We start from the raw sequence: 108,945 nt of genomic DNA on the forward strand, positions 1-108,945 counted from the left end.
GGTCGATGTCGTCGAGGTTGTAGGACAGCGGCGCGTCGGCCCCGGTCGAGGTAACACCGTCCGAGAGGTCGATCGTCGCGGTATGCGCGTCCACCGAGGCATCCTCGTTGTTGCCGGTGCTGAGCGCATTGGCCAGATCGTCTTCCTCCAGCGTCTCGGTGCCGATGTCCTCGCCCGTCGGCCCGTCGTCCTGGATGTTGACCTTGTCGCCGATGTATTCGGTGTCGACATGGGTGTCGCCGTCGGCGTCGGTCACGGTCAGCACCGCCTGGATGGCGGTGTCGAGCATGGTCGCGGTCTGGTCGGCGGTGGTGTTGGGCAGATGCTCGACCGCGCCGTACTGCACCACCTGCAGGAGGCCGGTCTGGGTGATCGAGACTGCCAGCACCACCGCGCCGGCCGCACCGCCCTCGCGCCCGACGATGATCATTTCGCCGTTGTGCTCCTCGACGAAGAGGATGATGTCGGCGCCCGAGATCGCGTTCAGGCCGCTGTCGGTGCCGGCAAGGTTGGGAATGGTCAGCGACCAGACCGCGCTGTCGGTCGCGGCGGCGCCGTCGGTGCCGAAGGCGGTGCCGGCGGTGCTGACCACCGCGCCGGCGCTTTGCGCCCAGCCGATGGCCGTCGCGGGCAAGCCGTCGCCGGTGGCAAAGACCGTCGGGACTGCGCCTGCCTGATCGGTGTCGGCCTGCACGCCCGCCGTTTCGTCATGCGTCACCGTCACGCCGGTGTCGGTGATGGCCGCCGTCGGCCCGTCGTCGTCCACGAGCAGGCTGCCGCCCACCGGCGTCGTCTCGACGATCCCCTGCGAGGTGTCGACGCGGCCGACATCGAACTTGCCGGCGATGTCGGTCACGGTGAAGCGGTTGCCCGCCTTCTACGGTGCCTGTCCGCAGGTCGAGGTCGAGTTCGATCTTGGTGACAGGTTCGTGGACCTGGTTCGCGGCGAAGCGGATATAGCAGTTCGCGTCGGACAACCTGGCGGATCCGAACTGAAACGCGAGCACCTGTTTCTTGGAGGCATGTTACCGCTGTGCACTCCGGAATTCGCCAAGACGCACGGGCTTGACGAAACAACTCGCGATCTGACTGGCATCCCGCTCTTCCGGTATTCGCCGACTTCGGGTGATCCCGCGATTGTTGGATGGGCCGAACTGCTCGAGCGGCACGGCATTCGGCGAGAGGATCCGGCTCCGCCCAATCGCGTCGCAGGAACCCGCGCCGCGCTTTCGGGGCACGGACTCGTCTTGTGCGGGCTGGTGTCGAGCTTCGCCGAATTGCGATCGGGAAGGCTGGTCGCACCGCTTGGGCCGCGGCTCTATACGAAGTACTCCTTCCCCTATGCCCTCGTCTGGTCGGCTGGCCGCTCGCTGACACCCGCCATGCGCAGTTTTCGTGGCTGGATACTCCGCGAACGCGAGGTATTTCTACGCGAGGCTTCTGAACTGGTCGGGGTGGAACTCAATTAGCGAAGGCCGAATCCTACCTGTGCTGTGCGCCGTGGGGCCGAAGGAACAAACAGTTCAGTGTCCACGTCTCCACCTTCCTTGCTCTGCTGAATGCCAACGGCACCACGAAAGAGCCGCGCAACTTCGATAGTGTCGCCCATGGCATGACCGCCGAGGCATTCCGCCAAAGTGTCATGGTTGCCTTCCCGATGTTGCCGGGCATCTTCGGCACCGGGATCGGGCTTTACCTGCAACGCGAAGACAGTGACATGGCTGAACAGATCATGCTGCACTTCGCTGAAAAGGACGTGCCGGTCCTGCCCGTGCATGACAGCTTCATCATTGCAGCCCAGCACAAGGATGAACTGGTCCGGGTCAAGTACTTGCGATGCAGCTGTAAACGGAACAGTGCGAAGCAAAGGCCATCAGCTTCATCGGGGCATCCTGCTGGTCGAAGTCGTAGCCGCTCGTCGGCAAAGCGGGTTGAAGCCGGACAATTAAACACTTGCCTGCGTGGGCTTTATCGCGGAGCATTCTTCCGGGGGCTGGCATTGACGGAGTGTCAGCGATGCGTTTGCTAGTCGGCTTGAGGTTCCCGTGCTCAAGCTCATAGTGCGTCTGATTTTCGGGGGCGGTTCCGCTCCGAGAGGAAGCGCCCCCTCGTCGAGCGAGGACGATTACAGGAGCGTGTGGCAACCTGAGAAAGCGCCACAGCGGCGAGTTGCAGTTAGCGTCCGCGTTACAGAACCAGCACCAGCACGACAGACGACTTTATCCGGCAAGTGCTACGTGATTGACGGGGATACGATCCAGATCGGCGAGGTCCGGTTACGGCTGGCCGGCATAGATGCACCAGAACTTAAGCACCCATGGGGGCAGAAGGCCAAATGGGAGTTGGTCCAGCTCTGCAAGGGGCAGATCATTACCGCAGAGATTGCAGTCGACATTTCATACGACCGGCTGGTTGCTACCTGCTACCTTCCCGATGGTCGGGACTTGAGCGCAGAGATGGTTCGGCGAGGGTTGGCCCTGGATTGGCACAACTTCTCAGGCGGCAAATACGCCCACCTGGAACCCGAAGGCGCACGCAAGAGGCACTGGAAAGCCGCCGCAAGGCAGCGCGGGCACATGCATGCTTTTCATAAGTGAAGTTGGCATTCGGCCCAAAGCCGCCATTCCCCAGAGAACTTCGTCTCTGGTGCGACGCCCCATATAGCGGCCGTCCACAAGGGATGAAAGTGAAGCGCCCGAGCAATAACAGGAACAGCGAGCGTCGCTACTGCTTCCATTGGTGCTCATAGCAAGAACGGAACTCAAGCACATCGATCACATCATCCGCTCTCGGCTCTCGTTCAATTTGCTGCTTGATCTTCCAAGCCAGGTGCGGATCGTCCCGAAGCATGTCGCTTCCAGACAACTTGTACCGTTGGGTGATCTGGATAAATCGGTCATCCTTCTGGCCGAACCTCACGACCGCTACATCACCTGGTTTTAAGTGTGCGAACCGACTATCAACGTCATAAAGGGTGTCGAAGTTTCCACGGAAATTGGCGATTTGTTCACTGATGCTGTCAGGCAAAGCTAGCCCTTCCTCATCGTGGATCTTTCCGAATTGCGGCTTTGGAAAGGACGCCGGGAAAACACTTTCCAAGGAAAAATCATCAAGCAAGATTTGCCGTTCACCCTTCATTAGAAACTCTAGCGTTCCCGACACGGGCTGCCCATCCACAAAGTCCACAAAAATATGAGGCACCTCTTTCCAGCTGTCACCTTTGTCATCGATCACAAGCATGTCTTCATATCGAATGATACCGTTGAGATGGAACATCGCCTGGTTCTTCTTGGGCAATCGTTCCCAAAAATCTCTGATGAAATCAATTGTTTCCCGATTTGCTCGATCCTTCTTCGGATCGTGGGTTCGGTCGTATGGGTTGCTGAAAAAGATCGGCGGCTCAGCAAGGTCAAAGGTCCTCTTTTCCTCGTCAAACCAAGCATAGCACTGCTTCACCGAGACAATCACGCCCCGCGGGTGCAGCTCGACAACTTCGTAGTCTTTCCAACGCGGCCTTTCCTCAAAATCTGCATACTTCGATTCATAAGGGTAGTGGCGATCCTTCGAGTCCCTAGCCAAGATCCAGGAGCGTGATGGGTTTTCTCCAAGAATTCGCATGATTCGGTTCTTGTTGGTCACCTCGGACCTGATTTCAGTGGCACGCGAGCGCTTGCGTCTAACGTTCGATATGCCGAAGAAGGTGAACAATATTCTGTCGTTCTTTGGCTGGTGTAGCTCGGTTTCGAGCGTGGCATTGCCCCAAAGGTAGAACTCAAGGACGCCCAACTTTGTCAGTTCGTCGCGAAACGTGTCGTAGGATTTCTTGGAGAAGTTAGTTGCTGCCGCCAAGATGTATCCGTATGGCGGATTCCCAGGGTCGATGTCCTTTAGGATTTTCGCGATCTTGCTGGGCGGAATAGTCTTCTCGCGCTTGCACTGGATCATCCAGAGGTTACCGTCCATCGGACGGACGACCTCTTCGCCATCATCATCAGTGACAGTTGTCGTGGTACGTTCGAAAGCTCTGATGTCGAAGCCGTCGTCGTCACCGCCCTTGCCGGTAGCTTCGATAGTCTGCCAGTCGCGAAAGTCGTAAATCAACTCTCGCACCAAGTCTTCGAAGCGCTTGGGATCGAGGTCTTCGAAGTGGATAGGGTTCGTTGTTTTCGTGGGGTTGCCGCTAGCCATAGACAGAAGATTACCAAAGTCTGTCGAGAGTAGAAGCAAATATCGCCAGCATTGGGTCAGTCTCTACGCATCATGTTCGCAATTTGGGCCGTTTGGTAGCTTCGTCGCCGCACGGGAACATTGCCGATCTTACCCTTGTGTGAATGCCTGCTATCCGTGCAACGGACAGCTTGCTTCGCATCTGCACCGGCCGTCTGCTTTCCGCCCTTCGTGCAGGCCAGGGCACTTACGGCCCTTACGGGCGGTTCGGCTCCAAACACGCCGCATGGCAGCATTCCCTGAAGCGGCTGTTCGCGCAGGGCCGCTGTGTGGTCTTCGGTTTCTCGGTAGCAATTCGGACCTAGTATAGGCTCAGCCCCCGCATGATCGGTGGCCAGTCTCTTATGCGTTTCCGGGCCTTCTCCGGCGCGCGACCAGCGACCTCGTGGATTATGATGTTCATCAGTGTGGTCATCGGGCCAGTACTTTCCAGGAAGGCGTCGACCTTTGTGGCAACATGGAAGACGAAGGGGGTCTCCGGGCTGGCCCAGGTATTCAGTTCGTCCGTCACCACGACCACCTGCATACCCAGGCCGCGCGCGGTCTGCACAATGGGCAGGGCTTCGCGGGCGTAAGGCGCCATGTCGATCATCAGCAGGCAGCGCGTCTCTTCGGCGCGGCGGAAGGAGGGGATCCATTCCACCAGGCCGCCGTCGTGTGGCGACAGGAACCGGACCGAGCCGCGCACGATTGACAGGCGGCGGGCAAAATCCTCGGCGATGCCGCGGATGGTCTGGAAGCCGGTGACGAAGACCTCATCTGCACCGGCGATCGCGTCGATGGCCTTGGGCCAAGCGGGCTTCTCTACCTCTTGAGCCAACGCCAGAACCGCGTCGGCATCGCGTTTCAGGATCGCGCCGATTTCGCCGTCGAGCAGGCGGAAGTAGCGGTCGGATGGCGAAACATGCGCATGCACCAATGCCGCCTGCAGGTCTTCCTTCAGCCCCTGCAGGCCCTTGTAGCCCGCGCGCTTGAGGAAGCGACTGACCGTGATCTCGCTGACGCCGGTCTTGGCGGCGATCGAGGCGCCGGTCTCCAAGCCCAGGGTAGGTTCGTTCAGGATCAGCCATTGGGCGATGACCGCCTCTGATTTCGTCAGGCGGCTGGACATGCCACGCAACCGCGCGGCAAGCGGCGAATCCTCGGGTGGTGCAGGTAGGTCATTCATGACAGAGTTTACACCAAGCAATCTAGATGGTAGCAATCTGTCATTACCATAGCATGCCCGAGTCGCTGCCGCCAAGACCCTTGAAACCGGCAGACTGAACCGAAGGCACCAACCGGGAGGGGAACATGAAGGCAATTGGATTGGCATCGGCCATCGCGGTGATGGCAGGTGTGGCGCAGGCTGAAGGCACGCTCGCGCTGTACAACTGGGGCGACTACATCAACCCCGAAGTGCTGACGAAGTTCACCGAGGAAACCGGCATCGCGGTGACGCTGGACACCTATTCCTCGAACGAGGAAATGCTGGCGAAGATCCAGGCGGGCGCCACGGGGTATGACATCGTCTTCCCCTCGGTCCACATGAACGACATCATGATCAAGCTGGGGCTTCTGGAAAAGACCGGCATCAACACAGCGCCGGACTTCAAAAACATCGACCCGGCCTTCATCCGCGCCAAGGAAGACCCGAACAGTGAATACTGCCTGCCCTACGCCTGGGGCACCGTGGGCATCTTCTACAACGAGGACATCACCGGCCCGATCACCGGCTGGGCGGATTTTTTCGCGATCCCGGAAAAGAGCGGCGCAAAGATCACGCTTCTCGACGACATGCGCGAGGTTCTGGCCATCGGTCACATCATGAACGGGACGTCGGTCAACAGCATTGATCCGGCCGAAGTGCAGGCGGCGGCGGATTATGTGCTGTATCACAAGGCCGCCGTGAACGCCTTCACTTACGAGGTGCCACCGATGCTCGCCTCGGGCGACATCGCGGCGGGTCATTTCTTCGTCGGTGGCAACGTCTTCTTCACCGACACGCCGAACATCAAGTACATCATCCCGTCCGAAGGCGGCACGATGTACCAGGAAAACATCTGCGTCCTGGCATCGGCGCCGAACAAGGAGAATGCCAAGAAATTCCTTGAGTTCTACCTGAAACCCGAAATCGCCGCGCTGAACGTCGCGCAGCAGTTCAACGGCACGCCCAACATCCCGGCGAACGACCTGACGCCCGACTTCATCAAGTCGAACCCGAACATCAACGTCGGTGCTGACACGATGGCACGCCTCCAGATCTTCGAGGACATTGGCGCCGCGCTCAAACTCTACGACCGCGCCTGGAACACGATCCGAACGGCGCAGTGAATGTCGGCGCTTCTGGAAATCCGTGACGCGCGCCGGACCTTCGTCACCCCAGAAGGCGGCCGCCTGGCCGCCCTCGACGGGGTCAGCCTTGATGTCAGCGCGAATGAATTCGTGACGCTGCTCGGGCCCTCGGGCTGCGGCAAGACCACGCTTCTGCGCGCGATCTCGGGGTTCGAGACGCTTGACAGCGGCACGATGCGGCTTGGGGGCGCGGACCTGACCGGCCTGCCGCCCTTCCGACGCCCGGTGAACACCGTCTTCCAAAGCTACGCCCTCTTTGGCCACATGACCGTAGCGCGGAACGTCGGTTATGCGCTGGAGGTAGCCGGCGTCGCGAAGGCAGCACGCGAGGCTGAGGTCGCCGAGGCGCTGGAGAAGGTGGGCCTAGCGGGCCTCGGCGCGCGCAAGCCTGGCCAGCTTTCCGGCGGCCAGCGGCAGCGGGTGGCGCTTGCCCGCGCGATCATCGCCAAGCCGCAGCTCCTCCTTCTTGACGAGCCCCTCTCGGCGCTGGACCGCAATCTCCGCCAACAGATGCAGCTGGAATTGAAGACGCTGCAGCACTCTCTCGGCATCGCCTTCATCTTCGTGACCCACGACCAGGAAGAGGCACTGACGATGTCCGACCGGATCGTGGTCATGCGCGCAGGGCAGATCGAACAGATTGGCACCCCACGCGACATCTACCGCCACCCGAAGAACCGCTTCGTGGCGGAGTTCATCGGCGAGACCAACCTGATGCCCGTGACAATCGACCGGGTTGACGGGAGCGAAGCTCTGGCCCGGACCGCCGAGGGCGTCGAACTCCGCCTGCCTGCCTCGGGTCGCAAACCCGGCGAACAGGTAACAGCAGTCCTCCGCCCGGCAGATTTCACTTTGGGCGCCTCCGGTATCCCCGCCACCGTCTCCCGAGCGGTCTACCTTGGGTCTGACCTCTACGTCTTCGTCCAACCAAAGGCAGGCGGTCCCGAACTCCGCGTCATCGCGCGCGACACTGCCGGGGTCGAGGCCGGGGCGACCGTGCATCTGTCCCACGATCCGGCGCGCGTCCACGTGCTGGAGGCCGCGTGATGGCGGTGAAGCGGCAGTCGGTGGTGCTGGGCGTCCTCCTCGCCCCAGTGACGCTGTTCCTCGGCGTGTTCTTCCTCCTCCCGCTCTGCATCATCGCGCTCTTCTCCCTCCTCACCCCTGGCCTCTACGGCGGCGTGGAATGGTCCTTCTACCACTGGAACTACGGCCGCATCTTCGGCTGGGCAGACGGGATCAATGAAATCTTCGAGCCGATCTATTTGCAGATCCTCTGGCGCTCCCTCTCCTTCGCCGCGCTGACGGTCGTCCTGACCCTCATCCTCTGTTACCCCGTCGCCTTCTGGGTCAGCCGCCTCAATGATCGCTGGCGGCTGGTGTTCCTGTTCCTCATCACGCTCCCGTTCTTCTGCAGCCTGATCGTCCGGCTCTACGCTTGGCTTCTGATCCTGAAGCCGACCGGACTGCTGAACACGATCCTCCTCTGGACCGGCCTTATCTCCGAGCCGCTGGAGATCCTCTACACCCCCGCCGCCGTAGTCCTTGGCATGGTCTACGTCATGATCCCCTTCATGTTCCTGCCGCTATATGCCGCCGTCGACAACCTTGACCGCGCGCAGGTCGAGGCGTCCATGGACCTTGGCGCGAACCGCATTCAGACCTTCCTCAAGGTGATCCTGCCCCAGACCCTACCCGGCATCCTCGGCGGAGCGGTCATCGTCTTCATCCCCTCGGTCGGCAACTTCGTGGTCCCGGACGTGCTGGGCGGCGCCAAGGGCCTGATGATCGGCAACCTGGTCGAACAGCAGTTCCTGTCATCGCGCAACTGGCCCTTCGGATCGGCGCTGTCGATGATCATCATGGGCGTAGTGCTGACCGTCCTCATGGTCTCGGTCACCCGCGCGCGGAAGGTGAGTGGCCATGCGTAACCCTGTCGGCTGGGCCGCACTCACGGCCTTCTCGCTCGCCTTCTTCGCCTTCATCTACGCGCCCCTCTTCGTCATCATCGGCTATTCGTTCAACTCGAACCCGGTCAACATGATGATCTGGGAACATTTTACCTTCGACTGGTACACGGGCCTTCTCGGCCTGTCGGACCGGACGACAGATGTCTCGAACCGCGCAGCCTATGTCGAAAGCACCGACCAGATGCTCGCCGCGCTGCGCACCTCACTGACCGTGGCGCTGTTCACCACCACGATCTCGACCGTGATCGGCACTGCCACCGCCATCGCGCTGGCCCGGTACCGGTTCCGGATGCGCGGCTTCTACAACGGCTTCCTGATGCTGCCGATGATGATGCCCGACATCGTCCTTGGCATCGGCCTTCTGATCTTCTTCGTCACCATCGGCATGAAACTGTCGATGCTGACAATCATCATCGGCCACTGCACCTTCCTGACCTCCTACGTCTTCATCATCGTTCAGGCCCGCATCGCCGGCATCGACCCCGCGCTGGAAGAAGCCTCGGCCGACCTCGGCGCCTCGGAATGGGTCACCCTCCGCAAAGTCCTCTTGCCGCAACTCACCCCCGGCATCCTGGGCGGGGCACTTCTGGCCTTCGTCATTTCGATGGATGACCTCGTCATCACCTATTTCATCTCGGGCACCGGCGATACGACGCTGCCGGTCTTCATCTTCGGCATGATCCGAAGGGGCGTGAAGCCCGAGATCAACGCCATCGCAACGCTAATCATCCTCGCGTCCGTGGTGATCGCCGCCCTTGGCCTGTGGCTACGCAGCAGAAAGACCGACTGACATGACCCGACCCCGCGCCCGTGATCTGGGCCTGCCCTTCCCCGGCACCCCCGGCCCGCTGAACGCGATCACCGATGTGCCCGGCGTCGCCGTCGGCTTCTGCACCCTCACCGACCCCGCGCGGAAGATGCGCACCGGCGTCACCGCGATCCTGCCGCGGCCGGGAACCGAGCCCCAGCCGGTCTGGGCCGGGCACTACGCGCTGAACGGCAATGGCGAGATGACGGGTACCCACTGGATCAATGACTCAGGCTATTTCCTCGGGCCGATCCTGATCACCAACACCCACGGCGTGGGCGCGGCCCATACCGGTGCGACCCGCTGGATGATCGACCACTACGCTGACTATTTCGCCAAGGAACACGCCTGGGCGATGCCCATCGTCGCCGAGACCTACGACGGCGTCCTGAACGACATCAACGCGCTTCACGTCCAGCCCGAACATGCCATCGCCGCCCTCAACGCCCGAAGCACCGGCCCGGTGGCAGAAGGCTCCACCGGCGGCGGCAACGGCATGATCACTTACGAGTTCAAGGGCGGCACTGGCACATCCTCGCGCCGGATCGCCCTAGGCGGGCATGACTTCACCGTCGCGGCCCTCGTGCAGGCGAACCATGGCATTCGGCCGTGGCTGACGATTCTCGGGCGGCCGGTGGGCGAACTGATCCCCGAAGACTCGCTTTACGCCGGAGAGATGGGCTCGATCATCGTGATCCTTGCCACCGACGCGCCGCTCTCCGGCCTCGCCCTGCGCCAGGTTGCGAAGCGCGCCGCCATCGGCATCGGGCGCGGCGGCACGCCGGGGGGCAACAACTCGGGTGACATCTTCCTCGCCTTCTCCACTGCCAACCCGGGTCCGATGCCGCAATTCGCCCCGGCCATCTCCAGCCGGCAGGAACTGAACATCGAGCTCTTGGACAATCTCTACCTTGGCGCCGTGCAGTCCATCGATGAGGCGATCGTCAATGCGATGGTCGCCGGCGAAGATGTGGCGACGGTCAAGCCGGATGGATTGATATGCCGGGCATTGGACCTAGATCGGCTGAAGGCACTCTTTGCCCGTTAGGCGCAGCTTCAACGCTGTTGCCTGTAGGTACGGGCAGACCAGAATAATAGGCGACATTCAATTCGCGACCGCGAAATTTCGGGTGGCCCGCATGCAAAGGCAGCTTTCGCCATTTGTTTCGAAGGAAATGCCGAACGGCCGTAACCGTTCGGCCTGGAGGAAAATCCTATAGCAGGTCAGCGGTACCCGTATTCTGTGGTTCGGATCACGGAGTTCGGCTCCGCCCTCGGACAACAATCGGGCGGAGCCAACTCCAGAAACTCATCGTCGCACTTACACTTGCAGCACTGGTTACACACAACGACGATGATATCTGCGCCTGAGATAATATCGCATAGCGCGGCACTTTGGGGAACTTGTCTAAATGGACATGCTCTTTCGGCCAAAGTGAACAATCCCGTGCCGGCTGGGCGGATTGGCTGCGCAAATCCTTAGAATTCGCCGAAATTCCGCCAAACTTCTGCCGCCCCAATTCCTTCGCGCCCACGGGACTTATCAGGGGTCACACGCCGGCGACTCACTCGACGGCACGGGTCGGCCCGTCAATTCCGGCGTTGCAGCCGCGACCAGGCCTTGCGCAGCTCCGCCCGCTCCGGCGCGTAGGAGGTATCGAAGATCGACTCGCGCGGTTCCCGTTGCGCCGGTTCCGGCCTGGTTTCCGGCTTCGGCGATGTGCCGCTGCGGTCCTTGCCGGGTTCGTCTTCCGGGGGGTAAAACCCTGTGCAGCTTCCTCTTCAGCCTGACGTCCAGCCCAAGCCCCGCGCATCTCACCCAGATGGTCGTTCCGATTGAGCGCAGAGAGCCGCTCAGGGGCCATGGAGCGTTCGTAGGCTGTCAGGTTACCCAGATCATCGTAGACCGGCATGAGCGCCTCTCCTGCGAAGCGGGAGCGTTGCTTCAGCCGTGCCTGGATCACGGGGAGGTATTTCCCGGTGATCACCCCAGCCGTCGTGCCTGTGACAGTCCGGCCAGTGCGGGGATCCACCCCGTTCACCGCGGTCTGGACCGTCTGCATGGCACCCTGGCTGAAGTTCTGCCGACCGGAGACAGTCGAGAAGTAGTAGCCGCGGCGGCCTTTCTCAACACCTAAAGACCCCCTAAAACCTCAAACGGTCGGGAATCCGGATGCTGCCAGGAACTCCCCGGCCAGCTCAAGCTATCAACCCAAAATTGAGCCCCTGATTCGGGCAGCTTATCAGTTACACCCACCGGCCCCTCGACGCCGTATCATTTGCGGAGCGTATTGGAGGACTGCATCAACTGGAACAAGCAACGAGGAAGCGACGACACAGGGGGCCTCCAATTAGCGGTGTGGGTCAAGAAAGCTCAGTTAAACCGATCTCTGCGGGGTGGGAGTCACCGTCAGCAGGCATCGCGAAGGGTCAGCACACCTGCTCAAGAAAGTTGATTTCGAGGAACACGGGAAGCCCGCAAATTCCAACGCAGCTCAGCTTGAATACACAATCCAGGGTAGTATTTACTTCAGCGTTACCGCCGGAAGATCATCGGCAAGACAGGGGGCCAAATCGAAAGAGCAGGCCTTTCGCACCAATTTGGCCAAGTTCAGTCCCTAAAGTCTAACTAGGCCCGAAGGTGAAGATCGCGACTAAAGACACCCTAAAGGCTGCTCGGATCGGCACGCTAGGTGAAAAGGGGGCCAGCGCATGGTCGAAAACCATGCAGTTAAGCCCTCACAAAACACCTCTAAAATAGGTGTTGACGGAATCGAAAACAGGTGTAAAAAGGGCAATGCCCCCACCGGAGGCAATACAGTCGCATTTGAAGCTGGCCCTGAAAACGTCGCTGAGAGTGCTGGCTTCAGTCTCAGATCTGGCGACTGAATACTCCAGCCAAAACAGGTCGGCGTGGGCAGGGCCCGGCTTTCACAAGTATCGGACATAAGAGAACGCAGCCGGACCAAACACTTTTTGTCGAGTGCGCTTGTTTGAACGCTCCATACAGTCCGTAAATGTACGCCTGCTGACTCTGCCGCTAAAATCTGGTGACGGGCAAACCGATCCTTCTTCCGGTCAGACACCGATCACGGCATCGGAAGCGGGAATGCCGTGCACAGCGAAGGCATTTCAGATGGCACACAAAACCGGACCTCGGCGACCTGGAAAGCTACCCAGCCCCCTCCTAAAATCTTGGCGTCTCTCGATGGATTCCACGTCGTAACGTTTCGTGATACGACCAATTGACAGAGCGTGACACAGGGGAAGCCCATATGCCGGAAGGTCGGTTCGTTTCCTACCTGCGCGTATCGACGCAGAAGCAGGGCGCCCAGGGACTCGGAATCGAGGCGCAGCGCCGGGCGGTTGCCGAGTTCATGAATGGCGGCAGCTGGCAACTCCTTGGCGAACTGTTCGAGGTGGAGAGTGGCAAGCGAAAGGACCGGCCCAGGCTGGCTGAAGCAATAGCTCTCTGCCGAGCCTTCACCGCCAAGCTCGTCATTGCCAAGCTGGATCGCCTGAGCCGCGATGCTGCATTCCTGCTCTCGCTACGAGATGCCGGGGTGGAATTTGTTGCTGCAGACAACCCTCACGCAAACCGGCTGACGGTAGGAATCCTGGCTCTTGTCGCCGAGCAGGAGAGGGAAGCCATTTCGCAACGAACGAAGGCAGCGTTAGCTGCGGCCAAGGCGCGTGGTGTTCAACTGGGTGCTTTTCGGGACGGGAAGTTTGTTGGTCGAACGGCGACCCCTGAGGATGCGGTGGTGGCCCGATCGGCTCGGTCAATGCAAGCGAGGGAGAAGGCAGCCCGAATCCGCTTTCTGATCGAACGATTTGACCCCAATGGTCATCTATCGATGAGGCAACTGGCGGATCGCTTGAATCGGGAGGGTGTGCCACCTCCCTCCGGCCGTGGTGCCTGGCACCCACAGACGGTGAAACGTCTCCGACTGCAGCTTGAAGCCGAAAGCTGCTAGCCCCCCGATGCGCTAACCGATGAGTATGGGACTGAAGTCAAACTCCCGTGAAGGTTGCGCGCAGCCATTTATCAAACAGGCCCACCAACGTGTACGCTCAGAGGGGATAAAAGGCAGGCAAGCCAAACGCGTAAGAAAAGAAAGGCAGGCAAGCCGACCGTCGCCCGCGCCTGTTTGACAATCGGCGTCACGCGGAGGCTTGTCGCTGCATCCAGTGAAGCAGGGCTTCTAGGGCCCGGCGCCTCGGGTGCTCGCTCCGATAGACAAAGTAGAAGCCGTAGCCGGGCAGAACGATATCGCTCACTTGCAGAAGACGGCCATCGCGAAGCTCCCGTGCCACAAGCACGTCGCTACACAGCCCAAGCCCCTGTCCGGCAACGATCGCTTCGATCCCGTGATGCTCTTCGTGGAATTTCAGGTGTGGTGGCCGGACGGTGCCGCTGATCCGGTGGCCTGCCGCTCGGGCAGCAGTCTCCCAGTGACGCCAGGTAGGCGCTCCGGCGTCGGTCAGGGGCCAGCCGACCTCGACGCGTGGCAGATCGAGGATCGCCTGAGGCTCGAGCATCCCGACGCCTCCGTCAAGCATCGACGGCGCCGCCACGACGTGGAAGGTATCGCGAAGCAGCTCCACCGCGACTCCGTCCGTCGGTGATTGACGTGCATAACGGATCGCGACGTCCACTTCGCCCGTGCGAAGGTTCAGCACCGTATCCGTTCCCACAAGGTCGAGCGTCGACCCCGGCGCTTCCGCGCGCCAGCTGTCCAGGCGCGGCAGCAGCCAGCGCGCGGCGAAGGCGCTGGTCGTGGTGACCCGAAGATGGCCGATCCGGCTGCCGGGGGTTAGGCGACCAAGCTCGTCCGAGATCGACAGGAAGGCGTCCCGGACAACCGGCAGAAGCTGTGCGCCCGCGGTGGTGAGTTGCAAGGGCCTCGGCTGGCGCTGGAAAAGCGGTTGGCCGCAATAGCGTTCCAGGAGCCGTATCTGGTGGCTGACGGCTGTGGGCGTGACGGACAGTTCCTCGGCCGCCTTCCTGAAGCTCAGCAGGCGGGCAGCCGCTTCGAATGCCTGAAGCTCTCGGAGAGGTGGAAGCCGATGCATGGGGCCAATCTAGATGAATTGCTTTCATCTTGCCCGAAATTCTTTGCTGTTGCCCCACTTCTCATCGAGGCCGACCATTCCGGCATCCCGGAAGGAGGTCATCATGCTGGACGGACAATCGCCTGTGACCGCCGCGACCATGATCGATAGGTTCGAACGGATCCGCCCCCTGCTGGCGGAACAATCCGGGCGCCTTGATGCGGATCGAAGGCTGTCGGACGAGGCGTTTCGTGCCCTGAGCGAAGCGGGGTTCTTCCGCCTGCTGCTGCCGGCTCAACTCGGCGGATGCGCGCTTTCGCCCCTCGACTTCATGACCGTGGTCGAGCACGCCGCAGCTTTCGATGGGACGATCGGCTGGCTCGTCGGAAACGGTGGCGGCATGTCGCGCGCCGGCGGCTATCTGTCGTTGGAAGCCGCTCAAGCAGTGTTCGTGAGCCCGTCGGCCTTCGTCGCCTCAAGCACGGGCGCAATCGGCAAGGCGGTTCCCGAGGCGGGCGGATACCGCATCACCGGCCGTTGGCCCTTTGCCAGCGGCGCGCCACACGCCACGACCTTCGCCCCGCTTTGCGAGATATGCGATGGTAGTGGGCGGATCGTTCTTGCGTTCCTGCCACGCGGGGCTGTCAACTTGATCGACAACTGGCACGTGTCGGGCATGAGAGGCAGCGGAAGCTGGGACTTCGAGGCGGACAACGTGTTCCTGCCAGCCGAATTCGTTTGCGACCTCCAGCCGGTTCCGACCCAAACCGGTATCGTCTATCGCCTTCCAGGCGTATCCGCCTTTGTTTGGACGGTCGCCACGGTGCCGCTCGGGATCGCGAAGGGCGCCATCGACGCGCTCGTCTCGGTCAGCGCCGGCCACCGTCGTCTGGGTGTCAGCGTTCCCGTCGCGGAACGCGAACTGGTGCAGGCCCAGATCGGGCGCTGCCTTGCGTCGTGCAGGGCGGCGGGCGCCTATCTGCGGTCAGCCATGTCGGACCTGTGCGCCTCCGTCGACAGCGAAGGTGCTGATCAGGTTGCGGCCCGGATCAACTACCGGCTGGCCTGTTCTCACGCCGCTGACGTCGCAGTGGGCGCCGTGCTGCGGGTGAACGATCTGATTGGAGCCCGGTCCCTTGCCGAGTCCCAGCCCTTCGAGCGGCGCGAGCGCGACGTTCGCGCAGCGGCCAAGCACATCGCCATGAGTGCCGAGCAGTTCGTGATCGGTGGCCGTCATGCTCTCGGCGGCGATATCAGCGGCGCAAGCTTCTGACCATCGGCGCGCGCCGGTCCCGCCGTAACCCCGCCGCGTCGGTCCGCTGTAGAGTTGCCGGGCAGATCGATCAGCGGTCTCGGGTCCGCGATAGTCGATTTCCGCCGGCCGGCCCAGCCCGCCGCCCGTCTGAACGCGAGGATCGACGAGCGGAAGCCGTTCGCCCTTGTCGGTCTCTCTGTCCTGGAGTTCTGGCCCCTTGCGGCACAAATGCAGCGCGCCGTAGGAAAATCGCTCAGATCTACCGCAAGACGGGTATCGCGGCACTGCGTTTCTCTCCCAACGGTGCGCCTGCAGGATCGCTTCCTCTGATGGCGACAATCCGCCTGTCGCTGTCCCTCACGTGTGCTGTGTCCGTTGCCGCGAGGCTCAGATGATCGATTGTCGCCATGGTTTTCCTTCACGGCTGCCAGCCGAATGGTGGAGTTTCGAGGCGGTACTTCAGGAATGTCGCTCCGGTGTGGACCTGGCGGCCGGCGGCCCGCGCGCCCAGCCGGCGCAGGGCGCCAAGGTTGCGACGCGAGGGCGGCAGCAGGAACGTGACAAAGGGGATGCGCGGGTCCGATCGCGCGAAGTCCAGCGCCGCTCGTGTGATGCGCGCACCAAGGCCGAAATCCTGCGGCCGCAGGACCAGGCCGAAGTCCCACTCCTCGCCTTCCAACTGGAACCCGCCCCAGCCGACATAGCGCCCGTCGGCGAGAAAGGCCCAGTGACCGAGTCCGTCGCGCGCCCAGCAGGCCTCCTTGGCGACGACGAAGCCTTGCGCCTCGGCGTCGCCCCAGGTTCCGGTCAGCAAAGGCATGTGCGCGCGCAGGCGCGGGTCCGACATATGCGCGACCAGCTCCGCAAGCGGCACCTCGGTCAGGCGCGCAAATCGGATGGTTGGGGCCGTGCCGGTCATGCCGAATGCCGGATCGCGATACCGGCGGGCACCATCCTGCGCGAAAGCGCGCCCCCCCGACGCCTCAGGAAGGCTGCCAGCAGATCGTCGTAATTGTCGGCAACGGCGGCGCGCACGGACGGCCGGATCGCAAGCGACCGGCGCCAGGCCATCACCCGCCCGAGGCCGTCAAGACAGCCGAAGTCACCGATCCGGTCAAAGGTTTCGAAGTAGCGGAAGACCGGGGCGAAGCAGGCGTCGACCAGGCTGAAGCGGTCGCCGGCGAACCAGCGTCCGGAACCAAGCTGACCCTCCAGCACCCGGAACCGGGCGTGGAGCGCTGCGGCCTTCGCCTCCAGCGTCCCGGCATCGGGGGCAGAGTAGAAGTCTGCGATGTCGTTCAGGCACTCAGAGGCAAACCCGATCCAGGCGCGCTGCCGTGCCCGCTCCACCGGGTCTGCGGGGTGCAGGGGGCCGGGTTGCGTTTCCTCGAGGTATTCGAGGATCGCCGCGGACTCGAAGAGCGCCGCCTCTCCGACCTGCAGGACGGGCGTCCGCCCGAGCGGCGAAAGCGCCAGGAACCAGTCGGGCTTCCTGGCGAGATCCACGGTGATGCAGTCATGCGCCACGTCCTTCTCGGCCAGTGCGATGGCGATGCGCTGGACATAGGGGCAAAGCACGTGGCTGATGAGCGTGATAGGTTGAGTCATGGACCTCTCCTGCAACAGATGGCGGAAACCGGCCCGCGTGGAGCGTTGCGCGGGCCGGTTCCGTGGGGCTCTTGTCAGAGAGCTGTCGCGGCGGTGTGCTCGATCTTCGTCCAGTTGCCCTCGGCCTTCTCGATGGTGCCGGCCTGGTCCTTGAGATAGGCCTCGTAGACGTCCTTGTTGAGGAAGACATAGAGCTTGTCGTTCAGAACGGCCGCAAAGCTCGGGTCGCCATCGAACTTCTTGCCGACCGAAACGCCGAAGGCGCAGAAGCCGCCATACTGGGGCGCGTAACGTGCCGGATTCGCCTCGAACGCCTTCAGGTTCTCTTCGGAGGCGAAGTAGTAGGCGACGCCCTCATGCGCGGCTGCAAAGCTGGCGTTGCCTTCGGCGTTGGTGCCCTGGTCGAGCAGCGCGACCGGGTCGGCGCCATGCAATCCCAGCGGCGCGCCGCCGTAGGTGAGGCCGGGCGCGACATTGGCCTCGTCCGCGGCCATGGCGGGGCCGAAGGCGAGAAGGGCCGTCAGGGCGGCGGCGGTGATGGTGATCGTGCGAGACATCAGTTCTTCCTTTCAACAGGGTTGGGGCGGCCTTTTCGGGCCGGTACTGCGTTCGGCTGCGGCGCCGGGTCAGGATTGGACCTGCCGCCACATCGACTGCCTGTGCCATAGACCTCATGTATTCCGGCGTGTTAATGCCGGATGGTTCACTTTGCATGCCCGATCGTCCAGCCTTCTGGACGTACAAAGAAATCTGTGTGCAGGATGACGACATGTTGGACCTGCTCAGTGACATCCTCACCCGCCTCTCGCTTCGTGGCTCGCTCTACTTCCGGACGAGCTTCACCGAGCCCTGGGGCGTGCGCGTCCCCGCCTTCCGCGACGTCGCGCGATTCCACTTCGCCCATCGGGGCGAGGCGCTGGTGCGGGTGGCAGGGGTCGCCGTGCCCGTGCATCTGGGGCAAGGCGACCTGATCGTGATCCCCCATGGGACCGCCCATATCCTGACCTGCCGCTACACCGGCCCCGACGATGCCTTGCCTCTGGACGATGTCCTCTCCCGGTCGGGGTTTCCGGGCCACGGAACGCTGGTCTGGGGCGGGGAGGAAAGCCCGCGCGACACGCAGCTTATCTGCGGTCATTTCGCTTTGGCGGAGGGGTCGCGGCATATCCTGTTCGATCGGCTTCCGCCCTTCATCCACCTGCGCGGCTATGGTGAAGAAGCGGGCCCATGGCTCGAGGCGACGCTCAAAGTCATCGGGGCCGAAGCCGGAGGGACACGGCTTGGCGGCGACCTGATCGCACTGAAGATGTCCGAGGCGATTTTTGCCCAGGCGATCCGCGCCCACATCGAACAGGCGAACCAAGCCGATTGCGGCGTGACCGGGTTCGGCGATCCCTATCTCGCGCGGGCGCTGACCGCGTTCCACCGCGCGCCGACAGCAGACTGGACGGTGGCGCGCCTCGCGCGCGAGGCGGGGATGTCACGCACGGGATTCGCGGAACGCTTCTCGGAACGCCTGGGCGTGACGCCGATGGCCTACGTCACATCCTGGCGGATGCAGATTGCGCGCGAGGCGCTGGCGGCGCGGGGGCTGTCGGTGGCCGAGGCCGCAGAGGTATCCGGATACGCCTCCGAGTCCGCGTTCAGCCGCGTCTTCAAGAAGGAGATCGGGATTTCGCCGGCGGCCTTCCGGCAGTCGGGCCTTGCGCAGGATCTGCGTGCAACATAGCAGCCTGACGATACGTCCGGAAATCTGGACGATCTGCAACGTATTGCGAACTTCCTGAAATTCATCGTTCGAACCATGGCCCTTAACTCGGGAAGCGCGGCGGAAACGACCGCCCATCGCCTCCTCCACCGAAAGGACCATGAAACATGCGCTTCGTCACCAAGACCATTCATGCCTGGCTCGACTATCCGGTCGCGCTTGCGCTCTTTTCGCTGCCGTTTGCCCTTGGACTCGGCACCTCGCACCCGCTGGCGCTATCGATCTCGCCCACCATCGGCGTGGCCGCCTTCTTCCTGACCCTGTTCACCGATCATCACCTCGGGGCGATCCGGGTGCTGCCCTACAAGCTGCACCTCGCCGTCGATCTGGCGGTCGGCATCCTGTTCCTGATCCTTCCCTTCGCGCTCGGCTTCAGCGGTCTGGATGCGATCTACTACCTGCTGAATGGCGCCGCCGTCGTGGTGGTCATCGGCCTTTCCAAGCCCGAAACGCAAATGGCCTCGGCCTGATCCTTCGTCAGCCTGAAAGGACATATCCCATGGCTCGCATCACCCAGGTTTCCGACACCTCCGCCGCCCCCGAGGCCGCAGCACTCTTCACCGCCATCAAGGGCAAGATCGGCATGGTGCCGAACCTGTACCGCGTTGCCGCGAACCAGCCCAAGGTTCTGGCGGCCATGCTCGGCCTGAACGAGACGTTGGCGGGCGGGGCCTTCGACGCCCGCACTCGCGAGGCGATCGCGCTGGCCGTTGCCGGCGCCAACGCCTGCGACTACTGTGCCTCGGCCCATGCCGCGATCTCGGCGGGCTTGAAAGTCTCTCCATCCACGGTTGACGCGCATCTCGCGGGTCAGTCTGACGACCCGCGCACCGCAGCCATCCTGCGGCTCGCCACGGCCATCGTTACGGCGCGCGGAATGCTGGAAGATGCAGACCTCGCCTCGGCCCGTGGCGCGGGACTGAGCGAAGCCGACATTGTCGAGACCGTCGCGCAGGTGGTGGCCAACATCTTCACCAACTACCTCAACCATGTGGCGGGTACCGACATCGACTTCCCAGCCCGCAAGGTTCGCGCGGCGTAGGACATCCGGCCCGGCGGAATTGACGCCGGGCCGATCTCCTCCCGACGGTCTCAAGCACGTGAACAGGAGTTCTGCGAGGTTCAGGTCATTGGCCTCCGGCATGTCGCAGGCGAGGATAACGACGCCCCAGCCCCAAAGCCTGAGCAGGAACCGGAGAAGCTGCCAGGGGTAGGTCGGCGATGCTCAGACATGCAGAATTCTTGTCCAAGGTAGCGCAGAATCCTGCCGTACGGTAATATTCAGACCGAACCACGTGGATTTGGCTGCTGACGGCGATCGGGTCAACGTAGGAGGTTGGAGGAGTGGGGAAGGTATCAACTGGCGTCGCTCTTTTGTGCGTCTTCGGTGCCGGCGCAGCGGCGGCGGACGACAAGTTCACCATCGTCTACGAAAAAGCTCCCTGGACGGTGTTCAAGTTTGTCGGCACGGACCAAGGCGATCCACCTGACTACTGCAGTGCCAGGTCGGCTCGATCGACCGGGTTCCTTGAACTCATAGGGCAAGAGGCGACCAGTTGCGTGAGTGCGGAGGACCAGCAATGGACGTTCAGCAAGCGCACAGACGAGGTCGGGTTTTTCATCGGCAGCTCTGGCTTCTACGTCAGCAACGGGAACTACTTTTCGAACGGCCTGCAGATTTGCGCCGAGACCGCGGCAATCGATAGCCTCATCGACGCAATCTGGTCGGCGAAAGGCGACAGGATCGATGCCTATGACTTCAAGCACAGGAAGATCGGCAGCTTCCCGGGCTCAGGGCGAAGTCCGGCGCTGAAGGCATGGAGGGCTTGCCGAGATGCGCTTTAGGCACCGACAGGCCGGCGGACCGCCGCGGAGTGCAGCATTTGTTCCGCGCGAACCGCGGGCCTATGGTGCATTCAGTCCTGAGATGCGGCAGAATGTCGGAGGCAGCCATGTATCGCACGATCCTCTTGGCGTATGACGGATCCATCGAGGGACGCCTCGCCTTGCGCGAAGGCGCGCGGCTGGCCCAGGTCTGTGGAGCGCGCGTCGTGCTGATGGCCGTCGTGGAACCCACGCCCGAATTTGTCGCCGGCGATGGCAGTGCGGTCTACATTCCGCCGGACCGGACCGAGGAATTCCAGAAGATCCTTGATGAGGGCAAGGCACGTCTGATCCGAATGGGCCTTGTCCCCGAGGCGCGACTGGAAAGGGGCGACCCTACAGAGCAGATCTGCAAGGCAGCGCAGGAAATCGCCGCTGACCTGGTCGTCGTCGGGCATCACAAGCAGGGGGCGATGGCCAGGTGGTTGAAAGGGTCAGTCACGGCATCTCTCAGCGACACCCTGAACTGCAGCCTGCTGGTTGCACGGCTCGAGATTTCCGATGAAGCGCTGTTTGGCGGGCCTGTGCCCTGATCGTCAGATTTCAGGACCCTGTTCCCGGTGAGAACCGGCGGCCTTTTCCCTGAACCCTGCGCCCGGCAACACATGGTGTGAATGCCGTGCCATTCAGCGAGAGCAACGGATCGGGACAGCCTGACGGCGGACTTCGGAACCCGACGGGTTCCATGCGCTTGCCCTTGCCGGCAGCCCTTTGACATCCCCCACATTCCACCGGCCTCCGCGCCTTGTCCTGATCCCGTTCTGAGGCTCGTTACCAAGCGTCTCAAAAAGTGCGTCAAGCCGCACAAACTCGCCACTGTCGCCGTCGCGCGCGGGCTCATCACCACCGCAAACGTGATCCTCAAATCCGGAACCCTTGGCGACATCAGATCACTGCATAGACACAGTCGCTAGCGCGTTGATCTTACAGGCGGCTTGCCTTCCTTGGGGCAGATTTGGCTTGGCGATCCAAACGGTGTTTACTATACTAGATTTTGTTCTGGCCATATCTGGCCGCGGCGAGAGCCTTTGATCAAAGGCTTGCACGTACTCAAGTTTCCATGCGTGCGATCGCCAGCATCTTCCAGATCTAGCGTAGGGGCTCTCCGACCTGACCGTCGGGATTTGCCGCGCCGAGGCCATGAGGTGGTCTATTGCATATCCGACTTATATCCATCGAACAACTGGCCCAAGAGCTAGGCTACTCCGGGGCGAATTCATCCTGCAGAAATTGGCTTGCCAACTTGAGGATCACGCCCGTTCCCGGTCGCCGTGGATGGTACGATCCTCTTCTGGTTCGGCGGCGCCTCGATGAGGCGCAGGGGCTGTCACGTCATGCTTCAGAAGCCTCCAGTGCCAATACACCCATCAGCCTGACCGAGCAGCGGAGGGTACGCCGTGGCCACGCCTAAGCTTCCGCCCCGGGTACACCGCGTTCGCCGAGCAGTTAAGCAGGGCGTACGGTTCCACTTCTATGCCTGGCGCGGAGGTCCGAAGTTCTGGGTCGACGACAGGGCCTTCCCGCTGGATCCGGCATTTTACACCGAGTACGCACGCGTTATCGCTCGACCAAAGCGCTCGACCTACATGACTTCAACAATGGTCGATGACTTCCTCTCGAGCGCGCATATGCCCCGGGGAGCCAGAACCAGGGAGGATTACCGACTTTGGGCCCTTCGCTTCGCCGAAGCGTTCAAGGACGATCCAGCGGCCCTGTTCGAGGAACCAGAATCGCGCAAGGAGGTGGACGACTGGCGAAGGGCCTGGGCGCATTCGCCCAAGCAGCATGACTACGCCGGTACGGTTGTCACCCGTATCCTCAACTGGGCGCGCGATGACGCGCGCGCGATCCGCGCCCACCATTGCGACAAGTTGAAGCGCCTTTACGAAGTGAACCGCTCGGACATCGTCTGGTCTGCGTCACACAGGGACGCGGTCTGTGCGATCGCTCCGGCCTGGGTCAGACGCATCTTGATCGCCGCCTGCGAGACGGGTCTTAGACCAGGAGATCTCATTCGGCTCACCCGGGCTCACATTCAGACGACACCGAAAGGCCAGCGCATCCAGCTTCGAACCAACAAGCGGAAGCAGATGGCGACTCTCCCCGTCACTCCGGAAATGGCGGCCATCATAGCGGACACACCGGATGACAGGATGCTCATACTGACCAACGCATCCGGTGAGCCTCTCACCGAGCACCGCATATCGGAAGGCTTGCGTCAGTGGCGCGACAAGGCTGGTCTTACCGAGGACGCCCTCGGGTATTCGTTGCGCCTCTATGACACCCGCGGGACGGCGGCGACGCGTCTTTTGAATCACGGGCTGACCCTGAAGGAAATTGCCCAGCACATGGGATGGTCGCTACGTACAGCGGCGAACATGATCGAAAAATATGCCCGGGTTTCGCCGGATGAAACCGACACGATTCTTCACAAGCTGACTACCGCACAGCGGACCGGAACGCGAACAAAAGTGTAAACGCACCTGTAAACGCTGGTGGCCCGCGCAGTTGCATGATGTACTAAGTTGTTGATTTTGTTTGGAGGCGGGTACCGGAATCGAACCGGTCTTCACGGATTTGCAATCCGCTGCGTAACCTCTCCGCCAACCCGCCGAAGATGTGGCGGAGATATACCATGGCAAAACGCCGCGCAACCCGTTGCGCGATGCATTCCGCGGTCTGCACCCGTTGCCGATCGTTCCGTTCTGTGGCAAGACGAAACCCGACCGGAAATCATACCGAAGAGTTCAGTCGATGACCGATTTCGCCGCCCGCCGTACCATGATGGTGGACAACCAGGTTCGCCCCAATGATGTGACGAAGTTTCCCATCATCGAGGCGATGCTCGCCATTCCGCGTGAGGTCTTCGTGCCGGGCGCCAAGCGCGAGGCGGCCTATGTCGGCGAAAACCTCGACCTGGGCGGCGGGCGGGTGATGCTCGAGCCGCGTACCCTGGCCAAGATGCTCGACGCGCTCGACATCGGGCCCGGTGACCTGGTGCTCGATATCGGTTGCGGGCTGGGGTATTCCTCGGCCGTGATGTCCCGCATGGCCGAGGCGGTCGTGGCGGTGGAAGAGGACGCCGGACTGGCCGGACAGGCCGAGGCGCTTCTGGCGGCGGAAGGCTGCGACAACGCCGCCGTGATCGAGGCGCCGCTGTCGGCCGGGTCGGCAAAGCACGGCCCCTATGACGTCATCGCGATACAGGGCGCCGCCGAAACGGTGCCGCAGGCGCTGCTCGACCAGTTGAAGGAAGGCGGCCGCATCGGCGCCATCTTCATGGAAGGGGCACTCGGAGTCTGCCGCATCGGACACAAGATCGATGGGCGCGTGAACTGGCGCTTCGCCTTCAACGCCGCAGCACCGGTCCTGCCGGGGTTCGAGGCGGCACACGGCTTCACGCTCTGATCCGCGGACGGCCTTCGCCTCGGAACGCGGCGGGAAGAAAGGGAACGGGAATGAGGGCAGGTATCCGCAGGACGCTTCTGGCATCGGCCGTCGCGATGATGTCGATACTTGGCGCGCAGGCCGGTGCGGAGACGCTCGCCGACGCCCTCGCCGCGGCCTACCGCAATTCAAACCTGCTTGAACAGAATCGTGCCGTTCTGCGCGCCGCTGACGAGGATTTCGCCGGCGCCATCGCGACCCTGCGGCCGGTCGTGTCCTGGATCGCATCGGTCGACTACACCGACAGCCCCGCGGGCGACAGCCTGGACGCCGCGCTGACGCTGGCCGCGCAGTGGACCGTCTACGATTTCGGCCGGCGCGAGTTGCAGATCGAAGCCGCGAAGCAGGCGGTCCTGGCCACGCGCGACGCTCTGGTGCAGGTGGAACAGCAGGTTCTGCTGACCGCCGTCGTCGCCTACATGGATGTCCGCAACGCAATCGAGAACCTGGCCATCACCGAAAACTCGGTCAAGGTGATCGGTGAGGAACTGAAGGCCGCGGAGGACCGCTTCTCGGTCGGTGAGGTCACGCGGACCGATGTCGCGCTGGCTGAGGCACGGCTGGCATCGGCGCGGGCCTCGCTTGCCGCGGCGGAGGGGGCGCTGGCGTCGGCGCGCGAATCCTATCGTGCCGCGACGGGTGGCTACCCCGGAACGCTCGCGGGTCCGCCGCGGACGCCGGAATTGCCCCGCAGCGTCGACGAGGCGCAGTCCATCGCGCAGCGTATCCATCCGACGATCCGGCAGGCGCAGGAACAGGCGAAGGGCGCCGACATTCTGGTCGAGATCGCGGCGGCAGAGCGGCGCCCGCAGATCGACCTGTCCACCTCCGTTTCGCGGATTGAAGGTGGTGAGAACAATGCCACCATCGGCCTCGACCTGCGCCAGACGATCTATTCCGGCGGCGCGCTTCCAGCCGCCCACCGCAGGGCTATCGCCAATCGCGATGCTGCGCGTGCGGCGCTGCTGCAATCGGGCGTCATCATCGCGCAGAATGTCGGCAACAGCTGGGCCGCGATCGATGTCGCGCGCGCACAGATCACCGCCACGCAGCGGCAGGTCGAGGCGGCGACCATCGCCTATGAGGGCGTCCGCGAGGAGGCCCGCCTGGGCGCGCGCACCACGCTTGACGTGTTGGATACCGAGCAGGACCTGCTTGACGCCAAGGCCGCACGAATCAACGCCGAGACACAGCTTCAGGTTGCCACCTACTCGCTCCTGTCCTCGATGGGGCTTCTGACCGCCGAGCATCTGAAGCTGGGCGTGCCGACCTATGACCCGGAAGCCTATTTCAACGCCGTCAAGTCGGCGCCGCATACCTCTGTGCAGGGCGAAAGCCTGGACCGCGTCCTGAAGGCAATCGGAAAGAAGTAATATTTTGCAACCTGTTGTCGGAAGCGGTCCGGAGGTCTAGACTGCCCCGCAAACAGGAGCGGAGCCGCCATGTCTGATCACCGGACCAACCTGGACGTCGAGGATGTCCTGTCGTCCATCCGTCGGCTGGTGTCACAGGACGCGCGCGCGGCGTGTCCGGTCGCACCCGCATCGATGGAAAAACTGGTCCTGACGCCCGCCCTGCGCGTGAACGACGCGGGCCTTGTCGGCCCCGGCGAGGCCGCGTCGGAGGAACGCGACAGGCTGGAGGAGACGATCGTCGAGCTTGAGGCGGCGGTTGCCAATCTTCAGGCGGAATTCGAGGCGGACGACGGTGACGCGCCCGCCGCGGTGGCGCAGGCCGTCGACTTCGGGCCGGAGTTCGATCTGGAACCCGTCGATGAGGACGGGACGCCGGCTGAGGAAGCGCTGGAAGCGTCCGCGACGGACGGGCAGGCGGAGGATCTGGCCGCCGCCGAGGACCGGGACTGGCCCGAAGCCCCCGACACCGATGCGGCGGAGGATGAGGCTTCCGCCGTCGAGGCCCGCTCGGACGTGATCGATGCGGACGACGGCACCACGGACGAGGCCGACGCGCACGAGGCGGTGGATGCGAGCGAAGCGCCCGCCTTCGCCGGAAGCGACGAGATCGAGGACGCGATCATCCTCGATGATATCGAGGACGCCGAAGAGGTGGCCGAAGTGGAACCGGCTGCCGTGGAAGGCGCGCCTGACGGGGACCGGGACGACGCGCCCGAATTGGCGGAACACCGGGATCGGCTACACCTCGGCGCAGGACCGGAGGTCGAGAGTGCAGCGGATGAGGCGCAGTTCGACGAAGGGGAATTCGACGATTACGAAGAAGCCGAGCCGGTCGATGGTGACGCCCGATCGCCCGGCTTTGCGCAGCGCGCATCGGTGATGGAGCCGGGCGAGATCGACAACGATCTTCTGCGGACGATGGTCGCGACGCTGGTCCGCGAGGAACTGCAGGGCGCGCTGGGAGAGCGGATGACGGACCGGCTGCGCAAGCTGGTCCGGCGTGAGGTCCAGATCGCGCTTGGCCAGCGGGAGCGGGACTGACCGCACGCTCCTCCACACGCCTCCACACGGCGCGCCGAAACGCAAACGCGCCCCGGATGGGGCGCGGGCGTTGCGGTCCGGTAGTGGGGCGGGTTCAGGCCGCTTCGGCCTCTTCCGCGGCGGCGCGGCGTTCGCTTTCCTCGCGCGAAAGCGCGACCGAGGTCCGCACGCCCTTCGAGACGAACTCCATCAGGCCCTTCACCACACGCTCGTTCGGGTCGATCCCGGCGCAGGACAGGACTTCGCGCCCGTCGCGGGACCGCGCCCAGCGGGCGATCTGCTCGGGGCCATTGCCATATTTCTTGTCATCGGCGATTGCATCGTCGAGTGCGGCCAGCACCACGGCGGCGAAGAGTTTCCGCGACCGTTGACCCTGCTCGTGGTTGAATGCGGTGCCATCAACGAAATCCCGCATCGTGCGCTTCCCTTTTTTATTGCTCTTGCGTTTCCCGGAGTGGGCTGAATATGACTATTCGCCCCTGATTCGGTATTACCTGTTTGCGATAGCAGCCTTGCGCCTATTGCATAGCTGGCGCGAAGCCGGCCCTGCATCTTGTTGGCTTGCCAGACAGAGGCCCGGCATATATAGGAGCCGGCGATCCCCATTCAACCTTTTATCAAGGTTCTTACGATGCCCAAGATCAACGGCAATGAAATCCGCCCCGGCAACGTGCTGGAGCATGAGGGCGGCCTTTGGGCTGCGGTGAAGGTCAACCACGTCAAGCCCGGCAAGGGCGGCGCGTTCGCGCAGGTGGAACTGAAGAACCTGCGCGACGGACGCAAGCTGAACGAGCGGTTCCGGTCGGAAGACAAGGTGGAACAGGTCCGGCTTGAGCAGAAGGACCAGCAGTTCCTCTATGAAAACGACGGCATGCTCGTCTTCATGGACAACGAGACCTTCGAGCAGATCGAGCTTCCGGCCGACCTGCTGGGCGACCGCCGCCCGTTCCTTCAGGACGGCATGGTGGCGACGATCGAATACTACGGGGAGGAGGCCCTGTCGGTCTCGATCCCGCAGAAGGTCACCTGCAAGGTGGTCGAGACCGAGCCGGTGGTGAAGGGTCAGACGGCCGCCAACAGCTACAAGCCCGCGATCCTCGACAACGGCGTGCGCATCATGGTGCCGCCGTTCATCGGCCAGGATGAAGACATCATCGTCCACACCGAGACGATGGAATATTCCGAACGCGCCTGAGATTTCCGGTCGCGCCGCGCGACCGCAACAGACGGGCCGCCCCTTTCGGGCGGCCCTTTGCGTTCACGGAAGCTGAATCCTGGCCCCTCCCGCGATCAGCGGTCCTTCGGCCCGGTCGAAGCGGAGATACGCGATCGCACGCTCGCCCGCGCGGGTGAAAAGCCGCCCCGCCGGTTTGCCATCTGCCGTGATCTCCGTGCCGGGCGCCGCGTCGCCCGTGACCTGCACCGTGAGAAGGCCTTTTCTCAGGTCGGTCTTGTGCTTCATGCGGGCGGTCACCTCTTGCCCGACATAACACCCCTTGCGGAAGTCGACGCCGTGCAGACGTTCGAACCCGCATTCGAGGATGTAGCTTTCGTCCGGCAGCAGCTCGATCCCCGTCTCGGGGATGCAATGCGCGACCCTGATGGCGTCCCAGTCGGTGACGGGGCCGGTGCCCTCAGCATGCCCGTACTGCCGCCAGCCGAGCGTGGGATGGCGCGGGTCGTCGAAGGCGCCCGCAGGCCGGGGGCCGAGACCGCGCGAGACGTGCAGCTCCGTCGTCTCGATCGCGACATCGGCGCGAAGCCGGTACATGGCCAGCCGCCGCGCGAGGCCCGGCGCAAGGTCGGAGGCGACGTCGAGCAGGATGCCGTCCCCGTCCGGGGCCAGAAAGAAATCGGCAAGGAACTTGCCCTGCGGGGTCAGAAGCGCTGCATAGACAAGGCCCCTGTCGGTACCGCGCACGTCGTTGGTCACAAGGTTCTGGAGGAAGGAGACCCGATCCTGCCCCGAAATCCGCAGGACCGTGCGCCCGTCGATCCGCTCATCGATCCGCTCGGCCATTCGCCCCGCCTTTCCTGCGATCACTCGGTAAACTGAAGCCGGCAGAGCCCGGCATAAAGCCCGCCCTTTGCCAGAAGCGCGTCGTGCGTACCCTCTTCCACGACGCGGCCATGATCAAGGACCACGATCTTGTCGGCATTGCGCACCGTCGCAAGTCGGTGGGCGATGACCAGGGTCGTGCGCCCCTCGCTCAGCCGGTCGAGCGCGTCCTGCACCAACCGCTCGCTCGTCGCGTCGAGCGCCGAGGTCGCTTCGTCCAGAAGCAGGATCGGAGCATCGCGCAGGATCGCGCGGGCGATCGCCACGCGCTGGCGCTGGCCACCCGAAAGGGCGGAGCCACGCGGCCCGGCAGGCGTCTCGAGCCCCAGCGGCAGGGTATCGACGAACTCCGTCACATGCGCGGCGGCGAGTGCGCGCGCAAGCGCCTCGGGGCTGATGTCGTCCCGCCCCAGAAGGATGTTCTCACGGATGGTCTCGTCGAACAGCGAGGATTCCTGCGACACCACCGAGAACTGGTCGCGCAGGTGATCGAGGTCAACGTCGCGAATGTCTTGCCCGCCCAGCTCGATGCGCCCGGACTGCGGGTCCACGAGCCGCGTCAGAAGGTTGAAGATGGTGGATTTTCCGGCGCCAGAGGGTCCGACAAGGGCGGTCGTCCGGCCCGGTTCGGCGGTGAAGCTGACGCCGCGCAGCACGGCGTGTTCGCCGTAGCTGAGGCTGACGCTCTCGAACCGCAGGCCGGTGTCGGCCAGCGCGAGGTGCGTCGGGGCCGCCGGATGCGACTGCACCACCGGCGCGCGGTCCAGAAGCCCGTAGATGCGCCGGAGGCTGACGGCCGCGGTCTGCCACTGCCCGGCCATGTCGCCCAGCCGCCGCAGCGGCTGGAAAGCCAGCGTCATGGCGCTGAAGAAAGCCATGAACTCTCCCACGGTACGCTCGCCCCGGGCGATCTCGCCGCCCCCGAAGATGATCACGGTGAAAAAGCCGATGCCGGTCACGATGTCGATCATCGCGGGAACCGTCACCCGGCTTGCGGTCGACTTGGTTTCCGCGCTGACGATCGAGGCGACGATGCGGGTGAAGCGACCCAGCTGGTAGTTTTCGATCCGGTTCAGCTTGATCGCGGTGATGCCGTGGAATATCTCGTCAAGCCGGGTCGCCCGGCGCCCCGCCTGTTCGCGCAGTTGCGCAACCTTGCGCCGGATGTAGCGCTGAACCGCAAGCGCGGGCAGGATCAGCAGGGGCGTTCCCACAACGGCGAAGGCGGCCCAGACCGGATCGACCGAAACGGCGACGACCGTCAGCGCCACAAGGGAAACGGAATCGCGCCCGACACCGGTGATCAGCAGGCTCCAGACGCCCTGAACCGCCGCGGTATCCCCCTGGACACGCTCGATCAGCTGGCCGGGCGGGTTGACCTGGAAGAACCCGCCGTCAAGCGTCAGGATGTGTCGCAGCAGGTCCACCTGCATCGCCGCGGAGGTCCGCTGCGCAATCGCTGTCAGCATCGTACGGCTGGCGACCAGCGTCACCGCGCGGACCAGGAACAGCGACAGGATGAAGCCGCCGATGACCCAGATCGCGCCCAGTTCCCCGCCGACGAAGACGCGGTCGAACAGGGGTTCGAGAGCATAGGACAGCAAGGCGAGCGTGGAACCCTCGATCACCATGAGAGCGAGCGCCACCGCCATGCCCAGCCGGTGCGCGCGCAGGTAGTCGCGCCAGAGCCTGGCGAGCAGGCGGCGGGAAGTCATCTGGGCCTGCGCGTCGATCGCGGCGTCCAAGGTCGTGTCCGGCGTTGCTACGGTTCGCGGCGATCTAGCCCGAAGCCGGGGCCGGTGGCAAGGCGAGGGGATCGCGATGCGCCCCGGTCCGCCCGATTGACCTTGCAGCGGCGGCGTCCTACGCATGGCGCGACTGCGGAGACATTCATCATGACCTTGGCCCAGGGCCGCCCCTATCTTGCCATTCCCGGCCCGTCCGTCATGCCGGACCGGGTGCTTGCCGCGATGCATCGCGCGGCCCCCGACATCTATGCAGGCGCGCTGCACGAGATGACCGCCTCGCTCTACCCCGACCTCAGGGCGGTGGCGCGAACCGCGCATCACGTCGCCATCTACATCGGCAACGGCCATGCCGCCTGGGAGGCGGCGAACTCCAACCTGTTCTCGCGCGGCGACCGTGCGCTGGTGCTGGTGACGGGGCAGTTCGGGACAAGCTGGGCAAGCTCGGTCGAGCGGCTGGGCGTCAGGGTCGACCGTCTCGACTTCGGCCGCCACGCCCCGGCCGACCCGGCACGTCTGGCAGAGGCGCTGCGGGCCGACAGAGGCCATGAGATCAGGGCGGTGCTGGTCACCCATGTCGACACCGCGAGCACCGCCAGGAACGATGTCGCCGCGATCCGTGCGGCCATCGACGCCGCGGGGCACCCCGCACTTCTGGCGGTCGACTGCATCGCCTCGCTGGCCTGCGATCCCTTCGAGATGGACGCCTGGGGGGTCGATGTGATGGTGGGCGCCTCGCAGAAGGGGCTGATGACGCCGCCGGGTCTGGGGTTCGTCTGGTTCAACGAGCGGGCGCGGGATCGCTGCAAGGGGTCCGATCTGCGCACGCCCTACTGGGACTGGACCCCCCGCGCCTTTGCCGAGGAATACTGGCAGCAGTTCTGCGGCACCGCGCCGACGCATCACCTGTACGGTCTGCGCGAGGCGTTGAACATGCTTCTGCACGAGGAAGGGCTGGAAGCCGTCTGGGCACGTCATGCCGTTCTGGCGCGGGCAGTCTGGGCGGCGGTCACGGCCTGGGGGCAGGGGGGTGACATCGCGCTGAACATCGCGGATCCCGTGGCGCGGGGGCACTCGGTCACCTCGGTGCGCGTCGGCGGGGCAGCGGAGCGCCTGCGCCAGTGGTGCGCGCGGGAGGCGGGGGTCACCCTGGGCATCGGTCTGGGGATGGAAAGCGCCGACGACTGGCTCCGCATCGCCCACATGGGGCATGTCAACGCGCACATGACGCTAGGCGCGCTTTCGGTGATCGAGGCGGGGATGCGGGCGCTGGGCATAGCGCGCGGGCCGGGCGCGCTCGATGCGGCGGCGGCGGTCATCGCGGCAGGCTGAAGGCCGGGGCGCTGCCCCGGACCCCGGAGTATTTCGGCCAGAATGAAGGGGCGGTCAGCCCCAGTCGTGGAAGATGAACCAGGCCCCGGCGGCGATCAGCGCGAAGCCCGCGCCGTGCTGCCAGGTGATCCGTTCGCCGAGGTAAGCCCAGGAAAAGACCGCAAAGACGGAGAGCGAGATCACCTCCTGGATGGTCTTGAGCTGGGCGGCGGTGAAGGTGCCGTGGCCCCAGCGATTGGCCGGCACCTGGAGCGTGTATTCGAAGAAGGCGATGCCCCAGCTGATGAGGATCACGGTCAGGAGGGGCGCGGCCTTGAACTTCAGATGCCCGTACCAGGCGAAGGTCATGAAGACGTTCGAGGCGACCAGGAGGCCGATGGTCAGAAGCGGAACGGGGAGGATGGAGACGGGGCTTGGCATGGCGGACTCGCTGAGGGACGGCCGCTTTTGGCTAGCGTGCCGCCAAAGCGCGGACAAGGGTTGCCGTAAGCTTCGCGAGTGGCATCGGTAGCCCGAAATATTCAATAATTCAGTTTGCAGATATGTGTCTGCCAAGTGTTTGCAAATTTACTTGATTGTCCTTTGTGGTTGCGAAGTTCCCCTCTATGGTGCGCGCCACCGCTGGCCACTGCAACCGCTTGGGGGGATCATGAAGGACATTCTGACAGAACTCGAGGCACGCCGTGCCACGGCGCGCATGGGTGGCGGGCAGCGCCGGATCGACGCCCAGCATGCGCGCGGCAAGCTGACTGCGCGCGAACGCATCGAACTCCTGCTGGATGAGGGGAGCTTCGAGGAGTTCGACATGTTTGTCGCCCACCGCTGCACCGATTTCGGCATGGAGGCCGACCGCCCCTCTGGTGACGGAGTGGTGACCGGATGGGGGACGATCAACGGCCGCATGGTCTACGTCTTCTCGCAGGACTTCACCGTCTTCGGTGGATCTCTGTCCGAGACGCACGCCCAGAAGATCTGCAAGATCATGGACATGGCGGTGCAGAACGGGGCGCCGGTAATCGGCCTGAACGATTCTGGCGGCGCGCGCATCCAGGAGGGTGTGGCGAGCCTCGCCGGTTATGCCGATGTCTTCCAGCGCAACATCATGGCCTCGGGCGTGGTGCCGCAGATCTCCGTCATCATGGGGCCCTGCGCCGGGGGGGCGGTCTATTCGCCGGCGATGACCGACTTCATCTTCATGGTGAAGGACACGTCCTACATGTTCGTCACCGGACCCGATGTCGTGAAAACGGTCACGAACGAGATCGTGACGGCGGAGGAACTGGGCGGCGCCTCGACCCATACCCGCAAATCCTCGGTGGCTGACGGGGCCTTCGAGAACGATGTCGAGGCGCTGGTCGAAGTGCGCCGGCTGTTCGATTTCCTGCCGCTCAACAACCGGGAGAAGGCGCCGGTGCGGCCCTTCTTCGACGATCCCGCGCGGGTCGAGAAGAGCCTCGACACGTTGATCCCCGACAACCCGAACCAGCCCTACGACATGAAGGAACTGATCCTGAAGGTCGCGGACGAGGGGGATTTCTACGAGATCCAGAAGGACTATGCCGCAAACATCATCACCGGCTTCATCCGCATCGAGGGGCAGACCGTCGGCGTGGTCGCGAACCAGCCGATGGTGCTGGCCGGGTGCCTCGACATCGACTCGTCCCGCAAGGCGGCGCGCTTCGTCCGCTTCTGCGATGCGTTCGAGATCCCGATCCTGACCTTCGTCGACGTGCCGGGTTTCCTGCCGGGGACGGGGCAGGAATATGGTGGCGTCATCAAGCACGGCGCGAAACTGCTCTTCGCCTATGGCGAGGCGACGGTGCCGAAGGTCACCGTCATCACCCGCAAGGCCTACGGCGGCGCCTATGACGTGATGGCCTCCAAGCACCTGCGCGGCGATTTCAACTATGCCTGGCCCACCGCCGAGATTGCGGTGATGGGTGCGAAAGGCGCGGTCGAGATCCTCTATCGCTCCGAACTGGCCGACCGGGACAGGATTGCGGAGCGGACGAAGAACTACGAGGACCGCTTTGCCAATCCCTTTGTCGCCGCCGAGAAGGGCTTCATCGACGAGGTGATCATGCCGCATTCGACCCGCCGTCGGGTGGCGCGCGCATTTGCCTCGCTTCGCACCAAGAAGCTGTCGAACCCCTGGAAGAAGCACGACAACATTCCGCTGTGATCCGGAAACGGGGGGAGGGTGCGATGACGGGGGAGACGTGCCGGCGGGTCGGCCGAGGATGGCGGCAGGCGCGGATGGTCCTGATGTGGGCGGCAATGGCCGCGACGGTGATGACGCGGTCCGGCAGCGATGCGCGCGCCGAAGAAACGCTCACCCTGCCCTCGGGCATGGTCGTGTCCTATCTCGACACCATCCACAGCGCCCCCGGTCCCGAGGGGCTGACCATCCGGTTCCGCTTTGTCGCCGCCGATCTGGCCTTGCGGCCCGCGGACGAAGCGACGCTGGCCGACATGACCTGGCTTTGCGAGACCTATGCCCTGCCGCGGCTTGCCTCCACCGGGCCTGTGCCGGAGCAGGTGATCATCACGCTTGCGGATCGTCCCGTGGAGTTCGGAACCGCCGACCCCGAGGCTACGCAATATTTCGAGGCATTCCGCCCCGAGGGCGAGACCTGCGAATGGGAGGTATTCTGATGCGCCCCGAAAACAAGCGGAAATCCGCCAGTTGCGGTGATGCAGTGACGTCACATTCGCGTTTCTTGGGCGTGAAGCCATGGGCAGGCCCAGAGCTTTCGGCTAGTTTGGCGGTGGATCGCAGCAATGTGACCGAAGCAACCAAACCAGAACATGTGGCGGTGGACGCATTCACTCCAACCGCCGAGAGCAGGAGCAAGTTATGTCGAAGAAAGCGCTTCTCGCCGTTGCCCTCGTCGCCTTCGTGGCGGCCTGCGCAGCCAAGGAAGAAACCGTCGTCGTCGAGGATCCGGTTTCGACCGAGCCGACCTTCACCGGCAAGTACGGCAACTAAGTCGATCGGGCAGGCCGGGTTTGCAAGCTCCCGGCCTGCCTGTCCCGCTGGCGCTTCGCCGGCGTCAAAGGTTGCCAGCCAAGGCTGGCATCTGTACCCTGTCCCCCTCGAAATCACAAAAACGTGCGTAGAGGGGAGTGACACATGCTACAGAAGCCGCTTGCAGTCGGTCTTTGCCTTGTCGCCATGCTTGCCGCATGCCAGAAGGCGCCCGAGCCGATTACACCGCAACCGATCTACGACAAGTACGGCGGAGTCATCGGCTGCGAGGGTGGCACCTTTGTGCCCGGCTCTGCCGAGATGCCGTGCCTGCCGCCCCCTGACGAATGCGACCCGCAGTCGACCGCCATGCCCTGCCCGCCGCCCGACGATGGGCGTGATCCGAACGACTCCTCGGTTCCCGGCGGTCAGCCCGGCACTTCCCCGACCGCGCCCTGACGGAAGCGGCGGGCTCGGGCTTCACGGTCGCGCCTTCGGTCAAGGGGGCGCGCCATGCTGAAGCACCGCGGCTTTCCTGGTCGCCTGCCGGGCACTGACCATCAGTTCGTAATCCGTCGCGCCAATCCGAAGGGTGCCACGAAACTGGTCGCGCGCGAACGCTTCCGCGACCGCAGCCCTGCCGACCGCCGCGCCGATGCCGGTTTCCTGGCCGCGCTCTGGGACCACTTCGGCACCGAACCTTTCGAACGCGGAAACCTGGATGCCGGACGGCTGTCCTGGCTTTTCGGCCGCGAGGTTGTGGCGGCTGAGGAGAATTTCGACCCCGAAAGCTACGAGGCGCTGCTGCGCATCGATGAGGGCAAGGCGCGCGCGGCTTTCCCCGAGGTGTTCGAGGGGGAGGGTTAGGCATGTTCCCGCTGACCCGTCACGGCTTCCGGCAACCTGCCGCCGACCGGTCACGCCCGTGCGAATTCGTGTTTGCCCAAGGGCGGGATTGCTGGGAAGCTGTCTGCGGGGCGTCCCCCTCCAGCACATCAAGCGCCCCGATTTGCAAGAACCGTTACCCTTCCCCTACCCTCAGACCTGGCCCCTTGCGGGTCAGGTCAACTTTCCTTGGCCGCAGGCTTCGGCGCCTTGTTGCCACGAGGCGGCATCGGGGCGCGGATTCTGCGTGTCAGTGCCGTCTCGTTCCGGTAATATCGCCGCGCATAACAAACCCTTACGGAGGCGGAGCAACATGCAACTTTCAAGGATCATTCTTGGCCTGGCGCTGGTTTCCAGCCTTGCCGGATGTCTTCAGACCGACGGTGAGCGCGCGCTTGCCGGTGCGGCGGCCGGTGCGGTCGTGGCCGACGCGCTTGACACCAACGTGGTCGCCGGCGCGGCCCTTGGCGGTCTGGCGGGCGCAACCTGCGACGACATGGGCGTCTGCTACTGACAGAGCGAACCACGCCGTAAGCCGGCGGAAGGATGCGGGCCGGTCCGGCCGGCCCGCATCGCGTCTTTCCTCAGAAGTTGAACTGGACGGAGGCCTGAAGGCGGCTCGCGTCCGCCGAAGTGCCGTCGAACAGCTCACGCTCGCCGTAGATGTATTCGAGCCCGGTGCGCACCTTGGCCGTCGGTTTCCAGAACAGGCTGGCGTGAACCGTGGTCAAGTTCTCGGTGTCGGTCGCGGCGGCGCCCACGTCGATGTCGCGGTAGCCATAGGCCAGGCCGACGTCGAACTTTTCGCCCAGTGCTTGCTTGATACCGACGGTGTAGCCCGTCGACTCGACGGCTTCGTCGCCGATGACATCGGTGCCGCCGAAGACGAAGTAGCTGCCGATGCCTTCACCAGTGGTGACCTGGGCGACGATCTGACCGCCATCCCACGGGGTTACGGCGCCCGACAGGTTCACACCCCAGCCATCCACCGTTCCCGTGGCACCCGTCAGTTCGCGCGAGATCGCGGCCAGGCGGACATGGCCGCCTTCGAAGCCGTAGCGTGCCGCGGCGGTCACTGCGGGCCGTTCATCGCCGCCGAAGCCCTTTGCTTCGTCGGCGGCATCCTCTTCGATCGAGCCGGCGAGGCTGAAGCCGTTGCCGAAGTCGTAGGTGTAGCGCGCCTGGACCTTGCGTGCGAACGGAATGCCCGCAGGACCCTGGAAGTCGAAGGTGTCCGGATAGGCCTCGATCGGCATGAAGTTCGTCCAGGTCTGACCGACCAGGAACCCGTTCAATTGTCCGTAGGCGTGACGCAGGCGGAAGCCGCTGTCGCCGAAGAAGTCGCCTTCGACCTTGGTATTCAGAACGCCGAGGTCGGTTTCGGTAAAGGTCTCGAATCCAAGGCGGGTTTGCCGGGCGTGCGCCGTGAACTCGGAGCCGGTCTCGACGCCGGGCACGATCGAGGCGAGGCCGAAGATGGTGTCGCCAAGGTTGGTGTCGAAGTCCTGGATGAAGTCAGCCTTCGCATAGCCGTAGAAGCGCAGCCGGGTGTTCGGCGCGATCTTGAAGCCCTTGGTGCCGTCACCGTGGATGTCGGCCAGTTGCGCCTCCAGATCGGCGACGCGCTGTTCGAGCGTCTGGGCTGCAGCCGGGGCCGCGAGCCCGAGCGCCATGGCAACCGCCGTGGTCGCCGCTGCGCTCAATCTCATTCCGTTGGTCATGGTATACTCCCCTTTTCACATCGTTGCAGATGCCCCCGCAGGAGAACCCTTAAGACGCGCGCGCGCGAGGGGGGGAGGGGTCACTATTCCATCGCGACGATTGACGATTTGTCGTGGCAAACACCTGTTTTCATGACGAAAATGTGCACGAAATGTGAAGCCGCGGCGGGCCGCGGCAGACTTAAACGCGCCGCCTCACCGGCGGATCACGGAGGAAATCGTTGATGTTCAAGAAGATCCTGATTGCCAACCGGGGCGAGATCGCCTGCCGCGTCATCAAGACCGCGCGCAAGATGGGCATCAAGACGGTCGCCGTCTACTCGGACGCCGACCGCAATGCGCTGCATGTCAGGATGGCGGACGAGGCGGTTCACATCGGCCCGCCGCCCGCGAACCAGTCCTACATCGTCATCGACAAGATCATGGACGCGATCCGCCAGACCGGCGCCGAGGCGGTTCACCCCGGATACGGCTTCCTGTCGGAGAACATGAAGTTCGCCGAGGCGCTCGAGAAAGAGGGCGTGGTCTTCGTCGGACCGCCGTCCCCGGCGATCGAGGCGATGGGCGACAAGATCACCTCCAAGAAGATCGCGATGGAGGCTGGCGTCTCCACCGTTCCGGGTTACATGGGCCTGATCGCCGACGCGGACGAGGCGGTGAAGATCAGCCGCCAGATCGGCTATCCGGTGATGATCAAGGCGAGCGCGGGCGGCGGCGGCAAGGGCATGCGCATCGCCTGGAGCGACGAGGAGGCGCGCGATGGCTTCCAGTCGTCGAAGAACGAAGCCGCGAGCAGCTTTGGCGATGACCGCATCTTCATCGAGAAATTCGTCACCCAGCCGCGCCACATCGAGATTCAGGTGCTGGCCGACAAGCATGGCAACTGCGTCTACCTGCACGAACGCGAATGCTCGATCCAGCGGCGGAACCAGAAGGTGATCGAGGAGGCGCCCTCGCCGTTCCTGGACGAGGCCACGCGGAAAGCGATGGGCGAACAGGCCTGCGCGCTGGCGAAGGCGGTGGGCTACACCAGCGCCGGCACGGTGGAATTCATCGTCGACGGCAACCGCAACTTCTACTTCCTAGAGATGAACACCCGCCTTCAGGTCGAACACCCGGTGACCGAACTCATCACCGGCGTGGACCTGGTGGAGCAGATGATCCGCGTGGCGGGCGGCGAGCCCTTGCCGTTTGCGCAGAGCGACCTCAAGATCAACGGCTGGGCCATCGAAAGCCGCCTTTACGCCGAAGACCCCTACCGCAACTTCCTGCCTTCGATCGGGCGGCTGACCCGCTATCGCCCGCCGGTCGAGGCGGCGACCGCGACCGGGGTCGTGCGAAACGATACCGGCGTCTACGAAGGTGGCGAGATCTCCATGTACTACGATCCGATGATCGCCAAGCTCTGCACCTGGGCGCCGACGCGGGGCGAGGCCATCGAGGGGATGCGCAACGCGCTCGACACCTTCGAGGTCGAGGGGATCGGCCACAACCTGCCCTTCTGCTCCGCCGTGATGGACCATCCGCGCTTCGTCGAGGGGGCGATGACCACCGCTTTCATCGCCGAGGAATTCCCCGAGGGGTTCAACGGCGTGCGGCTTTCCGAGGGGCGACTGCGCAAGGTCGCGGCCTGCGCCGCAGCGATGAACCGGGTGGCCGAGATCCGCCGCACCCGGATCAGCGGGCGGCTTGGCAACCACGAACGCCATGTCGGCGACGACTGGGTGGTGGCGATCCAGGGCGAGGAGATCACGGTCAGGGTGGCCGCGGACCGGGACGGCGCGACGGTGCATTTCGCCGATGGCGCGGCGCATCGCGTCACCTCGGACTGGACGCCGGGCCAGTCGCTCGCGCGGCTGGAGGTCGATGGCGAGCCGGTCGTGCTCAAGGTCGACAAGATCCCCGCGGGCCAGCGCATCCGCACCCGCGGCGCGGACCTGAAGGTCTATGTCCGCACCCCGCGGCAGGCCGAACTCGCCCGCCTGATGCCCGAAAAGCTGCCGCCCGACACGTCGAGGTTCCTGCTTTGCCCGATGCCCGGCCTTGTCGTGAAGATCAGCGTCGAGGAAGGCCAGGAGGTGCAGGAAGGCCAGGCGCTGGCCACGGTCGAGGCGATGAAGATGGAGAACATCCTGCGCGCCGAACGCAAGGGCGTGGTGAAGAAGATCAACGCGAGCGCGGGCGCGAGCCTCAAGGTCGACGACGTGATCATGGAGTTCGAATGATGGATGCCGCCGCCCGCAAGCTGCCCGCGATCTGCGCGCTGTCAGCGGCGGGTGGCTTCCTGCTGTGGCAGGTACTGGCCTTCGTTCGGGCGGGCGTCTTCGAATACCCGCTCGACGATGTCTATATCCACCTCGCCATGGCTGAAGGCATCATGGGCGGGACCTACGGGATCAACCCCGGTGAGCCTGCCTCGGCCGCATCATCGGTGCTTTACCCCCTGCTGCTGCTGCCGTTTCCCGGGACCGCGGTGCAGCGGATGCTGCCGCTTGTATGGAACTTCGCCGCATTGCTCGCGCTCGCGGGTCTTTTCGGCGGGCTGATCGCGCGCAGCGGTGTTTCGCGCGGTTGGGCGCTCTACCTGGCCCTGATCGCGCCTTTCGCGCTCAACATGCCCGGGGTCGCCGCACTGGGGATGGAGCACAGCCTGCACGCGCTGGCGACACTCGTGCTGCTCATCGGCCTCTGGCGCTTCCTGCAGACCGGAGAGATCGGCGCCGCGCTGGTTCTCGGGGCCGTTCTGGGCCCGATGTTCCGGTTCGAGGGCATGGCATTTTCGCTTCTGGCGGCGGCGGTGGTCTTTCTCGGCGGGCGGCGGCGTGCCGGGATCCTCATCGCGCTGGGGGTCGTGATCCCGCAGGTTCTGTTTGCCGCCTTCCTGGTGGTGCAGGGGCTGGACCCGGTGCCAAGTTCCGTGCTGGCCAAATTCGGTGGCCGGCGGGGCGGGTTCAATCCAGCCACACGGTTCATGGCGAATGCGCTTGAGACGGGGGGGGCGGCGATCTTTTCTGCCTTCTTGCTGACGGGTCTGGTCCAGGTGATGCCATGGGTTCGGGCGCACGATCGGCTGCCGGCGATCATGGCAACGGTCTGGATCGCGGTGGCAACGCATCTGTTCCTTGGCACGGTCGGATGGCTGGGGCGGTATGAGCATTACCTGATGGTGATGCTTGGGGCGGTTCTGGTTCTGGCGATGCCGCATGTCGGCCGTGCCGGCCGCGTCGTGGTGATGGCGGCGGCGCTCTGCGCGGCGGTCTATTACACCTACATCGCCGTGGCGAGCTACACCTGGAACCCGCGCGCGATCCACCTCCAGCAGGCCCAGATGGCGCGCCTGGTCGATGAACTTCCGCGGGAGCCGGTGGCCGTCCATGACATTGGCTGGGTCGCCTGGGCGCGCGATGCCCAGGTGCTTGACCTGTGGGGGCTGGCCTCGGCCGAGGCGCGCCGTGCCCGGATGGGCGCAAAGGACGGACAGCCGGAGCCGGAATGGGCCGCAAGGCTGATCCGGGCGCACGGCATTCGCTATGCGATGATCTACGACGACTGGATCGATGACGGGATCGGCCACGACTGGATCCGGGTGGCCGAAGTGGAAATGACCAATCCCAGGGGGAAGATCGGCGGCTATCGGGTTTCGGTCTACGCGACCGACCCCGGCTTTGCGCCGGACCTGCGCGCGGCGATCGAACGCTTTCGCGCCGGCATGCCCGAAGGCGTCCTGGTGCGGAACGTGGGCGGATGACGCCTTCCCCCGGGGCTGAAACGAAGATGGGCCGGACGGCCCGGACGATGCGAAGGAATGACCAGATGACCGACAGACTGAACGAATGGCGCGCGCTGGCGGGGCGGGAGCTGAGGGGCAAGGCGCCCGAGGACCTGACCTGGAACACGCTCGAGGGGCTCGCGGTCAAGCCGCTTTATACCGAGGCCGACACCGCCGGGTTGGGCCACATGGGATCGCTTCCGGGGCTTGCCCCCTTCACCCGCGGGCCGCGCGCGACGATGTATGCCGGCCGCCCCTGGACGATCCGGCAGTATGCGGGCTTTTCCACCGCCGAGGAATCGAACGCCTTCTACCGCAAGAACCTGGCCGCCGGGCAGCAGGGCGTCTCGGTCGCCTTCGACCTGGCGACGCACCGCGGCTATGACAGCGACCACCCCCGCGTGGTGGGCGATGTCGGCAAGGCCGGTGTCGCCATCGACAGCGTCGAGGACATGAAGATCCTCTTCGACGGCATCCCGCTCGACAAGGTTTCGGTCTCGATGACCATGAACGGCGCGGTGATCCCGGTGCTGGCAAGCTTCATCGTCGCGGGCGAGGAACAGGGGGTCAGCCGGTCGCTGCTGTCGGGCACGATCCAGAACGATATCCTGAAGGAATTCATGGTGCGCAACACCTATGTCTATCCGCCCGAACCCTCGATGCGGATCGTCGCAGACATCATCGAATACACCTCGCGCGAGATGCCGAAGTTCAACTCAATCTCGATCTCCGGCTATCACATGCAGGAGGCCGGCGCGAACCTGGTGCAGGAGCTGGCCTATACGCTCGCTGACGGGCGCGAATATGTCCGCGCGGCGATCGCGCGCGGCATGAACGTCGATGACTTCGCCGGGCGGCTGTCGTTCTTCTTCGCCATCGGCATGAACTTCTTCATGGAGGCGGCAAAGCTGCGCGCGGCGCGGCTCCTGTGGCACCGGATCATGGCCGAGTTCGATCCGAAGAAGCCGGAGTCGCTGATGCTGCGCACGCATTGCCAGACCTCGGGCGTCAGTCTGCAGGAACAGGACCCCTACAACAACGTCATCCGCACCGCGTATGAGGCGCTGGCCGCGGTCCTGGGGGGCACACAGTCGCTGCACACCAACGCGCTCGACGAGGCGATGGCGCTGCCGACCGAGTTTTCGGCACGGATCGCGCGCAACACCCAGCTTATCCTGCAGGAGGAAACCGGGATCACCAAGGTCGTCGATCCGCTGGCCGGGTCCTACTACGTCGAAAGTCTGACCGCCGAACTGGCCGAAAAGGCCTGGGCGCTGATCGAGGAAGTCGAGGTGATGGGCGGGATGACCAAAGCCGTCGCCTCGGGCATGCCGAAACTGAGGATCGAGGAGTCTGCCGCGCGCCGGCAGGCGATGATCGACCGGGGCGAGGAGGTCGTCGTCGGCGTGAACAAGTACCGCCCCACGCGCGAGGATCATGTCGAGATCCTCGACGTCGACAACATGAAGGTGCGCGAGGCGCAGGTCGCGCGTCTGGCGGCCATTCGCGCCAGCCGCGACGGCGCTGCCTGCAAGGCCGCCCTTGCCGAGCTTGGCCGCCGTGCGGCGGAGGGCGGCAATCTTCTGGAGGCGGCCGTGGAGGCCGCCCGGGCACGGGCAACAGTAGGAGAGATCAGCATGGCGATGGAAAAGGTCTTCGGCCGTCACCGGGCCGAAGTGAAGACGCTCGCCGGGGTCTATGGCTCCGCCTATGAGGGCGACGAGGGTTTTGCCCAGATACAGAAGGACGTGGAAGCCTTCGCCGGGGAAGAGGGCCGGCGGCCCCGCATGCTGGTCGTCAAGATGGGCCAGGACGGCCACGACCGCGGCGCCAAGGTGATCGCCACGGCCTTCGCCGACATCGGTTTCGACGTCGACGTGGGGCCCTTGTTCCAGACACCCGAGGAGGCGGCGCAGGACGCCGTCGACAACGATGTGCATGTCGTGGGCATCTCCAGCCAGGCCGCGGGCCACAAGACGCTGGCGCCGCAACTGGTGCAGGCGCTGAAGGACAAGGGGGCCGGCGACATCATCGTCATCTGCGGCGGTGTCATCCCGCAGCAGGACTACGATTTCCTGAAGGCCGCCGGGGTGAAGGCGATCTTCGGACCGGGCACCAACATCCCGGCCGCCGCCAAGGACATCCTGACGCTGATCCGCGCGGGCAGGGTCCGGGAAGGCGGCGCATGAGGCCTGAGCCCATGTTGACCTGTGTCATGGTGCCGCGCCGGGGTGCGGGGGGATAAGTCAGGGGGCCTGCATTCGTTCGGGAGAGGTCGCGATGCAAAGGACAGTGTTGGGTTTTGCCCTGACAGTCGCCTTGACGGGCGCCGCTGCGCGTGCCGACGATCTGCGCGACGCGGCCATGTTCCTGTTCGCGCCCCTGCCGTCGACGACCCCCGCGGTCGCGGACAACCCGATCACCCGCGCCAAGATCGACCTTGGCAAGGCGCTGTTCTTCGATCCCCGGCTGTCCGCCTCAGGCGTCTTCTCGTGCAGTTCGTGCCACAATCTTGCGACGGGCGGTGACGACAACATCGAGACCTCGATCGGGCACGGCTGGCAGAAGGGGCCGCGCAACACGCCGACGGTCCTGAACTCGGTCCTGAACGAGGCGCAGTTCTGGGACGGCCGGGCCGAGGATCTGAAGGCACAGGCCAAGACGCCCGTGCAGGCGGGCGGGCAGATGGCCAACACGCCCGAAAATGTCGTCACGACCCTGCGCTCCATGCCGGCCTACGTGGAATGGTTCAGGGGGGCGTTTCCCGACGACGCCGACCCGGTCAGCTTCGACAACATGGCAAGGGCGCTTGAAGCCTTCGAGGCGACGCTGATCACGCCCGCCCCCTTCGACGCGTGGCTGAACGGTGACGAAGGGGCGCTTTCGGCCGATGCCAGGGCGGGATTGACCCTGTTCATCGAGAAGGGATGCGCGTCCTGCCACAAGGGCGTCAATGTCGGGGGGCACGGCTACTATCCCTTCGGACTGGTGGAAAACCCCGGTGCGGATCTTCTGCCGGCCGGCGACAAGGGCCGCTTTGCCGTCACCTCGACGGCGATCGACGAATACTTCTTCCGCGCCGCCCCCCTGCGCAACATCGCGGTGACGGCGCCCTACTTCCACTCCGGCAAGGTCTGGGATCTGAAGGTCGCGGTGGAGATCATGGCCGAGTCGCAACTGGGCGAGGAGCTGAAGGGGCGGGAAGCGCAGCAGATCGTCGCCTTCCTGGAAAGCCTGACCGGCACCCTGCCGCCGGTCGCGGTGCCGGTTCTCCCGGCCGAGACATCAGCGACGCCAAGGCCGACCGCCGAGGTCATGGGCAAATAGGATGGTGCGGCGGCCGGCTTGGCACGGCCGCCGCCCGCTTCATGCCGGCTCGGCGGCGTCAGCCCGTGCCGATGACGCCATCCGCAGCACCGTATAGCCAAGAACCGCGGAAATGGCAGAAGCGGTCAACACGCCGATGCGGACGGCGTTCATCTGGGTGATGTCGTCGAAGCTCAAGCCTCCGATGAATAGCGACATGGTAAATCCGATGCCGGCGAGGCAGGACAGGCCGTAGACATGCGCCCAGCCTACCCCATGGGGAAGGCGCGCCCAGTTCGCCCGCACCAGAAGCCAGGTCATGCCGAAGACGCCCAGTTGCTTGCCGATGATGAGGCCGGCCGCGATGCCGAGCGGCAGGGGCTGGAACAGGTCGGTCAGGCTGAGCCCCTGAAGCAGGACGCCGGCGTTGGCGAAGGCGAAGATCGGCACGATCAGGAAGTTGACGTAGGGCGTCAGCGCATGTTCGAGCGCGTGCAGGGGCGACTTGCCATAGCGGTCCTTGAGCGGAATGAAGAACGCGGCCACCACACCTGCCAGCGTCGCATGCACCCCGGACTTGAGCACCAGCACCCAGAGCAGCGTCGCCAGCAGGACGAAGGGGGCGATCCGGTGCACGCCCGCGCGGTTCAGCGCGAAAAGCAGCGCCAGAGGCACGAGCGCCCAGGCCAGATAGTCCACATGAAGTTCGCGCGTGTAGAAGAGCGCGATGATGATGATCGCGCCAAGGTCGTCGAGGATGGCGAGCGTCAGCAGGAAGATCTTGAGACTGACCGGCGCGCGCTTGCCGACAAGCGCCAGCACGCCCACCGCGAAGGCGATGTCCGTCGCGGCGGGAATGGCCCATCCGCCCGCCGTCAGGGGATCGGTGGCGTTGAAGGCCAGGTAGATGAGTGCGGGCACGACCATCCCGCCGACCGCAGCGGCCCCGGGCAACATCACGTCGCGGGGGTTCTTCAGCTTGCCCTCGACCATCTCGCGCTTCAGTTCCAGACCGATGAGGAAGAAGAAGATCGCCATCAGGCCGTCGTTGATCCACAGGATCAGCGGCTTGGACAGGCCCTGGCCGTCGAGAAGGATCGAGAATGTCCTTTCCAGTCCCGCGTAATAGCCGGCGCTGAAGGCCGAGTTGGCCGCGTAAAGCGCCAGAATCGCCGACGCCATCAGAAGCACGCCGGGTGCTGCGTCGTGGCGATAGAATCGGTGCAGGGCATTGACCAGAGGCATGAATCTTCCTGTCCTTTTTCGTGTTCGGTCTGAAATGGGGCAAAGTGGCGGTGTTTCAACACGCCGGATCGCCGGCCGGGTCGTTTTCTGAGCGCATTTCCGGCAAACGGAGCGTCCTTTCCGAACCGACGGCTTGGCGGGTCTTGCGAAGATCCTTGCGGGTGTGGATGCTCCGTCGCCAGACGGAGGAAGGTATGCTGGAGCTTGACCATATCGCGGTCGCAGGTGCGACGCTGGAGGAGGCTGCCCGGCATGTCGAGTCTGCGCTGGGCTGCGCGCTTGGCCCGGGCGGTCGGCATGATCACATGGGCACGCACAATCGCCTTCTGGGACTGGGGCCGGACATCTACCTGGAGGCGATCGCGGTCGATCCTTCGGCCCCCCGGCCTGCCTGGCCGCGCTGGTTCCGGCTTGACGAATTCGAAGGCAGGCCGCGGCTGACGAACTGGATTGTCAGGACCGGCGACCTCGACGCGGCCCTGGCCGCGGCTCCGGAAGGCGCGGGCGTGGCCACCGCGCTGGCGCGCGGTGATTTCCGCTGGCGCATGGGCATACCCGCCGATGGCCGCCTGCCCTTCGATGACGCCCATCCCGCGCTGATCGAATGGCAGGGCGGGCTAAAGCCGCAGGACCGGCTGGCGGACGTGGGTATCCGGCTGGAACGGCTCGAGGTGGCGCACCCGAACGCCGACGCGCTTCGCGACGCCCTGCCGCTTTACGATCCTCGCGTTGTCATCGTCGCCGGGTCCCCCGCGATGCGCGCGACCTTTGCGACGCCGCACGGGAAGAGGTGCCTGGAATGACCGTACGGCCGGCCGGCGATGCCGATCTCGACCCGATCCTTGCGCTCTGGAACGGGTTTATCCGCGACACGACCGTCACCTTCACGAGCGAGGAGAAGACGGCCGCCGGTCTTGCCGCGATGATCGCGGAGCGTCGCGCGGCAGGGCGGGAGTTTCTGGTGGCGGAGGCGGACGGAGATTTCGCCGGATTCGCCACCTACGCGCAGTTCCGGGGCGGCAACGGCTATGCCCATGCGATGGAGCATTCGATCATGCTCGCGCCCCGCGCGCGCGGGCGGGGGATCGGGCGTAGCCTGATGCGGGCGATCGAGGATCACGCCCGCGCGGGGGGCGCGCACACGCTGTTTGCCGGGGTCTCCGGCGAAAACCCGGCGGGCGTGGATTTTCACGATCGTCTGGGTTTCGCGACCATCGTCCGCATCCCCGAGGTCGGGCGCAAGTTCGATCGCTGGCTTGACCTTGTCCTGATGATGAAGCGGCTTTGACGCACTGACATTTCGCCGCGCTGCGGCTAAGGTGATGCCATGTCGATCTGGACCCGCATTTCCGAAGCGCTCGCCGCCCTGAACAAGGGCGAGGGGCTGGCGACCGTCTTCGAGCGGCTGAAGACCCCGCCGGAGCGTTCGGTGGCCTTCACCATCGCGGTCATCGCCCTTGGCGCCAAGATGGCGAAAGCGGACGGGCAGGTGACGCGCAACGAGGTCATGGCCTTCCGCGAGGTCTTCACCATCGCGCCGGGGGACGAGGCGAACGCCGCGCGCGTCTTCAACCTTGCGCGCACCGACGTCGCCGGTTTCGAGCTTTACGCCCGCAAGATCGCTGCCATGTTCGGCCCTGGCGACGAGGTCCTGGTGGACCTGATGGAGGGGCTCTTCCACATCGCGGTGGCGGACGGCGAGTACCACCCGCACGAGGATGCCTTCCTGCGCGAGGTTGCCGCGATCTTCGGCGTTGGCGAGAGATGCTTCCGCGCGCTGATGGGGCGCTTCGTTCCCGACGCCGAGGCCGACCCCTACGACGTTCTGGGTGTGCCCCACGGCGCCCCGGCGGAGGAGGTGCGGGCGGCCTGGCGGCGGGCGGTGCGCGAGAACCACCCGGACCGCCTTGTCGCGCGCGGCCTGCCGGAAGAGGCGATCCAGATCGCACAGGCACGCCTTGTCGCCGTCAACCGCGCCTGGGAAGAGATCAGCGGCAAGAAGGCTGCCTGAGCCATGCGGATCGCGACCTACAACGTCGAATGGTTCACCAATCTCTTCGACAAGCACGGGGCGCTTCTGGCGGATGGCGAATGGTCGTCGCGCTACAACGTGACGCGCGCCGACCAGCTCGATTCGCTGGGCATCGTCTTTACCGCGATGGATGCGGACGCCGTGATGATCATCGAGGCGCCCGACAACAATCGCCACCGCAAGACGGTGCAGATGCTTGAAGCCTTCGCCGCGCGCTACGAACTCAGGACGCGCAAGGCGCTCCTTGGTTACGAGAACGAGACGCAGCAGGAAATCGCGCTTCTCTACGATCCGGACAAGCTGACGGTCGAGCATGACCCGATCGGCATGCCGGAGCAGCCGATCGAGGGGATGGCTAGCCCGCGTTTCGATTCGAGCTACAGGATCGACCTGAACATCGACGCCACGCTGGACCTCGTGCGCTTCTCCAAGCCACCGCTCGAGATCGCCGCGACCAGCGTCGCCGGCAAGTCCTTTCGCATGATCGGCGTGCATGTGAAATCCAAGGCGCCGCATGGCGCCTCGACCGAGGCGCAGGTCCGGCGCCTTGCGATCGAGAACCGCCGCAAGCAGCTTGCCCAGTGCATCTGGCTGCGTGAGCGTGTGCTGGAACATCTGCAGGCGGGCGAAAGCCTGATCGTCCTGGGCGATTTCAACGACGGCCCGGGCCTTGACGAATACGAGAACCTGTTCGGTCGGTCGGGGGTGGAGATTGTGCTGGGCTGGGACGAGCCGCGTGAGAAGCGGCTTTACGATCCCCATGCGCGGGTTGCCTTCGGCAAGAAGCTGGCCGCGATGCCGTCGACCGCGCGCTTCTACCTGGATGACCAGGGCGCCTATTTCTCGGCGCTACTCGACTACGTGATGGTCTCGCCCGACCTGCGCACCCTGTCTCCGACCTGGCGCATCTGGCATCCTTTCGATGACACCCGGTGTTATTGCGTTCCGGAACTGCGCGAGGCGCTCCTGGCCGCCTCGGACCACTTCCCGGTCACCGTCGATCTGCCGCTGTGAACGCGCCCCGCATTGCGCTCCACTACGCGCCCCAATACACGCCCCTGTGATTTTGCCGGGCTTTGCCCTATATTGGGGCAATGAGACAGGCTGCCGTCCTTTTGGCGATCTTCCTGGCGTTTCCGGCCGTGGCGGAGACGGAGGATGGCGATGTCGGCGAGGGGTTCAGCCTGCTTGAGGAAGGCGCGCGCATCATCATGCGCTCCATGCTCGATGACCTTGGCCCGAAGCTGGACGAGATGCGCGACGGGCTGGAAGGCGCGATGAGCGAGATCGAGCCGCACCTGACCGAGCTGTTCGACATGATCGGCGACCTGCGCAACTACGAGGCGCCAGAACGGCTGCCGAACGGCGACATCATCCTGCGCCGCAAGCCGCCCGAGGCGCCGATCGAATTCGGCCCGAACGGCGAGGTGGAGATCTGACGCCTTCCGATATGCCCCGGCGGCCGCGTTTCTGCCCGAACGCGGGGCTCAGCCCGCGGCGATCGAAACCACGGCCTGGGCACCAAGCGCTTCGGCCAAGGATCTGAACCGGGCCTCCGCCACCTCTCCGAACAGCGCCTCGGCATCGGGGTTCAGGGCGAGTTCGAGGATCTTCTTCTTCGGCCTCCAGAGCAGCGTGCCGGCTTCCTCGGGCGAGCGGATCGCGAACATCGCGCCGAACCGCATCGCCTTGCCCAGCACCTCGGCCTCCTTGATCTGGCGATCCGTCAGAAGGCCGAACAACGGCTCCAGCCGCGAACCGGCGCGCGAGTTCTTGTAGCGGTGCAACAGGGCGAGGCCAAGAAAGACCCGCTCGGCGTGGCTGAGGCCGCCGAGGTTTGCGCGCGTCGCGTTGTCGAAGCAGACCTCGGCGCGATAGTCGGGATGCGCCCGCCAGGTCGTGTCGTGCAGAAGGCAGGCGGCGCGAACGATCCTGCGCTTGTCAGCCGAGGCAGTGCCATAAAGCGGCAGAAGGAAGTTGTAGAGCTTCTTGCCGAAGCCGGGCATCCGGGCCGAGGTGCGTTCCGCGTGCCGGCACGCCTCGATCAGCGGGTCGCGCACCCGCAGGCGCTCGGGCATCTGCTCGTAAAGAAGCCCCTCGCGGATGCCGTAGGACGACACGTCGATTTCCTTCGGATGGAAGGTCAGCACAAGCTGGCGCAGCACCTGGCTTGCCAGCGGCACAAGTTCCATCCGCGCGGCAGATGTCCCGGTTTTCGACCTTAGCGCGTCAAGATCGTTCTCGGCGATCCAGTGCACGGTCTGAAGCACCGACTGCGGACCCATGCGGTATTCGTGAAGGACCGTCATCGGATAGTTCCGACGCTCCATGTCGAGCCGGGCGAACGCCCGCCAGGATCCGCCCACCAGATAGATGCGGTCGTGGCCGGTTCCCAGCGCTTCGGCCAGTTTCTCGACCTCGGCGCGGATGAACTCGGCCACGCCCTTCTTCCCACCCTTCACCTGCTGGAGCCGGAACGGCCCGAGCGGAGAGGTGACGCGACGGCCGACCTTGCCCTTGCTCACCTCCGCCAGTTCCATCGAGTTTCCGCCGATGTCGCAGACCAGCCCCTCCGCCTCGGGCCAGCCCAGAAGCACGCCCTGCGCGGAAAGTCGCGCCTCCTCCTGCCCGTCGATGACCCAGAGCTTCAGGCCGGTCGCGCGCTCCACCTCGGCCTGGAACTCCGCCCCGTCTTCCGCCTCGCGGACGGCGGCCGTGGCGACGCAGGTCATCGAGGGCAGGCGCATCCCCTTGGCAAGCGCCGCGAAACGCTTCAGCGCGGCCAGTGCGCGCGCGCGACCCTCGGGGTTCAGGCGGCCGGTCTTCGCCAGGCCCTGGCCAAGTCCCGCCAGCACCTTTTCGTTATAGAAGTAGGCGGGACTGCGGGCGGCACCGTCAAACACGACAAGGCGGACTGAGTTCGAGCCGACGTCTACCACCCCCACGCGCTCCAGCGCGCGCGAAGACGGGTCATCGAACAAGGGCCGGCCAAACAGCGCCAGATCGTCTTCGCCCTCGGCAGCCTTCTTCTTGCCCTTGCCGCGCTTTTCGTCGCTGTTCTTCGGCATCCTCGTCCCTCAGTCCATTGCGTGTGCGAGCTTCGGCACATCCTTTGCCCCGGCCGACCCTCTACCGGACAGAGACGGGTTCTCCATGAAGAAACGGTGGCAGTTGAACAGGTCGTCCCGCCCCTCGGGCAGATCGCGTTCATACCGGCCATCCGGGCGCAGAACCCAGCTTTGCGCCTCGTCCGCCAGGTTCGCGGCCATGATCTGGCTCACGATCTGCGCCTTTACCGTGTCGTTCCTGATCTCCACCAGCGTCTCGACCCGGCGCGTCAGGTTACGTCCCATCCAGTCGGCCGAGGAGATGAAGACCCGCGCCTTCTTCGAGGGCAGCCCGTGGCCCGCGCCGAAGCAGACGATGCGGCTGTGTTCCAGGAATCGCCCGACGATCGACTTGACGCGGATGTTCTCGCTCAGCCCCTTGATGCCGGGTCTGAGCCCGCAGATGCCGCGCACGACAAGGTCGATCTTCACCCCGGCCTGGCTTGCGGCGTAAAGCGCGTCGATCACGTTCGGCTCGATCAGCGAATTGAGCTTCACCCAGATCTGCGCAGGCCGCCCGGCGCGGGCGTGTTCGGCCTCGGCCTCGATCAGTTCCAGAAGCCGGCTTTTCAGGCTGATGGGGGAGATCGCGAGGTTTTCGAGCCCTTCCGGTTGCACGTAGCCCGACAGGTAGTTGAAGACCTTGGTCGCATCGCGGCCCAGGGCCGGGTCGCAGGTGAACAGGCTCAGGTCGGTGTAGATGCGCGCCGTGATCGGGTGATAGTTGCCGGTGCCGTAATGGGTATAGGTCACCAGGTGATCGCCCTCGCGCCGCACCACGGTCGAAATCTTCGCGTGCGTCTTGTAGTTGACGAAGCCGTAGACGACATGCGCCCCCGCGCGCTCCAGCCGGCGCGACTGGCGGATGTTCGCGGCCTCGTCGAAGCGCGCCTTCAGTTCGACAAGGGCGGTGACCGACTTGCCCGCTTCGGCCGCCTCACACAGCGCGCCGACGATGGGGCTGTCGTGCGAGGTGCGGTAGAGCGTCTGCTTGATCGCCAGGACGTTCGGATCGCGCGCCGCCTGCTCGATAAAGCGGATCACCATGTCGAAGGTCTCGTAGGGGTGATGCAGCAGCATGTCCTTCTTGCGGATTGCCGCGAACATGTCGCCGTCGTGGTCCTGCACCCTCTCGGGGATGCGTGGCGTGAACGCGGGCCACAGGAGGTCGCGGCGGTTGTCCAGAACCAGTTCCTTCAGATCGGCCATGCCGACCATGCCCTTGACCTCCACCACCTCGTCCGGCGCCACGCCAAGCTCGTCCATGATGAGGGCGCGCAGCGCCTCGGGCGCGCCGGCGGTGATCTTCATGCGGATCACCTGGCCCCGGCGTCGGCGCTTCAGCGCAGTCTCGAACTCCCGCACCAGATCCTCAGCCTCGTCCTCGACCTCGATGTCGCTGTCGCGCAGCACGCGGAAGGTGCAATGGCCGGTGTCGCGGTATCCGGGGAAGAGCGAGCCGAGATGGAGGAGAAGCAGTTCCTCCATCGGCAGGAAGCGCGTGCGCCCCGGCAGGGCGACGAACCGCGCGATCTGCTGGGGGATCGGCAGCAGGGCCTGCAAGGTGCGCTTGTCGGCGGCGCGCTCCAGTTGCAGCGCAAGGCAGAAGCCGGTGTTCGGGATGAAGGGGAACGGATGCGCGGGGTCGATGGCCAGCGGCGAGAGAACCGGGAAGACCTGATTGAGGAAATAGTCCTCAAGGAACTTCTCGTCCTTCCGGCCCAGCTTGGAACGCGTCATCAAAGCGATGCCCGCCGCCTCCATCTCGCGCTTCAGCTTGTTCCAGACCGATTGCTGCGCGGTCATCAGCCGCCGCGCGTCCTCGTTGATGAGGACAAGCTGTTCGGCCGGGGTCAGCCCGTCGGCGGCTGGCGTCGCATTGCCCGCCCGGCGCAATTCGCGCAAGCCTGCAACGCGAACGGTGTAGAATTCATCGAGGTTTGTGGCCGAGATCGACAGGAACCTGAGCCGCTCGAGCAGCGGCACGCGCGGGTTGCGCGCCTCGTCGAGGACGCGCCAGTTGAACGCTAGCCAGCTGAGTTCCCGGTTGAAGAAGCGGCCGGGGCCGGCGGTTGCGGCCTCGGGCAGCGTGATCGGGCGGGGGTGGGGCGCTTTAAGGAAATCGGCTTGCGTCATGGCGGGCTTATGCGCGGCCTTTGTAACGGAACGGTGACGGTATCATTGACCGCTCGGGCGCAGCCTGTCCAGAACCTCGGCCGCCAGCTTCTGGCCGATCGGGCGCCCCTGTGCGAGCGCCTGCGCATCGAGCGCGGCGACAAGATCGCGCGCCGCTGCCAGCGAACGTTCCATGCGCGCGACCAGCCAGGGCACGAGCGTTGCGGGGACAAGCAGCTGGCGGTCGGCGAACTGCTTGACCAGGACCGCGGCCAGCAGCGCGTCGTCGGGCGGATCAAGCAGGGCGATCTGGGTCGCCTGCATCCGGCTTGCAAGGTCGGGCAGGGACAGGGGCCAGCGCTGCGGCGCCGTACGCGCGGTCAGAAGCAGCCGCCCGCCCTCGGACAGGACAAGGTTGTGCAGGTGGAAGAGCGCCGTTTCCGCGGCTGCATCGCCGGCGATGCGGTCCGCGTCCTCGACCGCGACGGTTCCCGCCTCGGCCAGTTCCGCGACACGCGCCGGGTCCAGTGCAGCGGCGGGCACGACCGCCGCCCCGTGATCGTGCGCGAAGACCTGCGTCAGATGCGTCTTGCCCGCCCCCTCCGGCCCCACCAGCAGAAGCTTGCCCTGCGGCCAGTCCCGCGGGGCGTCGATGACCGAGAGCGCGAGCGCATTGGCCGGCGAGACAAAGAAATCGTCGCGCCCCAGCGCGGGACGCACCGGCAGGTCGAGGATCAGCTGACGTGCCATGTCAGGGCTCGTCCCCGCCCGTCAGGCCGCGGTAAAGGCGGCTGTCGAGATACTGCGAGATGCCGAACCGGGCGAGGACGCCGATCGAGGCCGCGACGGGAACCGCCACCAGCATGCCGACAAAACCGAAGACGGTGCCAAAGGCCGAGAGCGCGAAGAGGAGCCAGACCGGGTGCAGGCCGACCGACTGCCCGACGAGCCGGGGGGTAAGGACGTTGCCCTCCAGGAACTGGCCCGCGGCGAAGATCGCGGCAACGGCGCCGATATGGCCCCACTCGCCCCAGAACTGGAAGAAGGCAAGTCCGATCGCCAGCGCGCCCCCCACCAGGGCCCCGACATAGGGGATGAAGGTGATGAGGCCGGCAATCGATCCGACGATCAGCCCGAAGTCGAGCCCCGCAACCATCAGCGCGATGGAATAGAAGGTGCCGAGGATCAGGCAGACCGACACCTGCCCGCGCACGAAGCCCGCGAGCACCCGGTCGATGTCACGGGCAAGCGAGCGCACCACTTCGGCATGGTCGCGCGGCAGCCAGCCGTCGACGGTCGCGATCATACGGTCCCAGTCCAGCAGCAGGTAGAAGGCCACGACCGGAACGACGATGATGAAGACGATGGCGTTGATGACCGAAAGCGCCGAACTCAGCAGGCCGGAGGCAAGCCTGCCGCCCTGCGACTTGATGGTCTGGCCGATCGATTGCAGGGTTTCGTAGAGAACGCTCTGGTTGTCGAGCAGTTGCGGGAAGTTCGTCGACAGGAAGCCCTGAAGCTCGCCGAAGATCGTGGGCGCGGCGTTCACCAGTTGCGCAAGCTGGCGAACCAGCATCGGCACGATCAGGAGCGCGAGCAGCGCGAAGGCAACCAGCGCCACGATGGAAATGGCCGACGTCGCGGCCGTGCGGGACAGCCCCGCCCGTTCGAGCCGGTCGGCGACGGGGTCGAGGAAATAGGCCAGCGCCCCGCCGACGAGGAACGGCAGGATCACGTCGCCGAGAAACCAGAGCGCCGCGAAGATGACGGCAAGTGCTATTCCCCAGTATTTCGCCTGTTGGCGGACGGGCAGGGCCATGGCTGTCTCCTTCGTGCCTGTCATGGCGCATGCGCGCGTGGCCTGCAAGCCGCGACTTCAGCGGCGGCGCCTTGCGGCGCCACGCCATCCTGTCGCGATCCGCGCCGCCGCGCGGACCGCTCCGGCGCCTCCGGCGGGAGTATTTCAGCCAGAATGAAGGGAAGGTTCACGCCCCTGGGCGGTTGGGCCGCCTTGCCTGCCTGACGGGTTTGGCATAATCCCTTGGCCAGTCGAAGCCACAGGATGCGAGCCCTTCATGCGCCTTTCCCGCTATTTCCTTCCCGTCCTCAAGGAAAACCCCGCCGAGGCGCAGATCGTCAGCCACCGCTACATGCTGCGCGCGGGCATGATCAAGCAGCAGGCGGCGGGCATCTATTCCTGGCTGCCGATGGGATTCCGCGTGCTGCGCCGGATCGAGGAGATCGTGCACCAGGAACAGGTGCGCGCGGGCCACATTCCGCTCCTGATGCCGACGCTGCAGCCCGCCGACCTCTGGCGCGAGTCCGGGCGCTATGGCGACTACGGGGAGGAGATGCTGCGCATCCGGGACCGGCACGGGCGCGACATGCTCTACGGTCCGACGAACGAGGAGATGATTACCGACATCTTCCGCAGCCACGTGTCGTCCTACAAGGATCTGCCGCTGACGCTATATCACATCCAGTGGAAGTTCCGCGACGAGGTGCGCCCGCGATTCGGCGTGATGCGGGGGCGCGAGTTCCTGATGAAGGACGGCTACAACTTCGACATCGACAAGGACGCGGCTCTGCACGCCTACAACCGCCACATGGTCAGCTACCTGCGCACCTATGAGCGCATGGGCCTGACCGCGATTCCGATGCGCGCGGCTTCGGGCCCCATCGGCGGCGACAACACCCACGAATTCCTGGTGCTGGCGAACACCGGCGAATCCGAGGTCTTCTATGACGACCGGGTGACGGCATTGAAGCTTGGCAAGCGCGACATCGACTATGACGACCGGGGTCAGGTGGCCAAGGTCTGCGAGGAGTTCACCGAACTTTATGCCCGCACCGACGAGACACACGACCCGGTGATGTTCGAGACGGTGCCCGAGGCGCACCGCAAGGTTGGCCGAGGGATCGAGGTTGGCCAGATCTTCTACTTTGGAACGAAGTATTCCGAGCCGATGGGCGCGACCGTGGTGAACGAGAAGGGCGAGCGGGTGCCGATCCACGGCGGATCGCACGGGATCGGCGTGAGCCGGCTGCTGGGCGCGATCATCGAGGCCTCGCACGACGACAGGGGCATCATCTGGCCCGAGGGAGTCACGCCCTTCCCGGTGGGGATCGTCAACCTCAAGCAGGGCGACGGAGCGGCGGACGCGGCCTGCGAGGGGCTTTACAAGGCGTTGAGGGCCAAAGGGCTCGAGGCGCTTTACGACGACCGCGACGAGCGGGCGGGGGCGAAATTCGCCACAATGGACCTGATCGGCCTGCCCTGGCGCATCACCGTCGGCCCGCGCGGGCTTGCGAACGGCGTGGTGGAACTGACCTCGCGCCGCACCGGCGAGAGCGAGGAGATGAGCCCGGAGGCTGCGGTGGCGCGGGTGGCGGCGATCTACGAAGGCGTCTGAGCCCGCGCGCGGGCGGGGGGCTGCCGGGGCGTGTCACGAGGGCTCGCACCCGGCGCGGGATTTGCGCTAGACTTCCCTTGCGACGGGGGAGGGGAGGCACCGGATGCTGAGACTCATGAGCCTTGCGGGCGGACTGGCCGGGGCGCTTGCGCTGTCGCAGGCGCCGGAGTTTTCGCAGCAGTACCTTCAGCGGCTTGGCGGCAAGGTCGATGCGCTGAGCCGCGTCGCCGCCGAATTCGACGCCTCGGCGGAGGCCGCGGGGCTGAGCCGGGAAGCCGCGCTGGCGTCGTTGTCGGGCAACGCCTTTGCCGGGCTGCATCAGGCCGACATGCGCGACACGCTGTCTGAACTGGACCGGCTGAGCGCCGATCTGGCGCTTCTGCGCGCGGCCGGGCCGGTCGAGCGTACGCTGCTGCCGCACCGCTTCCTCGATGCGGAGACCTTCAGTGCGACCTGGGCCGACTTCCAGCCCGCGGTTCCGGCGACGACGGCGGGCATCGCCACGGGCGCGATGGGCTATCTTGGCGGCTGGGCCGCGATGTCGATCCTGGCCTCGATCCTCGTCTCTCCGTTCCGGCGCCGGGAGAAGGGCCGGGCGCGCACCTGACCCTCGGCGGAAAAGCGTGCCTGGCGCATCCTGCGGCCGGCGCGACGGCTTGACCTTTCCCCCGCGCGCCGCCACCTTGCGCCCGCTTTCGCACCCCCCGCTTTCGCACCCGGAGCCCCCATGGCACAGGCCACCCGCCCCTTCGCGCCCTTCGAGTTCATGATCGCCTGGCGCTACCTGCGCGCAAGGCGGGCCGAAGGCGGCGTCAGCGTGATGACCTGGATCAGCCTTGTCGGCATCGCGCTGGGCGTGATGGCGCTGGTGGCGACGCTGGCGGTGCGCTCGGGCTTCCGGACCGAGTATGTCCAGACCATCCTCGGCGCCAATTCGCATGCCGAGATCGGCGCCTATCCGCAGGCCTCCGATGGCGGCATAATCAACATCTCGATCCCCGACTACGCGGAAGTGACGGCGCGGATCGTGGCGATACCTGGCGTCACCCGCGCCAATCCGCGCATCTCCGGGTTCTCGATGGCCAGTTTCGGCGACCGCGCGACGGTGGGCGAGGTGATGGGCGTGGCGCCCGAGGTTCTGGCGGACTTGCCGACGTTCCGCGGCGCGCCCGAGGCGCTGGGCGATATCGGGCGGTTCGGCGAGGGGATCGCGGTCGGCTCGGGGATCGCGCGGGCGCTTGGCCTCGTGCCCGGCGACAAGGTGAAGCTGCTCCAGCCGAACGGGGTGAAGACCGCCTTCGGCACCTCGCCGCGGGTCAATGTCTACGAGGTGACCTACATCTTCTCGGTTGGTCGTGCGGACGTGGACAGCACGCGCATCTACATGCCCTTCGCCGAGGCGCAGAGCTTCTTCAACCGCGAGGGCGTGGCCGACCAGATCGAAATTTTCGTCGACGACCCCGAGGCGATCGACGCGCTGGCGCCCGCGCTGCTTCAGGCCGCGGGAGAGGGGCGATACGTCTGGACGTGGAAGGACCGTTCATCGGCCTTCCTCGCCGCGCTGTCGATCGAGGACGACGTGATGTTCGTCATCCTGTCGCTGATCGTGCTCATCGCCACGATGAACATCACCTCGGGCCTTGTCATGCTGGTCAAGAACAAGGGCCGCGACATCGGCATCCTGCGCACGATGGGCCTGACCGAGGGGTCGATCCTGCGGGTCTTCTTCCTCTGCGGTGCGTTTACCGGCGTTGTCGGCACCATCGCGGGCGTGATCCTGGGCAGCCTCATCGCCTGGAACGTCGACGGGATCATGTCGGCGGTGAACTGGCTGACCGGCGGCGGCGCCTGGGACCCGTCGATCCGCGGCATCTACCGTCTGCCGGCGGAACTGCGGGGGTGGGACGTGTTCCGCGCCGTCGCGCTCTCGATCGGGCTTTCCTTCGTCGTCACCATCTTTCCCGCCCGCCGCGCGGCGCGGATGAACCCGGTCGAGGCGCTGCGCTATGAGTGATGCGGTGCTGGACCTGAGCGGGATCGAAAAGACCTACAACCGCGGCCTGCCGTCCGAAGTGGGCGTGTTGCGGGGGCTCGACCTGCGGGTGGCGAAGGGGGAGGTCGTGGCGCTGGTCGCACCGTCGGGCGCCGGAAAGTCGACGCTCTTGCACATTGCCGGACTGCTCGACACCGCCGATGCCGGAACTGTCGCCATCGCCGGGCGCGCCATGACCGGCCTGTCGGATCGCGCCCGCACCGAGGCGCGGCGGCGCGAGGTGGGGTTCGTCTACCAGTTCCATCACCTGTTGCCGGAATTCACGGCCGCCGAAAACGTCATCCTGCCACAGCTTGCCAACGGCACCGCGCGGCGCGAGGCGGAGGCGAAGGCGATGGCGCTTCTCGACCTTGTCGGGGTGGCGCCGCGCGCCGGCCACCGCCCGGCGGCGCTTTCAGGTGGCGAACAGCAGCGGGTGGCCTTCTGCCGCGCGCTGGCGAACCGGCCGAAGCTCCTGCTCGCGGATGAGCCGACGGGCAACCTGGACCCCGAGACGTCCGACCGGGTCTTCGCGACCCTCCTGAAGCTGGTCCGGGATACCGGGCTTTCCGCGCTGATCGCGACGCACAACCTGGACCTTGCGCGGCGCATGGACAGGGTGGTGCGGCTGGATGCGGGCCGGATCATCTGATCCGGATCAAGGCGCTGCCGCTGCCGCGCGGGCAATCTGCGCGCGACCCTGATGGAGACTGCCGATGCGCCCCACCGCCTTTACCCTCGCCTTCATCCTCGCCATTGTCTCGACCCTGCCCGCTGCCGCGCAGGAAAACGTCGAGGGGCGCGAGATTTTCGTCGGCGCCTGTGCCGGGTGCCACGGCGCGGACGGGCACGGCGACGGGCCGATGGCCGAGCTTCTGACCGTGCCGGTGCCCGACCTGACCGGGATCGCGGAAAGGGAGGGTGGCAGCTTCCCCTGGCTCCGGATCGTGCACATGGTCGACGGCCGCACCGGGCTTCGCGGGCACGGCGGGCCGATGCCCATCTTCGGGGCCGTCTTCACCGGCGACACCGTGGCGGCGGACGGGCCGGACGGCACGCCGGTGATCACCTCGAACAGGGTGCTGGAGGTGGTGGACTACCTCATGTCGATCCAGCGCTAGGCCTTCTGGACCAGGAATACGCCGATCGCCATCAGCCCCAGTCCCGAGGCGCGCATCAGGCCGAACGGCCTGATCGCGGCGCCGAAAAGCCCGAACTGGTCGATCGCCGTGGCCGAGATCATCTGGCCCAGGAGCACGAAGAAGATCGCGTTGCCGACGCCGAACCGGGGTGCCACCCAGGTGATCGAGAGGACGTAGAAGGCGACGAAGAAGCCCGCCAGCAGCAGGTGCCGCGGCTGGGCGGGGATGAGGGCCAGCCTGTCCAGGCCGCCCGTTGCCCAGGCGACCAGAACCGAGACCGCGCAGGCGACGACGAACAGCACCGAGGCCGCAGCGGCGGGCGATCCGATGCGCGCGCCGAGCTGGGCGTTCAGCGCGGCCAGGATCGGTATGCCGATCCCCGCGGCCAGCATGATGAGCGCGTAGCGCAATGTGTCCGCCATGATCTTCCTCCGTTTCGGCGCGGCGGAGCCTAGGCGCCCCCCGCGGCCTTGTCACGACCCGATTCAAGCCCTATTCCCGGAAGCATGCGGGCGCTGCCGCGTGCCCCGGGGCGAGTGGAGGAGAGTCATGAACCATGCATTCCATGCCGGTGCGTTCCTGGGGGTCGCGATGCTGGCGCTTGCCGCCTGTGCGCCCGAACAGCAGGTTTCGGGGCGGGCGCTCTATCTCGATTACTGCGCCTCCTGCCACGGGCCCGGCGGCAAGGGCGACGGCCCGGCGGCAGAGGGCCTGGGGAAAGCGCCCGCGGACCTGACCGGAATCGCCGCGCGCAACGGTGGCGTGTTCCCCATGGCGCGGGTCATGTCCACCATCGACGGATATACCCGGCGTGGCGACCGGTCGTCGGTCATGCCCGAACTCGGGGTGGCGCTGCAGCAAGGGCCGCTTGTCCTCGTCGATACCGGCGACGGGATCATGACGCCCACGCCCGTCAACCTCGTGGCACTCGCGGATTATCTCGCGACCCTCCAGAACTAGAAATCCGGCAGGCTTGTGCCCTTGACTCCCCGGTGGCGGGCTGTATAAGCCGCCCGTCCCGGGACGCTGTGCCCGGGCCATTCATTTGGTGTTGGTGGACCCCGCAAGGGGAAGCCTGTCGCCCCGCGCAACCGGGGAAAGGACAACGCCCTTCATGGCCGCCCCCGGGTGGCGCCTGCAAACGAAGGAGATCAGCGGTGACCAAGCGCACCTCTGCCAAGTACAAGATCGACCGCCGGATGGGCGAGAACATCTGGGGCCGTTCCAAATCCCCGGTCAACAAGCGCGACTACGGTCCGGGCCAGCACGGCCAGCGCCGCAAGACCAAGCTTTCGGACTTCGGCACCCAGCTGCGCGCCAAGCAAAAGCTCAAGGGCTACTACGGCGACCTGACCGAAAAGCAGTTCCGCAAGATCTACGGCGAAGCCGAGCGCGTGAAGGGCGATACCGGCGAGAACCTGATCGGTCTCCTGGAGCGCCGTCTGGATGCGGTCGTCTACCGCGCCAAGTTCGTGCCGACGATCTTCGCCGCCCGCCAGTTCGTGAACCACGGCCATGTCACGGTGAACGGCAAGCGCGTCAACATCGGCTCCTACCGCGTGAAAGAGGGCGACGTGGTCGCCGTCCGCGACAAGTCCCGCCAGCTTGCCATCGTGCTCGAGGCGGTGGGCCTGGCCGAGCGTGACGTGCCCGACTACATCGAGGCCGATCACCACAAGATGACCGCGACCTTCGTGCGCACCCCGGCGCTGGGCGACGTTCCCTATGCCGTGCAGATGGAACCGCACCTCGTCGTCGAATACTACGCGAAGAACTGATCTTCGCCGGATTGCCGGAATGGGCCGCCCTTCGGGGCGGCCTTTTTCGTTGTTTGGGGGGCGGTGCGCACCCTGCCGCTGTGGCGCGAATCCACCACCCCCGGCGCCGGCGGGGGCGCGGCCGCATGGGGGCTGGCCTTGCCCCGGGCCGACCGCTAGAAAGCGCCGACATCTGCGGGAGTCGCTGCCATGACCGATCCCATCCGCCCCCAGCCGGGGATTCTCGACATCGCCCTCTATGAGGGCGGGGCGGCGCATGTCGCGGGGGTCACCGACGCGATCAAGCTCAGCTCGAACGAAAATCCCTTCGGCCCCTCCGACCGGGCAAAGGATGCCTTCCAGCGCGCGGTGCACAAGCTGCACCGATATCCCAACACGGACCATGCCGCGCTGAGGCAGGCTATCGGCGAGGTTCATGGCCTCGATCCCGCGCGGATCATCTGCGGCGTGGGTTCCGACGAGATCATCCACTTCCTCTGCCAGGCCTACGCCGGCCCACGGGACGAGGTCGTGTTCACCGAACACGGCTTCCTCATGTACCGCATCTCGGCGCTGGCCGCGGGGGCGACCCCGGTCTCGGTGCGCGAGCGGGAACGGACTGCGGACGTCGACGCGATCCTGGCCGCCTGCACGCGCCGCACGAAGCTTGTCTTTATCGCCAACCCGAACAACCCGACCGGCACCATGATCGGCCCGGGCGAGATCGAGCGGCTGGCCGCAAGCCTGCCGAAGCAGGCGATTCTCGTGCTCGACGGGGCCTATGCGGAGTATGTGGAGGGTTACGACGGCGGCGCGGAACTGATCGGCCGGCGGGCCAACGTCTTCATGACCCGCACCTTCTCCAAGATCTACGGTCTGGGCGGGCTGCGGATCGGCTGGGGTTATGGCCCGAAAGCCATCATCGACGTGCTGAACCGCATCCGCGGGCCCTTCAACCTGTCCACCGCGCAGCTTGAGGCGGCCGAAGCCGCGGTCAGGGACCAGGACCACGTCGACCGCTGCCGCGCGGAGAACACCCGCCTGCGCGCCTGGCTGGCCGAGGCGCTGGCCGAACGCGGCGTGCCCTCGGACACCTCGACCGCCAACTTCATTCTGGCCCGCTTCGCCGACGAGGCGGAGGCAAGCGCCTGCGACGCCTTCCTGCAGGGGCAGGGCCTGATTGTGCGCCGCGTGGCCGGCTACGGCCTGCCGCACTGCCTGCGCATCACCATCGGCGACGAGGCGTCGTGCCGTCGCGTGGCCCATGCCATCGGCCAGTTCAAGGGGCAGAAATGACCGGGCCCATCTACAACCGCGTGGCGCTGATCGGACTTGGCCTCATCGCCTCGTCCATGGCTCATGCGATGAAGAAATGGGGCCTCGCGGGGTCGATCGCGGGATATGCGCGCACCACCGAAACCCGCGCCGCCGCGCTGGAGATCGGCTTTTGCGACGCGGTGTTCGACACGGCTGCCGCGGCGGTTGAGGGGGCGGACCTCGTGGTGCTCGCGGTTCCGGTCGGCGCCATGAGCGCCGTCGCGGCCGAGATCGGGCCGCATCTGAAGCCCGGCGCCACCGTCACCGACGTCGGTTCGGTGAAGCAGGCCGTGGTCGAGGCGGTCGCACCCCACATTCCCGAAGGCGTCGACTTCGTCCCTGGCCACCCGCTGGCCGGCACCGAACACTCCGGCCCGCATTCCGGGTTTGCCACGCTGTTCCAGAACCGCTGGCACATCCTTGTGCCCGGCTCTGCCCGGCCCGAAGCGGTCGCGCGCCTGCGCGCCCTGTGGGAGGCGATGGGCGCCAACGTCGACGAGATGGACGCAGCCCACCATGACCTCGTCCTGGCCGTGACCAGCCACACCCCGCACCTCATCGCCTACACGATGGTGGGCGTGGCCGACCACCTGAGCCGCATCACCGAAAGCGAAGTCATCAAGTATTCCGCCGCGGGCTTTCGCGACTTCACCCGCATCGCGGCCTCCGACCCGACGATGTGGCGCGACGTGTTCCTGACCAACAAGGAGGCGACGCTCGACATCCTCGGCCGCTTCACCGAGGAGCTTTTCGTGCTTCAGCGGGCGATCCGGATGGGCGACGGGCAGCTTCTGTTCGACTATTTCACCCGCACGCGGGCGATCCGCCGCGGCATCATCGAGGCCGGCCAGGATACCGCCGCCCCCGACTTTGGCCGCACCAAACCCGACAAGGGCTAAAGCCGTGGCGCGGGGCCAAGGGCGAAGGGGCCGAGGAAAAGCATCCCCTCGCGGAAGACGAACGGCAGGCTCACCCGGTCGGGATCGGGCGAGTTCCTCGCGATACCGTCGAGCATCCGCGCGACGTTGGCCGCGTCCTGCGCCGACAAGGCGCCCAGACGTTCGGCCGCGTCCAGCATCTGCCGCCACTCTGTCGCGGTCACGGTGATGCGGCCTTCGGGCGTGCCGCTTGCGGTCACCTCGACGCGGCCCTCGGCCTCGATCCGCATCGGCCCCCAGAGCAGCCGGGCGCCCGCAATCTCGGCCTGCATCAGGCGCGGCGGCGCTTCGCCCGCGAAACGGTCGAGCGGGCGGTCGAAGTCAAGCGTCGCGTCCAGCCAGAGCCGTTCGATCGTCGCGGGCAGGGCCGGGGCCGGGCCGCCGGTTCCCTCCACACCCGTCAGCGCGATGTCGGTGACCTCCACCCCCACACGGTGGCTGCGTCCGTCCGCCCCCGCAGACTGGCTGGCCAGGCGCGCCTCGGTCGCTGCCGCGGACCACAGCCCCGCCACCGCGACCGATGGCGCGGCGACAATCATCTGCGCATGGTCGAGCGGTAGCGATCCTTCGGCGGCAAACAGGGCGCTTGCACGCATGTCCTCGCTGGCAATGTCCAGCCGTTGGCCGGCGATGGTCAGGCTCTGTTCCCGCGGCCAGACGGCGATGATCTGGTTCGGCCTGTAGGACAGCGCGAAGACCTGGAGGAACGGGGCCGCCCAGACCAGGTCCGCACCGCGCAACTCGGGCGCCTCCACGGTCACGTCGAAGCGCGAGGGAAAGCCCGCCAGCCCGACCGAGGCATAGTCGATCTGCCCGTCGGCCCTGAGCTGGGCCATCGCCGTCTCCACCCCCGCCATGAGCGCCCGCGAGGCCACGAACCAGTAGCCGCCGTAAAGGGCGGCCAGCACGATCGCGATCGACAAGAGCTTGCGCATGGCGCGCCTCCGGGGTCTTTCCTCGTCCTTACAGATGGTGTTTACAGGCCCCGTGCGAAGGGGGCCAGTGCATGGACGCCAACAGCTTGTGGGTCTTCGGCTACGGATCGCTGATCTGGGAGCCGGGTTTCGCCTACACCGAACGGGCCATCGCGCGGCTTTCGGGCTGGCACAGGTCGTTCTGCATGCGCTCGATCCACCATCGCGGGACGCCGGAGGAACCGGGGCTGGTGCTGGCACTCGACGCCGCCGAGGGGGCGCATTGCGACGGCGTGGCCTTTGCCGTGGCCAGCGACCGGGCCGACGCGACGCTTGCCTACCTGCGCGAACGCGAACTGATTTCCTCCGCCTATCTCGAGAAGATACTGCCCGTGGCGCTGTCCGACGGGCGGCAGGTGCAGGCGGTGGCCTATGTCATCGACCCCGACCACGTCCAGTATTGTGGCGGGCTCGATCTTGACGAACAGGCCAGGATCATCGCGCGGGCCGTGGGCGGGCGCGGGCGCAACACCGACTACCTCTGGAACACCGCCGCGCATCTGGCCGAACTGGGGCTTGCCGATCCCGATCTGGACTGGCTGGCCGACCGCGTCCGCGCCCATCTGGACGAGGCCGGCCGCTGAAACCCGATGCGCGGGCTTGGCAGGCCGCGATGCCCCGCCTATTGTCGAGCCGACAGAACGGGGACACTTGGATGATCAAACCCGCGCGAGAGGCCGAGCCGTTGTTTTCCCAGCCCGTTCGGCAGGTCGTGATGATGCTTGTCGTCAGCGGCCTTGTCGGGGCGGGCGCCTATTTCGCCTTCGGCCGCATATCTCCGATCTTCCTGGCCAATCCCTACCTGAACGGGCTGATCCTGGGGGTCTTCCTGATGGGCGTGCTGACCTGCTTCTGGCAGGTGGCGCAGCTTGTCGGCTCCGTAAGCTGGATCGAGGGGTTTGCCGCCGACCGCGCCGGGCATGAGGTCACGGTGCCGCCGCGGATGCTGGCGCCGCTGGCCGCGCTGCTGCGCAGCCGTACGTCGCGCAGCAGCCACATCTCGAACTCCTCGGCGCGCTCGATCCTCGAATCCGTCTCCGCCCGTATCGACGAGGCGCGCGACATCACGCGCTATCTGATCAACCTGCTGATTTTCCTTGGGCTTCTGGGCACGTTCTACGGCCTTGCAACGACCGTGCCCGCGGTCGTGGACACGATCCGCGCGCTCGCCCCCGCCGAGGGCGAAAGCGGCATGCAGGTCTTCGACAAGCTGATGGGCGGGCTCGAGGCGCAACTGGGCGGCATGGGGACGGCGTTTTCATCGTCCCTCCTCGGGCTTGCGGGGTCGCTTGTCGTCGGGCTGCTGGAGCTTTTCGCGGGGCACGGCCAGAACCGCTTCTACTCCGAACTGGAGGACTGGCTGTCCTCCTTCACCCGTCTCAGCCTGGCCGGCTCGGACGGTGAGGGCGGTGTCGACGGGGCAGGCCTGGCCGATGTCATCGACCAGATGGCCAACCAGGTCGAGGTGCTGACCGACCTTTTCGCGCAGACCGAGGCCGGGCGGATGCGGACCGATGACTCGCTTGCCAAGCTGGCGCAGTCGGTCCACCTGATGACCGAGGCGATGGCCGCCGGCGCCGGGTCGAATGCCGTGCTGGAACGGATCGCGGCGGGTCAGGAGCGGCTTCTCGCCATCATCGAGAAGAACGCGGCCGAACCCGCCATCGACGGCGGCGATGCCGAGGCGCGGATGCGCCTGCGGTCGATCGACGTGCAGCTTCTCAAGATCCTCGAAGAGGTCGCGGCCGGCCGGCAGGAGGCGGTGGCAGAACTGCGCTCCGACCTCGCGCAACTGACGCGCGCGGTCCGCGCGCTTGTCCGCATCGAGCCTTCCGCGCCGCCGCGGAGGGACTAGGCCATGGCGCAGTCGAACGGGCGCGGCGGGCAGCGGTTCTCGACCAACATCTGGCCCGGTTTCGTCGATGCCATGACCGCGCTCCTGATGGTGCTGATGTTCGTGCTGACGATCTTCATGATCGTGCAGTTCACCTTGCGCGAAACCATCGACACGCAGGATGACGAGCTTGCCGCCCTTGCCGACCAGGTGGCGGGGCTTGCGGACGCCCTCGGCCTCGAACGCGACAGGACCGCGGCCTATGAAGCGCAGGTGCAGGGCCTGAACGCCGATCTGGACGCGGCGCGGGACGAGGCCGACCGTCAGTCGACCCTGATTGCGACACTGACCAGCCAGGTGGAGGGCCGGACCGCCGAACTGGCGGAGGCGAACGCGCGGATCACCAGCTTCGAGGCGCAGGTGGCCTCGCTCCTGTCGGAGCGGGACAGCGCGCGGGCCGAGGTGGCCGACCTGACGCAGGCGAGGGAACGGCTTCTCTCGGATCAGGAGGCGCTGAACCTCGCCCTCGCCAAGGCGCGCGAGGAAATCGACGCCCAGGCCGAGGCCGCCCGCCTCGCCGCTGCCCGGCGCGAGGCGCTGGACGCGCTTGTCGCCGACCTGCGCGCGCGGGCCGAGGCGCAGGGGCGCGACCTGGCCGCGGCGCAGGACAAGCTGACCGAGGCAGAGCGGGACCGGCTTGCAGAGGCGGCGGCGGCCGAACTGTTGCGGGACCGGTTGAAGAATTCCGACAGCGAGCTGACGGCGATGACGCTGGCGCTTGAGGAGGAGCGGCGCAAGGCCGAGGAGACCCTGACCCTTCTGGCCGCCGCGCAGGGCAAGGTGGACGAGAACCAGACCGAGGCAGAGCGCCGGGCGGCACTGCTTGCGACGGCCGAGACGGAACTGTCGCGGCAGAAGGAGGTTTCGGCCGACGCCCAACGCCGGGTCGCGCTGCTCAATCAGCAACTGGCGGCATTGCGCACGCAACTCGGCTCGCTTCAGGCGCTGCTCGATGCCGCGGCCGAGAAGGACGCCGCCGCGAAGGTGCAGATCGAGAATCTCGGTAGCCAGCTCAACGCCGCCCTGGCGCAGGTCGCCTCCGAACAGCGCGCCCGCGCCGAGCTTGAGGAGGCAGAGCGCAAGCGGCTGGAGGAAGAGGCGAAATCACTGCGCGACGAGGCGCGGCAACTGGCGCGCTACCGGTCCGAGTTCTTCGGCAAGCTGAGCGAGGTTCTGGCCGGCCGCGAAGGGGTCCGGGTCGTGGGCGACCGCTTCGTCTTTTCGTCCGAAGTGCTGTTCCAGACGGGCTCGGCGGATCTTTCGTCCGAGGGGCGGTCGCAGATCGCCGGGGTGGTGTCGATCCTGCGCGACGTGTCGGACCAGATCCCCGCGGCGATCGACTGGATCATCCGGGTGGACGGCCACACCGACAACGTGCCGATCTCGGGCGGAACATTCCGCGACAACTGGGAACTGAGCCAGGCCCGCGCGCTGTCGGTCGTGCGCTACATGCAGGACGATCTCGGCTTCCCGCCCGAACGAATGGCGGCCACCGGGTTTGGCGAATTCCGCCCCGTCGCCGAAGGGGACACGCCGGAGGCGCGCGCCCAGAACCGGCGCATCGAGCTGAAGCTGACGGAGCGGTAGGGCGACCGCGCGCGGCGCACCCGACGCCTGCCCGAAATGCGAACGGGCGCGGAAGAACCCGCGCCCGTTCAGGTCTGCCATGGCTGCCCGCTCAGTCGGCCGTCAGAAGCGGCGGCTTCGACCCGGCGATGCGGCGCTGTTGCGGCTCCTCGATCTGCAGTTCGATCCTGTCGTCCTTGACCAGAACCCGCACGACCCCGCCCTTGGTCAACTTGCCGAACAGCAATTCCTCGGCGAGCGGTTTCTTGATGTGCTCCTGGATGACGCGTGCCAGGGGACGCGCGCCCATCTTGTCGTCATAGCCCCGCTCGGCGATCCAGGCGGCGGCTTCCGGAGACAGCTCGATATGGACGTGGCGATCCATCAGCTGCGCCTCAAGCTGCAGCACGAACTTGTCGACCACCTGCATCACGATGTCGCGCGACAGCGGCGCGAATGAGATGACGGCATCCAGTCGGTTGCGGAACTCCGGCGTGAAGGTACGCTCGATCGCGGCCGTATCCTCGCCCTCGCGACGGTCGCGGCCGAAGCCGATGGCGGCCTTGGCCATGTCGGAGGCACCGGCGTTCGAGGTCATGATCAGAATCACGTTGCGGAAGTCCACCTGACGGCCGTTGTGGTCGGTCAGCTTGCCGTGGTCCATCACCTGCAGAAGGATGTTGTAGACATCCGGGTGCGCCTTCTCGATCTCGTCCAGAAGCAGCACGCAATGCGGGTGCTGGTCGACGCCATCCGTCAGCATGCCGCCCTGGTCGAAGCCGACATAGCCCGGAGGCGCGCCGATCAGGCGGGAAACCGCGTGTTTCTCCATGTATTCCGACATGTCGAAGCGCAGAAGCTCCACGCCCAGGCTGTCGGCCAGTTGCTTGGCGACCTCGGTCTTGCCGACGCCGGTGGGGCCGGCGAAGAGGTAGTTGCCGATCGGCTTTTCGGGTTCGCGCAGGCCCGCGCGGGCCAGCTTGATCGCCGAAGAGAGCGCCTCGATCGCCTTGTCCTGGCCGAAGACCACGCGCTTCAGCGTCCGCTCGAGGTCACGCAGCACCTCGGCATCGTCCTTCGACACGTTCTTCGGCGGGATGCGGGCGATCTTGGCCACCACGGCCTCGATCTCCTTCGGGCCGATGGTCTTACGGCGCTTCGATTCCGCCAGCAGGTGCTGGGCCGCGCCAGCCTCGTCGATCACGTCGATGGCCTTGTCGGGCAGCTTGCGGTCGTGGATGTAGCGCGCCGACAGTTCCACCGCCGACTTGATCGCATCCTTGGTGTAGTGCAGGTCGTGGTGCTTTTCGAAATAGGGCTTGAGGCCCATCAGGATCTTCACCGTGTCGTCGACCGAAGGTTCGTTCACGTCGATCTTCTGGAACCGGCGGGACAGCGCACGGTCCTTCTCGAAGTGCTGGCGGAACTCCTTGTAGGTGGTCGATCCCATGCAGCGCAACTTGCCGCCCTGAAGCGCGGGCTTGAGGAGGTTCGAGGCGTCCATCGCCCCGCCCGATGTCGCACCGGCGCCGATGACGGTATGGATCTCGTCGATGAAGAGGATCGCGTCGGGGTGATCCTCAAGCTCCTTCACCACCGCCTTCAGCCGCTCCTCGAAGTCGCCGCGATAGCGTGTGCCGGCCAGAAGCGCGCCCATGTCGAGCGAGAAGATCGTCGCGCCCTTCAGGATGTCGGGCGTCTCGCCACGCACGATCTTCAGCGCCAGCCCCTCGGCGATGGCGGTCTTGCCGACGCCCGGGTCGCCCACGAGAAGCGGGTTGTTCTTGCGGCGCCGGCAAAGCACCTGGATGCAGCGCTCGATCTCGGACTCGCGCCCGATCAGCGGGTCCACGTCGCCCTTCTTCGATTTCTGGTTCAGATCGACGCAGTATTTGGCAAGCGCGGATTCCTTCGCTTCGCCGTCATGCTTTTCTTCCGCCTTGGCCTCGTGCTCCTGCGCGCCCGTCACCGGCCGCGTCTCGCCGAACGAGGGATCCTTGGCGACGCCATGGGCGATGAAGTTGACCGCGTCGTAGCGGGTCATGTCCTGTTCCTGCAGGAAGTAGGCCGCGTTCGATTCGCGTTCGGCGAAGATCGCGACCAGGACGTTCGCCCCCGTCACCTCGGTCCGGCCCGAGGATTGCACGTGGATGGCGGCCCGCTGGATCACGCGCTGGAACGCGGCGGTCGGCACCGCTTCGGACCCGTCGACATCGGTCACGAGCGTCGACAGGTCATCGTCGATGAAGTCGGCCAGGGTCTTGCGCAGCGCATCGAGATCGACCGAGCAGGCGCGCATCACCTTGGCCGCGTCGGGTTCGTCGATCAGGGCAAGAAGAAGGTGCTCCAGCGTTGCGAGTTCATGCCGGCGCGCGTTGGCAAGCGCCAGCGCCGCGTGGATCGCCTGTTCCAGTGTGGTCGAAAATGACGGCACCTGCGTGCTCCTTCTCCTCGGGGGCGGGACGGGGCGCCGCCCCATCCCACCATGGCCTCATGTCATTAAGGTTTGGTGGAAACGACCCGGCTTCAAGCGTTTTCCGCGCCCGATCCCAGCATCTTTCGAAAAGCCGCGGAAATTGTGATACGAATGCGACTTTCCGTGAGCATTCCGGCAACAATTCCGTCAGAACCGGTCCTTGCGGGCACGGATCTCGGCGAAGCAGTCGACGTCGCTCGCGCCGTCCATGCCAAGCTGTCGTTTCACTTCGGGCAGGTTCGCGCGCAGGAACGGGTTCGTCGCCAGTTCCTCGGCCAGTCGCGACGGCACGGTCGCGCGGCCCATTTCGCGCGCCTCGGTCACGGCCTTGAACCGGGATATAAGCGCGGGATTGTCCGGTTCAATGGTCAGCGCGAAGCGGGCGTTCGAGGCGGTGTATTCATGCCCCGAACACACCAGCGTCTCGGGCGGGAGTGCCGACAGCTTGCGAAGGCTCTGCCACATCTGCGCCGGCGTTCCCTCGAAAAGCCGGCCGCAACCCAGTGCCATCAGGCTGTCGGCGGTGAAGACCACGCCGGAATCGGGAAAGTGGAAGGCGATGTGGCCCGAGGTGTGGCCGGGCACCTCGATGACATGCCCCTCGGACATGCCGATGCGCACCACATCGCCCTCGCGCACTGCCTCGGTCAGCTTGGGCAGGCGGTGGGCATCGGCCGCGGCGCCGATCACGCGCGCGCCGGTCGCGGCGGCGAGCGCCCTGACCCCGTCGATATGGTCGCCATGGTGGTGCGTGATCAGGATGTGGCTCGCGTGCCAGTCGCGGGCGTGCAGCGCGTTCACGATGGGCGCGGCATCAGGCACGTCGACCACCGCCGTCGCCCCCGTCGCCGCGTCGTGGGCGAGATAGGCGTAATTGTCCTTGAGGCAGGGAACGGTGACGATTTCCAGAGGCATGGCGTTTCGCGCGACTTTGCTTATTGTTGGCTTGCCGAGTTTGGCCCAACCGCGGGGTCTTCCGCAATGCACCTTGATGTCCTTGACCTGAGGAATTTCTACTACCGCACGCAGCTTGGCCGTGCGGCGCAGAAGGCCATCCGCGACCAGGTCATGGCGCTTTGGCCCGAGGCGAAGGGCAGGACGGTCGTCGGCTTCGGATTTGCGGTGCCTCTGCTCAGGCCCTACCTCGAGGAGGCGCGGCGGGTCATCGGCCTGATGCCGGGTCAGCAGGGCGTCATGCCCTGGCCCGCCGGGATGGAGAATGTCTCGGTCCTCTGCGAGGAAACGCGCTGGCCGATCGATACCGGGATCGCGGACCGCCTGGTCATCCTGCACGGGCTGGAAACCTCGGAAAACCCTTCGGCCGTGCTGGAGGAATGCTGGCGCGTGCTCGGCCCGGGGGGCAGGGCGCTTTTCATCGTGCCGAATCGGTCGGGTCTGTGGTCGCGCTCCGACCGGACGCCCTTCGGATACGGCCGGCCCTATTCCATGGGCCAGCTCGACGCCCAGTTGCGCGCCCACAGTTTCGTCGCCGAACGCCATCAGACCGCGCTTTACGTGCCGCCGTCGTCGCGCCGCTTCTGGCTGAGGACCGCGGCCATGTGGGAAGGTTTCGGCCATCGCATTTCGCCCGTGATGTCGGGCGGCGTCCTGATGCTTGAGGTGTCCAAGCAGCTGCACGCCCCCCAGCGCCCCGGCCTTCGCGCGGCGGTGCGAAAGCCGCTCAAGGTACTCGAGAGGATGCACAAGCCGGTGCCCGGGCCGGTGTGAATCGCGCCCCTCTATCGGGGCGGAACGAAGGGATTCCGGGCGGGAATGGCGATGTTAACGCCCAAACCTGCAAGGGTTGAATGCACCGTCGCCGGGGATATGCGGTCAACGCCTTGAAAGATAACAAATTCGAGTTGCGAATTATGTTGGCCAAGGCGGTTGCGGCAGGAAATCGGCTCTGATACACCCGCGCCGAACTAAGACGTGCGCGCAGGCGCGCGAAGGGGTGGCCTCTGTCCCGGCTCCACGGGAAACGGGGCAAAGTCATCGGAAGGGTGGACGTGTCGGAACCAGCTTCGATCTCCGCAGGGATTGCCGGGCGTTATGCTACGGCCATGTTTGAACTCGCCAGCGAGGCCGGTGGCATCAAGGCGCTCGAGGCTGATGTCGAGGCGCTTCAGGCCGCCCTTGACGACAGTGCCGACCTGCGCGCGCTGATCGCCTCGCCGGTCTATAGCCGCGACGAACAGGCCGCGGCGGTCGCAGCACTCTCGAAGGCGATGAAGCTGTCGGCCACCGTCGCGAACACCCTCGGGCTGATGGCGGCGAACCGCCGGCTCTTCGTGCTGCCGCACCTCATGGCCGCGCTGCGCGCGATGATCGCGGACGAAAAGGGCGAAGTGACCGCCGAAGTGACCTCGGCCGCCGCGCTGACCAAGGCGCAAGCCGACAAGCTTGCCAAGACGCTGAAGGCCAGCGTCGGCAAGACCGTGAAACTCAATGCGACCGTCGATGAAAGCCTCATCGGCGGTCTTGTCGTCAAGGTGGGCTCGAAGATGATCGACACCTCGATCCGCTCGAAGCTCGCGTCCCTCCAGAATGCTATGAAAGAGGTCGGATAATGGGAATCCAGGCAGCCGAAATCTCTGCGATCCTCAAGGAGCAGATCAAGAACTTCGGTCAGGAAGCGGAAGTGGCCGAGGTCGGCCGCGTGCTCTCCGTCGGCGACGGCATCGCGCGCGTGCACGGGCTGGACAACGTCCAGGCCGGCGAGATGGTCGAATTCCCCGGCGGCATCCGCGGCATGGCGCTGAACCTCGAGGTGGACAACGTCGGCGTCGTGATCTTCGGCTCCGACCGCGACATCAAGGAAGGCGACACCGTCAAGCGCACCAAGTCGATCGTGGACGTTCCGGTCGGTGACGAACTGCTTGGCCGCGTCGTTGACGGTCTTGGCAACCCGATCGATGGCAAGGGACCGATCAAGACGAAGAAGCGTTCGGTCGCCGACGTGAAGGCTCCCGGCATCATCCCGCGCAAGTCGGTGCATGAGCCGATGGCGACCGGCCTGAAGTCGGTCGACGCGATGATCCCGATCGGCCGCGGCCAGCGCGAGCTGATCATCGGCGACCGCCAGACCGGCAAGACCGCCGTCGCTCTCGACACCATCCTGAACCAGAAGGTCTACAACGAGGCCGCCGGCGACGATGAGAGCAAGAAGCTCTACTGCGTCTACGTCGCCATCGGGCAGAAGCGCTCGACCGTTGCACAGCTGGTGAAGAAGCTTGAGGAAACCGGCGCGATCAACTACTCGATCGTCGTCGCCGCGACCGCTTCGGACCCGGCGCCGATGCAGTTCCTCGCGCCCTATTCGGCCACCGCGATCGCGGAATACTTCCGCGACAACGGCCGCCACGCGCTGATCATCTACGATGACCTGTCGAAGCAGGCCGTGGCCTACCGCCAGATGTCGCTGCTGCTGCGCCGTCCGCCCGGACGCGAAGCCTATCCGGGCGACGTCTTCTACCTGCATTCGCGCCTGCTGGAGCGTTCGGCCAAGCTGAACGCCGACTTCGGCGCGGGCTCGCTGACGGCGCTGCCGATCATCGAGACCCAGGGCGGCGACGTGTCGGCCTTCATCCCTACCAACGTGATCTCGATCACCGACGGCCAGATCTTCCTTGAGACGGAACTGTTCTACCAGGGCATCCGCCCGGCCGTGAACACCGGTCTTTCGGTGTCGCGCGTGGGCTCCTCGGCCCAGACCAACGCGATGAAGTCGGTCGCGGGTTCGGTGAAGCTGGAGCTTGCGCAGTACCGCGAGATGGCGGCCTTCGCGCAGTTCGGTTCCGACCTCGACGCCGCGACCCAGCGCCTCTTGAACCGCGGCGCGCGCCTGACCGAGCTGATGAAGCAACCGCAGTATTCGCCGCTGACCAACGCGGAAATCGTCTGCGTCATCTTCGCGGGCATCAAGGGCTTCCTCGACAAGCTGGCGGTCCGCGATGTCGGCCGGTTCGAGCGCGACCTGGTCAAGCACCTGCGCACCAACCGCAAGGACATCCTCGACTGGCTCACCAAGGACGACCCCAAGATCAAGGGTGAGGCCGAGGACAAGCTCCGCGCCGCGATCGAAGAGTTCGCCAAGACCTTCGCTTGATGCGCTGAGGAGGGGACGGGATCATGCCCAGCCTTAAGGACCTGAAGAACAGGATCGGAAGCGTCAAGTCGACGCGGAAGATCACCAAGGCCATGCAGATGGTCGCGGCGGCCAAGCTCCGCCGTGCCCAGGAAGCCGCCGAAGCCGCACGGCCCTACGCCGAGCGGATGAACGCGGTCATGGCCGGCCTCGCCGCCTCGGTCGGCGGCTCCGACAGCGCGCCCCGGCTTCTGGCCGGGACGGGCGCCGACAAGGTGCACCTTCTTGTCGTGATGACCTCCGAACGCGGCCTCTGCGGCGGCTTCAACTCCACCATCGTGCGGCTTGCCCGCGCGAAGGCGGCGGAGCTGCTCGCGATGGGCAAGACGGTCAAGATCATCACCGTCGGCAAGAAGGGCCGCGAACAGCTCAAGCGTGACCACGCGGACCGCTTCGTGGCCCATGTCGACCTGTCGGACGTCAAGAAACTTGGCTACGACACCGCGCAGTCGATCGCGCGCGACCTGATCCACCGCTTCGATCACGGTGAATTCGACGTCGCGACGATCTTCTACAATCGCTTCCAGTCGGTGATCAGCCAGATCCCGACGGCGCAGCAGGTGATCCCGGCCATGTTCGAGACGGCGGAAGGTGCTGCGGCTTCGGCGCTTTACGACTACGAGCCGTCGGAAGAGGAAATCCTCGCCGATCTCCTGCCGCGGGGCGTGGCCACCCAGGTCTTCGCGGCCCTGCTGGAAAACGGCGCTTCCGAACAGGGCGCGCGGATGACCGCGATGGACAACGCGACGCGCAACGCGGGCGACATGATCGACCGCCTGACGATCGAGTACAACCGCTCGCGCCAGGCCGCGATCACCAAGGAACTGATCGAAATCATTTCGGGCGCCGAGGCGCTCTGACGAAACCGGAGAAACTAGATGGCAAAAGCACCGAAAGCAGCCGTCGCAACGGGCAGGGTGACGCAGGTCATCGGCGCCGTCGTGGACGTGCAGTTCGACGATCAACTGCCGGCGATTCTGAACGCGCTCGAAACCGAGAACAACGGCAAGCGGCTGGTTCTGGAAGTCGCCCAGCACCTGGGTGAGAACACCGTGCGCACCGTCGCCATGGACGCCACCGAGGGCCTCGTGCGCGGCGCGCCGGTAAAGGACACCGGCGGCCCGATCTCGGTTCCGGTCGGCAACCCGACCCTCGGCCGCATCCTCAACGTCATCGGCGAGCCGGTGGACGAAAAGGGCCCGGTCACGGCAAAGGAAACCCGCGCCATCCACCAGCCGGCGCCGGAGTTCAACGAACAGGCGACGTCGTCGGAAATCCTGGTTACCGGCATCAAGGTCATCGACCTGCTGGCGCCCTACTCCAAGGGCGGCAAGATCGGCCTCTTCGGCGGCGCCGGCGTGGGCAAGACGGTTCTGATCATGGAACTGATCAACAACATCGCCAAGGTGCACTCCGGCTTCTCGGTCTTCGCCGGCGTCGGCGAACGGACCCGTGAGGGTAACGACCTTTACCACGAGATGATCGAGTCGGGCGTCATCGTCCCGGACGATCTGGAAAAGTCCAAGGTGGCCCTTGTCTACGGTCAGATGAACGAGCCGCCGGGGGCGCGCATGCGCGTCGCGCTGTCGGGCCTGACGCTGGCCGAACAGTTCCGCGACCAGTCCGGGACGGACGTTCTGTTCTTCGTCGACAACATCTTCCGCTTCACGCAGGCCGGTTCGGAAGTGTCGGCCCTTCTCGGCCGTATTCCTTCGGCCGTGGGCTATCAGCCGACGCTTGCGACCGACATGGGCGCGATGCAGGAACGCATCACCTCGACCAAGGCCGGCTCGATCACCTCGGTGCAGGCCATCTACGTTCCGGCCGACGACCTGACCGACCCCGCGCCGGCCACGTCCTTCGCCCACCTCGACGCCACCACGGTGCTGTCGCGCGCGATCTCGGAGCTGGGCATCTACCCGGCGGTGGACCCGCTCGACTCGACCAGCCGGATCCTCGACCCGGCCGTCGTGGGCGAAGAGCACTACCAGGTTGCCCGTGACGTCCAGGGGATCCTTCAGCGCTACAAGTCGCTTCAGGACATCATCGCCATCCTCGGCATGGACGAACTGTCGGAAGAGGACAAGCTGACGGTGGCCCGCGCCCGGAAGATCCAGCGCTTCCTGTCGCAGCCCTTCGACGTGGCCAAGGTCTTCACCGGTTCGGACGGCGTTCAGGTGCCGCTCGACAAGACCATCGCCTCGTTCAAGGCGGTCGTGGCCGGTGAATACGATCACCTGCCCGAAGCGGCCTTCTACATGGTCGGCGACATCGAGGAAGTGAAAGCCAAGGCGCAGCGTCTGGCCGCGGAAGCGGCGTAAGGGGGCGACATGGCCGATACGATGCAGTTCGACCTCGTCAGCCCTGAACGGCGGCTTGCCTCCGTTCAGGCACGCGAGGTGCGCATTCCGGGCGCCGATGGCGACCTGACGGCGATGCCCGATCACGCAGCCCTGATCACGACGCTGCGTCCCGGCATCCTGACCGTCGTCTCGGCCGAAAGCACCTCGGACTATGCCGTCACCGGCGGGTTCGCCGAGATCACGGCGGCCGGCGCCTCGGTCCTGGCCGAGCGCGCCATGCCGCGCGGCGAGGTGAAGGCGGCCGACATGGATGCGCTGATCGCGGATGCCACGGCTGAGGCCGGCGCGGCGCCGGCCGAAGGCAAGGACGCGGCGAACAAGCTTGTCGCGGACCTTCAGGCGCTGAAATCCGCGCTCGGTCTCTGAGGCGGGCGAAGATCGACGAAAAGGCGGGGTCGCGGCCCCGCCTTTTCCTTTTGGCGCGTCAGGGGTTTTGCCACCTCGCCCGCCGCGCTACGATCACGCCGAGCAAGCGGGGGCAGCATGCGCCGGATAGACAGCGGGGTTCTGGGGCTGGAGCAGGGGGCGATCACCCTGTTTTCGGATTTCGAGGATGGCGGGCCGATGTGGAGCGCGCAGGGCCCGCGCGAGGCGCGCCGATCGGTCGCGTTCTCGGGCCCCTTCCGCAGCACTCCGGTTGTTCACGTCACGCTCAGCATGTGGGACGTGCATCACGCCACCAACATGCGGGCCGAGATCGTGGCAGAGAACGTGACGCCGGAAGGGTTCGATGTCGTGTTCCGGACCTGGGGCGACACCCGCATCGCGCGCATGCGCGCCGACTGGCTGGCGCTGGGCGAGGTTGTCCACGACGACGATTGGGACGTGGACTGAAGGCGCGGGGCCTGCCGGAAGGTCAGCCGCGCGAATACATGCCCTCATAGATCGGGCTGAGAGTCTCGGTCTCGAAAAGCGAGGACACCGACGTGCCGGACCAGATGTTGAGGATCGCCTGGGCGAACATCGGCGCGGTAGGAACGATGCGGATGTTGCCGGCCTTGCGCACGGCTTCCGTCGGCTCGATCGAGTCAGTCAGGACAAGGCTTTTCATGACCGAGTTCTGCACCCGCTCCACCGCCGGGCCGGACATGACGCCGTGGGTGATGTAGGCGTGAACCTCCTGCGCGCCGTTCTCCATCAGCACCTCGGCCGCCTTGCAGAGCGTTCCGGCCGTGTCGCAGATGTCGTCGACGATGATGCAGGTCTTGCCCTCGACATTGCCGATGACGGTCATGCCCGCGACCTCGCCCGCCTTCTCGCGGCGCTTGTCGACGATGGCAAGGGGCGCGTTGATCCGCTTGGCGATCTCGCGCGCGCGGGCGACGCCGCCGACATCGGGCGACACGATCATCAACTCGCCCAGCTTGCCCTTGAAGTGATGCTCGATATCCAGCGCGAAGATCGGCGAGGCATAAAGGTTGTCCACGGGGATGTCGAAGAAGCCCTGTATCTGGGCGGCGTGAAGGTCCAGCGTCAGCACCCGTTCCACCCCCGACCGGGTCAGGAGGTTCGCGACAAGCTTGGCCGAAATCGGGGTGCGCGCCTTGGCGCGGCGGTCCTGGCGGGCGTAGCCGAAATAGGGGATCACGGCGGTGATCCGCGCGGCCGAGGACCGACGCAGGGCGTCGGTCATGATCAGAAGCTCCATCAGGTTGTCGTTCGCCGGATTCGACGTCGACTGGATGATGAACATGTCCTCGCCGCGGACGTTCTCGAACACCTCGACGAAGATTTCCTGATCGTTGAAGCGTTCCACGCGGGCATCGACCAGACCCACGCTCATCCCCCGGTGCATGGACATCCGCCGGGCGATGGACATCGCCAGCGGACGGTTCGAGTTGCCGGAAATGAGTTTCGGTTCGGTCATGGAGGGCATGATCGCGTCCTTGAGGGTGGAGCCGGGAGGAGTGACAGATTCGTGACGTTGCACCCCGCTTATCACCGGGCTAGCCTGCCCGCAAACCCAAGGACGAGGAGCAGAGAGCGGTGGCGCATATCGACTACTACTTCACCACGATTTCGCCCTTCGCCTATCTGGCCGGCACCCGGCTGGAAGAGATCGCAGCCCGCCACGGCGCCACGATCACCTACAAGCCGGTCGACATCGCGGGCCTGTTCGCGCGCACCGGCGGCACGCCGCTGGCCGAGCGTCCCGACAGCCGGAAGGAGTACCGCCTGCAGGAACTGCGTCGGCAGGCGGCGAAACTGGACATGCCGATCAACCTGCGTCCGATGTTCTTTCCGACCAACCCCGCACCTGCGGCCTATGCCATCATCGCGGCGCAAGCGAAGGGGGGCGGGGGCGATCTGGGCGCGCTAGTGCACGGTTTCCTGCGCGCCTGCTGGGCCGAAAATCGCAACATCGCCGAAGACGAGGTCGTGACCGATCTGCTGAAGGCGCATGGCTTCGATCCGGGGCTTGCCTTCTCGGGCATGCTGATGGGGGCGGAGACTTACGCCCGCAACCTGGAGGAAGCCGTGGCGGCCGGGGCCTTCGGATCGCCCTTCTACGTGGTCGATAGCGGCGAAAGGTTCTGGGGGCAGGACCGGCTCGGCGACCTCGACCTGCATCTGGCCGGCAAGCTCTGATGCCCGAGGGGCTGCGGGCAGGCCACCAGACCCACTGGCGTGTCATGGGGCATGGGGAAAGGCCCGCACTCGCCATTCACTGCGGTCTTGCCCATTCGGGGGCCTGGTCGGGCGTGATCTCGCACCTGGACGCGCGCCTCTCGGCGACCGCGTTCGACCTGCCGGGGCACGGTCGGTCGGGCGACTGGGACGGGCAGGGCGACTATCCGCGCCTCTGCGCGCAGGTCGCGGCCAGTTTCATCGACCGCCCGCTCGACCTGATCGGCCATTCCTTAGGCGCGGTGACCGCGCTCAGGCTGGCGCTTGCCGCGCCCGAGGCGGTCCGGACGCTGACGCTGATCGAACCCGTTCTTTTTGCTGCCGTGCGCGGCACGCCGGTCTGGGACGCCTATCAAGCCGAGATCGCGCCCTTCGAGCAGGCGATGGCCGAGGGGCGGCTGGACGCGGCCGCCGCCATCTTCACCACGCTATGGGGCACGGGTGCGGCGTGGGATGACTTGCCCGCCGAAAGCCGCCGCGCGCTGGTCGACCGCATCCACCTGATCCCCGCCGCCGACCCCGCGCTCAGCGCCGACAGCGGGCGCGTCCTGCGTCCCGACGGGCTTGAGAGCCTCGACATGCCGGTTCTCCTGATCCGTGGCGACCGCTCGCCCGCCATCGTTGCGGCCATCGCCGAGGCCATCGCCGCCCGCCTGCCGGACGTAGGCGTGGCGACCGTTCCAGGGGCGGCGCACCTGCTGCCCGTCACCCATCCGCGGGAGGTGGCGGGCCTGATCGCGGTCAATCTGGACCGCGGTTAACCCCGCACGACAGCCAGGAAGCGGTCCACCTCCACCTCCGTTGTCGCCCATGAGGTCACGAGACGACAGAGCAACCGTTCCTCCGGGTCGCCGTCAAGCGATGTGCCATGCGGCATCAGGTAGTAATGCGCCCCGGCAGCCATCGCGCGGGCATGAACGCGCCGCGGCATCGTCACGAACTGGATGTTGGCATCGCGCGGAAACGCGAAGGCCACATCCGGCACGCTGCGAAGGCCGGATTCGAGCCGCGCGGCCATGCCGTTCGCGTGCCGCGCCAGGTCGAGCCAGAGGCCGCCGTCCAGATAGGCATCCATCTGCGCCGACAGATACCGGTGCTTGGAGAAGAGATGCCCGCCCCGCTTGCGCCTGAGCGCGAATTCCCAGGCGCGGGAGGGGTCGAACAGCACCACCGCCTCGACGCCCATGCAGCCGTTCTTGGTGCCACCGAAGGACAGGACATCGACGCCCGCCTTCCACGTCATCTCGGCCGGCGTGGCCCCGGTGGCGACGATGGCGTTGGCAAAGCGCGCGCCGTCCAGATGCACCGGCAATCCGAAGTCCTTCGCCACACCGGCCAGCGCCGTGATTTCCGCAAGGGAGTAGACGCTGCCCGCCTCGGTCACATTGGTCAGGCTGACAAGCCCTCGTTGCACAGAATGCACGTCGCCTTGCCCGGTCGCGGCGATCCGCGCGCGCAGGTCCGCCGCCGTCATCTTGCCGTCGCGCCCGCCGACCAGCCGCATCTTTGCCCCGCCGGTGTAGAATTCCGGCGCGCCGCACTCGTCCACCTCGGCGTGGGCGGCTTCATGGGCAAAGACCGCGCCCCAGGGGGGGCAGAAGCAGGCGATCGCCAGGGCATTGGCCGCGGTCCCGGTCGCGACCAGGAAGACCTCGGCCCCGGGCGCCTCGAAGATCGTGCGGATGCGGTCACGGACACGCGCCATGATCGGGTCGTTGCCGTAGGAAGGCGCCGGCCCGCCGTTGCAGGCCACCACCGCGTCCAGGATCGCGGGGGCCGTTCCCGCGTTGTTGTCCGATCCGAATTCCATCACTGATCCTCGATGATATGGTCTTCCCAGTCTTCCTCGGGCACCTCGAACTCCGGCACGGTCCAGCCGCGCACGGACATGCCTGCAGCATGCACGCTGTCTGGATCGCCCGTCAGCAGCGGATGCCAGTCCGGCAGGGGCTTGCCCTCGGCCAGAAGACGATAGGCGCAGGTCGAAGGCATCCAGTAGGCGATGTCCTTCAGCGTGCCGGGCGTGAGCACGACGCATTCGGGCACGAAGGTCTTGCGGTTCTCGTACTGGCTGCAGCGGCAGGTCTGATCGTCCAGCAGCCGGCAGGCGACGCGGGTGAAGAAGACCTCGCCGGTGTCGGCATCCTCGAGCTTGTTCAGGCAGCACTTGCCGCAGCCGTCGCAGAGCGCCTCCCACTCCTCGGCGTTGAGGGTGGAAAGCGGGCGCGTCCAGAAGGCGGGTCGCGACTGAGGGGCCGGGCGGCGAGGGTGCGTCATGGGCCGCAACATAGGCGCAACGCAGCGCTGAAGGGAAGGGCGGAACCGAGTGGCCGGGCGCCGGCGGTCGAAACCGGGCGAGCGTCAGACCTCGGCAAGGATCGCGCGCGCCTGTGCACAGTCTTCCTGCATCCGGGCGATGAGCGCGTCGAGCCCGTCGAAGGTCATCTCGGGTCGAAGATACTCGACCAGCGCAACCGAGAGGTGCTGGCCGTAAAGATCGCCGGCGAAGTCGAACAGGTGGGTCTCGAGGTTGGGATGGTTCTCTCCGAACATCGGCCGCACGCCCAGGCTTGCCGCGCCAAGGTAGTTGCCTGCTTGCGGGCCGGTCAGCACGTCGACCTTGACCGCGTAGACGCCGAACCTAGGCAGGTGCAGCCCGTCGAGGATCATGTTGGCGGTGGGAAAGCTCAGGTCCCGCCCGCGCTTGTGGCCGTGCACCACCTCTCCCTCGATCCGGTGCCAGTGGCCCAGCATCCGCGCGGCGTCGCGCGGGCGGCCAACGGCCAGTGCCTGGCGGATCGCGGTAGACGATATCTCCACCCCGTCGATGGCGACGAGGTCGGCGATGGTGACACCGAAGCCAAGCCCGGCGCCCTGCGCGCGCAGTGTGTCCACCGTGCCCTTGCGGCCGCGACCGAAGCAGAAGTCGGCCCCGACGGTGACATGGGAAACGCCAAGTCCGGCAACCAGGACGTCACGCACGAAGGTCTCGGCCTCCATCCCGGCCAGCGCGCCGTCGAAGGGAAGAACGTAGAGCTGGTCGACGCCCAGCTTTTGCAGCCGATGCCCGCGCGCTTCGGCGTTCATTAGGCGGAATGCGGGGGCGGCAGGGGCGAAGAACTGCCGCGGATGGGGCTCGAAGGTGACGATGCCAAGGGGCGCGTCCGGGCGCCGCGCGCGGTCGATGACCGACTGGTGGCCCAGGTGAACGCCATCGAAGTTCCCCATGGCAACAGACGCCCCGCGGTCCTTTGCCGAAAGCCCCGTCCAGTGAGTATGCGTCCGCATCGGCCCCCGTTGGCGGGCGGCCCGCCGGATCAGTCGAACTTGCGGCTTGGCGCCAGAACCAGCGCCTCGCCCTTCAGCACAACCGTATCGCCCACCGCGCAATGGGTTTCAAGGGTCACCCGGCGCCGGGCGTGGTCGATCGCTGTCACCTTGACCTCGGCATAGACCACGTCGCCGGGGCGGACGGGTGCCATGAACTTGAGCGACTGGCCCAGATAGACGGTGCCGTGGCCGGGAAGTTGTTCGCCGATCACCGCCGAGATCAGGCCCGCCGTCAGCATGCCGTGGGCAATCCGGCCCTGGAAGATCGTGTCGCGGGCGTAGTCGTCGTCCAGATGCACCGGGTTGCGGTCGGTCGAAACCTCGGCGAACAGCTCGATGTCGCGATCCGTCACCTCCTTGCGGAGGTAGCGGATCATGCCGATTTCCAGATCCTCGATGCAGATCGTGCCGCGGGGAAGATTGTCGAGCATCATCGCGAATCCCGGTCAGGTTACTGCGCTGCGGCATAGCACATGCGGCATGGCGGACGCAATCCATCCGGCAATAAATTTACGTCAATGATATGAAAGTCGCAATAATGTTGCGACGCAGCCTCAGCGCAGGCGCCCGATGGCATAGGTGGGCGTGATTTCCTGCGCCGCCAGCCAGTCTTGAAGGCGGGTCGGGTCGGGGTTTTCGGCGTCCGCGCCGAATTCCGCCACCGACAGCCCGCCGGTGACGAAAAGCGTGTCGATCCCTTCGCCCAAGCCCCCCAGCACGTCGGTCGCGATGCCGTCGCCGATGGCCAGGATCCGGCCCGCTTCGGGTTCGGCGCCGGTCAGCGCGGCGGCCCTGCGGCGCGCAAGATCGTAGATCGGCGGGTGTGGCTTGCCGAAATAGAGGCTCTCGCCCCCCATCTCGGTATAAAGCCGCGCCAGCGCCCCGGCGCACCACTCGCGCCTCTCGCCCCGGTCCACGACGATGTCGGGGTTGGCGCAGAGAAGCTTCAGTCCCTTCGCCTTGGCGAACAGGAACTCCGGCCGGTTCACCGCCGGATCGGCATAGGGATCGCGCGGCCCGGTGCAGACGATGCCTTCGGCTTCTTCCAGCGGAACGATCTCGATCGCGACCGGGTTCTGCTGGATCTTCAGCGGCGTGAAGAAGCCCATGTCGGTCTCGGGGCTGCCGATGAAATGCACCCTCTGCCCCACCGCTCCCTGGAACATCGCCGCGCGTGCGGAATCGCCCGAACTGGCGATCGTGTCCCAGACGTCGCGCGGCACGCCCATCGCGTCAAGCTGGGTCGCCACGTCGGCGCGCGGGCGGGGGGAGTTCGTAACCAGCACGACCTTGCCGCCCCGCGCGCGATAGTCCCGCAGGGCGGAGACCGCGGCGGGGAAGGGGCGCAGCCCGTCATGGACGCAGCCCCAGAGGTCGCAGAACAGCACGTCATAGCGGGCGGCGATATCGGAAAGCGCGGCGATGATCGGGGTCAAGGGGCTGTTCCTTCGAAGGTTTCGGCGCCGGCAAGGCGGACGCCGGCGCAGCGCCGACGCCCGTCACCATCACATCTTGAGCGCGGGGATGATCTGCTTTTTCCGGCTCATGATCCCCGGCAGGACGACCGCGTCGCCGGTGACGGTGCAGCCGAAGGAGGCTTCGGCGATCTTCTTCACCGTGTCGTTGGGCACCAGCAGCGTCGCTTCCTCGCGCAGGATGTCGACCACGAACAGCAGCACCTGGTCTGCGCCGTCTTCCTTTGCCACGCCTTCCATCGACGCCATCAGGCTATCCTTGCGGTCCAGCACCATCTTCGGCGAGGTCGTCTCGAGCACCGAAACGCGCAGATCCACGCCCTCTACCGTGTATTCCTTGGAATCCATCCGCAGGAGTTCGGCGTCCGAGAAGGCGGAGACGTCGGACTTCGCCGCGAAAAGCTCCGCCGCGTAGTCGGGGATCGAAATGCCAAGCTGGCGGGCCAGATCCTCGGCCACGGCGCGGTCATGCGCGGTGGTGGTGGGCGAGCGGAATTCGAGCGTGTCCGACAGGATGCACGACAGCATCGCGCACTTGATGCTGTCCGGCATCTTCGCCGCGTCCGCACCCATCAGGTCGTGCATGATGGTGGCGGTGCAGGCAAGCGGACGAATGGTGATGTCGATCGGTCCCTTCGTCTTCAGCCCGCCGGCCAGAAGGTGGTGGTCGATGATCTGGATCACGTTCGCCTCGTTGATCGAGGCGGGCAGTTCGGCGGGGTTGTTGGTGTCGACGATGACGCAAGCCTCGCCCGCGGCCACGTCGGCGATGATTTCGGGCTTCGGCAGGTCCCAGCGCTTCAGCACGAAAGCGGCCTCGGTATTGGGTTCGCCCAGAAGCACGGGCTGCGCCGGGGTGCCCTTCACCTCGGTCAGAAACCAGGCCCAGATGATGGGGGAGCCGGTGGAATCGGTGTCGGGGGATTTGTGGCCAAGGACCTTGATCGTCATGGGGCGTCCGTTTGTTTATGGGGTTTCGCGCGCCTTATAGGCAGGTCACGCGCCCTTGTCACGCGCACGGGCATGCCCCGGACGCAAGGCCGCGTTGACCCGGTGCGGCGGGTGTGGGCCCAGGGCGGCAGGCGCGTGGCGATCAGAAGGATTCGCGGTCGATGCGGTATCCGTGCTCCTCGACCAGCGCGAGGATGCCGTTGACGCCCGACAGGTGCGCGGCTCCGACGGCGACGATGATTTCCTTGCCTTCGGCCGCCTTCAGGATCGGCTCGATCCAGGAATAATTGCGCCGGATCAGCAGCGCATCCTCCATCCGTGCGAAATCGGCGGCGGCGGTTTCGGGATCCTCGGGCGATTCCGCGACCGAACGCTGGCGCGTGTATTCCCAGAACAGCCGGTTTTCCTCGTTGAAGTAGGACTCGACCAGGGTTTCATAGACGTTTTCGGCCTCATCCAGCAGCGGCAGCGACGACCGCAGGATGTCCAGCTGGTCGGCATCGTCCATGTCGGTGAACACGCGGATCGCGGCGTCGTAGGGTTCAAGCGCGTGGACGGGCACCCGCGCCTCGGCCGCCGCGTCCATGATCAGCTTGTCGAGCCCGTTCGCCTGCCCGCCCAGTTCCTTGATCGCGCAGGGCGGCAGCCCCAGGATTGCGGTCGCGTACCAGGGCCTGAGCTTGGAGGCGAGCACGGCCGGCATCCCGCGCGCGGCCAGTTCGCCGGACAGGATCGACCAGTCGGCTTGACCCAGGCGTTCGGGCAGTGTCGCCCCCTCGGTCGCGAAGATGAGCTCGGGGCGTTTGGAAATCTCCGATTTCAGTTGCGCCTGTTCGGCCTCGGTCGCTTCGACATAGACCGCATCCGTATGGGCAAGCACATCGCGAATCCGCTCAAGCGGAGCTTCCATCCGCGCATCATAGACATGCAGCGTGCCGACGAAATGAATGATGTTGGCGCCTTTCGTGGCCACATAGCGGTTGCCGGTCGCATAGGGATGCACCGTCGTCCCGGCTTCGAGCGAGGCGCGCGCCTCCGGAGCCAGCGTGTCGATCAGGTTCTGCCCGGCGCATTGGGCAAGGATCGGGGCAGGCGCAACGAGGGCGGCGAAGGCGAGGGCCAGTCGGAGAGGGGCAATCATCTGGTCGGCGGTTCCTCAGGTCATCCTGTCGGCACGCTGACACGGGAGGCGCGGCAAATCCAGTGTGGAATGCGCGGAGATTTCGAACAGCAAGCCTGTTGACTCCGGCGTGCGTCGATCCTAATTACGGCGCGTTAGCACTCGCTCTTTGTGAGTGCTAATCACATTCAAACCTGGAACCTAGGGAGTGTTACCAGATGGCATTCAAACCGCTTCATGACCGCGTTCTGGTCAAGCGTGTGGAAAGCGACGAGAAGACCAAGGGCGGTCTGATCATCCCCGACAGCGCGAAGGAAAAGCCGGCCGAGGGCGAGGTTGTCGCCTGTGGCGAAGGCGCGCGCAAGGACTCGGGCGAACTGATCGCGATGTCGGTCAAGGCCGGCGACCGGGTTCTCTTTGGCAAGTGGTCGGGCACCGAAGTCACGCTCGACGGCCAGGAACTGCTGATCATGAAGGAAAGCGACATCCTCGGCATCATCGCCTGAGCCTGTCCCTGACCTTCCCTTCCAACCAGACAACCAGGAGAAGCCAACATGGCTGCTAAGGACGTCAAGTTCGATTCCGATGCCCGCGATCGCATGCTGCGCGGCGTCAACATCCTTGCCGATGCGGTGAAGGTGACCCTCGGCCCCAAGGGCCGCAACGTCGTGATCGAGAAATCCTTCGGCGCGCCGCGCATCACCAAGGACGGTGTGTCGGTCGCCAAGGAAGTCGAGCTTTCCGACAAGTTCGAGAACATGGGCGCGCAGATGGTGAAGGAAGTCGCCTCGCGTACCAATGACGAGGCCGGCGACGGCACCACGACCGCCACGGTTCTCGCCCAGGCGATCGTCCGCGAAGGCATGAAATCGGTCGCGGCCGGCATGAACCCGATGGACCTCAAGCGCGGCATCGATCTGGCCGTGCACAAGGCCGTGGCGCACATCAAGGGCGCGGCGCGCAAAGTCGCCGACAGCGCCGAGGTTGCGCAGGTCGGCACGATCTCTGCCAACGGCGAGGCCGAAATCGGCCGCCAGATCGCCGACGCGATGCAGAAGGTCGGCAACGAGGGCGTGATCACCGTCGAGGAGAACAAGGGCCTCGAGACCGAGACCGACGTCGTCGAGGGGATGCAGTTCGATCGCGGCTACCTGTCGCCCTACTTCGTCACCAACCCCGACAAGATGGTCGCGGAACTGGATGACGCGCTGATCCTGCTGCACGAAAAGAAACTGTCGTCGCTCCAGCCGATGGTGCCGCTGCTCGAGGCCGTGATCCAGTCGCAGAAGCCGCTGCTGATCGTGGCCGAGGACGTCGAGGGCGAGGCGCTCGCCACGCTCGTCGTCAACAAGCTGCGCGGCGGCCTGAAGATCGCTGCCGTCAAGGCGCCGGGCTTCGGTGATCGCCGCAAGGCGATGCTCCAGGACATCGCGATCCTCACCGGCGGCCAGGTCATCTCGGAAGACCTCGGCATGAAGCTTGAGAATGTCGGCATCGACATGCTCGGCCGCGCCAAGAAGATCTCGATCACCAAGGACAACACCACCATCGTGGACGGTGCCGGCGAGAAGGCGGAGATCGAGGCGCGTGTCGCCCAGATCCGCACCCAGATCGAGGAAACCACCAGCGATTACGACCGCGAAAAGCTGCAGGAGCGGGTTGCCAAGCTCGCCGGTGGCGTCGCCGTGATCCGCGTCGGCGGCATGACCGAGGTCGAGGTGAAGGAGCGCAAGGACCGCGTCGATGACGCGCTGAACGCGACCCGCGCGGCCGTCCAGGAAGGCATCGTCGTCGGCGGCGGCGTGGCGCTCGTTCAGGCTGCCAAGTCGCTCGAAGGGCTGACCGGCGCGAACGCCGACCAGAACGCCGGGATCGTGATCATCCGCAAGGCGCTCGAAGCGCCGCTGCGCCAGATCGCGCAGAACGCGGGTGTCGATGGGTCGGTCGTGGCTGGCAAGGTGCGCGAGTCGAACGATCCGAAGTTCGGCTTCAACGCCCAGACCGAGGAATACGGCGACATGTTCAAGTTCGGCGTCATCGACCCGGCCAAGGTCGTGCGCACCGCGCTTGAGGATGCGGCCTCGATCGCTGGCCTGCTGATCACCACCGAAGCGATGATCGCCGAGAAGCCGAAGGATGCTGCGCCTGCCGGCGGCGGCATGGGCGGCATGGGCGGCATGGGCGACATGATGTAAGCTGGTCGTCCGACCGCGAAAGCACACCGAAAGGGCCGCGCAAGCGGCCCTTTTGCTTTGCTCAGCGGTCCGTCGGCCCTTCGTGCTGCGCTCATCGTGAACCTGTGCAGATGCTGCTTCCGTTTCGGTTTGCAACCCCGGCGGCGCCGGGCGATGGTGCACCAAGGTCCGGCATCGGCATCGGGTCGGGCACAGCGAGGGCGATGTGAGACTGATCCTGCTGACGGCGCTGACGATGACGGCTTTCGCCGCCAACTCGGTCCTGAACCGGATGGCCGTGGGTCCGGGGCATATCGGCGCGGTGGATTTCGCGGCGATCCGGCTTGTCGCGGGGGCGGCGATGCTGGGCGTTCTGGTCTTGGCACGGCGCGCGGCGGGCCGGGGCGTGCCGTCACGTATTGCACCCCTGCGCCGGCTGCTGGGGGCGGCTTCACTTCTGGTCTATCTCTTCGGCTTTTCTCTCGCCTATCTGTCTCTGGATGCAGGGGGCGGGGCGCTGATCCTGTTCGGCATGGTGCAGATATCCATGCTGGCCGGCGCCCTTGTCATCGCCGAGCCGGTGCCGCGCCAGCGCTGGGCCGGGGCCGCGCTGGCCTTCGGCGGGCTTGTCTGGCTGTTCGCACCCTGGGCGGGAAGCGGCGCGGCGCTGAGTGCTCCGCATGTTTTCCTGATGGCCGCGGCCGGTGTGGGCTGGGGCGTCTATTCGCTTTCGGCCCGCGGCGCGGCCGATCCTCTGGGCGCGACGGCTGGCAACTTTCTGGTGGCCGCGCCGGTCGGGTTGGTCGTTCTGGTCGCCGGGGCAGGCAGCACCGCCGACACGGCGGGCGTGACGCTCGCCGTCCTGTCGGGGGCGGTTACCTCGGGCCTCGGATACGCGCTCTGGTATGCGATCCTGCCCGCACTCGGGGCGGCGCGCGCCGCCGTGGCGCAGTTGTCGGCGCCCGTGATCGCGGCCTTCGGCGGGCTGATTCTGATCGGAGAACCGGTGACACCGCGCCTGCTGGTCGCCGGGGCAGTCGTGCTGGGGGGCGTGGCACTGGCCAGCCTGCCGCGCCGCCGCTGATCCGCGCGGGGCGTCAGAGCGGCTTGACCATCCGGCGGATGCGGTGGCCGGTTTCGGCGTCATCGCGCCAGACCCCGGTCGGGGTGAAGCCCTCGCGTTCCCAGAAGGCGCGGCCGCGCGGGTTGTCGTCCAGCACCGCGAGGTAGAGGCGGGGCGCACCGGAGGCTCGCGCACGGCCCTCGATCTCGGCCAGCAGGCGGTGGCCGTAGCCCTGCCCGCGCAAGCGCGGCGCGAGGATCATCAGGCCAAGGTAGGCGTCACCGGTCTCCGGGAAGCCGAAGGACAATTCGGCTACACCGGACAGGCGATCCTTCACGAACAGCCCGAGCCGGTGGGAAAGCGCGAGGTCTGCGCCGGGCGGGGCATCGGTGAAGAACGCTTCCGCCTTGGCACGGTCGGGCGGGACGCGGTCCGCGAGCAGCCAGTAATCCGCCGCCTCGGCATAAAGCGCCTCGATCAGGTCGGTATCCACCCCGGCGATCAGGTCGCGGATCAGCATGGCAACGCCTCGATCGCCAGAACCTCCAGCGACGTGGTCCCCGCCGGCCGCCGCCATTCCACCACATCGCCCACATGCGCCCCCAGAAGCGCGCGCGCCAGCGGCGAATGCGGCGCGATCCGGCCAAGTGTCGCGTCCGCCTCGTCTTCGCCCACGATCTCGTAGCACTGCTCCTGCCCGTCCTCGTCCGCGACGCGCACCCGCGTGCCGAAGGTAACCTCTCCGGCCGGTATATCCCCGGGGGGGACCAGGATGGCGGACCTCAGCCGCGCCTCGACATAGCGGATGTCGCGTTCGGCGGCGCGTTCGGGCAGGCGATCCAGCCGGTCAGGCCGCGCCCGCAGCCGTGCGAGGTCGTCCTGCAGCGCGGCGAGCCGATCCCTGAGCGAAGCCAGCCCTCGCGGGGTCACGTAGTTCGGATGCGGGCTGACCGGAAGATCGGGCAGCGGCTCGGTATCGGGCCGGTCTTCCTTGACGAAGGCGCGGCTCATCGGACGATGACCTCCAGCGGGTCGTAAAGCACGCCGCTGCCCCATGCCGCCGCCGCAAGGCTGTCGGGCTTGTGGCGCAGACGGGAAAGCTCCGCACGGGTGACGAAGTGGCGTTCGGTCACGATCCCCTCGGGGTCGCGCCAGACGGACGGCAGGGTCGAAAGCGGGCGGCAGCGAAAATAGATGTCGACTTGGTGAAAGCCGGTCGTCGGGTCGTGAAACTCGTTCACGAGGCAGGGGTCGCCCACCGCCACCCTCAGGCCCGTCTCCTCCTCGACCTCACGGGCGAGGTTGTCGGGCAGGGAGGCTCCGGCGTGGACGCCGCCGCCCGGCGCGCACCAGAGGTCGGAGACACCAGCGGGATAGGCGTTGACGACCAGCAGCCGATCCTCGCTCAGGATCAGCGCGCGGGCGGCCAGACGGGGGGAACGGCGTGTCATGGCGCCACACTGGCGCGCACGGGGGGCATTGGCAAGCGCACTGCGCCGTCCTATCTGGGACGGATGCGGTTCCTCGTCATCCTTCTGGGCCTTCTCTCCCTCTCGCTGCCCGCGCGCGCCGACTGCGTCGTGCTCCTGCACGGGCTGGCCCGGTCCGACGGGTCGATGCGGCTGATGCAGACGGTGCTGGAGCGCAAGGGCTACCGGACCGTCAACCCCGACTACCCGTCCACCGCCGCCCCGATCGGCGATCTGGTCACCGAGTACGTGGACCCCGCGGTGGCGGCCTGCGGCAAGGACCGGGTCCACTTCGTCACCCATTCGATGGGGGGCATTCTTGCCCGCGCGTGGCTGATCGACCATCAGCCCCCGGAGATGGGGCGCGTGGTGATGCTGGCGCCGCCCAATCACGGATCGGAACTGATCGACGTCTTCGGTGAGGTCGAGCTTTTCGCCCGCATCCTGGGGCCGGCGGGCCTGTCGCTCGGGACCGGGCCGGGATCGGCGCCGAACCGGCTTGGCCCGGCGCGCTTCGATCTGGGCGTGATCGCCGGCGATGTCAGCTTCAACCCGATTTATTCCTGGGTGATCGACGGCAAGGACGACGGCAAGGTCTCGGTCGCCTCGACGCGGATGCGCGGCATGACCGACCACATCGTGCTGCCGACCAGCCACACCTTCATCATGAACAACCCCCGCGTCATCGCCGAAACGCTGCAGTTTCTCGAAAGCGGGCGCTTCGATCACATGATGACACTGACGCAGGCGGTGGAACGGCTCTGGCGCTGACCGGGTGTCAGGCCGGCTGGCGCACCCGGTTGACGTGCCCCATCTTGCGCCCCGGCCGCGCTTCCGCCTTGCCGTAGAGGTGAATGGCCGCGTTCGGTTCACGCGCGATCTGGGGCACCCGCGCGACATCGTCGCCGATCAGGTTTTCCATCACCACATCCGCATGCCGCGACCCGTCGCCCAACGGCCAGCCGGCGATGGCGCGGATGTGCTGTTCGAACTGGTCGACCGCGCAGCCGTTCTGCGTCCAGTGGCCCGAGTTGTGGACGCGCGGCGCGATCTCGTTCACGACAAGGCCGGCAGGCGTCACGAAAAGCTCCACCCCCATCACGCCGACATAGTCGAGCGCGTTGAGGATGCGCGCGGCCAGAAGCACCGCGTCGGTCCGCTGGCCCGGCGTCAGCGTCGCCGGCACCGTCGTGGTCGACAGGATACCATCCACATGCACGTTCTCGCCCGGATCGTAGGCCGCGACCTCTCCGCTCAGCCCGCGCGCGGCGATGACCGAGACCTCGCGCGTGAAGGTGACGAAGCCTTCCAGAACCGAGGCCGCTCCCTGCATCGCGGCCAGCGCCCCTTCGGCGGCTGAAACGTCGGCGATGCGCACCTGCCCCTTGCCGTCATAGCCCAGGCGCGTGGTCTTCAGGATCGCGGGCGTTCCGATGCGGGCAAGGGCGGCCTCAAGCTCCGTCAGCGTGGTCACGGCGGCATAGGGCGCGGTGGTCAGGCCGATGCCGGACAGGAAGTCCTTTTCCAGCATCCTGTCCTGGCTGACTGCCAGCGCGCGCCGGTTGGGCCGGATCGGCCGCAGGCTTTCCAGAAGATCGAGCGCGGCGGTGGGCACGTTCTCGAATTCATAGGTGATGACGTCGACGCCCTCGGCGAAGGCACGCAGCGCCGCTGCGTCCTCGTAGGGGGCGGTGACGACCCGTTCCGCGACATGGGCCGCCGGCGGATTGGCCGCGGGCTCATAGACATGGGTCCGGTAGCCCAGACGCGCAGCCGCGACCGACAGCATGCGGCCAAGCTGCCCGCCGCCAAGGATGCCGATGACGGAACCGGGGGGCAGCATCTCAGTCATCCTGCGGCTCATCGGGGATGGAGGCGGAAAGCGCCTCACGCCAGGCGTCAAGCCGTGCGGCAAGCGCGGGGTCGGTCATCGCCAGGATGCCCGCGGCCAGAAGCCCCGCGTTGGCCGCGCCCGCCGCGCCGATCGCCATGGTGGCGACGGGAAAGCCCCGGGGCATCTGCACGATCGAATAGAGGCTGTCGACCCCCGACAGCGCCTTGGTCTGGATCGGCACGCCGATGACCGGCACCCGCGTCTTCGACGCCATCATGCCGGGCAGATGCGCCGCGCCGCCCGCGCCCGCGATGATCACCTGAAGCCCGCGCTCGACGGCGGTCTTGCCGTAGGACCAGAGCCGGTCGGGCGTCCGATGGGCAGAGACGATCCTCGCCTCGTAGCTTACGCCAAGCTCGTCGAGGATCGCGGAGGCCTCCTTCATCGTGGGCCAGTCCGACTGCGACCCCATGATGATGCCGACCTTCGCGCCCATGCGGAACTCCCCCTCAGGATGGAGCGCGCACTATAGCGGCGGGCGGGCAGGCGGCAAGGGTCGGGGTGCGAAAAAACGGCCCAGCCGTCACGCGATGATGTCGGGCGTCAGCAGATCCTCGATCCGGGCGATGCGGTCCTTGAGCCCCAGCTTCTGCTTCTTCAGCCGGCGCAGGGTAAGCTGATCGGCGCGCCCCGATTCCTCCATCAGGTGGATGGCCTCGTCCAGATCGCGGTGTTCGGTCTTCAGCACTTCCAGTTTGACGCGCAAGACGTCTTCGCTGTCCATTGTCGTTGGGGCGTTCATTTTTTCTGGCCCGAGTCGGTTCCCTGCGGTTGCAAACTATATCAACGCCCGACCCACGCGGGAAGCGTCTGCGGCGCGCACCTGCTCTTGCCCGCGGCAGGAGACCACCCCATATTCCGACGTGGGGTTGCCGGAATCGGGACCCCGACCGCACGTCGCTTGAACCTGAGGACCTGCCCGAGATGACAAAACTGACCTTTGGCGCCCATCCCTTCCTTCTGGGCTTCGATCAGCTGGAACGGCTGGTCGAGCGCACCGCGAAATCGGGGAATGAGGGCTACCCCCCCTTCAACATCGAGCAGGCGTCGGAAAACGCGTTCCGCATCACGCTGGCGGTCGCGGGTTTCCGCGAGGATGACCTTTCGATTACTGTCGAGGACCGCCAATTGGTGATCCGGGGCCGGCAGGCCGATGAGGCGGAGGGGCGCATCTTCCTTCACCGCGGCATCGCGGCGCGCGCGTTCCAGCGCAGCTTCGTGCTGGCCGAAGGGGTGGAGGTGGCGGGTGCCCAGATGGAAAACGGGCTTCTGCACGTCGACCTGAAGCGGTCGGTGCCCGAGCCGGTGGTGCAGACCATCCGCATCTCGCGCAAGTAAGAAGGAGGCAGGCATGGATACGAAATTCGATTTTGGGCCCGACAAGGGCGAGCGGATCGTCTATGTCCGCGCCGTCGCGGTCGAGGATCTGCCGGACGAGGTCCGGGAGCAGGTGCCGGGGGTCAAGACGCTTTATGCCGTTTGCGACGCGGACGGGGAGCGGCTGGCGCTGGTGCGGGATCGCCGGATGGCGTTCCTTCTGGCGCGCCAGAACGACCTTGCGCCGGTGAACGTGCATTGACCGAGCATGAATTCGACTGGGTCGATGCCTTCACCGACCGCCCTTTCGGCGGCAACGGCTGTGCGGTTTTCCATCAGGCGGGCGCGATCGACGCGGGGACCTGCATGGCGATCGTGCGGGAAACCAGCCTGACCGAATGCACCTATCTGGAACCCTCGGCGGTGGCCGACTTCCGGGTGCGCTACTTTCTGGCGGATCGCGAGATTCCGTTCGCGGGCCACCCGACCATTGCCACGGTGGCCTCGCTTCTGGAGCGCGGGATGGCCTCGGGCGACAGCCTGACGCTCGAAACGCTGGCCGGCGTGATCGGCGTCGAGATCCTGGCGCAGCCGGGAGCGATGCCGCAGATCGTCATGACCCAGATCGCGCCCGAGTTCCGCGAGGCGGTGCCGCCGGCCGAGGTCGCCGCGGTCTCGGGGATCGAGGTGGACGACATCGTCGGCACGCCGCAGATCGTCACCTCGGGGCTACCCTACTGCGTCACAGTGGTGCGCTCGGCCGGGGTGCTCGGGCGGATGCGGCTCGACCTTGCGGCGATGAAGGACTTTTCTGCCCGCTACGACCGTCCGGGTGACCCGGTGATGGAGCCCTACCTGGTCGCGCTCGAAGGCGCCACCCCGGCCGGCAGGACCTTTGCGCGCCATCTGATGGCGCCGCCCAGCCCGGCCGAAGACCCGTTCACCGGGTCCGCCGCGGGACCGGCCGCCGCCTATCTCTGGCGCCACGGCATGATCGAATGCCCGCGGTTCGTGGCCGAGCAAGGCCATCTGATGGGCCGCCCCGGTCACGCGCAGATTGAGGTTCTCGGCCCCCGCGAGGCGATCACCGGCGTGCGCGTGGGCGGGCAGGGCCGCGTTCTGATGCAGGGCCGCATTCGTCTGTAACCCCTTCCTGACGCGGTCCCGGCCTCCGATCGCCCGCAGACGGGCTGCGGATGGGTCGCAAACCCGTCGTGGCTCAGCCTTGGCTCATCCCGCGCGCATCAATCGCGCCTCGCCCGGCCGCAGGCAGGGGCGGGCGGCGGCGGGGACGCTGCCTTCGACCGAAAGCTCGGGAAAAAGGCTCAGCACCTCCTGCCGCTGGGCATCGTCCAGCATCTTCATCCCGCAGGCGCCAGGGTGGAAGCTTTCGGTGGCGGCCCCTTCCGACCAGATCAGTTCGTGCCTGTCGAACAGCAGGTGGACATAGGTCACCGCGTCCACCGGCGCGCGCCGGATCGTGTCGCCGTTGACCAGCGCAACGGCCGGCGCCAGCATCTCGGCCTGCCCGAACAGAAGCTCTGCCCGCCAGCCCGTCACCAGCACGCGGTGCTGGGGCGACAGCCGGAGGTCCCGGGCATTGCCGATGGCCCCGGCCCGGAACAGGATCGGCGCCATGCGGCCGGTGCCGGCGATGCGCCGGCTGCCGACCCACCGAATCGGGCGCGGCCCGTTGTCCACGGTCAGCACCAGATCGCCCGCCACCAGCGATTCGACCGGCCTCTGCCCGTCCGGCGTGTCGATGAGGGTTCCGGCGGCGAAGCAGAGGAAGGGTTCGTCGCGCAGGCTGACATAGCTGCCGTCGTATTCCGTCCCGTCCCATTTGCCTAGCTGCAGGTTCGTCACCGCGCTGTGGTGCACGCCTGGTGGGATGTCGCTGTCGTTGATCCGGACGGCGAGGGTTCCGTCCTCGAACACCCAGACGATCATCGGCACCTCGACCGTCTGGCCGTTGTATTCCATCGTGCCGCCGGTGAAACGGCCGACCTCGAGCACATCCTTGGTGACGCCGTCGACGGTCACCGTCTCGCCGGCCATGCTGCGCCGCCCCTCGCTGTCGGAATCGGCGATGATGCCGTCGCCGTTGGCGTCGTTCCAGACAGCTTCCGTATAGGTGCCGGGATCGATCGAAAGACCGTCGCCCGCGTGCCCGATGACGTTGTTCGCACCGGCACTGTAGCCCGGCCAGGTGCCGCTACCCTGCCAGAGCCAGCTTGCTGTGTCTGCCATCCCGCTATCCTTCGCTACGGCCACAAGACCGGGGAAGGATAGGGGGAAATCGTGAACGCCCGCTTTACGCGACCCCGAAACGCCAAGGGCCGGGCATCGCCGCCCGGCCCCGCGCAGTTCCCTGTCGCGTTCGCTCAGGCCTTGATCAGGCCCAGGCTTTCGAGCTTGAGAAGCACCTGATGCGCGCAGTTGTCGACATCGACGTTCTCGGTCTCCACCCGCAGTTCGGGATTTTCCGGCACCTCATAGGGGTCGGAAATGCCTGTGAATTCCTTGATCTTGCCCTCGCGCGCCAGCTTGTACAGCCCCTTGCGGTCACGCCGTTCGCATTCCTCGATCGAGGTTGCGACATGCACTTCGACGAAGGCGCCATAGGCCTCGATCATCTCGCGCACCGCGCGGCGGGTGGCGGTGTAGGGGGCAATCGGCGCGCAGATGGCGATGCCGCCGTTCTTGGTGATCTCGGACGCGACATAGCCGATGCGGCGGATGTTGATGTCGCGATGCTCCTTCGAGAAGCCCAGTTCCGACGACAGGTGCTTGCGCACCACGTCGCCGTCGAGAAGCGTGACTGGCCGCCCGCCCATCTCCATCAGTTTGACCATGAGCGCGTTGGCGATGGTCGACTTGCCTGAACCCGAGAAGCCGGTGAAGAAGACGGTGAAGCCCTGTTTCGCACGCGGCGGCGAGGTGCGGCGCAGTTCGGTGACCACTTCGGGGAAGGAGAACCAGTCCGGAATCTCCAGCCCCTCGCGCAGGCGGCGGCGCAGTTCGGTGCCCGAGATGTCGAGGACGGTCGAACCTTCCGGCACTTCGTCAACGGGGAAGTACTGGGCCTTTTCCTGGACATAGACCATCTGCTTGAAGTCGACCATCTCGATGCCGACTTCCGCCTGATGCTCGCGCACCAGTTCCTGCGCGGCATAGGGATCGTAGAAATCCTTGCCCTGGCTGTTCTTGCCGGGACCCGCGTGATCGCGGCCGACGATGAAATGCGTCAGGCCGTGGTTGCGGCGGATGATTGCGTGCCACAGCGCCTCGCGCGGGCCACCCATGCGCATGGCAAGGTTCAGAAGGCTCAGATGCGTGGTCGCGGCCGGATACTTGTCCAGCACCGCCTCGTAGCAGCGCACGCGGGTGAAGTGATCAACGTCGCCCGGCTTCGTCATGCCGACGACCGGGTGGATCAGCAGGTTCGCCTGCGCTTCCCTCGCCGCGCGGAAGGTCAGTTCCTGGTGCGCGCGGTGCAGTGGGTTGCGGGTCTGGAAGGCCACGATCTTGCGCCAGCCCAGCTTGCGGAAGAAGGCGCGCAACTCGTTCGGGGTGTCGCGGCGGCCCTTGAAGTCGTAGTGCACCGGCGGCTGAATGCCGGTGATCGGGCCGCCAAGGTAGATATTGCCGGCCTTGTGGTGCAGGTAGTTGACGGCAGGGTGCGCGATGTCGTCGGCGCCAAAGACCTTTTCGGCCTCGCGCGCCTTGTTCGGCTCCCACTTGTCGGTGACCGACATGATCGCAAGGATGACGCCCTCGGCGTCGCGAAGTGCGATGTCCTGGCCCGGCTCGACCTTCGCCGCGAAGTCTTCGGACACGTCCAGCGTGACCGGGATCGGCCACAGATCGCCCGTCGTCAGCCGCATCGTGTCCACGACGCTGTCATAGTCGGCCTCGGTCAGGAAGCCCTTCAGCGGGTGGAAACCGCCATTCATCAGCAATTCAAGATCGCAGACCTGCCTCTGGCTGAGGTCCCAGGACGGAAGCGCGGCGGCCTCGTGCTTCAGCTTTTGCGCGGAGTCGTAGGAAACATAAAGCTCCGGGATCGGAGCGAGGTTGGAAAGCTGCATCGGAATCGTGGCCTCTGGCGAAACGCGGCGGGTCGCCGCCTTGCCGGCGCACTTGCCCGGAAACGGGAAGAAGTTCAAGAGAAAGGCAGGTTTCCCCGGGAATTCGGACCGAAATCGCGGAGAGCCTGCGCCATTCGGGAAACCGTTTCGCGCGGCTGGCCGGGCGGGGGACAAGCGGCCCACCGGCCCGGCGGCGCGGGAAAAACCTTCGCGGCGGCCCCGTTCCTAGGCTTCGTGCCCGGCAAGCCAGCGCTCGGCGTCCAGTGCCGCCATGCAGCCCATCCCGGCAGAGGTGACCGCCTGTCGGTAGACGTGATCGGTCAGGTCGCCGGCCGCGAAGACACCGGGGATCGAGGTTTCCGTCGTTCCCGGCCTGACCTTCACATAGCCGCCGTTGTGCAGTTCCAGCGTATCCTTGACCAGTTCCGAGGCCGGCGCATGCCCGATCGCGACGAAGAAGCCGTCGCAGGGCACGACGGTTTCCGCACCCGTCCGGATGTTGCGGGCACGCACTCCGGTGACGCCCAGAGGCGCCTCGGTGCCGAGGATTTCCTCGACCGTGTGGTCCCACATCACCTGGATCTTCGGGTTCTTGAAAAGCCGGTCCTGCAGGATCTTTTCGGCGCGGAAGCTGTCGCGGCGGTGGATGACGGTGACCTTCGAGGCGAAGTTGGTCAGGAACAGCGCCTCTTCCACCGCGGTGTTGCCGCCGCCGATCACCACCACCTCGCGCCCGCGGTAGAAGAACCCGTCGCAGGTCGCACAGGCCGAGACGCCGAAGCCCTTGAATTTCTCTTCGGAGGGCAGGCCAAGCCATTTCGCCTGCGCGCCGGTTGCAAGGATCACCGCGTCAGCCGTGTAGGTCGTGCCGCTGTCGCCCGCGGCGGTGAACGGCCGCTTCGACAGGTCGAGCGTCTGGATGTGGTCCGATATGATCTCGGCCCCCATCGCGCGGGCGTGCGCCTCCATCCTGACCATGAGGTCGGGGCCCTGCACCTCGGTGTCGCCGGGCCAGTTCTCGACCTCGGTGGTGATGGTCAGCTGTCCGCCGGGCTGGATGCCCTGCACGAGGATCGGGCTCAGCATCGCGCGCGAGGCGTAGACGGCGGCGGTATATCCCGCCGGGCCCGAGCCGATGATCAAAACCCTGGTGTGCCGCGTCTCGCCCATTTCCGCCCTCTTCCAAATCGGTCCCCGGCCATATAATCAGCGCCGTGCGCTTGGGAAAGCCCCCGCTGTCCGGCGTCGGCATGCCGGAAATTGCGCGGATGTGAAATAATATTGCGCAGGCCCCGTCCTGAGGATAAGTTCCGCAAAAATTTCAGGAGAGACCCATGGCCGGACACAAACTCGACGAGATCGACCGCAAGATCCTGTCGGAGTTGCAGGCCGATGGCCGCATGACCAACGTGGAATTGGCGCGCCGGGTGGGCATTTCGGCACCTCCCTGCCTGCGCCGGGTGCGCACGCTGGAAGACGCGGGATACATCCGCGGCTACCATGCCGACGTCAACCCGCGCGAACTGGGCTTCGAGGTTCAGGTGTTCGCGATGGTCGGCCTGCACAGCCAGGCGGAATCCGACCTCTCGGCCTTCGAACAGCGCTGCCGCGACTGGCCGCTGGTGCGGGAGTGCCACATGCTGAACGGAGAGATCGACTTCATCCTGAAATGCGTGGCGCCTGACCTGTCCACCTTCCAGTCGTTCCTGACCGCGCAACTGACCTCGGCGCCGAATGTGGCGAGCGTCAAGACCTCGCTCGTGATCCGGGGGGCCAAGGACGAACCGGGGGTTCCCTTCGACGTACTGGAGGACCGCCTGGCCAGGCTCGCCTGACGGTCCCCCGCACGTCCGGCGGCGCCTGGAGTCGCCGCTGCAAAGTTCCGCTCAGCCGTAAAGCACGCGCTCCATCTCGGCCGAGGACAGGCGCGGATGGGCGACCGGGCCGAAATCGGCAAAGCTCTTCGCATGCGGGAACAGCGCGAGGAACAGGGCCGCCATCTGCGGATCGGCGGATTCGACGTTGCCGATGCCGGGGTGGTAGCTTTCGACCTCGAGCCCCGCGGCACGGATCGAGCCGTGACGCTCCAGCACAAGGTGGTAGACCGGGATTGGCGCGATCGGCGTCACCTCGACGATCGAGACGCCATCGACGAAGGCCGACGCCGGCGCGTAGGCGGCGGCGATCCCGGTGGCGGAGTGGAAACGGTCGTCGCGCAGAAGGATACGGGCGCGGGGGCCCAGAACCAGATCGGGATTGGGCCGGCCAAGGCCGAAGGCATCGGCTGTGATCCGCGTCATCAGCGCCGGTTCGATCCCGTTGACCGTGTTCGGCGGGAAGATCGTCATCGACCCGACCCACATGACCCGCTCCATCCGGCCCTCTGCCGTCTGCACGCGGGTGCCCGGCATCAGGTCTTCGACCGCCACCGGGCCATCTTCGGTGTGCAGCACGGTGCCGCGCGCGAAGGCTGAAAATGCCTCCTCGAACTGGGCGATCGCAGGGGCGATGCGCGTCGATGTCTCGACGTCGCCCGACGCGCTGAGCCAAGCGATCTCGTACCGGCGGGTACGCACAGGCGCCCGTTGGGGACGAATCCCGGGGCGCTGATAGCCGATGGAGGGAGAAGACTTCGTTTGAGCCGGCACAAGGCCGGTAGAAGCCGCGGAAACCGCCGCGGAACGATACGAGAACGACATGCGATCAGCCTTTCGGTCTGGTCACATCTGCACACACCCACACCCGGAAACAGCAGACTGACTACAAGGAAAAATGTGAGGGTTCGAAGGGGGTTTGTCAAAGAATCGTGATGAATCTGAAGGTGAGATCCCCCCAATACCGACCGTTGCGAAGGACTGGCATCGACTCCGGGAACACTGCCACATTGTTGCCACAAAGCTGCCTCCGTCTGCCTTGGGTTTGCGGGCGAATCGTTCGATGAAGCGGCCGCGACGGGCCACGCGGGCACCATGTATGGGCATGGATTCGGGGTCAGTCGCGGTCGGCCCTGTGCCGGCGCGGGTCCCTGCGTGCGTTCCGGTTCCAGGGAAGCAGCAGTCCGCAGCTTTCGGCCTCAACCAACATGCGCGCCATCCAGCGGTGTTCGATCTTCATCTGTCGGCCTCCTTGTGCCGGCTTTCGCGCCGCAGCGCCCATCCGGGGAACAGTCTGGAAGATCAATGCGGCAGGTCTTTGTCAACGAAAGCGAAAATATCTGTCGCCTGCCACAGACGGGTCTGCGGGTGTTCGCGCTTGCTGTCAGTGAATTTTCCGCAGTCTCTGAGATGCGCGCGCGCGGATTGTCGCCTCTTCAGGGCCGTCTTGTGGTGCCTAGAGCCGGATGGCCGAGATCAGGCGGCCATAGTCCGCCTCGTGCAGATGGACCGAGCGGCGATAGGAATAGAACCGCGCGGCGTCGGAATAGGTGCAATGGCGCGTCCACTCGGCGCGACCGACGCCTGCCTCGCGCAGCCGGTGAAGGCCGAACCCCGGCAGGTCGAACAGATACCGGTCGCCCTCTCCGTTCGCGAAGAACCGGTCATTGCGGTCATCCTCGGCAAGGAACGCGTCCAGAAACTCCGGGCCGACCTCATAGGCGCGCTGGCTGATCGTCGGGCCGATGACGGCGGCGATGCGGTCGCGCCGGGCACCCAGATCCTCCATCGCCGCGACTGTCGCCTCCAGCACGCCGGAAAGCGCGCCGCGCCAGCCCGCATGGGCCGCACCGATCACGCCTGCCTCGGCATCGGCGAAGAGCACCGGCTGGCAGTCGGCCGTCAGCACGGTCAGCGCCAGCCCCGGCGTCCGGGTGACGAGCGCGTCGGCGCGCATGGGCCGGTCAAGCGGTGCCGTTACCGTGACGACATCGGCGGAATGGATCTGGTGGACGCCGATCAGGTCCTGCACGCCCAGCCCCAGCGCCTCGGCGGCGCGCGTGCGGTTCACCGCGACCGCCTCGCTCTGGTCGGATGATCCCTGCCCGCAGTTCAGGCCCGCGAAGATGCCCGAGGACGCGCCACCCCTGCGGGTGAAGAATCCGTGCCGGAACGGCGCGAGGTCGTCATGCGTCAGGATTTCGAGCGTCAGGTTCACGTGGCGGGGTCCAATCCGGGCGGGGCTGGGCGGCCGATCGGGTGGCAGGCAATGATCTTGAACACCTGACCCATTTCTTCGGGATGGGTCAAGCGGCGATGGGCGGCGACATGTGACGCAAGGGCAGCATCTGTCATCCCACGGGCGAGTGTTCGGGCGCGGGCGGTGATGCCCAGCCGTTCGAGGAACACGCCCTGCGGGGTCATCGCCGTGACCGCCGAGCCCGCCGCCTTAGCCGCCAGCGCCAGCGCCTCGAAATCGACATGCGCGGTCAGGTCGGCTTCGCCGGGCGCGTCCAGGGGATCGACAGGACGATGCCGACGCACCGCCTGAAAGGTATCGCCACGCGAACGCCATCCGCCGTAGTCGACAAAAAGCGCCACCCCGCCCCGCCGCGCGATCCGTTCGGCGATGGCGCCGGCGATGGCCGTGGCCGCAGGGCAGATCTCGACGATGTCGCCCTCGGCCGTGTCCGGCAGGCGGTGCGACAGCATGGGCCGCGCGATCTCGGGGCCAAGGCCGAAGGCAAGGGCCCCGTCCTTCAGCCCCACCTGACGTTCGCGCCAGCCGGCGCCGTGGCGGACGAACTGGCGGATCGGCAGCGCGTCAAGGAACTCGTTCGCGACCAGAAAAAGCGGTGCGTCCGGCAGGGTGGCGACAGTGTCGTGCCAGGTGACGGCATCGCCCAGCTTCTCGTGCTGGCAGGCGCGCAAGGTGGGCGAAGCCTCGACCAGATGGACCTGTGCGGCCTCGGACATGCCCGGAACCGCGCGGATGGCGCGCAGGATGTCGGCCATCAGTGTGCCGCGTCCGGGGCCGGCCTCGGCCAGGACGTAAGGCGCGGGCTTGCCCTGATCGAGCCAGGCCTGTGCTAGGCACAGCCCCAACATTTCCCCGAACATCTGGCTGATCTCGGGCGCGGTGGTGAAATCGCCCGCCGCGCCCAGAGGGTCGCGCGTGGCATAGTAGCCGTGGCGCGGATGCAGAAGGCACTCGGCCATGTAGTCGGCCAGGCTGATCGGCCCCTCCTCCGCAATCCGGGCAGAAAGTATCCGCGCCAGCGGTGTCACCGACGTGCCCTTGCGATCAGGAAGAGACCGAAGGCGATCATCGGCAACGACAGGAGTTGTCCCATCGAAAGACCGTAGCCGCCCCAGTGCAGGATGTGGCCCAACGGATTGTCGGGCGTGATGAACTGCTGATCGGCCTGGCGCACGAACTCGACCGCAAAGCGGGCGAGCCCATAGCCCGCAAGGAAGGTGCCGGTGATGCGGCCGGGGGTCTTCAGCGCCCCGCGCCGCAGGAGCATGACAAGGACAAGGCCCAGCACTAGCCCCTCCAGCCCCGCCTCGTACAACTGGCTCGGGTGGCGCGCGCAAAGACCCGGCGCGATTCCGGGGCAATCCTGCGCGGCGTCACCGGGGAAGATCACGCCCCAGGGCAGATCGGTCGGGCGGCCCCACAGTTCGGCGTTGACGAAGTTCGCGATCCGGCCAAGGAACAGCCCCAATGGCGCAACCAGTGCCATCAGGTCCGCCAGTTGCAGGATCGGCACGCCATGGCGGCGGCAAAACCAAAGCCCGGCGGCGACCACGCCGAGAAAGCCGCCGTGGAACGACATGCCGCCTTCCCAGATCTTCACGATGTCTGCCGGATGGGCAAGGAAATGGCCCGGTTGGTAGAACAGTACATAGCCGAGGCGCCCGCCAAGGATGATCCCCAGGATCAGCGCGGTCAGCAGATCGTCAAGCTTGCCGGGCTCAACCGGCGCGCGGTCGGCGGGCCAGAGCGCCGGGCGCCGGACCAGGGCGAGCGCAATGCGCCATCCGCCGAGAATCCCCGCGATATAGGCCAGCGCGTACCAGCGCAGCGCCAGCGTGACGCCGAAGAAGGTGACGGAGAAGATCTCGTTCGAGATGTCGGGGAACTGCATCGTGACCTCAAACCTCGTTTCTGTTCCGCCGGCGCCGCGGCGAGGATGCGCTTGAGCTTTCGCGCGCCCGTGGCCATATAGGCCGCATCCGCGCCGGAAGGGAAGGTTGCCGACATGCAGGGTCCGAACAAGTTTCTCGACGATCTGTCGAAGCTGATGACGAACGCGATGGGCGTGGCCCAGGGCGCCCGGACCGAGGCCGAGACCGCGATGAAGGGCCTGATGGACCGCTGGCTTGCCGACCGCGATTTCGTCACGCGCGAGGAATTCGATGCCGTGCGCGCCATGGCGCAGAAGGCGCGCGAGGAGAACGAGGCGCTGAAGGCCCGCCTCGACGCGCTGGAAAGCGCCGCCGCGCCCGCGGCGAAGAAGAAGGGCTGAGAGGCCCGCGCCCGAGCTCAATGCGCCGGTCCGCCCAGCGCGGACGCAGGTCGCGCTCGGCCCCTCTCCGGTGATGCCGAAACCTTCATCCCGACGAAAGGCCGCGCGCGACCGGCGGGCGGGACAGTGAGCGTTGACACATAAACCTGCAAGTAAGCGGGAACGTCTGGGATTAGGTGGTGGCAGCCGAAAAGGCGCGTGATTACGAGCGGTTAGCGAAGGGTGGCCGGGTTTCGATTGGGCCAGGGCAATGTCAGCAGGGAATGGCGAAAAGTGGGTCTGGGCGGGTTGGCGGGCCCTGGGAGGGCTTGAAGTGGGTGGCGCGCGGCAGGGCGTTTAAACCACTGTAAAACCGCCCGAAAATGGCGCTTCATAGGCTGATGGCCGATCAAAACAGACCCCATGCCGCCTTCGGAACATGGAAATGGCCTTCCAAGTTCACCGCCTCAGTTCCGAGTTGCGCATAAGTGGCTATAAACAAAGGGAAAGGCGGTTGGATTCGAGTGCCCTACCCGATCCCGAACTGGGAACTGATTTTCACCGCTCAGGGGGCTGCAGAGCCGGGCAAGCCGTTCGTCAGGAAGCTCTCGACGCAGAGCGCGTTCGTCATCGCCGCGACCTCGTCACGAGCGAGAAGTGTGCCGCAGGAGCGATAGACGAGCTCGGCGACTTGGGCGGCGTTGCTGGTGCGGGCGGCCTCTGCTTCGGCAGCCTCCGCGGCCGTCTTGGCCTTGGCTTCCGCAGTCGAAGTCATCCGGGCCTGAATCGCCGAAGATGGCTCCCAGTCCTCGCTCGGATACCAGTACTCCCACGGTTCACCGAAGCCCTGCGAAAGGCAGGCCTCGGCACGCTTGCGGGCGGATGTATCGAAGACGTCGTCACGGCTCCGGATCGCATCGGCGGCGGCACTGAATGCCGCGTCATCTCCTGCTTCGATCGCCGCCATGCACTCGTCGGCAAGATCTCCCAGAACCGACGCCGTCGCTGGTGTTGCACAGATGACCGTCAGTGCGCCGGTCATGAAAACGAACTGCCTCAAACCCATATCCCGTTCCTCACCAAATCACAGACTCCACAATACAGCGGCAGTGCCTACCGCCACACATGGCCGGACCAGACTACCTGACCGAGGATGTTCAGGACATGGGCATCGCTTTCGGCGATGAGCTCCGGCGGCATATCCCTGTTGTCCGAGTAGAGGACCAGGATCTTTTCTTTCGGCCGGCGCTCCAGACGTTTCACGCGAGCCTCGCTGTCCTGCATGAAGGCGAAGATCGGCAGCCTCGTCGGCAGCCTGTTCTTCTTGTAGACCGGCACCTCGCGCCGCGTGGTGTCGATCATCACCAGGTCGCCCGACTGGATGCCCGGCGCCATGCTGTCGCCCGAGACGCGGGCCATGGCGGCTGCCTCGGGCTTTACATCGATCTTGCGCAGCCATTCCTGGCGGAAGACCAGGTGGTCGATGATGGCCACGTCTCCGTTCTCGACACCTGGGCCTGCCGAGAGCCACGCGTCGTGGAGAGGAATGCGGGCGAACCCAGACCCTTCGATCTCGACAATGCCAACAGGTTCCGGTGAACGCCTAGGGCCTAAGTGGAACTCGATATCCAGCGCATCGCAGACCGCTTTGGCCTTGTTGAGCGTCGTTCCCGATTTTTTCAGGCCCCGAAGGATGGCGCGGATTGTGTCCTCTGGCAGGCCGGCCGCCGTTTCCACGGCAAAAGCGTTTGTATCCAGTGCCTTAAGGCGCTGAGCGACTAGGCGCTTTAGTGTTTCTTCGGCGTGTTCCACGAATCGGAGAAAATACCGAAAACCGTGCTGCTTGACTATCGGTAAAAACTCCGGCTAAGTAATCGGAGAAAAAGCCGATACGGGCAGACAATGGACACGAAGACACTCGTCGATCTGGCGGAAGCCTACGCAGCGCATTCAGGGCTGAAGTTGTCGACCGTCTCCACCTATGTGGCGCGCCACAGACAGGACGCCGGCTTTCCTGGGGACAAATGCAAATAGTCCTTTACAGGGTGCGGCTTTGGGACCACCATATCTTGTAAGGATGGTGGCAGGCAACCGCCGATCCTTGCGGGGGTACCCAGCCTTTGTGGGTTAAAGGCCGGCAAGGGCTAACAACAAAGAGGCCGGGCATGGCGCTTTCCGAAGACTTCCTTTCCACGGACGACCTGCACCCCATCGACATTGTCGAGACTCTGGCGGAGCACCACGAATGGGACTTCGACCGGGTCGCCGACGACCAGATCGCGATGGCGGTCGAAGGGCAGTGGCGCACCTACTCGATCACGCTTGCCTGGTCCGGTCACGACGAGACGCTGAGGCTGATCGCCACCTTCGAGATGGACCCGCCGGAGGAAAAGCTGCCGCCGCTCTACGAGGCGCTCAACCGTGCCAACGACATGGTCTGGTCCGGCGCCTTCACCTACTGGCGCGAACAGCGCCTGATGGTCTGGCGCTATGGCCTCTGCCTAGCGGGCGGTCAACTGGCCAGCCCCGAGCAGATCGACCGGCTGATCCGGGCCGCGGTCGCAGCCTGCGAGCGTTTCTATCCCGCTTTCCAGCTGACCTGCTGGGGTGACGACAGCCCGGAACGCGCCATGGACGTGGCGATGGCCGAAGCCTACGGGCGCGCCTGAGCTTTTCGGGTTTTCCTTCCCGCCCGGTCGGGTAATCTCCGCCCGAACGAAGGGAGGTGCCGGATGAACATGGACACGGTGCGCCAGAGGGGCCTGGTGCTGCTGGGGTGTGGCAAGATGGGGTCCGCGATGCTGGCGGGCTGGCTTCGTGGCGGGTTGCCGCCCGCGTCGGTCTGGGTGCTTGATCCCAACCCGTCCGGCTGGCTGAAGACGCAAGGGGTGCACCTGAATGCCCCGCTGCCCGAAGACCCCGCCATCGTCCTGATTGCGGTCAAGCCGCAGATGATGGGCGCGGCCCTGCCGCAGCTGGCCGCGCTGGGCGGGGGCGGGACGCTGTTCCTGACCGTCGCGGCGGGCACGACGATCGCAACCTACGAGGCGGTTCTGGGGGTGGCCACGCCCATCGTGCGCGCGATGCCGAACACGCCTGCCGCCATCGCGAAGGGCATTACCGCCATCACCGGCAACGATCATGCGACTGAGGCGCACATGGCATTGGCCGAGGCGCTGCTGTCTGCTGTCGGGCAGGTCGTCCGCATCGAGGGGGAGCACCAGATGGACGCGGTGACGGCGGTATCGGGCTCCGGCCCGGCCTATGTCTTCCACCTGATCGAGACGCTGGCTGCGGCGGGGGCGGCCGAAGGGCTGCCGCCTGCGCTGGCCATGCAACTAGCCAAGGCAACCGTCGCGGGCGCTGGCGCGCTGGCCGAGGCGGCGGAGGATGACCCCGCACAGTTGCGCATCAACGTGACCTCGCCCGGCGGGACGACCGCCGCGGCGCTGAAGGTGCTGATGGACGAAGGGCGCGGCTTTCCAGCGCTGCTGAGGGAGGCGGTCCACGCGGCTGCCGAGCGCGGGCGGGAACTGGGCAGATGACGATCACCTTCGACGACTTCCTGAAGGTCGACATCCGCGTGGGCCGCATCACACGCGCCGAACCCTTCCCCGAGGCGCGCAAGCCCGCCTTCAGGCTCTGGGTCGATTTCGGCCCGGAAATCGGCGAAAAGAGATCCTCCGCCCAGATCACGAAGCATTACACCCCGGAAGAGCTGGTCGGGCGCCAGGTGCTGGCGGTGGTGAACTTTCCGCCGCGCCAGATCGGTCCGGTCAGGTCGGAGGTTCTGGTGCTGGGTGTCCCGGACGCGGAGGGCGAGGTCGTCCTGATCGGTCCGGGGCATGAGGTGCCCCTGGGGGGAAGGCTGTTCTGAATGAAACTCTTCATCTCGCGGCCGCTGCCGCAGCCGGTGCTGGATCGCGCGGGCGC

114 protein-coding genes, 1 tRNA gene and 1 pseudogene (2 of these 116 running past the window's edge) are annotated in these 108,945 nt (G+C 65.8%); 69 read left to right on the forward strand and 47 right to left on the reverse strand.

Features of this window, described 5'->3' with window-relative positions; all coding sequences use genetic code 11:
- On the reverse strand, positions 1–856 hold the beginning of the coding sequence (locus N5I32_RS12535; protein ID WP_261496217.1) for a T1SS-143 repeat domain-containing protein. 2,144 nt of this gene lie to the left of the window's left edge; the window shows 856 of its 3,000 coding nt (coding positions 1–856); its start codon is at positions 854–856; its stop codon lies off the left edge, out of view.
- Between N5I32_RS12535 and N5I32_RS12540 the strand changes: the two genes are divergently transcribed.
- Entirely contained in the window at positions 846–1,469 is a 624-nt protein-coding gene (locus N5I32_RS12540) for a LysR substrate-binding domain-containing protein (RefSeq protein ID WP_261496218.1), read from the forward strand. The genes N5I32_RS12535 and N5I32_RS12540 overlap by 11 nt on opposite strands.
- Here N5I32_RS12540 and N5I32_RS12545 read toward each other — a convergent pair.
- Positions 1,466–1,777 (reverse strand): hypothetical protein, encoded by a 312-nt coding sequence (locus N5I32_RS12545; RefSeq protein WP_261496219.1) that lies wholly within the window; start codon positions 1,775–1,777, stop codon positions 1,466–1,468. The two genes, N5I32_RS12540 and N5I32_RS12545, sit on opposite strands and share 4 nt — an antisense overlap.
- A 460-nt stretch (positions 1,778–2,237) precedes the next feature.
- Between N5I32_RS12545 and N5I32_RS12550 the strand changes: the two genes are divergently transcribed.
- Positions 2,238–2,597: a thermonuclease family protein gene (locus tag N5I32_RS12550; RefSeq protein WP_261496220.1), complete on the forward strand. Its 360-nt coding sequence runs from the start codon at positions 2,238–2,240 to the stop codon at positions 2,595–2,597.
- Between the two features lie 127 nt (positions 2,598–2,724).
- Here N5I32_RS12550 and N5I32_RS12555 read toward each other — a convergent pair whose 3' ends face one another.
- Both N5I32_RS12555 and N5I32_RS12560 read right to left on the reverse strand, forming a co-directional pair.
- Positions 2,725–4,188 carry a restriction endonuclease gene (locus tag N5I32_RS12555; RefSeq protein WP_261496221.1) on the reverse strand — a complete coding sequence of 488 codons (1,464 nt, stop codon included), beginning with the start codon at positions 4,186–4,188 and terminating at the stop codon, positions 2,725–2,727.
- 340 nt (positions 4,189–4,528) lie between these two features.
- The gene (locus tag N5I32_RS12560; protein WP_369414308.1) at positions 4,529–5,542 is read right to left on the reverse strand and encodes a MurR/RpiR family transcriptional regulator; all 1,014 of its coding nucleotides are present in this window, start codon (positions 5,540–5,542) and stop codon (positions 4,529–4,531) included.
- On the opposite strand from N5I32_RS12560, the gene N5I32_RS12565 reads away from it, so the two are divergent.
- The 6 genes from N5I32_RS12565 to N5I32_RS12590 all read left to right on the forward strand — a co-directional run bounded on the left by N5I32_RS12565 (position 5,521) and on the right by N5I32_RS12590 (position 13,316).
- The gene (locus N5I32_RS12565; protein WP_261496222.1) at positions 5,521–6,540 is read left to right on the forward strand and encodes a polyamine ABC transporter substrate-binding protein; all 1,020 of its coding nucleotides are present in this window, start codon (positions 5,521–5,523) and stop codon (positions 6,538–6,540) included. The genes N5I32_RS12560 and N5I32_RS12565 overlap by 22 nt on opposite strands.
- The gene (locus tag N5I32_RS12570) at positions 6,541–7,608 is read left to right on the forward strand and encodes an ABC transporter ATP-binding protein (RefSeq protein WP_261496223.1); all 1,068 of its coding nucleotides are present in this window, start codon (positions 6,541–6,543) and stop codon (positions 7,606–7,608) included.
- Positions 7,608–8,492 carry an ABC transporter permease gene (locus N5I32_RS12575; protein ID WP_261496224.1) on the forward strand — a complete coding sequence of 295 codons (885 nt, stop codon included), beginning with the start codon at positions 7,608–7,610 and terminating at the stop codon, positions 8,490–8,492. Before N5I32_RS12570 ends, N5I32_RS12575 begins: the two co-directional genes overlap by 1 nt.
- Positions 8,485–9,321: an ABC transporter permease gene (locus N5I32_RS12580; RefSeq protein ID WP_261496225.1), complete on the forward strand. Its 837-nt coding sequence runs from the start codon at positions 8,485–8,487 to the stop codon at positions 9,319–9,321. Before N5I32_RS12575 ends, N5I32_RS12580 begins: the two co-directional genes overlap by 8 nt.
- A 1-nt stretch (position 9,322) precedes the next feature.
- A complete protein-coding gene (locus N5I32_RS12585; protein ID WP_261496226.1) occupies positions 9,323–10,387 on the forward strand; it encodes a DmpA family aminopeptidase in 1,065 nt (354 codons plus the stop codon).
- A gap of 2,227 nt (positions 10,388–12,614) precedes the next feature.
- Positions 12,615–13,316: a recombinase family protein gene (locus tag N5I32_RS12590; protein WP_261496227.1), complete on the forward strand. Its 702-nt coding sequence runs from the start codon at positions 12,615–12,617 to the stop codon at positions 13,314–13,316.
- Positions 13,317–13,503: 187 nt separating this feature from the next.
- Here N5I32_RS12590 and N5I32_RS12595 read toward each other — a convergent pair whose 3' ends face one another.
- Positions 13,504–14,415 carry a LysR substrate-binding domain-containing protein gene (locus N5I32_RS12595; protein WP_261496228.1) on the reverse strand — a complete coding sequence of 304 codons (912 nt, stop codon included), beginning with the start codon at positions 14,413–14,415 and terminating at the stop codon, positions 13,504–13,506.
- 103 nt (positions 14,416–14,518) lie between these two features.
- Here N5I32_RS12595 and N5I32_RS12600 point away from each other — a divergent pair, with 103 nt between their 5' ends.
- The gene (locus tag N5I32_RS12600; RefSeq protein WP_261496229.1) at positions 14,519–15,667 is read left to right on the forward strand and encodes an acyl-CoA dehydrogenase family protein; all 1,149 of its coding nucleotides are present in this window, start codon (positions 14,519–14,521) and stop codon (positions 15,665–15,667) included.
- A 400-nt stretch (positions 15,668–16,067) separates the two neighbouring features.
- Here the strand turns inward: N5I32_RS12600 and N5I32_RS12605 are convergent, their stop codons facing one another.
- From N5I32_RS12605 to N5I32_RS21420, 3 genes and pseudogenes are all read right to left on the reverse strand, one after another.
- Positions 16,068–16,568, reverse strand: coding sequence for a GNAT family N-acetyltransferase (locus N5I32_RS12605; RefSeq protein WP_261496230.1), 501 nt, complete (start codon positions 16,566–16,568; stop codon positions 16,068–16,070).
- Positions 16,565–17,257, reverse strand: a complete 693-nt coding sequence (locus N5I32_RS12610) for a glutathione S-transferase family protein (protein WP_261496231.1) — start codon at positions 17,255–17,257, stop codon at positions 16,565–16,567. The genes N5I32_RS12605 and N5I32_RS12610 overlap by 4 nt, the downstream gene beginning before the upstream one ends.
- A gap of 74 nt (positions 17,258–17,331) precedes the next feature.
- Positions 17,332–17,631: pseudogene (locus tag N5I32_RS21420) on the reverse strand (YHS domain-containing (seleno)protein); the annotation flags it as partial.
- A 395-nt stretch (positions 17,632–18,026) separates the two neighbouring features.
- On the opposite strand from N5I32_RS21420, the gene N5I32_RS12620 reads away from it, so the two are divergent.
- The 6 genes from N5I32_RS12620 to N5I32_RS12645 all read left to right on the forward strand — a co-directional run bounded on the left by N5I32_RS12620 (position 18,027) and on the right by N5I32_RS12645 (position 23,386).
- Positions 18,027–18,986 (forward strand): AraC family transcriptional regulator, encoded by a 960-nt coding sequence (locus N5I32_RS12620; RefSeq protein ID WP_261496233.1) that lies wholly within the window; start codon positions 18,027–18,029, stop codon positions 18,984–18,986.
- Positions 18,987–19,132: 146 nt separating this feature from the next.
- Positions 19,133–19,495, forward strand: coding sequence for a hypothetical protein (locus N5I32_RS12625; RefSeq protein ID WP_261496234.1), 363 nt, complete (start codon positions 19,133–19,135; stop codon positions 19,493–19,495).
- 29 nt (positions 19,496–19,524) lie between these two features.
- Entirely contained in the window at positions 19,525–20,067 is a 543-nt protein-coding gene (locus tag N5I32_RS12630; protein ID WP_261496235.1) for a carboxymuconolactone decarboxylase family protein, read from the forward strand.
- Between the two features lie 302 nt (positions 20,068–20,369).
- Positions 20,370–20,870 carry a hypothetical protein gene (locus N5I32_RS12635; RefSeq protein WP_261496236.1) on the forward strand — a complete coding sequence of 167 codons (501 nt, stop codon included), beginning with the start codon at positions 20,370–20,372 and terminating at the stop codon, positions 20,868–20,870.
- Between the two features lie 107 nt (positions 20,871–20,977).
- Entirely contained in the window at positions 20,978–21,442 is a 465-nt protein-coding gene (locus N5I32_RS12640) for a universal stress protein (RefSeq protein WP_261496237.1), read from the forward strand.
- 1,065 nt (positions 21,443–22,507) lie between these two features.
- A complete protein-coding gene (locus N5I32_RS12645; RefSeq protein WP_261496238.1) occupies positions 22,508–23,386 on the forward strand; it encodes a tyrosine-type recombinase/integrase in 879 nt (292 codons plus the stop codon).
- A gap of 62 nt (positions 23,387–23,448) precedes the next feature.
- Here the strand turns inward: N5I32_RS12645 and N5I32_RS12650 are convergent.
- Positions 23,449–23,522, reverse strand: a tRNA-Cys gene (locus tag N5I32_RS12650).
- Positions 23,523–23,663: 141 nt separating this feature from the next.
- Here N5I32_RS12650 and N5I32_RS12655 point away from each other — a divergent pair.
- The 3 genes from N5I32_RS12655 to N5I32_RS12665 all read left to right on the forward strand — a co-directional run bounded on the left by N5I32_RS12655 (position 23,664) and on the right by N5I32_RS12665 (position 26,812).
- On the forward strand, positions 23,664–24,317 hold the full coding sequence (locus tag N5I32_RS12655; RefSeq protein WP_261496239.1) for a protein-L-isoaspartate O-methyltransferase family protein: 654 nt from the start codon (positions 23,664–23,666) through the stop codon (positions 24,315–24,317).
- 50 nt (positions 24,318–24,367) lie between these two features.
- The gene (locus N5I32_RS12660) at positions 24,368–25,729 is read left to right on the forward strand and encodes a TolC family outer membrane protein (protein ID WP_261496240.1); all 1,362 of its coding nucleotides are present in this window, start codon (positions 24,368–24,370) and stop codon (positions 25,727–25,729) included.
- Between the two features lie 69 nt (positions 25,730–25,798).
- Positions 25,799–26,812, forward strand: a complete 1,014-nt coding sequence (locus N5I32_RS12665; protein ID WP_261496241.1) for a prolipoprotein diacylglyceryl transferase — start codon at positions 25,799–25,801, stop codon at positions 26,810–26,812.
- A gap of 94 nt (positions 26,813–26,906) precedes the next feature.
- Here N5I32_RS12665 and N5I32_RS12670 read toward each other — a convergent pair whose 3' ends face one another.
- Complete coding sequence (locus N5I32_RS12670) at positions 26,907–27,227, reverse strand: DUF6280 family protein (protein WP_261496242.1); 321 nt, start codon at positions 27,225–27,227, stop codon at positions 26,907–26,909.
- A 216-nt stretch (positions 27,228–27,443) separates the two neighbouring features.
- Here N5I32_RS12670 and efp point away from each other — a divergent pair, with 216 nt between their 5' ends.
- A complete protein-coding gene (efp, locus tag N5I32_RS12675) occupies positions 27,444–28,007 on the forward strand; it encodes an elongation factor P (protein WP_261496243.1) in 564 nt (187 codons plus the stop codon).
- A 63-nt stretch (positions 28,008–28,070) separates the two neighbouring features.
- Here efp and ygfZ read toward each other — a convergent pair whose 3' ends face one another.
- Together ygfZ and N5I32_RS12685 are read right to left on the reverse strand one after the other, a co-directional pair.
- Positions 28,071–28,832, reverse strand: a complete 762-nt coding sequence (ygfZ, locus tag N5I32_RS12680; protein ID WP_261496244.1) for a CAF17-like 4Fe-4S cluster assembly/insertion protein YgfZ — start codon at positions 28,830–28,832, stop codon at positions 28,071–28,073.
- Positions 28,833–28,852: 20 nt separating this feature from the next.
- Complete coding sequence (locus N5I32_RS12685; RefSeq protein WP_261496683.1) at positions 28,853–30,586, reverse strand: ABC transporter ATP-binding protein; 1,734 nt, start codon at positions 30,584–30,586, stop codon at positions 28,853–28,855.
- A 180-nt stretch (positions 30,587–30,766) separates the two neighbouring features.
- Here N5I32_RS12685 and N5I32_RS12690 point away from each other — a divergent pair, with 180 nt between their 5' ends.
- A complete protein-coding gene (locus N5I32_RS12690; RefSeq protein ID WP_261496245.1) occupies positions 30,767–31,948 on the forward strand; it encodes a pyridoxal-phosphate-dependent aminotransferase family protein in 1,182 nt (393 codons plus the stop codon).
- A gap of 54 nt (positions 31,949–32,002) precedes the next feature.
- On the opposite strand, the gene N5I32_RS12695 is transcribed toward N5I32_RS12690, so the two are convergent.
- Positions 32,003–32,368 (reverse strand): DMT family protein, encoded by a 366-nt coding sequence (locus N5I32_RS12695; protein ID WP_261496246.1) that lies wholly within the window; start codon positions 32,366–32,368, stop codon positions 32,003–32,005.
- A 229-nt stretch (positions 32,369–32,597) separates the two neighbouring features.
- Here N5I32_RS12695 and N5I32_RS12700 point away from each other — a divergent pair, with 229 nt between their 5' ends.
- The 6 genes from N5I32_RS12700 (at position 32,598) to N5I32_RS12725 (ending at position 36,315) form a co-directional block, all read left to right on the forward strand.
- The gene (locus N5I32_RS12700; RefSeq protein WP_261496247.1) at positions 32,598–34,130 is read left to right on the forward strand and encodes an acyl-CoA carboxylase subunit beta; all 1,533 of its coding nucleotides are present in this window, start codon (positions 32,598–32,600) and stop codon (positions 34,128–34,130) included.
- Positions 34,131–34,153: 23 nt separating this feature from the next.
- Positions 34,154–34,603, forward strand: a complete 450-nt coding sequence (locus N5I32_RS12705) for a DUF6497 family protein (RefSeq protein WP_261496248.1) — start codon at positions 34,154–34,156, stop codon at positions 34,601–34,603.
- Between the two features lie 202 nt (positions 34,604–34,805).
- A complete protein-coding gene (locus N5I32_RS12710; protein WP_261496249.1) occupies positions 34,806–34,937 on the forward strand; it encodes a hypothetical protein in 132 nt (43 codons plus the stop codon).
- Between the two features lie 144 nt (positions 34,938–35,081).
- The gene (locus N5I32_RS12715) at positions 35,082–35,375 is read left to right on the forward strand and encodes a hypothetical protein (protein ID WP_261496250.1); all 294 of its coding nucleotides are present in this window, start codon (positions 35,082–35,084) and stop codon (positions 35,373–35,375) included.
- A gap of 54 nt (positions 35,376–35,429) precedes the next feature.
- Positions 35,430–35,783 carry a hypothetical protein gene (locus N5I32_RS12720; RefSeq protein WP_261496251.1) on the forward strand — a complete coding sequence of 118 codons (354 nt, stop codon included), beginning with the start codon at positions 35,430–35,432 and terminating at the stop codon, positions 35,781–35,783.
- 331 nt (positions 35,784–36,114) lie between these two features.
- Positions 36,115–36,315 (forward strand): hypothetical protein, encoded by a 201-nt coding sequence (locus N5I32_RS12725; RefSeq protein ID WP_261496252.1) that lies wholly within the window; start codon positions 36,115–36,117, stop codon positions 36,313–36,315.
- Between the two features lie 70 nt (positions 36,316–36,385).
- Here N5I32_RS12725 and N5I32_RS12730 read toward each other — a convergent pair whose 3' ends face one another.
- Positions 36,386–37,522 (reverse strand): DcaP family trimeric outer membrane transporter, encoded by a 1,137-nt coding sequence (locus tag N5I32_RS12730; RefSeq protein WP_261496253.1) that lies wholly within the window; start codon positions 37,520–37,522, stop codon positions 36,386–36,388.
- A 224-nt stretch (positions 37,523–37,746) separates the two neighbouring features.
- On the opposite strand from N5I32_RS12730, the gene N5I32_RS12735 reads away from it, so the two are divergent.
- The 4 genes from N5I32_RS12735 to N5I32_RS12750 all read left to right on the forward strand — a co-directional run bounded on the left by N5I32_RS12735 (position 37,747) and on the right by N5I32_RS12750 (position 44,618).
- Complete coding sequence (locus tag N5I32_RS12735; protein ID WP_261496254.1) at positions 37,747–39,747, forward strand: acetyl-CoA carboxylase biotin carboxylase subunit; 2,001 nt, start codon at positions 37,747–37,749, stop codon at positions 39,745–39,747.
- Positions 39,744–41,270 (forward strand): DUF8728 domain-containing protein, encoded by a 1,527-nt coding sequence (locus tag N5I32_RS12740; protein ID WP_261496255.1) that lies wholly within the window; start codon positions 39,744–39,746, stop codon positions 41,268–41,270. Before N5I32_RS12735 ends, N5I32_RS12740 begins: the two co-directional genes overlap by 4 nt.
- Positions 41,271–41,335: 65 nt before the next feature.
- Complete coding sequence (scpA, locus tag N5I32_RS12745) at positions 41,336–43,480, forward strand: methylmalonyl-CoA mutase (RefSeq protein ID WP_261496256.1); 2,145 nt, start codon at positions 41,336–41,338, stop codon at positions 43,478–43,480.
- Between the two features lie 91 nt (positions 43,481–43,571).
- Positions 43,572–44,618 (forward strand): cytochrome-c peroxidase, encoded by a 1,047-nt coding sequence (locus tag N5I32_RS12750; RefSeq protein WP_261496257.1) that lies wholly within the window; start codon positions 43,572–43,574, stop codon positions 44,616–44,618.
- 39 nt (positions 44,619–44,657) lie between these two features.
- On the opposite strand, the gene nhaA is transcribed toward N5I32_RS12750, so the two are convergent.
- Entirely contained in the window at positions 44,658–45,842 is a 1,185-nt protein-coding gene (gene nhaA, locus N5I32_RS12755; RefSeq protein WP_261496258.1) for a Na+/H+ antiporter NhaA, read from the reverse strand.
- A gap of 194 nt (positions 45,843–46,036) precedes the next feature.
- Here nhaA and N5I32_RS12760 point away from each other — a divergent pair, with 194 nt between their 5' ends.
- The 5 genes from N5I32_RS12760 to N5I32_RS12780 all read left to right on the forward strand — a co-directional run bounded on the left by N5I32_RS12760 (position 46,037) and on the right by N5I32_RS12780 (position 49,313).
- A complete protein-coding gene (locus N5I32_RS12760) occupies positions 46,037–46,645 on the forward strand; it encodes a VOC family protein (RefSeq protein WP_261496259.1) in 609 nt (202 codons plus the stop codon).
- Entirely contained in the window at positions 46,642–47,130 is a 489-nt protein-coding gene (locus N5I32_RS12765; protein ID WP_261496260.1) for a GNAT family N-acetyltransferase, read from the forward strand. Before N5I32_RS12760 ends, N5I32_RS12765 begins: the two co-directional genes overlap by 4 nt.
- Before the next feature lie 39 nt (positions 47,131–47,169).
- A complete protein-coding gene (locus N5I32_RS12770; protein WP_261496261.1) occupies positions 47,170–47,853 on the forward strand; it encodes a molecular chaperone DjiA in 684 nt (227 codons plus the stop codon).
- A gap of 3 nt (positions 47,854–47,856) precedes the next feature.
- Positions 47,857–48,888, forward strand: a complete 1,032-nt coding sequence (locus tag N5I32_RS12775; protein ID WP_261496262.1) for an endonuclease/exonuclease/phosphatase family protein — start codon at positions 47,857–47,859, stop codon at positions 48,886–48,888.
- An 80-nt stretch (positions 48,889–48,968) separates the two neighbouring features.
- On the forward strand, positions 48,969–49,313 hold the full coding sequence (locus tag N5I32_RS12780; protein ID WP_261496263.1) for an AAA+ family ATPase: 345 nt from the start codon (positions 48,969–48,971) through the stop codon (positions 49,311–49,313).
- A gap of 48 nt (positions 49,314–49,361) precedes the next feature.
- On the opposite strand, the gene N5I32_RS12785 is transcribed toward N5I32_RS12780, so the two are convergent.
- The 4 genes from N5I32_RS12785 to N5I32_RS12800 are packed head-to-tail and all read right to left on the reverse strand — an operon-like array spanning position 49,362 to position 54,915.
- Positions 49,362–50,942: a Ppx/GppA family phosphatase gene (locus N5I32_RS12785; protein ID WP_261496264.1), complete on the reverse strand. Its 1,581-nt coding sequence runs from the start codon at positions 50,940–50,942 to the stop codon at positions 49,362–49,364.
- Between the two features lie 9 nt (positions 50,943–50,951).
- Positions 50,952–53,117: an RNA degradosome polyphosphate kinase gene (locus tag N5I32_RS12790; protein ID WP_261496265.1), complete on the reverse strand. Its 2,166-nt coding sequence runs from the start codon at positions 53,115–53,117 to the stop codon at positions 50,952–50,954.
- Between the two features lie 42 nt (positions 53,118–53,159).
- Positions 53,160–53,846, reverse strand: coding sequence for a P-loop NTPase family protein (locus N5I32_RS12795; protein WP_261496266.1), 687 nt, complete (start codon positions 53,844–53,846; stop codon positions 53,160–53,162).
- 1 nt (position 53,847) lies between these two features.
- Positions 53,848–54,915, reverse strand: coding sequence for an AI-2E family transporter (locus N5I32_RS12800; RefSeq protein WP_261496267.1), 1,068 nt, complete (start codon positions 54,913–54,915; stop codon positions 53,848–53,850).
- 256 nt (positions 54,916–55,171) lie between these two features.
- Here N5I32_RS12800 and proS point away from each other — a divergent pair, with 256 nt between their 5' ends.
- From proS to N5I32_RS12825, 5 genes are all read left to right on the forward strand, one after another.
- On the forward strand, positions 55,172–56,509 hold the full coding sequence (gene proS, locus N5I32_RS12805) for a proline--tRNA ligase (RefSeq protein ID WP_261496268.1): 1,338 nt from the start codon (positions 55,172–55,174) through the stop codon (positions 56,507–56,509).
- A 103-nt stretch (positions 56,510–56,612) separates the two neighbouring features.
- Positions 56,613–57,116 (forward strand): DUF2937 family protein, encoded by a 504-nt coding sequence (locus tag N5I32_RS12810; protein WP_261496269.1) that lies wholly within the window; start codon positions 56,613–56,615, stop codon positions 57,114–57,116.
- A 120-nt stretch (positions 57,117–57,236) separates the two neighbouring features.
- The gene (locus N5I32_RS12815; RefSeq protein ID WP_261496270.1) at positions 57,237–58,523 is read left to right on the forward strand and encodes an ABC transporter permease; all 1,287 of its coding nucleotides are present in this window, start codon (positions 57,237–57,239) and stop codon (positions 58,521–58,523) included.
- Positions 58,516–59,193 carry an ABC transporter ATP-binding protein gene (locus N5I32_RS12820; RefSeq protein ID WP_261496271.1) on the forward strand — a complete coding sequence of 226 codons (678 nt, stop codon included), beginning with the start codon at positions 58,516–58,518 and terminating at the stop codon, positions 59,191–59,193. The genes N5I32_RS12815 and N5I32_RS12820 overlap by 8 nt, the downstream gene beginning before the upstream one ends.
- A gap of 64 nt (positions 59,194–59,257) precedes the next feature.
- On the forward strand, positions 59,258–59,662 hold the full coding sequence (locus N5I32_RS12825; protein WP_261496272.1) for a c-type cytochrome: 405 nt from the start codon (positions 59,258–59,260) through the stop codon (positions 59,660–59,662).
- Here the strand turns inward: N5I32_RS12825 and N5I32_RS12830 are convergent.
- The gene (locus N5I32_RS12830; protein WP_261496273.1) at positions 59,659–60,105 is read right to left on the reverse strand and encodes a DMT family transporter; all 447 of its coding nucleotides are present in this window, start codon (positions 60,103–60,105) and stop codon (positions 59,659–59,661) included. The two genes, N5I32_RS12825 and N5I32_RS12830, sit on opposite strands and share 4 nt — an antisense overlap.
- A gap of 127 nt (positions 60,106–60,232) precedes the next feature.
- Between N5I32_RS12830 and N5I32_RS12835 the strand changes: the two genes are divergently transcribed.
- The 4 genes from N5I32_RS12835 to N5I32_RS12850 all read left to right on the forward strand — a co-directional run bounded on the left by N5I32_RS12835 (position 60,233) and on the right by N5I32_RS12850 (position 63,656).
- Positions 60,233–60,643, forward strand: coding sequence for a c-type cytochrome (locus N5I32_RS12835; RefSeq protein ID WP_261496274.1), 411 nt, complete (start codon positions 60,233–60,235; stop codon positions 60,641–60,643).
- A gap of 197 nt (positions 60,644–60,840) precedes the next feature.
- Positions 60,841–61,461: a 30S ribosomal protein S4 gene (gene rpsD / locus N5I32_RS12840; RefSeq protein WP_261496275.1), complete on the forward strand. Its 621-nt coding sequence runs from the start codon at positions 60,841–60,843 to the stop codon at positions 61,459–61,461.
- A gap of 189 nt (positions 61,462–61,650) precedes the next feature.
- Positions 61,651–62,736: a histidinol-phosphate transaminase gene (gene hisC, locus N5I32_RS12845; protein ID WP_261496276.1), complete on the forward strand. Its 1,086-nt coding sequence runs from the start codon at positions 61,651–61,653 to the stop codon at positions 62,734–62,736.
- A complete protein-coding gene (locus tag N5I32_RS12850; RefSeq protein WP_261496277.1) occupies positions 62,733–63,656 on the forward strand; it encodes a prephenate/arogenate dehydrogenase family protein in 924 nt (307 codons plus the stop codon). Before hisC ends, N5I32_RS12850 begins: the two co-directional genes overlap by 4 nt.
- Here the strand turns inward: N5I32_RS12850 and N5I32_RS12855 are convergent.
- A complete protein-coding gene (locus tag N5I32_RS12855) occupies positions 63,653–64,630 on the reverse strand; it encodes a DUF2125 domain-containing protein (protein WP_261496278.1) in 978 nt (325 codons plus the stop codon). The two genes, N5I32_RS12850 and N5I32_RS12855, sit on opposite strands and share 4 nt — an antisense overlap.
- A gap of 71 nt (positions 64,631–64,701) precedes the next feature.
- On the opposite strand from N5I32_RS12855, the gene N5I32_RS12860 reads away from it, so the two are divergent.
- From N5I32_RS12860 to N5I32_RS12870, 3 genes are all read left to right on the forward strand, one after another.
- Positions 64,702–65,253, forward strand: a complete 552-nt coding sequence (locus N5I32_RS12860; protein ID WP_261496279.1) for a gamma-glutamylcyclotransferase — start codon at positions 64,702–64,704, stop codon at positions 65,251–65,253.
- 71 nt (positions 65,254–65,324) lie between these two features.
- Positions 65,325–66,524 carry a biopolymer transporter ExbB gene (locus tag N5I32_RS12865; protein WP_261496280.1) on the forward strand — a complete coding sequence of 400 codons (1,200 nt, stop codon included), beginning with the start codon at positions 65,325–65,327 and terminating at the stop codon, positions 66,522–66,524.
- 3 nt (positions 66,525–66,527) lie between these two features.
- Entirely contained in the window at positions 66,528–68,150 is a 1,623-nt protein-coding gene (locus tag N5I32_RS12870; protein ID WP_261496281.1) for a peptidoglycan -binding protein, read from the forward strand.
- A gap of 91 nt (positions 68,151–68,241) precedes the next feature.
- On the opposite strand, the gene clpA is transcribed toward N5I32_RS12870, so the two are convergent.
- Entirely contained in the window at positions 68,242–70,563 is a 2,322-nt protein-coding gene (gene clpA, locus N5I32_RS12875) for an ATP-dependent Clp protease ATP-binding subunit ClpA (protein WP_261496282.1), read from the reverse strand.
- 189 nt (positions 70,564–70,752) lie between these two features.
- Positions 70,753–71,520: a hydroxyacylglutathione hydrolase gene (gloB, locus tag N5I32_RS12880; protein ID WP_261496283.1), complete on the reverse strand. Its 768-nt coding sequence runs from the start codon at positions 71,518–71,520 to the stop codon at positions 70,753–70,755.
- Positions 71,521–71,586: 66 nt separating this feature from the next.
- Between gloB and N5I32_RS12885 the strand changes: the two genes are divergently transcribed.
- The 7 genes from N5I32_RS12885 to N5I32_RS12915 all read left to right on the forward strand — a co-directional run bounded on the left by N5I32_RS12885 (position 71,587) and on the right by N5I32_RS12915 (position 77,949).
- Positions 71,587–72,333, forward strand: a complete 747-nt coding sequence (locus N5I32_RS12885; protein ID WP_261496284.1) for a class I SAM-dependent methyltransferase — start codon at positions 71,587–71,589, stop codon at positions 72,331–72,333.
- A gap of 281 nt (positions 72,334–72,614) precedes the next feature.
- Entirely contained in the window at positions 72,615–73,175 is a 561-nt protein-coding gene (locus N5I32_RS12890; protein WP_261496285.1) for a F0F1 ATP synthase subunit delta, read from the forward strand.
- A complete protein-coding gene (gene atpA, locus N5I32_RS12895; RefSeq protein ID WP_261496286.1) occupies positions 73,175–74,713 on the forward strand; it encodes a F0F1 ATP synthase subunit alpha in 1,539 nt (512 codons plus the stop codon). Before N5I32_RS12890 ends, atpA begins: the two co-directional genes overlap by 1 nt.
- A gap of 23 nt (positions 74,714–74,736) precedes the next feature.
- Entirely contained in the window at positions 74,737–75,612 is an 876-nt protein-coding gene (locus N5I32_RS12900) for a F0F1 ATP synthase subunit gamma (RefSeq protein WP_261496287.1), read from the forward strand.
- Between the two features lie 18 nt (positions 75,613–75,630).
- Positions 75,631–77,073, forward strand: coding sequence for a F0F1 ATP synthase subunit beta (gene atpD, locus N5I32_RS12905; RefSeq protein WP_261496288.1), 1,443 nt, complete (start codon positions 75,631–75,633; stop codon positions 77,071–77,073).
- A gap of 9 nt (positions 77,074–77,082) precedes the next feature.
- Positions 77,083–77,481 (forward strand): F0F1 ATP synthase subunit epsilon, encoded by a 399-nt coding sequence (locus tag N5I32_RS12910; RefSeq protein ID WP_261496289.1) that lies wholly within the window; start codon positions 77,083–77,085, stop codon positions 77,479–77,481.
- 117 nt (positions 77,482–77,598) lie between these two features.
- Positions 77,599–77,949, forward strand: coding sequence for an H-type lectin domain-containing protein (locus tag N5I32_RS12915; RefSeq protein ID WP_261496290.1), 351 nt, complete (start codon positions 77,599–77,601; stop codon positions 77,947–77,949).
- Between the two features lie 22 nt (positions 77,950–77,971).
- On the opposite strand, the gene N5I32_RS12920 is transcribed toward N5I32_RS12915, so the two are convergent.
- Positions 77,972–78,991, reverse strand: coding sequence for a ribose-phosphate pyrophosphokinase (locus N5I32_RS12920; RefSeq protein ID WP_304504879.1), 1,020 nt, complete (start codon positions 78,989–78,991; stop codon positions 77,972–77,974).
- Positions 78,992–79,101: 110 nt separating this feature from the next.
- On the opposite strand from N5I32_RS12920, the gene N5I32_RS12925 reads away from it, so the two are divergent.
- Together N5I32_RS12925 and N5I32_RS12930 are read left to right on the forward strand one after the other, a co-directional pair.
- The gene (locus N5I32_RS12925; RefSeq protein ID WP_261496291.1) at positions 79,102–79,704 is read left to right on the forward strand and encodes a 2-hydroxychromene-2-carboxylate isomerase; all 603 of its coding nucleotides are present in this window, start codon (positions 79,102–79,104) and stop codon (positions 79,702–79,704) included.
- Positions 79,704–80,504 (forward strand): alpha/beta fold hydrolase, encoded by an 801-nt coding sequence (locus N5I32_RS12930; protein ID WP_261496292.1) that lies wholly within the window; start codon positions 79,704–79,706, stop codon positions 80,502–80,504. The genes N5I32_RS12925 and N5I32_RS12930 overlap by 1 nt, the downstream gene beginning before the upstream one ends.
- Here the strand turns inward: N5I32_RS12930 and N5I32_RS12935 are convergent.
- The 7 genes from N5I32_RS12935 to N5I32_RS12965 all read right to left on the reverse strand — a co-directional run bounded on the left by N5I32_RS12935 (position 80,501) and on the right by N5I32_RS12965 (position 86,640).
- Entirely contained in the window at positions 80,501–81,553 is a 1,053-nt protein-coding gene (locus tag N5I32_RS12935; RefSeq protein WP_261496293.1) for a threonine aldolase family protein, read from the reverse strand. The genes N5I32_RS12930 and N5I32_RS12935 overlap by 4 nt on opposite strands.
- Positions 81,553–82,020 (reverse strand): YcgN family cysteine cluster protein, encoded by a 468-nt coding sequence (locus tag N5I32_RS12940; protein ID WP_261496294.1) that lies wholly within the window; start codon positions 82,018–82,020, stop codon positions 81,553–81,555. The genes N5I32_RS12935 and N5I32_RS12940 overlap by 1 nt, the downstream gene beginning before the upstream one ends.
- Positions 82,021–82,104: 84 nt before the next feature.
- Complete coding sequence (locus tag N5I32_RS12945; RefSeq protein WP_261496295.1) at positions 82,105–83,031, reverse strand: bifunctional riboflavin kinase/FAD synthetase; 927 nt, start codon at positions 83,029–83,031, stop codon at positions 82,105–82,107.
- 29 nt (positions 83,032–83,060) lie between these two features.
- Positions 83,061–83,504 (reverse strand): MaoC family dehydratase, encoded by a 444-nt coding sequence (locus tag N5I32_RS12950; RefSeq protein ID WP_261496296.1) that lies wholly within the window; start codon positions 83,502–83,504, stop codon positions 83,061–83,063.
- Positions 83,505–83,627: 123 nt separating this feature from the next.
- Positions 83,628–84,509 carry a TIGR01459 family HAD-type hydrolase gene (locus tag N5I32_RS12955; RefSeq protein ID WP_261496297.1) on the reverse strand — a complete coding sequence of 294 codons (882 nt, stop codon included), beginning with the start codon at positions 84,507–84,509 and terminating at the stop codon, positions 83,628–83,630.
- Positions 84,510–84,578: 69 nt separating this feature from the next.
- Entirely contained in the window at positions 84,579–85,499 is a 921-nt protein-coding gene (locus N5I32_RS12960) for a manganese-dependent inorganic pyrophosphatase (RefSeq protein ID WP_261496298.1), read from the reverse strand.
- Between the two features lie 142 nt (positions 85,500–85,641).
- On the reverse strand, positions 85,642–86,640 hold the full coding sequence (locus N5I32_RS12965) for a TraB/GumN family protein (protein ID WP_261496299.1): 999 nt from the start codon (positions 86,638–86,640) through the stop codon (positions 85,642–85,644).
- A 197-nt stretch (positions 86,641–86,837) separates the two neighbouring features.
- Here N5I32_RS12965 and groES point away from each other — a divergent pair, with 197 nt between their 5' ends.
- The 3 genes from groES (at position 86,838) to N5I32_RS12980 (ending at position 89,877) form a co-directional block, all read left to right on the forward strand.
- Positions 86,838–87,125 carry a co-chaperone GroES gene (gene groES, locus N5I32_RS12970; RefSeq protein ID WP_261496300.1) on the forward strand — a complete coding sequence of 96 codons (288 nt, stop codon included), beginning with the start codon at positions 86,838–86,840 and terminating at the stop codon, positions 87,123–87,125.
- 48 nt (positions 87,126–87,173) lie between these two features.
- Positions 87,174–88,814 (forward strand): chaperonin GroEL, encoded by a 1,641-nt coding sequence (gene groL, locus N5I32_RS12975; RefSeq protein ID WP_261496301.1) that lies wholly within the window; start codon positions 87,174–87,176, stop codon positions 88,812–88,814.
- A gap of 205 nt (positions 88,815–89,019) precedes the next feature.
- A complete protein-coding gene (locus N5I32_RS12980) occupies positions 89,020–89,877 on the forward strand; it encodes a DMT family transporter (protein ID WP_261496302.1) in 858 nt (285 codons plus the stop codon).
- A 13-nt stretch (positions 89,878–89,890) separates the two neighbouring features.
- Here N5I32_RS12980 and N5I32_RS12985 read toward each other — a convergent pair whose 3' ends face one another.
- The 3 genes from N5I32_RS12985 to N5I32_RS12995 are packed head-to-tail and all read right to left on the reverse strand — an operon-like array spanning position 89,891 to position 91,307.
- The gene (locus N5I32_RS12985) at positions 89,891–90,376 is read right to left on the reverse strand and encodes a GNAT family N-acetyltransferase (protein ID WP_261496303.1); all 486 of its coding nucleotides are present in this window, start codon (positions 90,374–90,376) and stop codon (positions 89,891–89,893) included.
- On the reverse strand, positions 90,370–90,867 hold the full coding sequence (locus tag N5I32_RS12990; protein WP_261496304.1) for a GreA/GreB family elongation factor: 498 nt from the start codon (positions 90,865–90,867) through the stop codon (positions 90,370–90,372). Before N5I32_RS12990 ends, N5I32_RS12985 begins: the two co-directional genes overlap by 7 nt.
- On the reverse strand, positions 90,864–91,307 hold the full coding sequence (locus N5I32_RS12995) for an NUDIX domain-containing protein (protein ID WP_261496305.1): 444 nt from the start codon (positions 91,305–91,307) through the stop codon (positions 90,864–90,866). Before N5I32_RS12995 ends, N5I32_RS12990 begins: the two co-directional genes overlap by 4 nt.
- Before the next feature lie 63 nt (positions 91,308–91,370).
- On the opposite strand from N5I32_RS12995, the gene N5I32_RS13000 reads away from it, so the two are divergent.
- Positions 91,371–92,096, forward strand: a complete 726-nt coding sequence (locus N5I32_RS13000; RefSeq protein WP_261496306.1) for an alpha/beta fold hydrolase — start codon at positions 91,371–91,373, stop codon at positions 92,094–92,096.
- Between the two features lie 7 nt (positions 92,097–92,103).
- On the opposite strand, the gene N5I32_RS13005 is transcribed toward N5I32_RS13000, so the two are convergent.
- The 3 genes from N5I32_RS13005 to N5I32_RS13015 form a co-directional block, all read right to left on the reverse strand.
- Positions 92,104–93,177: a 5-(carboxyamino)imidazole ribonucleotide synthase gene (locus tag N5I32_RS13005; RefSeq protein ID WP_261496307.1), complete on the reverse strand. Its 1,074-nt coding sequence runs from the start codon at positions 93,175–93,177 to the stop codon at positions 92,104–92,106.
- The gene (gene purE / locus N5I32_RS13010; protein ID WP_261496308.1) at positions 93,170–93,655 is read right to left on the reverse strand and encodes a 5-(carboxyamino)imidazole ribonucleotide mutase; all 486 of its coding nucleotides are present in this window, start codon (positions 93,653–93,655) and stop codon (positions 93,170–93,172) included. The genes N5I32_RS13005 and purE overlap by 8 nt, the downstream gene beginning before the upstream one ends.
- 87 nt (positions 93,656–93,742) lie before the next feature.
- Entirely contained in the window at positions 93,743–93,961 is a 219-nt protein-coding gene (locus N5I32_RS13015) for a YdcH family protein (RefSeq protein WP_261496309.1), read from the reverse strand.
- Positions 93,962–94,143: 182 nt separating this feature from the next.
- On the opposite strand from N5I32_RS13015, the gene N5I32_RS13020 reads away from it, so the two are divergent.
- From N5I32_RS13020 to N5I32_RS13030, 3 genes are read left to right on the forward strand one after another with little or no spacing between them, the layout of a single operon-like run.
- Positions 94,144–94,557 (forward strand): Hsp20 family protein, encoded by a 414-nt coding sequence (locus N5I32_RS13020; RefSeq protein WP_261496310.1) that lies wholly within the window; start codon positions 94,144–94,146, stop codon positions 94,555–94,557.
- 13 nt (positions 94,558–94,570) lie between these two features.
- Positions 94,571–94,798 carry a DUF1150 family protein gene (locus N5I32_RS13025; RefSeq protein WP_261496311.1) on the forward strand — a complete coding sequence of 76 codons (228 nt, stop codon included), beginning with the start codon at positions 94,571–94,573 and terminating at the stop codon, positions 94,796–94,798.
- A complete protein-coding gene (locus tag N5I32_RS13030; RefSeq protein ID WP_261496312.1) occupies positions 94,795–95,682 on the forward strand; it encodes a PhzF family phenazine biosynthesis protein in 888 nt (295 codons plus the stop codon). Before N5I32_RS13025 ends, N5I32_RS13030 begins: the two co-directional genes overlap by 4 nt.
- 84 nt (positions 95,683–95,766) lie before the next feature.
- On the opposite strand, the gene N5I32_RS13035 is transcribed toward N5I32_RS13030, so the two are convergent.
- The 3 genes from N5I32_RS13035 to trxB form a co-directional block, all read right to left on the reverse strand.
- Positions 95,767–96,786 carry a Hint domain-containing protein gene (locus N5I32_RS13035; RefSeq protein WP_261496313.1) on the reverse strand — a complete coding sequence of 340 codons (1,020 nt, stop codon included), beginning with the start codon at positions 96,784–96,786 and terminating at the stop codon, positions 95,767–95,769.
- Positions 96,787–96,920: 134 nt separating this feature from the next.
- Complete coding sequence (locus tag N5I32_RS13040) at positions 96,921–98,627, reverse strand: bifunctional sulfate adenylyltransferase/adenylylsulfate kinase (protein ID WP_261496685.1); 1,707 nt, start codon at positions 98,625–98,627, stop codon at positions 96,921–96,923.
- Between the two features lie 225 nt (positions 98,628–98,852).
- Complete coding sequence (gene trxB, locus N5I32_RS13045; RefSeq protein ID WP_261496314.1) at positions 98,853–99,797, reverse strand: thioredoxin-disulfide reductase; 945 nt, start codon at positions 99,795–99,797, stop codon at positions 98,853–98,855.
- Between the two features lie 164 nt (positions 99,798–99,961).
- Here trxB and N5I32_RS13050 point away from each other — a divergent pair, with 164 nt between their 5' ends.
- Positions 99,962–100,462: an Lrp/AsnC family transcriptional regulator gene (locus tag N5I32_RS13050; RefSeq protein ID WP_261496315.1), complete on the forward strand. Its 501-nt coding sequence runs from the start codon at positions 99,962–99,964 to the stop codon at positions 100,460–100,462.
- 51 nt (positions 100,463–100,513) lie between these two features.
- Here N5I32_RS13050 and N5I32_RS13055 read toward each other — a convergent pair whose 3' ends face one another.
- From N5I32_RS13055 to lgt, 5 genes are all read right to left on the reverse strand, one after another.
- Positions 100,514–101,203: a Hint domain-containing protein gene (locus N5I32_RS13055; RefSeq protein WP_261496316.1), complete on the reverse strand. Its 690-nt coding sequence runs from the start codon at positions 101,201–101,203 to the stop codon at positions 100,514–100,516.
- A 415-nt stretch (positions 101,204–101,618) separates the two neighbouring features.
- On the reverse strand, positions 101,619–101,741 hold the full coding sequence (locus tag N5I32_RS13060; RefSeq protein WP_261496317.1) for a hypothetical protein: 123 nt from the start codon (positions 101,739–101,741) through the stop codon (positions 101,619–101,621).
- Between the two features lie 216 nt (positions 101,742–101,957).
- Complete coding sequence (gene pgeF, locus N5I32_RS13065; protein WP_261496686.1) at positions 101,958–102,713, reverse strand: peptidoglycan editing factor PgeF; 756 nt, start codon at positions 102,711–102,713, stop codon at positions 101,958–101,960.
- Positions 102,714–102,715: 2 nt separating this feature from the next.
- Complete coding sequence (locus N5I32_RS13070) at positions 102,716–103,789, reverse strand: class I SAM-dependent methyltransferase (RefSeq protein ID WP_261496318.1); 1,074 nt, start codon at positions 103,787–103,789, stop codon at positions 102,716–102,718.
- Positions 103,786–104,652, reverse strand: coding sequence for a prolipoprotein diacylglyceryl transferase (gene lgt, locus N5I32_RS13075; RefSeq protein WP_261496319.1), 867 nt, complete (start codon positions 104,650–104,652; stop codon positions 103,786–103,788). Before lgt ends, N5I32_RS13070 begins: the two co-directional genes overlap by 4 nt.
- Before the next feature lie 114 nt (positions 104,653–104,766).
- Between lgt and N5I32_RS13080 the strand changes: the two genes are divergently transcribed.
- Positions 104,767–105,033: an accessory factor UbiK family protein gene (locus N5I32_RS13080; protein WP_261496320.1), complete on the forward strand. Its 267-nt coding sequence runs from the start codon at positions 104,767–104,769 to the stop codon at positions 105,031–105,033.
- A gap of 544 nt (positions 105,034–105,577) precedes the next feature.
- On the opposite strand, the gene N5I32_RS13085 is transcribed toward N5I32_RS13080, so the two are convergent.
- Both N5I32_RS13085 and N5I32_RS13090 read right to left on the reverse strand, forming a co-directional pair.
- Positions 105,578–106,072, reverse strand: a complete 495-nt coding sequence (locus tag N5I32_RS13085) for a hypothetical protein (protein WP_261496321.1) — start codon at positions 106,070–106,072, stop codon at positions 105,578–105,580.
- 53 nt (positions 106,073–106,125) lie between these two features.
- Positions 106,126–106,824 (reverse strand): S24 family peptidase, encoded by a 699-nt coding sequence (locus N5I32_RS13090; protein ID WP_261496322.1) that lies wholly within the window; start codon positions 106,822–106,824, stop codon positions 106,126–106,128.
- A gap of 353 nt (positions 106,825–107,177) precedes the next feature.
- Here N5I32_RS13090 and N5I32_RS13095 point away from each other — a divergent pair, with 353 nt between their 5' ends.
- The 4 genes from N5I32_RS13095 to N5I32_RS13110 all read left to right on the forward strand — a co-directional run.
- Positions 107,178–107,681: a type III secretion system chaperone family protein gene (locus N5I32_RS13095; RefSeq protein WP_261496323.1), complete on the forward strand. Its 504-nt coding sequence runs from the start codon at positions 107,178–107,180 to the stop codon at positions 107,679–107,681.
- A 63-nt stretch (positions 107,682–107,744) separates the two neighbouring features.
- Positions 107,745–108,557 carry a pyrroline-5-carboxylate reductase gene (proC, locus tag N5I32_RS13100; protein WP_261496324.1) on the forward strand — a complete coding sequence of 271 codons (813 nt, stop codon included), beginning with the start codon at positions 107,745–107,747 and terminating at the stop codon, positions 108,555–108,557.
- Positions 108,554–108,889 carry a tRNA-binding protein gene (locus tag N5I32_RS13105; protein WP_261496325.1) on the forward strand — a complete coding sequence of 112 codons (336 nt, stop codon included), beginning with the start codon at positions 108,554–108,556 and terminating at the stop codon, positions 108,887–108,889. Before proC ends, N5I32_RS13105 begins: the two co-directional genes overlap by 4 nt.
- A protein-coding gene (locus tag N5I32_RS13110; RefSeq protein WP_261496326.1) for a 2-hydroxyacid dehydrogenase crosses the window boundary here: on the forward strand, positions 108,890–108,945 show its 5' end (the start). Its footprint extends 898 nt past the window's final position; the window shows 56 of its 954 coding nt (coding positions 1–56); its start codon is at positions 108,890–108,892; its stop codon lies beyond the right edge, outside the window.

It is taken from the genome of Albidovulum sediminis (genome assembly GCF_025380365.1).
Taxonomy (GTDB): domain Bacteria; phylum Pseudomonadota; class Alphaproteobacteria; order Rhodobacterales; family Rhodobacteraceae; genus Albidovulum; species Albidovulum sediminis.

Excerpts from the sequence above, each read along its gene's own strand:
- N5I32_RS12540 (WP_261496218.1), top strand. The coding sequence starts at position 846 with ATGTCGGTCACGGTGAAGCGGTTGCCCGCCTTCTACGGTGCCTGTCCG.
- N5I32_RS12545 (WP_261496219.1), bottom strand. The coding sequence starts at position 1,777 with ATGCACGGGCAGGACCGGCACGTCCTTTTCAGCGAAGTGCAGCATGAT.
- N5I32_RS12555 (WP_261496221.1), bottom strand. The coding sequence starts at position 4,188 with ATGGCTAGCGGCAACCCCACGAAAACAACGAACCCTATCCACTTCGAA.
- N5I32_RS12565 (WP_261496222.1), top strand. The coding sequence starts at position 5,521 with ATGAAGGCAATTGGATTGGCATCGGCCATCGCGGTGATGGCAGGTGTG.
- N5I32_RS12560 (WP_369414308.1), bottom strand. The coding sequence starts at position 5,542 with ATGCCAATCCAATTGCCTTCATGTTCCCCTCCCGGTTGGTGCCTTCGG.
- N5I32_RS12570 (WP_261496223.1), top strand. The coding sequence starts at position 6,541 with ATGTCGGCGCTTCTGGAAATCCGTGACGCGCGCCGGACCTTCGTCACC.
- N5I32_RS12575 (WP_261496224.1), top strand. The coding sequence starts at position 7,608 with ATGGCGGTGAAGCGGCAGTCGGTGGTGCTGGGCGTCCTCCTCGCCCCA.
- N5I32_RS12580 (WP_261496225.1), top strand. The coding sequence starts at position 8,485 with ATGCGTAACCCTGTCGGCTGGGCCGCACTCACGGCCTTCTCGCTCGCC.
- N5I32_RS12585 (WP_261496226.1), top strand. The coding sequence starts at position 9,323 with ATGACCCGACCCCGCGCCCGTGATCTGGGCCTGCCCTTCCCCGGCACC.
- N5I32_RS12590 (WP_261496227.1), top strand. The coding sequence starts at position 12,615 with ATGCCGGAAGGTCGGTTCGTTTCCTACCTGCGCGTATCGACGCAGAAG.
- N5I32_RS12595 (WP_261496228.1), bottom strand. The coding sequence starts at position 14,415 with ATGCATCGGCTTCCACCTCTCCGAGAGCTTCAGGCATTCGAAGCGGCT.
- N5I32_RS12600 (WP_261496229.1), top strand. The coding sequence starts at position 14,519 with ATGCTGGACGGACAATCGCCTGTGACCGCCGCGACCATGATCGATAGG.
- N5I32_RS12605 (WP_261496230.1), bottom strand. The coding sequence starts at position 16,568 with ATGACCGGCACGGCCCCAACCATCCGATTTGCGCGCCTGACCGAGGTG.
- N5I32_RS12610 (WP_261496231.1), bottom strand. The coding sequence starts at position 17,257 with ATGACTCAACCTATCACGCTCATCAGCCACGTGCTTTGCCCCTATGTC.
- N5I32_RS12620 (WP_261496233.1), top strand. The coding sequence starts at position 18,027 with ATGTTGGACCTGCTCAGTGACATCCTCACCCGCCTCTCGCTTCGTGGC.
- N5I32_RS12625 (WP_261496234.1), top strand. The coding sequence starts at position 19,133 with ATGCGCTTCGTCACCAAGACCATTCATGCCTGGCTCGACTATCCGGTC.
- N5I32_RS12630 (WP_261496235.1), top strand. The coding sequence starts at position 19,525 with ATGGCTCGCATCACCCAGGTTTCCGACACCTCCGCCGCCCCCGAGGCC.
- N5I32_RS12640 (WP_261496237.1), top strand. The coding sequence starts at position 20,978 with ATGTATCGCACGATCCTCTTGGCGTATGACGGATCCATCGAGGGACGC.
- N5I32_RS12645 (WP_261496238.1), top strand. The coding sequence starts at position 22,508 with ATGGTCGATGACTTCCTCTCGAGCGCGCATATGCCCCGGGGAGCCAGA.
- N5I32_RS12655 (WP_261496239.1), top strand. The coding sequence starts at position 23,664 with ATGACCGATTTCGCCGCCCGCCGTACCATGATGGTGGACAACCAGGTT.
- N5I32_RS12660 (WP_261496240.1), top strand. The coding sequence starts at position 24,368 with ATGAGGGCAGGTATCCGCAGGACGCTTCTGGCATCGGCCGTCGCGATG.
- N5I32_RS12665 (WP_261496241.1), top strand. The coding sequence starts at position 25,799 with ATGTCTGATCACCGGACCAACCTGGACGTCGAGGATGTCCTGTCGTCC.
- N5I32_RS12670 (WP_261496242.1), bottom strand. The coding sequence starts at position 27,227 with ATGCGGGATTTCGTTGATGGCACCGCATTCAACCACGAGCAGGGTCAA.
- efp (WP_261496243.1), top strand. The coding sequence starts at position 27,444 with ATGCCCAAGATCAACGGCAATGAAATCCGCCCCGGCAACGTGCTGGAG.
- ygfZ (WP_261496244.1), bottom strand. The coding sequence starts at position 28,832 with ATGGCCGAGCGGATCGATGAGCGGATCGACGGGCGCACGGTCCTGCGG.
- N5I32_RS12685 (WP_261496683.1), bottom strand. The coding sequence starts at position 30,586 with ATGACTTCCCGCCGCCTGCTCGCCAGGCTCTGGCGCGACTACCTGCGC.
- N5I32_RS12690 (WP_261496245.1), top strand. The coding sequence starts at position 30,767 with ATGACCTTGGCCCAGGGCCGCCCCTATCTTGCCATTCCCGGCCCGTCC.
- N5I32_RS12695 (WP_261496246.1), bottom strand. The coding sequence starts at position 32,368 with ATGCCAAGCCCCGTCTCCATCCTCCCCGTTCCGCTTCTGACCATCGGC.
- N5I32_RS12700 (WP_261496247.1), top strand. The coding sequence starts at position 32,598 with ATGAAGGACATTCTGACAGAACTCGAGGCACGCCGTGCCACGGCGCGC.
- N5I32_RS12705 (WP_261496248.1), top strand. The coding sequence starts at position 34,154 with ATGACGGGGGAGACGTGCCGGCGGGTCGGCCGAGGATGGCGGCAGGCG.
- N5I32_RS12710 (WP_261496249.1), top strand. The coding sequence starts at position 34,806 with ATGTCGAAGAAAGCGCTTCTCGCCGTTGCCCTCGTCGCCTTCGTGGCG.
- N5I32_RS12715 (WP_261496250.1), top strand. The coding sequence starts at position 35,082 with ATGCTACAGAAGCCGCTTGCAGTCGGTCTTTGCCTTGTCGCCATGCTT.
- N5I32_RS12720 (WP_261496251.1), top strand. The coding sequence starts at position 35,430 with ATGCTGAAGCACCGCGGCTTTCCTGGTCGCCTGCCGGGCACTGACCAT.
- N5I32_RS12725 (WP_261496252.1), top strand. The coding sequence starts at position 36,115 with ATGCAACTTTCAAGGATCATTCTTGGCCTGGCGCTGGTTTCCAGCCTT.
- N5I32_RS12730 (WP_261496253.1), bottom strand. The coding sequence starts at position 37,522 with ATGACCAACGGAATGAGATTGAGCGCAGCGGCGACCACGGCGGTTGCC.
- N5I32_RS12735 (WP_261496254.1), top strand. The coding sequence starts at position 37,747 with ATGTTCAAGAAGATCCTGATTGCCAACCGGGGCGAGATCGCCTGCCGC.
- N5I32_RS12740 (WP_261496255.1), top strand. The coding sequence starts at position 39,744 with ATGATGGATGCCGCCGCCCGCAAGCTGCCCGCGATCTGCGCGCTGTCA.
- scpA (WP_261496256.1), top strand. The coding sequence starts at position 41,336 with ATGACCGACAGACTGAACGAATGGCGCGCGCTGGCGGGGCGGGAGCTG.
- N5I32_RS12750 (WP_261496257.1), top strand. The coding sequence starts at position 43,572 with ATGCAAAGGACAGTGTTGGGTTTTGCCCTGACAGTCGCCTTGACGGGC.
- nhaA (WP_261496258.1), bottom strand. The coding sequence starts at position 45,842 with ATGCCTCTGGTCAATGCCCTGCACCGATTCTATCGCCACGACGCAGCA.
- N5I32_RS12760 (WP_261496259.1), top strand. The coding sequence starts at position 46,037 with ATGCTGGAGCTTGACCATATCGCGGTCGCAGGTGCGACGCTGGAGGAG.
- N5I32_RS12765 (WP_261496260.1), top strand. The coding sequence starts at position 46,642 with ATGACCGTACGGCCGGCCGGCGATGCCGATCTCGACCCGATCCTTGCG.
- N5I32_RS12770 (WP_261496261.1), top strand. The coding sequence starts at position 47,170 with ATGTCGATCTGGACCCGCATTTCCGAAGCGCTCGCCGCCCTGAACAAG.
- N5I32_RS12775 (WP_261496262.1), top strand. The coding sequence starts at position 47,857 with ATGCGGATCGCGACCTACAACGTCGAATGGTTCACCAATCTCTTCGAC.
- N5I32_RS12780 (WP_261496263.1), top strand. The coding sequence starts at position 48,969 with ATGAGACAGGCTGCCGTCCTTTTGGCGATCTTCCTGGCGTTTCCGGCC.
- N5I32_RS12785 (WP_261496264.1), bottom strand. The coding sequence starts at position 50,942 with ATGCCGAAGAACAGCGACGAAAAGCGCGGCAAGGGCAAGAAGAAGGCT.
- N5I32_RS12790 (WP_261496265.1), bottom strand. The coding sequence starts at position 53,117 with ATGACGCAAGCCGATTTCCTTAAAGCGCCCCACCCCCGCCCGATCACG.
- N5I32_RS12795 (WP_261496266.1), bottom strand. The coding sequence starts at position 53,846 with ATGGCACGTCAGCTGATCCTCGACCTGCCGGTGCGTCCCGCGCTGGGG.
- N5I32_RS12800 (WP_261496267.1), bottom strand. The coding sequence starts at position 54,915 with ATGGCCCTGCCCGTCCGCCAACAGGCGAAATACTGGGGAATAGCACTT.
- proS (WP_261496268.1), top strand. The coding sequence starts at position 55,172 with ATGCGCCTTTCCCGCTATTTCCTTCCCGTCCTCAAGGAAAACCCCGCC.
- N5I32_RS12810 (WP_261496269.1), top strand. The coding sequence starts at position 56,613 with ATGCTGAGACTCATGAGCCTTGCGGGCGGACTGGCCGGGGCGCTTGCG.
- N5I32_RS12815 (WP_261496270.1), top strand. The coding sequence starts at position 57,237 with ATGGCACAGGCCACCCGCCCCTTCGCGCCCTTCGAGTTCATGATCGCC.
- N5I32_RS12820 (WP_261496271.1), top strand. The coding sequence starts at position 58,516 with ATGAGTGATGCGGTGCTGGACCTGAGCGGGATCGAAAAGACCTACAAC.
- N5I32_RS12825 (WP_261496272.1), top strand. The coding sequence starts at position 59,258 with ATGCGCCCCACCGCCTTTACCCTCGCCTTCATCCTCGCCATTGTCTCG.
- N5I32_RS12830 (WP_261496273.1), bottom strand. The coding sequence starts at position 60,105 with ATGGCGGACACATTGCGCTACGCGCTCATCATGCTGGCCGCGGGGATC.
- N5I32_RS12835 (WP_261496274.1), top strand. The coding sequence starts at position 60,233 with ATGAACCATGCATTCCATGCCGGTGCGTTCCTGGGGGTCGCGATGCTG.
- hisC (WP_261496276.1), top strand. The coding sequence starts at position 61,651 with ATGACCGATCCCATCCGCCCCCAGCCGGGGATTCTCGACATCGCCCTC.
- N5I32_RS12850 (WP_261496277.1), top strand. The coding sequence starts at position 62,733 with ATGACCGGGCCCATCTACAACCGCGTGGCGCTGATCGGACTTGGCCTC.
- N5I32_RS12855 (WP_261496278.1), bottom strand. The coding sequence starts at position 64,630 with ATGCGCAAGCTCTTGTCGATCGCGATCGTGCTGGCCGCCCTTTACGGC.
- N5I32_RS12860 (WP_261496279.1), top strand. The coding sequence starts at position 64,702 with ATGGACGCCAACAGCTTGTGGGTCTTCGGCTACGGATCGCTGATCTGG.
- N5I32_RS12865 (WP_261496280.1), top strand. The coding sequence starts at position 65,325 with ATGATCAAACCCGCGCGAGAGGCCGAGCCGTTGTTTTCCCAGCCCGTT.
- N5I32_RS12870 (WP_261496281.1), top strand. The coding sequence starts at position 66,528 with ATGGCGCAGTCGAACGGGCGCGGCGGGCAGCGGTTCTCGACCAACATC.
- gloB (WP_261496283.1), bottom strand. The coding sequence starts at position 71,520 with ATGCCTCTGGAAATCGTCACCGTTCCCTGCCTCAAGGACAATTACGCC.
- N5I32_RS12885 (WP_261496284.1), top strand. The coding sequence starts at position 71,587 with ATGCACCTTGATGTCCTTGACCTGAGGAATTTCTACTACCGCACGCAG.
- atpA (WP_261496286.1), top strand. The coding sequence starts at position 73,175 with ATGGGAATCCAGGCAGCCGAAATCTCTGCGATCCTCAAGGAGCAGATC.
- N5I32_RS12900 (WP_261496287.1), top strand. The coding sequence starts at position 74,737 with ATGCCCAGCCTTAAGGACCTGAAGAACAGGATCGGAAGCGTCAAGTCG.
- atpD (WP_261496288.1), top strand. The coding sequence starts at position 75,631 with ATGGCAAAAGCACCGAAAGCAGCCGTCGCAACGGGCAGGGTGACGCAG.
- N5I32_RS12910 (WP_261496289.1), top strand. The coding sequence starts at position 77,083 with ATGGCCGATACGATGCAGTTCGACCTCGTCAGCCCTGAACGGCGGCTT.
- N5I32_RS12915 (WP_261496290.1), top strand. The coding sequence starts at position 77,599 with ATGCGCCGGATAGACAGCGGGGTTCTGGGGCTGGAGCAGGGGGCGATC.
- N5I32_RS12920 (WP_304504879.1), bottom strand. The coding sequence starts at position 78,991 with ATGCCCTCCATGACCGAACCGAAACTCATTTCCGGCAACTCGAACCGT.
- N5I32_RS12930 (WP_261496292.1), top strand. The coding sequence starts at position 79,704 with ATGCCCGAGGGGCTGCGGGCAGGCCACCAGACCCACTGGCGTGTCATG.
- N5I32_RS12935 (WP_261496293.1), bottom strand. The coding sequence starts at position 81,553 with ATGGAATTCGGATCGGACAACAACGCGGGAACGGCCCCCGCGATCCTG.
- N5I32_RS12940 (WP_261496294.1), bottom strand. The coding sequence starts at position 82,020 with ATGACGCACCCTCGCCGCCCGGCCCCTCAGTCGCGACCCGCCTTCTGG.
- N5I32_RS12945 (WP_261496295.1), bottom strand. The coding sequence starts at position 83,031 with ATGCGGACGCATACTCACTGGACGGGGCTTTCGGCAAAGGACCGCGGG.
- N5I32_RS12950 (WP_261496296.1), bottom strand. The coding sequence starts at position 83,504 with ATGCTCGACAATCTTCCCCGCGGCACGATCTGCATCGAGGATCTGGAA.
- N5I32_RS12960 (WP_261496298.1), bottom strand. The coding sequence starts at position 85,499 with ATGACGATCAAGGTCCTTGGCCACAAATCCCCCGACACCGATTCCACC.
- N5I32_RS12965 (WP_261496299.1), bottom strand. The coding sequence starts at position 86,640 with ATGATTGCCCCTCTCCGACTGGCCCTCGCCTTCGCCGCCCTCGTTGCG.
- groES (WP_261496300.1), top strand. The coding sequence starts at position 86,838 with ATGGCATTCAAACCGCTTCATGACCGCGTTCTGGTCAAGCGTGTGGAA.
- groL (WP_261496301.1), top strand. The coding sequence starts at position 87,174 with ATGGCTGCTAAGGACGTCAAGTTCGATTCCGATGCCCGCGATCGCATG.
- N5I32_RS12985 (WP_261496303.1), bottom strand. The coding sequence starts at position 90,376 with ATGCTGATCCGCGACCTGATCGCCGGGGTGGATACCGACCTGATCGAG.
- N5I32_RS12990 (WP_261496304.1), bottom strand. The coding sequence starts at position 90,867 with ATGAGCCGCGCCTTCGTCAAGGAAGACCGGCCCGATACCGAGCCGCTG.
- N5I32_RS12995 (WP_261496305.1), bottom strand. The coding sequence starts at position 91,307 with ATGACACGCCGTTCCCCCCGTCTGGCCGCCCGCGCGCTGATCCTGAGC.
- N5I32_RS13000 (WP_261496306.1), top strand. The coding sequence starts at position 91,371 with ATGCGGTTCCTCGTCATCCTTCTGGGCCTTCTCTCCCTCTCGCTGCCC.
- N5I32_RS13005 (WP_261496307.1), bottom strand. The coding sequence starts at position 93,177 with ATGACTGAGATGCTGCCCCCCGGTTCCGTCATCGGCATCCTTGGCGGC.
- purE (WP_261496308.1), bottom strand. The coding sequence starts at position 93,655 with ATGGGCGCGAAGGTCGGCATCATCATGGGGTCGCAGTCGGACTGGCCC.
- N5I32_RS13015 (WP_261496309.1), bottom strand. The coding sequence starts at position 93,961 with ATGAACGCCCCAACGACAATGGACAGCGAAGACGTCTTGCGCGTCAAA.
- N5I32_RS13020 (WP_261496310.1), top strand. The coding sequence starts at position 94,144 with ATGACAAAACTGACCTTTGGCGCCCATCCCTTCCTTCTGGGCTTCGAT.
- N5I32_RS13025 (WP_261496311.1), top strand. The coding sequence starts at position 94,571 with ATGGATACGAAATTCGATTTTGGGCCCGACAAGGGCGAGCGGATCGTC.
- N5I32_RS13035 (WP_261496313.1), bottom strand. The coding sequence starts at position 96,786 with ATGGCAGACACAGCAAGCTGGCTCTGGCAGGGTAGCGGCACCTGGCCG.
- N5I32_RS13040 (WP_261496685.1), bottom strand. The coding sequence starts at position 98,627 with ATGCAGCTTTCCAACCTCGCTCCGATCCCGGAGCTTTATGTTTCCTAC.
- trxB (WP_261496314.1), bottom strand. The coding sequence starts at position 99,797 with ATGGGCGAGACGCGGCACACCAGGGTTTTGATCATCGGCTCGGGCCCG.
- N5I32_RS13050 (WP_261496315.1), top strand. The coding sequence starts at position 99,962 with ATGGCCGGACACAAACTCGACGAGATCGACCGCAAGATCCTGTCGGAG.
- N5I32_RS13060 (WP_261496317.1), bottom strand. The coding sequence starts at position 101,741 with ATGAAGATCGAACACCGCTGGATGGCGCGCATGTTGGTTGAGGCCGAA.
- lgt (WP_261496319.1), bottom strand. The coding sequence starts at position 104,652 with ATGCAGTTCCCCGACATCTCGAACGAGATCTTCTCCGTCACCTTCTTC.
- N5I32_RS13080 (WP_261496320.1), top strand. The coding sequence starts at position 104,767 with ATGCAGGGTCCGAACAAGTTTCTCGACGATCTGTCGAAGCTGATGACG.
- N5I32_RS13095 (WP_261496323.1), top strand. The coding sequence starts at position 107,178 with ATGGCGCTTTCCGAAGACTTCCTTTCCACGGACGACCTGCACCCCATC.
- proC (WP_261496324.1), top strand. The coding sequence starts at position 107,745 with ATGAACATGGACACGGTGCGCCAGAGGGGCCTGGTGCTGCTGGGGTGT.
- N5I32_RS13105 (WP_261496325.1), top strand. The coding sequence starts at position 108,554 with ATGACGATCACCTTCGACGACTTCCTGAAGGTCGACATCCGCGTGGGC.